Here is a 111,292-nt window from a genome sequence, read left to right on the forward strand (position 1 = left end):
CAGCGACCCGGCCGGCGGTGATTCGGCCTGGAGGGGGGCGACGCCGGCGATCTCGGCGTCATCGCCACGCCACTCGAGCCCGAACCGTTCGGCGAGCGCCGACAGGCGGAAGCGCGGGATCGTCGCTTCCATCCGCCGTCAGAACTGGCCGCCGAACGTGAACTGCAGGTTCTCCGTGCGGTCGCTGTCCTCGGAACGGAACGGCGATGCCCACGAGATCGAGATCGGACCCATCGGGGACTGCCACTGCAGCGCGACGCCGGCCGAGGCGCGGATGTCGCCCGAGCCGAATTCCCGCGTGTTGCGCCAGACGTTGCCGAAGTCCATGAAGGCCGAAAGGCGGACGCCGCGCGAATCGAACAGCGACGGGAAGTAGGTCTCGACCGAACCGATGGCCTTGAACGCGCCGCCGAGCGACTGGCGGAAGTCCGAAGCGTTGCCGAAGTCGAGCGACGATACCGGTCCCAGGGTGTTCTGCTCGAAACCGCGCAGTGAGCCCGGTCCGCCGGCGTAGAAGTTCTCGAAGAAGGGCAGGCCGAAGTCACCGGTCTTGCCGTAACTGTCGCCATAGCCGATCGATGCGCGCGTCTCGACCACCAGCGCGCGGTTGATCGGCCAGAACTTCGAGAAGTCGTAGGCGATCTTGTAGTACTCGAGGTCGGAGCCCGGCAGGGTCACTTCGGCGCCGATGCGGTTGTAGGTGCCCGCCGTCGGAGCGAAGAAGTCGTTACGGGAGTCGCGCGCCCAGCCGGCCTGCATGCGCCACGCGTTGACGGTCCAGAGCCGGCTGCCCGCGACCTGGCGGATCGTGCAGGTCGGCAGGGTATTCCCGCCCGCGTCGACGTCCGGCACGCAGGGGAAGGCGTTCGGCGTGTCGCCGGGGGCGAAGGCGAAGCGGGCGCGGTCGCCGAGGGTGGCCACGAGGTAATCGATCAGCTCCGGGGGCGTCGACCCGTCGATCGAGGTGAGGTCCACCTTGTCGATGCCGACGGACGCCGAGATGCTGTCCGTTTCCGACAGCGGCAGGCCGAACACCGCTTCGAAGGCGGCGTTGTCCGTCTGGTAGCTGGCGATGTTGAAATCGCTGAAGTCGTTCTCGCTGTACGAGAGGTTGTAGCCCAGCGAGATCCCGCTGTCGGTGAAGTAAGGGTCCATGAACGAGAAGCTCACGCCCTTGCTGTAGCTGTTGTTCTGCACCGACACCGACACCTTGTTGCCGGAGCCGAGGAAGTTGTTCTGCGACAGCGACAGCTGGATGCTCGCGCCGTAGAGCTGGCTGTAGCCGAGGCCGAACTGGAACTGGCCGAACTGGCGCTCCTTGACGCTCACCACCACGTCGACCTTGTCCGGCTCGCCGGTGACGGCCGGCGTCTCGATCTCGACGGTGTCGAAGTACCCGAGGCGCTGGAGGCGGATCTTCGAGCGGTCGATGGCGGCCTGGGAGTACCACGTGCCCTCGAACTGGCGGAGTTCCCGGCGCATCACCTCGTCGGCGGTGGTGTCGTTGCCCTTGAAGACGATGCGGCGGACCTGCACGCGTGGGCCCGGGTTCACGACGAAGTTGATCGCGACCTCGTTCTTCTCGCGGTCGATGGTCGGCACCGGGTTCACTTCGGCGAAGGCGTAGCCGATGTTGCCGAGCACGGCGGTGATGCTGTCGGAGGTGAGTTCCAGCAGCTGCCGGGAGAAGGTCTGGCCTTCGCGGACGAACAGCATCCCCTCCACTTCCTCGACCGGGAGGATCGTGTCGCCGCTCACCTGCACCGACGAGATCGAGAACACCTCGCCTTCCGTCACGCTGGCGCCGATCGTCATGTCGCGGCGGTCGGGGCTGATCGCGACCTGCGTGGATTCGACGTTGAAGTCGACGTAGCCGCGGTCGAGATAGTAGTTCGTGAGTTTCTCGAGGTCGCCGGAGAGCTTCTCCCGCGAGTACTGGTCGTCGCGCCGGTACCAGGAAAGCCAGTTGCTGGTGTTCGACTCCCAGTTGCGGCGGAGCTCGGCGTCCCCGTAGACGGTATTGCCGACGATGTTGATGTCGCGGATGCGCGCGGCCTTGCCCTCGTCGACGGTGATCGCCACGTCGACGCGGTTCATCGGCAGGTTGGTGACGGTCGGCGTGATCGTGACCGAGTACTTGCCGCGGTTGTTGTACTGGCGGATCAGCTCCTGCGTGACGCGGTCCACGTTCAGCGGGTTGTAGGTCTCGCCTTCGGCGAGGCCGATGCCGCGCAGGCCCTTCAGCAGCTCCTCGGACTTGATGTCCTTGTTGCCGGAGAGGGTGATCTTGTTGATGGCCGGACGCTCGACCACCTTGATGACGAGGATGTTGCCCTCGCGGGCCAACGACACGTCGCTGAAGAACCCGGTCCGGAAGAGGGCGCGGATCGCCTCGCCGGCGCGGGCCTGGTCCAGCGTTTCGCCGCGTTCGACCGGCAGGTAGGAGAAGACCGTGCCGTTCGAGATGCGCTGCAGGCCGTCGACGCGGATGTCCTGCACCTCGAAGACGCCGATGGACTGGGCCACGGCGGTGCCGGACAGGGCGGCGGCGAGGGCGAGGGCGAGCAGGCGGCGGGTGGGGCGATGCGTCATGGAAACGTCCAAAAGCGGCAGGCCCGGTGGGCCCGCGGGGTGACGGTCAGGGAACGAGCCTCAGCACGTCGTTGAAGAGAGCGAGGCCCATCAGCGATGCGAGCAGGACGAGGCCGAGGTACTGCCCGGCCACGAGCACGCGGTCGCCCAGCGGCCGCCCTTGAACCAGCTCGATAAGGTAAACCAGCAGGTGCCCCCCGTCCAAGACAGGGATCGGCAGCAGGTTCAGGATGGCGATGCTCACCGAGAGCATGGCGAGGAAGTAGAGGAACCAGGCCAGGCCGCGCGCCGCGGTGGTGTTGGCGACCTGGGCGATGGTGATCGGTCCCGACAGGTTCTGCAGGGACGCGGCGCCCGTGACCATCCGCCAGAGCATGCCGACGGTGTCGGTGGCCAGTTGGCCCGTGGCCTTCACGGCTTCCGGCAGTGCCTCCACGGGGCCGTGGCGGAGGAGGGCGTCGCGCGGGTCCGGCGCGGCCACGCCCAAGCGCCAGACCGATGGACCGGCCTCGGGCGTGACCCGCTGCGGCACCAGCGTGCGTTCGAAGGTCTCTCCATCACGCTGGATGCGAAGGCGAAGGGTCGGCGCCGGGCCGTCCACGGGATGGGCGGCCAAGGCCGCCTGGAGGCCATTGAAGTCGGCGATGGCCGCGCCGTCGATGGCGAGGATGCGGTCGCCCACCTCGAGCGCCTCGGCGGCCGGGCCATCGGGCGCGAGCGCGCCAACGACGGCCGGGGGCACCGGGCGTCGCGGCACCAGGCCCAGGGCGCGGAAGGCCTCCGCTTCGTCGAGCGCCCGGTCGAGCGTTGCCAGCCGCAGGTGCCGCTGGACGAGGTTGCCGTCGGCGTCGGACACCTCGACGGCAATGTCGCGGCGGTCGACGATCGGACCCAGCAAGGCATTCTGCGCCTCGGTCCAGGTCGGCGTCTCGCGGCCATCGACGAGCCGCAGGCGGTCTCCCGCCTGGAAGCCCGACGCCGCGGCCAGGGCCTGCGGTTCCGCCAGTACGGGCACGTAGTCGGGCTTGCCGACCACGAACATCGCGTAGAGCAGGCCGATGGCCAGGATGACGTTGGCCAAGGGGCCGGCGGCGACGATCGCGATGCGTTGGCCGACGGGCTTCGACGTGAAGGCTCGCGCGCGGTCCGCCTCGGCGACCTCGCCGTGGCGTTCGTCCAGCATGCTGACGTAGCCGCCCAGCGGGATCAGGCCGATCCGCCATTCGATGCCTTCGCGATCAACGCGGGACCACAGGGCGCGGCCGAAGCCGATCGAGAAGCGCAGCACCTTGACGCCGCAGCGCCGAGCCACCCAGTAATGGCCGAACTCGTGGAAGGTGATGAGCACGCCGAGCGCGACGGCCAGCCAGAAGGCCGAGGAGAGGACCTCGCTCACGCCAGCAGCCCGGTGGCGATGCGGCGCGCTTCCGCGTCCGCGGCAAGACGGTCGGCGAGGGTCGCACTGGGCAGGGCAGGCAGGCGGTGCATCGTGCGTTCGATCAGCGCAGGGATGCCAAGGAAAGCGAGGCGGCGCTGAAGAAAGGCTGAAACCGCCACCTCGTTCGCCGCGTTCAGGACCGCGGGGGCGCTTCCGCCGGCGCGCAAGGCCTCGAAGGCAAGGCCGAGGCAGGGGAAGGCGTGAGTGTCCGGGGCCTGGAAATCCAGACGGGAGAGGGCGACGAGGTCAAGCGGCGCCACGCCGGCGTCGATGCGCTCCGGCCAGGCGAGGCCGACGGCGAGGGTGGTGCGCATGTCCGGCTGGCCCAACTGTGCCAGCATCGAGCCGTCGACGTAATCGACCAGCGAGTGGATCGTCGATTGCGGGTGGACGACCACGTCGATGCGTTCCGCCGGCAGGTTGAACAGATGATGGGCCTCGATCACTTCGAGCCCCTTGTTCATCAGGGTGGCGGAGTCCACCGAGATCTTTCGGCCCATCGACCAATTCGGATGCGCGCACGCCTGTTCCGGGGTGATGTCGACGAGTTGCTCGCGCGACCGGCCACGGAAGGGGCCGCCCGAAGCCGTCAGCACGATGCGCCTCACCCCGCCGCGGCCGCCGTGTTGCGGAAGGCACTGGAAAATCGCGTTGTGCTCGCTGTCGATCGGGACGAGCGTGGCGCCACCGGTGGCGACCTCCGCCATCAACAGCTCGCCGGCCAGCACCACCGATTCCTTGTTGGCCAGCAGCAGGCGCTTGCCGGCGCTCGCGGCGGCCAGGGTCGACGACACCCCGGCGGCCCCCACGACGGCCGCGATCACGGTGTCGTTTCGCTCGTCGGCAGCGATCGCGTCCAGCGCCCCGGCGCCCGCCACGGGCCGGGTCTCGAGCCCGGCTGCCGCGAGTCCGTCGCGAAGGGCGGCATAGCGGGTTTCCTCGGTGATCGCCGCGATGCGCGGACGGAAGCGGACGCAAAGGGCGACGAGCGCGTCGACCTGCGAGTGCGCGCTCAGGGCGTCGACGGCGTAGCGGTCGGGGTGCCGGGCGATGACGTCGAGGGCGGAGGCGCCGATCGATCCGGTCGCCCCGAAAAGCGCGATGCGCTTCAGAGGCCCAGCCACAGCTTGCCCACCATGAACACCGGCAGTGCCGCGAGCAGGCTGTCGAGGCGGTCGAGCATCCCGCCGTGCCCGGGGATCAGGCGGCCGGAATCCTTGTGGCCGGAGTGGCGCTTGAGCAGGCTTTCGAAGAGGTCGCCGGCCACCGACATCATCGCGGCGACGATCGTCAGGAACACCAGTACCGGCAGGTCGTCCCAGCCGAGGCCCAAGGGCTTCACGGCGAGCACGGCGATCAGCGAAGCCCCGGCGAGGCCGCCCCAGAGGCCCTCCCAGCTCTTGTTCGGGCTGATGCGCGGGGCCATCTTGTGCTTGCCCATCCGCACGCCAACGAAGTAGGCGCCGGTGTCCGCCGCCCAGACCAGCATCACCGCGAACAGCGCCCAGCGCGGGCCATGCTCCGGCAGCTGGTGCAGCCAGACCAAGGCCGCCCATGCCGGCACGGCGGCGAGGCTGCCGGCCAACAGCTTCAGGATGCGGAATCGGCCGCGGTCGGCCTGCCCGAACTCGAAGCGCCAGAGCCAGGCCAGCGCCAACGCCCACCACACCACGCCGAGGAGCGCGGCCGCCTTGAGCGCGAAGAGGTTCGGTCCGGCGGCCCAAGCCAGGGCGGCGATCATGAGGGCGTTCGCGCTGACATAGCCGAGGCGAGGTAGCGGATCGGAGAGGCCGGTCAGGCGCGTCCACTCCCACAGTCCGGCCAACAGCAGTACGGCGGCGACGAGGGCCAGCCAAGGGGTCGGCAGCCACAGCACCCCGGCCACGGCGGTCGGTGCGAGCACGAGCCCGGTGAGGATGCGGGTGCGGCTCATCGGGCCTCCAGGGCCGGGGTGGGCAGTTGTTCGGAGATGAGGCCGAAGCGGCGCTCGCGCCCGGCGAAGTCGGCCATGGCTGCGTCGAGCAGGGCGTCGTCGAGGTCGGGCCAGAGCACGTCGGTGAACCAGAGCTCGGTATACGCCAGCTGCCAAAGCAGGAAGTTGCTGATGCGATGCTCGCCACCGGTGCGGATGAACAGGTCCGGGGCCGGCAGCCCGGCGAGGCTCATCGCCTCGCCGACGGTGGTTTCGTCGATCTGCTCGGGGCGCAACGTGCCGGCCTGCACGCGCTCGGCCAGGTGGCGGGCCGCCTGCACGACGTCGGCGCGGCCGCCGTAGCCGGCGGCCAGCGTGAGCGTGAGCGTCGGCGACGGCAGGCGGATGGCCTCGGCCGCCGCCATCCGCGTCCGGATCGCCTCCGGGAAGCGCGAGCGGTCGCCGATGAAGCGCAGGTGCACCTGCCGCCGCGTGAGCTCCTCGACTTCCGATTCCAGCACGCGGAGGAACAGGCGCATCAGCGCGCCCACCTCGTCCTCGGGGCGGTTCCAGTTCTCGCTGGAGAACGCGAACAGCGTGAGCGCGGGGATGCCCCGCTTCAGGCAGTACTCCACGATCGTCCGCACCGCGCGCGCGCCGGCGCGGTGGCCCAGCGTGCGCGGACGCTGGCGCTGCTTCGCCCAACGCCCGTTGCCGTCCATGATGACGGCGAGGTGGCGGGGCAGCGCGGCGGGAGGCGACATGCGGCCGGCGCTCAGAGGGCCAGCAGTTCCTGTTCCTTGGCCTTCACCACCTCGTCGACGCCCTTCACCCACGTGTCGGTGAGCTTCTGGATGTCTTCCTCCGCCTTGCGCTGCTCGTCCTCGGAGATCTTCTTCTCCTTGAGCAGCTCCTTGACGTGGGTGATGGCGTCGCGGCGGACGTTGCGGATCGCGACCTTGGTGTTCTCGCCTTCGCCGGCCACGTGCTTGGAGAGGTCGCGGCGACGCTCCTCGGTGAGCGGCGGCAGGTTGATGCGGATGACCGTGCCGGCGGTGTTCGGCGTCAGGCCGAGGTCGGAGGCGAGGATGGCCTTCTCGACGGCGCCGACCATCTGCTTCTCCCACGGCGTGATCGTCAGCGAGCGCGCGTCGGCGACGGCCACCGAGGCGACCTGCGACAGTGGCACGTTGGAGCCGTAGTAGTTGACCTGCAGGTGATCGACGATCGCCGTGGTGGCGCGGCCCGTGCGCAGCTTCGTGAGGTCGGTCTTCAGGACCTCCACGCACTTCTGCATGCGGGTCTGGGCGTCCTTCTTGATGTCGTTGATCATGGGGCGGATCTCTGGGGGTGGTGCGGCACGGTGGCCCGGCCGGGAAGTATAGATCGCCGCGCCGCCGGGGCTCCCGGGCGCGGTGGGGCCGGGCTCAGCCGGCGTGGACGAGGGTGCCGAGCGGCTCGCCGCGCAGGATCCGCATCAGCGCTCCGGGCTGCATCATGTCGTAGATGCGCAGCGGCAGGTTCTGGTCACGGCACAGGGCGAAGGCGGCGGTGTCCATCACCTGCAGGTTGCGGGCGATGACCTCGTCGTAGGTGAGGCTTTCGTAGCGCTTGGCTTCGGGCACCTTCTTCGGATCGGCCTCGTAGATGCCGTCGACCTTGGTGGCCTTGAGCAGCAGTTCGGCCCCCACCTCGATGGCGCGCAGGGCGGCGGCCGAATCGGTGGTGAAGAACGGGTTGCCGGTGCCGGCGGCGAAGATCGCGATGCGGCCCTTCTCGAGGTGGCGGATGGCGCGGCGGCGGATGTAGTCCTCGGCCACCTCGTTGATCTTCAGCGCGCTCATGGTTCGCGCGTAGGCGCCGAGGCGCTCGAGGGCATCCTGCATGGCCAGCGCGTTCATCACGGTGGCGAGCATGCCCATGTGGTCGCCGGTGACGCGGTCCATGCCCTTCGACTGCAGGCCGGCGCCGCGGAAGATGTTGCCGCCGCCGATCACGAGGCCGATCTGGGCGCCCGCCTTCTGCGCCTCGATGACCTCCTTGGCCAGCCAGGTCAGCACGTCCGGGTCGATGCCGTAATCGCCGCGGCCCATCAGGGCTTCGCCGGAGAGCTTCAGCAGGACGCGCTTGTACTTCAGTGCAGGCACGCTCATTCGTGATCTCCGTTGGGCAAACGGCGGAATTCTAGCGGCTGGCCCGGGTGCCGTCACGCGCGGATGACATTGGCGGGCCGGTGGCGCAGGCTTCGCCGCGTCGATCCGTCCACCACCGGGAGCCCCGCCATGCCGATCACCAACGTCGCCGATTTCCTCGCCGCCACCGCCGAGCGCGACCGCGTCCAAGGGGAGGTGTTCGAGCTGGAAAGCCCCTACATGCTGGAAGCCAAGGTGACCGGGCGGGTCTGGGCGAAGGCCGGCTCGATGGTCGCCTACCGGGGCGGCCTCAAGTTCAAGCGCCAGGGCCTGATGGAGCAGGGCATGGGGACGCTGTTGAAGAAGCTGATCAGCGGCGAGGGCGCGACGCTGATGGCCGTCGAAGGCAATGGTCGCGTCTACTTCGCCGATCGGGGCAAGAAGATCACCCTGCTGCGGCTGCACGGCGAATCCATTGTCGTCAACGGCAACGACGTGCTGGCCTTCGAGGACGGCATCCAGAGCGAGATCACGATGATGCGCCGCGTGGCCGGGATGCTGGCCGGCGGCCTGTTCAACATCCGCCTCTCCGGCGCGGGCGTGGTGGCCATCGCCAGCCACTACGACCCGATGACCCTGGCCGTGAAGCGTGGGCAGGCCCTGTACACCGATCCCAACGCGACGGTGGCCTGGTCCGGCAACCTCGAGCCGGAGTTCGCCACCGACATCCAGCTGGGGACGCTGCTCGGCCGGGGCTCCGGGGAGAGCGTGCAGATGAAGTTCCAGGGCGAGGGCTGGGTGGTGGTGCAGCCCTTCGAGGAGATCGCCTGGCAGCCGCAGGCGCGCTGACCCCGATGGGCGGCTCGACGGGCACCCCGCGCGGCGCATGGCGGACCCCGTAACGCAGAAGAGCCCGCTTTCGCGGGCTCTTCCTTGCATCGACGATGACGCGGTCGATCAGACCTGCATGGCCTTCGCTACTTCCGCGGCGTAGTCCTCGACGACCTTCTCGATGCCTTCGCCGACGGCGAGGCGGGTCATCGACACCATCTCGGCGCCGCCGGCCTTCAGGGCCTGCTCGACGGTGACGTTGGTGTCCATGACGTAGGCCTGGCCCGTCAGGGTGTTGTCGTTGACGATCTTCGCGATCTTGCCGCTGATGATCTTCTCGAGGATGTCGGCCGGCTTGTTCTTGTCCTTGTCGGACATCTTGGCCAGCTCGATTTCCTTTTCCTTGGCGAGGAACTCGGCCGGGACGTGCGCAGCGGTCATGTACGGCGGGTTCATCGCCGCGACGTGCATGGCGATGCCGCGGGCCAGCTCGTCGTTGCCGCCCTTGAGCTCGACCAGCACGCCGATCTTGCCGCCGTGGATGTAGGCGCCGACGGTGTTGCCGCCGTCCACGCGCACCATGCGGCGCACCTGGATGTTCTCGCCGATCTTGGCGATCAGCAGGGCGCGGGCTTCCTCGACGGTCACGTCGCCGAGCTTGACGCCCTTCAGGGCTTCCACGTCGGCCACGCCCGAATCCAGCGCGGCCTTGGCGACGCCGTCGGTGTAGGCGACGAAGTTGGCGTCCTTGGCGACGAAGTCGGTCTCGGAGTTGATCTCGACCAGCACGGCCTTGCTGCCGGCGGCGGCCATGGCGATGCGGCCTTCGGCGGCCACGCGGCCGGCCTTCTTGTCGGCCTTGGCGAGGCCCGACTTGCGCAGGGCTTCCATCGCGGCTTCGATGTCGCCGCCGTGCTCGGTGAGCGCCTTCTTGCACTCCATCATGCCGGCGCCGGAGCGCTCACGCAGGTCCTTGACGAGCGAAGCAGTGATTTCCATGGGGAACCTCTTGGTGTCTGGATGCGGTCGCGGCCGACCTGGGGTCGGCCGCGGGGAATTCGGGGCGGAGCCCGCGATCATGCGCGGGCCGCGTTGCGGCCAGGCGACGGCAGGGCGGAAGCCCGGTGCCGCCGCTGGCGCGTCAGGGCTTACTCGCCGTCGTTCTCGGCGGTGGCGCGGCCCGAGCCGTTGCCCCGGCGCGGGGCGCCCTTCTTGGCCGGCGGGCGCTTGTCGCCACGCGGCTTGTCGTTGCGCGGACGGCGTGCATCGGCTTCCTTGGCGACCGGGTTGCCGTCGGCGTCGAGCTCGACGAACTCGTCGTCACCGGCATTGGCCTGGATCGGCGCGGCGGCCTTGCCTTCCAGCACGGCGTCGGCCACGGCGCGGGTGTACAGCTGCACGGCGCGGATGGCGTCGTCGTTGCCCGGGATGGCGTAGTCGACGAGGTTCGGGTCGTAGTTCGAGTCGACCACGGCGACGACCGGGATGCCGAGCTTCTTGGCTTCCTGCACGGCGATCTCTTCGTGGCCGATGTCGATCACGAACAGGGCGTCCGGCAGGCGGTTCATGCCCTTGATGCCGCCCAGCGAGGCTTCCAGCTTGTCGCGCTCGCGGCGCAGCGAGAGCACTTCATGCTTGACCAGGCGCTCGAAGGTGCCGTCGGTCTCGGCCGCTTCCAGTTCCTTCAGGCGCGAGATCGAGCCCTTCAGGGTGCGGAAGTTGGTCAGGGTGCCGCCGAGCCAGCGCTGGCTCATGTACGGCATGCCGCAGCGGATGGCCTCTTCCTTCAGCGACTCGCGCGCCGAGCGCTTCGTGCCGACGAACAGGATGGTGCCGCGCTTCTGGGCGATGCCCGAGATGAAGTTCATCGCGTCGTTGAAGAGCGGGAGCGTCTTCTCGAGGTTGATGATGTGGATCTTGCCGCGGGCGCCGAAGATGTACGGGCCCATCTTGGGGTTCCAGTAGCGGGTCTGGTGGCCGAAATGGACGCCGGCTTCCAGCATCTGGCGCATGGTGACCTGGGGCATTGCTCTTTCCTTCTGAATGGAGCGCGGCCGGGCCCGTTCGCGGGCATCGCGGCTCGTGAGCTCCGGGGTTGGGCCTCCCCGCGCGTCCGTGGCCGAACCCCGGCGCCTTCGTGAAGGCTTGGGGGCACCCCGGCACGGGATGGTTCACGCGGGTGTGGATTCCTCTGTCGCGATGGCCTCGAGGCCACGGCCGCCGGAGGTCGGCGCCCGCCGGGCCGGGGTTCCGGCCTTGCGAAGCGCGGGATTCTAGCCCGCTGGCAGGGTTGTGGACAAGTCGGCACAATCCCGGGCATGAAAGTGACCTTCAAGACCCCCGAGCAGATCGAGAAGATGCGCGAGGCCGGCCGGCTGGCCGCCGAAGTGCTGCAGGTCGTCGCGCCGTACGTGAAGGCCGGCGTGACCACCGCCGAACTCGACCGCATCTGCAACGAACACATCGTCAACGTCCAGAAGGCCATCCCGGCCAACGTGGGCTACAAGGGCTTCCCGAAGACGGTCTGCACCTCGGTCAACAACGTCATCTGCCATGGCATCCCGTCGGAAGCCAAGGTGCTGAAGGACGGCGACATCCTGAACATCGATGTCACGGTCATCAAGGATGGCTGGCACGGTGACACCTCGCGGATGTACGTGGTGGGCAGCCCGTCGGTGCTGGCGAAGCGCCTGATCGACGTGACCCGCGAGGCGATGTTCCGCGGCATCCGCATGGTGCGGCCCGGCGCCACCCTCGGCGACATCGGCCACGCCATCCAGAGCTATGCCGAGAGCGAGCGCTTCTCGGTGGTGCGCGAGTACTGCGGCCACGGCATCGGCCAGATCTACCACGAGGACCCGCAGGTGCTGCACTACGGCCGTCCGGGCGAAGGCCTGCGCCTGCAGGAGGGCATGACCTTCACCATCGAGCCGATGATCAACGCCGGCGCCCGCCACACCAAGCTGCTGCCGGATGGCTGGACCGTCGTGACCAAGGACAAGTCGCTGTCGGCGCAGTGGGAGCACACCGTGGCGGTCACCCGCGACGGCGTGGAGATCCTCACGCGCCTGCCGGGCGACGACAACGACCTGTGAGCACGCCGGCCTCGCCCGCGCCGGAGGCGGCGTCGCACGCGACGCCCGGCGGTGCGCGAGGCTGGCAGGACGCGGCCAAGGCCGCCTTCCTCGAGGCGCGCGCGGCGATCGTCGCCCGCTTTGATGCCGGCGAAGGCATCGAGCGCCTGCTGGGCGCGCAGGCCGCCGCCGTCGATGCCGCGGTGCGCGCCGCGTGGGCTGCCTGCGTGCCGCACGGGGCCAAGCTCGACCTTCTGGCCACCGGCGGCTACGGTCGCGGCGAGCAATACCCCTTTTCCGACGTCGACCTGCTGGTGCTGGGCGACGTCGAATCGCAGCACGCGCATGAGGCAGCCCTGGGGGCTTTTTTCGCCGCGCTGTGGGACCTCGGCCTGAAGCCGGGGACAGCCGTGCGCTCGCTGGCCGACTGCGTGCAGGCTTGCCGGGAGGACGTGACCACGCTGACCGCGCTCACCGAAGCGCGCCTCCTGGCCGGCTCGCCGGCGGTGCTCGACACGCTCGAGGAGGCGCTGCGCAGCGAACGCCTCTGGCCGGCCGCGGACTACTTCGACGCCAAGCGTGCGGAATGGAACGGCCGGCATGCACGCTACAACGACACCGCCAACAACCTCGAACCCAACCTCAAGGAGGGGCCTGGGGGGCTGCGCGACCTGCATACGCTCACCTGGCTGGCGCGGCGCATCTACCGCGTGCCCGGCCTGGAGGCCCTGGTGCCTCTCGGCCTTCTGGGGTCCGACGAGGAGTCCACGCTGCGGCGTGACTGGGCGGTGATCGCCCGCCTGCGCTTCGGCCTGCACCTCGTGGCGAACCGACGCGAGGAGCGTCTGCGCTTCGACCACCAGAAGGTGCTGGCCGCTCGGCTCGGCTACACGGACGAAGCCAGCGACAACCTCGCCGTCGAGCAGATGATGCAGGCGATGTTCCGCGCGGCGAAGACCGTGCAGCGCATCAGCGAACGCCTGCTGCAGCGCTTCGAGGAGCAGCTCGCCGGCCGCGTCGAGCGCGTGCCGGTGGCGCCGGGTTTCGCGCTGGTCAACGGCTACCTGCAACGCGAGGCGCAGGGACCGGTGCGCTCGGCGATCGAAGCGTTCGCGGTGTTCGCGACCTGGGCCGGCTGCCCGGAGGCCAAGGGCCTGCATTCGGAGACGGCACGCGCCATGGCCGAGGCCCTGCCGCGCATCGCGCCGGGCGAGCAGCAGGATGCCGATACGCGGGCGATGTTCCTCTCGCTGCTGCAGGGGCCGCAGCCGGTCGAGACGCTGGCGCGGATGGCGCACCTTGGCGTGCTGGGGCGCTACCTGCCGGCCTTCGCCCGCGTGTCGGGGCGCATGCAATACGACCTGTTCCACGTCTACACGGTCGACCAGCACACGCTGGAAGTGCTGCGCATCATGGCGACCTTCATCGATGGCAGCGACGCCCGCTTCCCGAAGGCCAAGAGCGTGCACGACCGCCTGAAGGCGCCGTGGCTGCTGCTGGTGGCCGGGCTCTTCCACGACATCGCCAAGGGCCGCGGCGGCGACCATTCGGTGTTGGGCGCGGTCGACGCGCGCGAGTTCGGCGCCGCGCACCGGCTCAAGGAGCACGACATCGAGCTCCTGGCCTGGTTGGTCGAGCAGCACCTGCTGATGTCGACGACCGCGCAGCGCCAGGACATCAGCGACGCCGCTGTTGTCGAGCGTTTTGCCCGGGCGGTCGGCGACCGCACGCGCCTCGATTTCCTCTACCTGCTCACCTGTGCCGATATCGCCGGCACCAGCCCCAAGCTGTGGAACACGTGGAAGGAGCGCCTGCTGGGCGACCTCTACGACGCCACGCGCTTGGCCTTCCGCCGTGGCCTCGAGCATCGCGTGGACGCCGACGCGCGCGTGGCCGAGGCCCGGGCCGAAGTGCGCGCACTGCTGGCCGACATCGATGATGCCGCGCTGGCGCGGGTCTTCGCCGAATTCCCCGACGAGAGCTTCCTCCGGTACCACCCGGAGCAGCTCGCGACGCAGGCCCGCGCGATCCTTCGGCATGGCGAGCCCGGCAAGCCGCTGATCATCGTCCGGCCGCAGGGCGAAGCCTTCGAGGTGTTCGTGTACTCGCCCGATCGCGACGGCCTGTTCGCCACGCTGGCGGCGACGCTGGACCGCCTCGGCTTCTCGGTGGCGGTCGCCCGGATCGTCACCTCCACCTCGGGCATGAGCCTCGACACCTTCCAGCTGCTGCCGATCCATGACACCGGCGAGACCCCCGACGCACGCGCCGCGCATGCCAGCCGGGTGCTCACCGAGATGCTGTCGCGACCGGCGGCCGTGCTGCACCCGCCGCGTCGCGCCATGCCGGCCGCGCTCAAGCATTTCCGCGTGTCCCCGCGCGTCGAGGTGCGCGACATGGGTGACGGCGCGCGCACGCAGCTGGTGCTCATCGGCACGGACCGCCCCGGCCTGCTGGCCGACATCGCCCGCGTGCTGCGCGAGCAGCGCCTGCGCGTCCACGATGCCCGCATCGCGACCTTCGGCGAACGCGCCGAGGACCTGTTCCTGATTTCCGACGAGCGCGACCACGCGCTCGCCGACACCGCCCAGATCGAGCGCCTGACGTCGGCGCTCACCGCCTGCCTCGAAGGAGACCGACCCTATGCCCCGTCGCAAGACCCCCGTCCTCGCTGACCTCCAGCCGATCATCGAATCGGCCTTCGAACGCCGCGCCTCGCTGTCGGAGGCCGAGATCGAAGGTTCCTTGCGCGAGACGGTCGAGACCGTCGTCGCGGCCCTGGAGGCCGGCAAGGCGCGCGTGGCGGAGCCGAACAGCGACGGTACGTGGCGCGTCAACGAGTGGTTGAAGAAGGCGGTGCTGCTGTACTTCCGCTGCAACGACATGCGCCTCGTCGAGGCCGAGCCGGCGCCGTTCTGGGACAAGGTGCCGTTGCGTTTCGAGGGCTTCGATGCCGCCGATTTCCGCGAGGTCGGGGCGCGCGTGGTGCCCGGCGCGGTGGTGCGCCGTGGCGCCCATGTCGGCAAGGACGTCGTGTTGATGCCGAGCTTCGTGAACATCGGCGCGCACATCGGTCCGGGCACGATGGTCGACACGTGGGCCACCGTGGGCAGCTGCGCCCAGGTCGGCGCGCGCTGCCACCTTTCCGGCGGCGCCGGCATCGGCGGCGTGCTGGAGCCGCTGCAGGCCAGCCCGACGATCATCGAGGACGACTGCTTCATCGGCGCGCGTTCGGAAGTCGTCGAGGGCGTCGTCGTCGAGCGCGGCAGCGTGATCGGCATGGGCGTGTTCATCGGCCAGAGCACGCGCATCTACAACCGCATGACCGGCGAGATCAGCTATGGGCGCGTGCCGGCCGGCAGCGTCGTGGTCTCCGGCCAGCTGCCCTCGGCCGACGGCAAGTACTCGCTCTACGCGGCGGTGATCGTGAAGCAGGTCGACGCCAAGACGCGCAGCAAGACCTCGATCAACGAGCTCCTGCGCAGCGGGGACTGACCGATGGCGACGACGCTCTACGGCCTCGCGGCCTGCGACACCTGCAAGAAGGCGCGGAACTGGCTGGACCGTTTCGGCGTCGCGCACGCCTTCGTCGACTACCGCGCCGAGCGGCAGGCGCCCGAGACGCTGAAAGGCTGGGCGGAGCAGCTGGGGGGCTGGGAGAAGCTGCTCAACAAGGCCAGCACCACGTGGCGACAGCTGCCCGAGGCCCGCAAGAGCCCCGGCAGCGACCCGGAGTGGCTGCTGCTGCTGAAGGAGCATCCCGCCCTGATCAAGCGCCCGGTGCTGGTGACCGACGACGGCGTGGTGTCGGTGGGCTTCACCGACAACGCCTACAAGGCGCGCTTCGGGGTGAAGAGGTGAGCGCCGTCGACGCTCCCGTCGTCGCGCTCGCCAAGGACCTGATCGCGCGCCCGTCGGTGACGCCCGAGGACGCCGGCTGCCAGGCCCTCATCGCCGAGCGCCTCGCGGCGATTGGCTTCCGCTGCGAATCGCTCGACTTCGGCGACGTGAAGAACCTCTGGGCCACGCGCGGGCAGGGCAGCCCCGTGGTCGTGCTGCTCGGCCACACCGACGTGGTGCCGCCGGGCCCGCGCGAGGCCTGGGCCTCCGATCCCTTCGTGCCGACGGTGCGCGGGGGCGTGCTGCATGGCCGCGGCGCCGCCGACATGAAGGGCAGCGTCGCCGCCTTCGTCGTGGCGATGGAGCAACTCGTCGCCGCGAACCGGGACCACCCCGGCACCTTGGCCGTGCTTCTGACCTCCGACGAGGAAGGCCCGTCGATCGACGGCGTGCGCAAGGTGGCGGAACACTTCCGCGCCACCGGCCAGCGCATCGATTACTGCATCACCGGCGAGCCCTCGTCCAGCGAACGCCTCGGCGACGTGCTGCGCGTCGGCCGTCGCGGCTCGCTGTCCGTCGCGGTCGACGTGCGCGGCGTGCAGGGCCACGTGGCCTATCCCGAGAAGGCGCTGAACCCGATCCACGCGCTGGCGCCCGCGCTGGCCGAGCTCTGCGCGCGCCGCTGGGACGAGGGCTACGCGAGCTTCCCGCCGACCAGCTTCCAGGTGTCCAACCTCACGGCCGGCACCGGCGCCGACAACGTGATTCCCGGCGCGCTGCAGTTCGTGGCGAACTTCCGCTTCAACCCGAACTGGAGCAGCGATGCGCTGGTGGCCGAGTTCGAGGCGATCCTGGCCAAGCACGGCGTCGATGCGGCCTGCCGCTGGCGCTACTCCGGCGAACCCTTCCACTGCGACGAAGGCGTGCTGCGCCGCGCGGCGCGCGCGGCCATCCAGGCGCGCTGCGGGATCACCCCCGACGAGAACACCAAGGGCGGCACCTCCGATGCGCGCTTCATCGCGCCGCTGGGCGCGGAGTGCGTCGAGCTCGGGCCGGGCAACGCGAGCATCCACAAGATCGACGAGGGCGTGCGCCTCGACGAACTCGAGGCGCTCCCGACGCTGTTCGCCGAGGTGATCGAGCGCGTGTGGGCCGGGCACGCCGCGCGCGGCTGAGTCGGGGCGTTTGGTTGCGCGCGCAACCGTTCGCTTGCGTCCCGTGCATGCGGCGGGTTAGCGTCGGCCCATGCTGATGCACGCCCTCAACCGCAATAACGCCAATAACCGCAACGCCGAAAGGCGGCCGCGGCGTTAGGCGCGTTCAGTACATCGAACCTCGAACTCCGAAGGCCCGCCTGGCAACAGCGCGGGCCTTCTCCTTTTTGCGCTTTCGAAACCCCAAGGAGATTCCCATGTGCGGCATCGTCGCGATCTTCGGGCTTAAAGCCTCCACCGAACTCGAACCCTTGCGCCGGCAGGCCGTGCAGGCCGCGGCGCGCATCCGCCACCGTGGGCCGGATTGGAGCGGTGTGTACGCCGATGCCGGCGCCGTGCTGGCGCATGAGCGCCTCTCCATCGTCGACATCCACGGCGGCGCGCAGCCGTTGCGTTCGACCGACGGCGCGCTGGCGCTGGCGGTGAACGGCGAGATCTACAACCACCGCGAGCTCGAGGCCGCGCTTACCGTGCCCTATGCCTTCACCACGCAGAGCGACTGCGAGGTGATCAACGCCCTGTGGCGCGAGCAGGGTGCGGGCTTCGTCGATTCGCTCAACGGCATCTTCGCGTTCGCGCTGTGGGATTCGGCGCAGCAGCGTTATCTCGTCGCCCGCGACCCGATGGGCGTGATCCCGCTGTACTTCGGCCACGACCGCGAGGGCCGGCTGTGGGTGGCCTCGGAGATGAAGGCGCTGGTCGGCGTCTGCGACGACGTGGCGATCTTCCCGCCGGGCCACCTGCTGGATTCGGCGGACGGGCAGCTCCGCCCCTACCGCACCCGCGAGTGGCGCGACTTCGCCAAGGTCGACGGCCAGGCCATCGCGCCGGCCGCGTTGAAGGATGCGCTGATGCAGGCCGTGCGCCGCCAGCTGATGTGCGACGTGCCCTACGGCGTGCTGCTGTCGGGCGGCCTCGATTCCTCGGTCGTGGCCTGGTGCGCGGCGCAGTTCGCCAAGCAGCGCGTCGAGGATGACGGCAAGAGCGAGGCCTGGTGGCCGCGCCTGCACAGCTTCGCCGTGGGCCTCGAAGGCTCGCCCGACCTCGCGGCCGCGCGCGTCGCCGCCGAGGCGCTGGGCACCGCCCACCACGAGTTCCACTTCACCTTCGAGGAGGGGCTGGATGCGCTCTCCGAGGTCATCCGCCACATCGAGACCTACGACGTGACGACCATCAGGGCGTCAACCCCCATGTTCCTGCTGGCGCGGCGCATCCGCTCGATGGGCATCAAGATGGTGCTGTCGGGCGAGGGCAGCGACGAGGTGTTCGGCGGTTACCTGTACTTCCACAAGGCGCCGGATGCGCGCGAGTTCCACGCCGAGACGGTGCGCAAGCTCGACGCCCTGCACCAGTTCGATTGCCTGCGCGCCAACAAGAGCATGGCGGCCTTCGGCATCGAGGCCCGCGTGCCCTTCCTCGACCTCGCCTTCCTCGACACGGCGATGGCGATCGACCCCGAGCAGAAGCGCGTGCGTGCACGCGCGGTTGGCGGGCGCCCGGTGGAAAAGTGGCTGCTGCGCACGGCCTTCGAGGGCTGCCTGCCAGAGAGCATCCTGTGGCGGCAGAAGGAGCAGTTCAGCGACGGCGTCGGCTACGGCTGGATCGACGGCCTCAAGGCGCATGCCGAGGCGCAAGTGAGTGACGCCGAGTTCGCCGGGGCCGAGCGCCGCTTCCCGATCAACCCGCCGCAGACGAAGGAGGCGTACTTCTACCGCCGCATCTTCGAAACGCACTTCCCCGGCGGCGCGGCGGCGGCGACGGTGCCGGGCGGCAAGTCGATCGCCTGTTCCTCGCCGGCGGCGATCGCCTGGGACGCGGCCTTCGCCAAGGCGGCCGACCCGAGCGGCCGCGCCATCGCCGGCGTGCACGAACAGGCGGTGGCCGCGTCCGCCGGTTAAGGCGGAGGACTCAGTCGGTGCCTGGGCCCGGCGTGGCGACGATCACCGCGGTGTCGCCGGACATCAGCACGAGCGCCCCGGCTTCGTCGAAATCATGGCGACTCACTGTTGCGAGCGTCGCCAGGAAGGCCTGTTCCGTGGCCATGGCAGCTTCCGGGCACGCCATCAGGGTGCCTGCCGGCCGTTCGAACGCGAGGCGTTCGCCGGTGAGGACCGCGCCCGCCATCCAGCGATTGCAGCCAGCGAAGCCTGAAGCGCGCCCGTCGGCACTGAACCGCAGCGTCGGGGTTGGCGTCCCGACAGCGTTGCCGTCGAGAGTGGACACCGTCCATTCGCGGCCAAGGAGGAGATCGAGCGGATCACCGCCGCAACCGCGGTACGACGCGCCGTTGATGCGCACCGTGACGGTGTGCGGGTAAGGCATCCCGCTCATGCTGCTCCGGCAGATCGTGTCCGTCGAGGAAAGGGCGAGCGTCGCCCCGTCGCGTGCCGCGGAAATTTCGAAACCGCCCTCGCGTGTCGTGCGGCTCAGGTCGGTAAACACGTCGCTGGACGAATGGTCGACCGTGTTCCAGCGGACCTCCGTTGCATCGACCTGCGCCAGCCAGAACGGCTCATGGCCGCGTGCGGTGTAGGTACGGACCGCGTTCGACACGGGCGACTCCGTCTGCATTCCGGGGGGCGGCGTGGTGGTCGAGACGCCCGCCGCGGTGTCGACGGGCGTCTCGACGAGCACGCATTCCGGGTAGTCGCTGCCGGCCACGTTGAGCATCGCCGTGCCGCCTTTTTCCCAGAAATCGACGAGGACGCCGTCGGCGCGCCAGCCTTGGTAACGCGAACCCGACGCCACGGCCACCGGATCCAAGCGAATGGTCTCGCCATCGAGGCGCAGGGTCGCCGTGTGTTCGAAGTAGATCGCTTCGATCGCCGCGCCCGCGCAGTCGTAGTCCTTGGGGACGCCGATGGCTTTCGCCGCCGCCGGAGGCGATACCGTTGCGGTGGGGCCTGCGGACGGCGGAGGAGCGGCCGCGGTCTTGTCCGGTGCATCGGCTTGACCGCAGGCGGTCAGGCCGAAAAAAACGAAAAGCGCGACGCCACGACAGGCGTGGCGGTGGGTCAGGTACGGGTCCATCAGGCCACTCCGTCGAACTGGCGAAAATTGTGCCACGGGCTGAAAAGCCTCCGCATTGATGCCGCGGCGTGTGAAAATTCCCTTCACTCCCGCCCCTCAGAGACCGACCCATGGCCGGAAGCAGCCTGTTCGCCCTCATCGATGACATCGCCACCCTGTTGGACGACGTGTCGGTCATGACCAAGGTCGCCGCCAAGAAGACCGCCGGCGTGCTCGGCGACGACCTTGCCTTGAACGCCAACCAGGTCGCGGGGGTGAACGCCGATCGCGAGTTGCCGGTCGTTTGGGCGGTGGCGAAGGGCTCGAGCATCAACAAGCTCATCCTCGTGCCGACGGCGCTCGCCATCGCCGCGTTCGTGCCGTGGGCCATCCCGCCCCTGCTGATGGTTGGTGGGGCCTTCCTGTGCTTCGAAGGGGTCGAGAAGATCGCCCATCGCTGGCTCCATCCCGGCGAAGGCGAGGCGGCGACGGCCGCTTTGCGCGCCGCGCTGGCCGACGAGGGCGTCGACATGGTCGCCTTCGAACAGGAGAAGATCAAAGGCGCGGTGCGCACCGACTTCATCCTGTCGGCCGAGATCATTGTCATCGCGCTGGGCACGGTTGCCGCGCAGCCGCTGGTGACGCAGTTCGGCGTGCTCGCCGGTATCTCGGTACTGATGACGGTCGGCGTCTATGGCCTGGTGGCGGGCATCGTCAAGATCGATGACCTGGGTCTGTGGCTGCAACGGACCTCGAACACGGTGGGGCGCGCCTTCGGTCGCGCCCTGGTCGCCGGCGCGCCGCGTCTGATGCGATTCCTCTCCGTCGCGGGCACGGCCGCCATGTTCCTCGTGGGGGGCGGCATCCTCGTCCACAACATGCCCGCCGTCCACCACGCGGTGCAGGCGGTGGCTGCTGCGACAGGGCCCGCGTCGGACGTCGTTGCCGCCCTCCTTGCCGCGCTGGTCGGCGCCTGCGTGGGTGGGATCGTCGTGCTGGTCGTGGAAGGCGCCAAGCGCTTCCGTCGCTGAAGCGGCCGCGGGGCTCAGCGGACGGCATCCCGGGCATCGCCCCGGATGCGTCTTGCCTCGGCCTCGAGGTGCGCCATCGTGCCGTCGGCTTGCATGGACGCAACCTGTGCGTCGAACGCCCGGAGCAACGCGCCATCAGCGTCTTCTCGGGGCAGGGCGAGGTGGATGCCGATTTCGACGGCCGCTGCATCGCCGCGGATCAGCGCGGCGAATCGCGGGTCGTCCATCAGCCGCTCCGCGGCGAATCGATTGACCAAGGCGTAGTCGATCCGTCCGGACGCCAACTTGCTGAGGTTCTGGACGTCGCTGTCGACCTCCTCGACCTGCCAACGTGCCTCCCTGGCGCCCTCGTCCAAGTGCTCGCCGTACGACCAGCCGCGGATGACGCCCACCCGGCGCCCATGGAGGTCTTCCAGCCGGGTGAAGCGCGATGCGCCGTCGGCGCGGGAGTAGACCTCGATGCGTTCGACGGCGTAAGGGGCGCTGTAGGCCGCGAACGCCTCGCGCCGCGGCGTCCAGACCACGCCACCGGCCGCGGATCGGCCCGACTGGAGATCGCGGATCAGCCGCTTGAAGGGGACGGCGCGTACCTCCACGGGCCGCCCCAAGCGCCGGAAGACCTCGCGGACGATGGTCGGGTAGAGGCCCTCGGCGCGGCCATCGGGGCCCCGGTACATCGTCGGTGGGCTGTTGGCGTCGAACTGGACGACCACCGTGGACGCCGCCGCCGCCCCGCCGACCGCGACCAGCAGAAGGGCGCACGCAGCGGCGGAGCGCCATCCCGCCATCAGAACAACTCGATGTCGTCGCCCTTGCTGTTCATCTTGTCCATGAACTCCCTGATCGCCTGTTCGACGGTGAGGCCGCGCAACAGCACCGCTTCGAACATCTCCACTTCCTCCGGCATGGAGTAGCGCGCCCGGATCTTCCCCTGCAGCGCCGCCCATGCCGCTGCCGATGCCGCTTGGTCCTGGTCGCCGACCAGCTCGGCCAGCCAGGCAAGGCCGTTGTTGACGTGGGCAAGGCGTTGGGACAAGCGATCGTAGAACTGGAAGGCGACGATGGCCTGGTTGACCATGCCGGCGACGTTCATCGTCGCCATCATCAACTCCATCTTCACCGGCCCGGTCGCCTCGGTATCGGCGAGGCCGGAGATGCGCTCGTTGATCAGCTTGATGGTGTTGGCCATCGTCGTGAAGGTGCCGGTGAGCGCGTCCACGGAGGCATTGCTGTCGGTCATCGCGGCTTCGACCTGCGCCACCGCCAGCTCCATCATCAGCACTGTTTCGCGCAGATGGTTCCAGTCGGGCCCCGGGTTGTTGACCTGCGTGCCGCGAACCATGCCGTCATTGCCAGCCATGAGCTTCCCCTCGATGCCCCGATGCAACCCATAGTGGCGGAAACCGCCGCCGGCCCGCCAGCGCTTTCATGGCGGTTTGCCCAGTTTGAAGGTTGCAAGCCGTCATCACGGCGTGAGTTCGAGCCGTGCGTGCGCGGGTCCGGGCAGGAAGGGCGCCGTCCGCCCCGAGGCCCAATCGGCGTGACCGGCTCCCCAGAAGCGCGACAGGGGGTGTCCGACCTGGCCGCCCGGCAGTTGGAAGATCCCCTCCGTGCGATGCGCCGGCGAGACCACCAGGCGCTGGCTGGCTCCGAATGCAGGCGCCTGGATGCGCGGCATCTGCACGTCGCCCGGCAGGGGCTCCGACACCATGCACAGGGAGGGGCGCAGCCACTCCGGGACGCCGCTCGCCAGCGGGTGGCACACGCGGCTGAGATTGGCTTCGCCCCACGTCCGCGCCGTCAGCGGGCCGTCCCGACCGGCGCGGACGTCGGCGGCGGCGGCGGTGGCGGCATCGGCGAGCAAGGCCTCCCAGCTCTCGAATCGCGGTGGCAGGAGGTGCGCTGGCTGCCGCGTGACCAGGGGCCATAGGACGCCCTCGAGCTGCGGCAGATCGGGCATCACGAAGCGTTCCCCGAGCGCCGCCTTCGCCGGGCCCAGCAGGCCGTTGCGCACCCGGGCCAGCACTTCGAGCCGGAAGGCCCGGGTGAGGCGGTACCCGCTGGAATCGATCGAGGCGCGGCCGCTCCAATCGGCGGCGGCATCGGCGATCGATTCGCGCTCTGCGGGCGCCAGGGTCGCCGCGGTATCCCTCAGCAGTGCGTTCCAGCGTTCGAGGAACAGCGCGCGGTCGTCGAGTTGCAGCGCCAGAAGCGCCGGCTCGTCGGGCGTCGCTCCGGCCGCGAGGGCGTCTGCGATCTGCTTCTGCCGTGCGCCCAGCGCGTATCCCGCGTCGCCGATCAGGGCGAGCAGCTCGCCATCGGCGATCCGCGCATTCGCGGACCACAGCCGGCCCGAGGGGGGATCCACGAGTTCCGGTTGCAGCGGGGAATGGGCCGGATGCCAGCCCGCCCAGTCGCAGCCCTCCAGGGGCAGCAGCGGTGCCTTCGGATCGCAGCCGCCAACACGCACGGGGATGCGTCCGACGAGGCGCCAGGCGATGCGGCCTTCCGCGTCGCCGATCAGCATGTTCTGTGCTGGCACGCCGGCCTCGCGCGCCACGTGCAAGGCCTCGTCGAGGTCGTTGGCGCGCACGAGGTCGAGCAGGGCGAAGTTGAGGCTGCCGGGCAGCTGCGCCGTCCAGCGCAGGGCGAGCGCGCTGCCGTCAGGCCCCTCGTGGACGATCGGACCCCAACGGGTTTCGCGGACCTCAAGCGTTTCGGGCCGCGCACCCGCCACGTCGATGGTTTCGCGATGAACGACGATCTCGGCGTCGCCCTCCGGGGTGCGGTATCGCGTCTTCGCGGCATCGGCGAAATCCACGCGGAAGAAATCGAGCCAGTCGCCGTAGCTGTTGGTGAAGGTCCAGGCCACGCGGGGCGTGCTGCCGGCGATCACGCCCGGCACGCCGGGCAAGGTGACGCCGGTGACGTCCGCCCGCCCGTCGGGCGCCTGCGGGTCGGCGTAGCGGAGGCGGGCGCGATACCACAGGGACGGTGCCCGTAGGCCGAGGTGCATGTCGCCGGCCACGATGGCGCGGCCGTCCGCAGTGGCGACTCCGCCGACGGCGAAGTTGTTGCTGCCCGGTGCCGCGGGCTCGGCCGCCGCGAAAATCCGGTCCTCGGCAGGTTGCGGCAGTGTGCGTAAATCCAGCATGTCCGCTCCAGGCAGGATGGCATCGCCTCGTGCCTCGCCGAACAGCGGGGCGTCCCATGCCGTTCCGTCGCGCAGCAGCAGGTCGGCCAGTGGCGCCGGCAGGACGCCGCGGATGCGCCAGAGCGCGAGCTCGCGCGAATTCGCTTCGTCTTGCAAGTCGAAGAACATGGCGTAGCCGGTCAGCGCCGAGTCGACTTCGCTCCAGGGTTCCGGCGTTTGTCGCAGCAGGAGGTAAGGCCAGGGGCGGACTGCCAGCGAATCCAGCCCGGCGTTCACGCCCTCGGTGTAGGCCTTCAATGCCGCTGCGCGGGCTCCGGTGATTTCGGCCAAGGCCGCTTCACTGCGGGGACGCAGGCGGTGCAGGCGGTTGGTGCGATCCACCTCGAGCGCCCGGTTCCCGAACAGCGCGGCGAGCTCGCCGGCGGCGACGCGGCGGGTCAGGTCCATGTCGAAGAACCGCTCCTGGCCGTGCACGAAGCCGAGGGCACGAGCCATGTCCAACTCGTTCGCCGCTTCGATGTCGACCATGCCGTTCGCATCGCGCGTCACCGAGACGGGTGCCGAAAGGCCGGGCAGCGCGAGGCTGCCCTCGTAGGTCGGCACGCTGCCGCGGAGGAGCAGCCATGCGGCCAGAGCGACGAGGAGGGCGAGTGCCGCAAGCGCCCAGACAAGGCGGGTGATCCACGTCCGCATTTGGTCGACTCCCCTCGGATGAGCCGGCAGACTAGCTGAGCCCGATGGCCGGCGGGAGTGGCCCCGCCCTCGACCGAGAAGGAATGCTGCGATGCCGTGTTTCCACCGATTTCCGTCCGCGTCCCTGGCCTCCCGTCGTAGCGCCGGAATCGTCGTGATCGCGGCGGCCCTGCTGCTTGCCGGTTGCGCCACCTCGCCCACGGGGCGGAGCCAGTTCATCGCGGTCAGCGATGTGCAGATGGACCAGTTGGGCGCCACCTCCTTCGAGCGGATGAAGCAGAGCGACCGGCTCTCGCGTGACGCGCGAAAACTCGCCACGGCGCGTTGCGTGGTCGATGCCCTGATGCCGGCCCTGCCACCGGCCGGCCAGCGCGTGGCCTGGGAGGTCCAGGTCTTCGAGGACGCCAATCCGAATGCCTTCGCCCTGCCGGGCGGCAAGGTTGGCGTGAACACCGGGATGTGGACCGTCGCCAGGACACAGGACGAGCTGGCGGCCGTGATGGCGCACGAACTGGCGCACGTCGTGGCGCGGCACGCGGCGGAACGCGTCTCGCAGCAGATGGCGGCGGGCGTCGCGCTCGAAGCGGCGCAGTCCTACAGCGGATCGCGGACCTCGCCCGAGAACACGCGTCTGCTGATGGGCGCGCTCGGCCTCGGCGCCCAGCTCGGCGTGATGCTGCCCTTCTCGCGCGTGCACGAAACCGAGGCCGACGTGCTCGGCCAGCGGATCATGGCCGAAGCCGGCTTCGACCCGGCGGGTGCGGTCCGCCTGTGGCAGGGGATGATCGACGCAAGCCGTGGCGATCGCGTGCCGCAGATCCTCTCGACGCATCCCGACCCGCAGAACCGCATCGCCGCCCTGCAGGCGCGGGTGCCGGAACTGCAGCCGGTGGCGGCGCAGGCGCGCACGGACGGACGGCGCCCGGCCTGCCGGATGTGAGGCCGCGCGCCCCGGGCGCGCGACCGGTGCCTCAGGCGGCCTCGATCCGGTCCACTTTCTGGAACCCGCGCGGCAGCATCTGCCCGCGGCTCGCGCGTGCGCCCTCATAGGCTTGCAGGTCACGCCAGCCGAGCGTGAGCTTGCGCGCGCCGCAGAACAGCGTGGCCTCGCCGCCGTGGCGCACCACGGCGAGCGCGGTCACCACCTCCTCGCCGCTCTTCAGCTTCGCCGGCGGGATCTGGATCAGCTTGTTGCCCTTGCCCTTGTCGAGCTCCGGCAGTTCCTTCAGCGGGAAGGCGAGCAGATGGCCGGCGGTGGTGACCGCGACGACCCAGTCGGTGGCCGGGTCGTTCACCGGCACCGGCGGCAGCAGGCTGGCGCCGCTGTCCGGGTTGAACAGCGCCTTGCCCGACTTGTTGCGGCCGACGAGGTTCTCGAAGCGGGTGGTGAAGCCGTAGCCGAACGAGGACGCCAGCAGGAAGCGCTGGTCGTTCTCGGCGGCCAGCGTGGCCACCATCTGCGCGCCGGCCGGCAGGGTGAAGCGGCCCGTGATCGGCTCGCCGTTGCCGCGCGCCGAGGGCAGGGTATGGGCGCCCGTCGAGTACGCGCGGCCGGTGGAGTCGAGGAAGGCGGCCTGCAGGTTGCTGCGGCCGCGCGCGAAGCTCTGCAGCGCGTCGCCCTCGCGGTAGCTCAAGGACGCCGGGTCGACGTCGTGGCCCTTGGCGGCGCGGATCCAGCCCTTCTGCGACAGCACGATGGTGACCGGCTCGCTCGGCACCAGCTCGGTCTCGTCGATGGCCTGCGCGGCCTGGCGCGCCACCAGCGGGCTGCGGCGGGCGTCGCCGAACTTCTTCGCATCGGCCAGCAGCTCGTCCTTCAGCAGCTTCTTCAGCTTGGCGTTGCTCTCCAGCGTGGCGACGAGCTTCTCGCGCTCCTTGGCGAGCTCGTCCTGCTCGCCGCGGATCTTCATCTCCTCGAGGCGCGCCAGCTGCTTCAGCTTGGTCTCGAGGATGTACTCGGCCTGATCCTCGGACAGGCCGAAGCGCGCGATCAGCACCGCCTTCGGCTCGTCCTCGGTGCGGATGATGCGGATGACCTCGTCGAGGTTCAGGAAGGCGACGAGCAGGCCTTCGAGCAGGTGCAGGCGGCGCTCGACCTTGTCGAGGCGGTGCTTCAGTCGGCGCTTCAGCGTGTCGGTGCGGAACTGCAGCCATTCGCCGAGGATCGACTTGAGGCCGCGTACCTGCGGACGGCCGTCGAGGCCGATGATGTTGAGGTTGACGCGGAAGCTCTTCTCGAGGTCCGTCGTCGCCATCAGGTGGCCCATCAGCGCGTCGATGTCGACGCGGTTGCTGCGCGGGACCAGCACGAGGCGCACCGGGTTCTGGTGGTCCGACTCGTCGCGCAGGTCCTCCAGCCACGGCAGCTTCTTCGCGCGCAGCTGGGCGGCGATCTGCTCCATGATCTTCGACGGCGACACCTGGTAGGGCAGGGCCGTCACGACGATGTTCTGGCCTTCCTTGATGTACGTGGCGCGGGCGCGGACGCTGCCGTTCCCCGTCTCGTACATCGACAGCAGGTCGGCGGCCGGCGTGATGATCTCCGCGCCGGTCGGGTAGTCCGGGCCGCGGATGTGCTCGCACAGGTCGCGCGTGGTGGCGTCGGGGTCGTCGAGCAGGCGAACGCAGGCGCTCACGACTTCGTTCAAGTTGTGCGGCGGCACGTCGGTGGCCATGCCGACGGCGATGCCGGTCGTGCCATTGAGCAGCAGGTGCGGCAGGCGCGCCGGCAGCCACGTGGGCTCGTCGAGCGTGCCGTCGAAGTTCGGCGACCACTCCACGGTGCCCTGGCCGAGCTCGCCGAGCAGCACTTCGGCGATCGGCGTCAGCTTCGACTCGGTGTAGCGCATCGCCGCGAAGCTCTTCGGGTCGTCCGGCGAGCCGAAGTTGCCCTGGCCTTCGATCAGCGGGTAGCGGTACGAAAACGGCTGGGCCATCAGCACCAGCGCCTCGTAGCAGGCCGAATCGCCGTGCGGATGGAACTTGCCGATGACGTCGCCGACGGTGCGCGCCGACTTCTTCGGCTTGGCCCCGGCGTTGAGGCCCAGCTCGCTCATCGCATAGATGATGCGGCGCTGCACCGGCTTCAGCCCGTCGCCGAGGAAGGGCAAGGCGCGGTCGAGCACCACGTACATCGAATAGTCGAGGTAGGCGCGCTCGGCGTACTCGTGCAGCGGGATCTGCTCGAAACCGTGGAAGGCGGGGCGGGCGGGGTCGGTCATCGGAACGCGGGCAGCCGGTGGATCGGGGCCGCGAGTTTACCGGGTCGGCCGTCGCGGGCCCTGCGACAACGCCCGCCGGCCGGGGCTACTCGCCAGGCCCGCGCTCTGGCAGCGGTTTCTTGGCCAGTTTGCGCTGCAGGCTGCGGCGGTGCAGGCCGAGGGCGCGGGCGGCCGCCGAGACATTGCCGTCGTGTTCGGCCAGCACGCGCTGCAGGTGCTCCCATTCCAAGCGTTTCGGGTGCAGGGGGCCGTCGGACGGGCCGGGAAGGAGGTCCTCGTCCCCGTCGTCGATGTCGTCAGCGCCGAACAGGGCCCGAAGCACGTCGTCGGCGCTGACCGGTTTGGGCCGGTAGTCGGTGGCGCCGCGCTTGATGGCCTCGACGGCGGTCGCGATCGAGGCATAGCCGGTCAGCAGCAGGATCGGCGTGTCGGGTTGCCACACGCGCAAGGGCTCGATCAACGCGAGCCCGTTGTCAGCGCCGAGCTTCAGGTCGAGCACGATGCCGGAGAGGGGTTCATGGGCCAGCCGCAGCGCCTGCGCAGCCTCGGCGGCGTGACGGCAGGGCTGGCCGCGTCGTTCCAGCGCGCGCGCCAGCACGGCGGCGAAGGCCGCGTCGTCATCGATGAGCAGCACCGGGAGCGTCGTCATCGGGACACGCCCACCGAGGGTTCGAACGCCCGCCACGGCAGGTCGAGCCGGCTCAGGCTGCCCCCGCCCTTCGCGGGATGCACGTGCAGGGCACCCCCGAGATGCTCGATGGTCGCGTTGGCGATGGCGAGGCCGATCCCCAAGCCAGGCGAGTCCGGTTCGGCGGCGCGGCGGGCGGCGCGGCTGTCGAAGCCGGCGCCGCGGTCCTGCACGACGATCCGCAGGCCACCGTCGGGCCCCGGCTCCGCGCGGAGGGCAAGCCGGGCGTCCCCGGCGGCGATGCCGGCATCCGCGGCGTTCTCGAGCAGGTGGCCCAGGCTGCCCCACAGGGCGAGCGAGGGTTGCACGGTGCGCCCGGCGACCGCCGGGTCGACGTGCACCGTGAGGGTGGCCTGGGGGCGCAACAGCAGCAGGCGGTCCTTCAGGGTGTCGAGCATCGCCGCCAAGGGTTGTGGGGCGGGCGTCTCGCGCGTCGTCGCGGCGAGTCGGCGCACGGCATCGCGGGCGAAGGCGAGCTGCTGGGCCATCAGTGCGAGGTCCTCGCGCGAGGGGCCGTGGTCAGGATCGGCACGCCACTCGTCGACGAGCAGGGCGGCCGTGTTCAGCGGCGTGTTGATGTCGTGGGCCGCTGACGCGGATTGCAGTGCCAGGGCGTGCAGGCCCTCGTCACGCAGCCGCCGTTCGCGGGCGTCGCGCAGGGCGTCGTCCCGGGCCTTCAGTCGACGGGCCAGCGCCAGGCCGAAGACGCAGAACAACACCAGGCCGAGGATGAAGTTCGCCGCCATGCCGGTGAGGTGCAAATCGAACAGCACGGCGCCGTGCTGATGCGCCAGCGGCGGCGCGAACCGCGCGAGCAGGGCGTAGCCCATCGCGGCCGCGGCCCCGATGGCGAGCACCCGCGAGGGCGCCAGCGCCGTGGCGGTCAGCGCGACCGGCACCAGATACAGCTGGATGAAGGGGTTCATGACCCCGCCGGAGAAAAACAGCACCCACGTGAGGGCGACGAGGTCGATGCCGAGTCCGACCATCAGGCGCGCTTCGCTGGCCGGCTGGCGTTGGCGCCACAGGCCGATCAGGGCGTTCGACGCGCCGAGCGCGCACGCCCCGAGCAGCAGTGCGGGCCACGGCAGTTCGAGTCGCAGTGCCTCCTGGGCGACGGCGAACGCGATGAACTGGCCGGCCACGGCGCACCAGCGCAGGGCATACAGCGTGGCATCGAGGCTGTCGTGGCGGGCATCGGTGGACATGGGGCAAAGGGTAGCCCGCCGCGACCGGGCGCGGAGCGCAAGCGGGGTGCGACGTTGTGTCGCATCGCCGGCCTACGCTCGGCGGTTGCGACGTCGAGTGGCCGATCCGGGTCAGCGCCACCACCACCAGGCCAGCGCCGCCAAGGCGGCGCCTTTCAGCGTCACGGCCAGCAGGGCGATGGCCGTGGCGCGACGGTCGCGACGCCCGGGCGTTCGGGGGCTCGACATGGGATCTCAGGCGAGCCCGTAGCTGGTCGCCAGCCACTGCATGAAGGCGGGCAGCGGCAGAGCACCGCTGGTGCGGGCCACCTCGTGGCCGCCGTCGCGGCTGCCCTGCCAGGCGATCAGCGTGGGCAGGCTCTGGATACGGAACTGCGAAGCCAGCTGCGGCTCGGCCTCGGTGTCGAGCTTCAGGAAGCGGAACTGCGGTTCGAGCCGCTGGCAAGCGGCGGCGAAGACCGGCGCGAAGCTGCGGCAGGGGCCACACCACGCCGCCCACGCGTCGATGATCACCGGCTGTTCGGATTTGAGCAGCAGCGCTTCGGCGTTCTTTGCCGTCAGGGACAGGGGCATGCCGGTGAACAGGCCGTGGCCGCAGCGCCCGCACTTCGGGTCGTCGCCCAGGCGTGCGTCGGGCACGCGGTTGATCGACAGGCAGTGCGGGCAGGCGAGTTGCGTGGTGTCGGTGTCCATGGCGCGCAGGGTAGCGCCCGACGGGCGATGCGGCATGGTGCAGGGCCGCATCGACGCCGGCGTCACGACGACGTCATGGCGACGCGAGCGCCGGCGCGGCATGGCATCCTTCGCCGCCTTCCCACTCTTGGAATCCCGTCCGATGGAGCTCTACGCCGGCAACACCTACCTGTGGACGAAGCTGCTCCACACGCTCTTCGTGATCGCTTGGATGGCCACGGTGTTCTACCTGCCGCGTATCCTCGTGAACATCGCGGAAGCGGCCTCGGAGCCTGCGGTCGTCGCCCGCCTCGTGCTGATGGGCAAGCGCCTCTACCGCTTCGGCCACGTGATGCTGGGCTTCGTGTTCCTGTTCGGCTTCCTGCTGTGGTTCGGCCGCGTCATCGATGACTCGCTGTGGCCGCACATCACCGCCGGCCGCGGCTGGATGCATCTGAAGTTCCTGCTGGTGCTCGGCGTCCTCGCCCACTTCATCGTCGCCGGCCGGATGGTAAAGGCCATCGAAAAAGGCGCGGCGCCGAAGTCGGCGACGTGGCTGCGCTGGTTCAACGAGATCCCGGTGGTGTTGCTGCTCGTGATCCTGGTGCTGGTGTTCATCAAGCCGATCTGACGGGCCGGCCTTACGCGGGCGCTCCCGCGTTGGGCAGCGCCCGCTTCAGTACCCACCACGCGAACAGGCCGCCGGTCACGTACATCAGCAGCGAATAGAGCGCCGGCACCACCGCGGCGCCCGGCATCGACAGCACGTGCAGGGCGACGAAGATCGCCAGCGTGCCGTTGTGGATGCCGATCTCGAAGGCGATGGCGGTGGCCTGCGGCACGCCCAATCGCGCGGCGCGGCCGGCGGCGTAGCCGGACAGCAGGCTGGCGAGGTTGAACAGCAGGGCGGCAAGGCCGACGACCGCGGCGTAGGTCGACAGCGTCTCCCATTCGAAGACCACCGCGGCACCGATCAGCACGACGAGGATGAGCGTCGAGGCGAGGCGGATGGGTTTGTCGAGTTTTTCGGCGATCACCGGACGCCACGCGCGCAAGCCCATGCCGATCACCACGGGCAGGATCACCAGCACGCCGACCTCGATGATCTTCTGGGTCGGTGGCGGCACGGCCTGCTCGCTGGCCATCAACCAGGCGAGGCCGAGCGTGACCCAGAGGGGCAGGGTCACCAGGGCCAGAACGCTGTTGATCGCCGTGAGCGTGATGTTCAGCGCCACGTCCCCGCGGGCCAGATGCGAGAACAGGTTGGCCGTCACGCCGCCGGGCGAGGCGGCGAGCAGCACGAGGCCGAGGCCCAGCTCCGGCGGCAGCCCAAAGCCGATGGCCAACCCGAACGCCACCGGCGGCAGCAGCACCGTCTGCACCGCCAGTGCCACCACCACGGCTTTCGGCGCCGTCGCCACGCGCTTGAAGTCGGCGAGCGTGAGGTGCAGGCCGAGGCCGATCATCACGATGCCCAAGGCGATCGGCAGGAAGAGGCTGAAGATCGGGTTGTCGGCCATGGCGTCTCTGGTGCGGTGCGGCAGGGCGGCTCAGGGGGTGAGCACGAGTTTCCCGACACTCTGCCCGGACTCGATGCGCCGGTGTGCCTGCGCCGCGTCAACGAGCGGGAAGGCTTCCACCGGCGGCGGCAGAAGGCGGCCGTCGGCAAAGCGCTCGAGCAGCCACAGCATGCCCTCGCGCAGGCGCGGGGCCTCCGCCGACAGGAAGCTGAGGTTCGCGGCCATGACGCTGCGGTTGCTCGTGGTCATCGCCAACGGGTTGAAGCGCGGCGTCCGCCACCAGTCCCAGGCCAGTTTCAGCCAGTTCACCCGGCCGTCCTTGGGCAGCATCGAGGCGAAACCGTAGACCACCAGCTTTCCCATCGGGGCGAGGGCGTCGAAGCTGGCCTGCAGGGTCGACACCCCGTTGGCGTCGAACACCGCGTGGAAGCCCTCGGGAGCGATCGCCCTCGCCGCCGCGACCCAGTCGAATGTCGATTTGTCGATGACGTGGGTCGCGCCGAGCGCCTTCGCCGCGTCGACCTTGTGCGCGGCGCCGACGACGCCGGTGGCCTCGACGCCCGCCAGGCGAGCCAGCTGCAGCAGGGCGCCGCCCACGCCACCGGCGGCCGAGTGCACCAGCCACCGGTCACCCGCCCGCGGATGCACCTGCTGGTGCGCCATGAACCAGGCGGTCAGGAACACCGTGGGCAGGGCCGCGGCCTGCGCGCTGGACAGCGACGCCGGGGTCGCGAACACGCGGTCCTCGGGCAGGCAGATCGCGCTGGTGTAGCCACCGAACAGCGTCACGCCGATGGCGCGGTCGCCCATCCGCCAGCCCTCGACGCCGTCACCGACCGCATCGACCACGCCGGCCACCTCGAAGCCCGGCGTGATCGGGTAGCCGTGCAGGCGCTTGGCGCTCTCGTAGAGGCCCATGCGGATGATGCCGTCCGCGTAGTTGACGCCGCAGGCTTCGACGCGAAGACGCACTTCACCGCGCTTCGGCAGCGGGTCGGGCGATTCGACGAGGCGCAGCGCGTCGTAGCCGCCGGGCCGTTTGATGACGATGCGCCGCATGGGGTTCAAGCGATTGCCGGGCGGCGCCAGCGCGCCACGCCCATCGCGATGGGCAGCGGGATCGCCAGCGTCGCGATGGCCATCCACAGCGGGTGTGGCAACAGGCTGATGTTGATGGCGCACAGCACCACCATCAGCAGGCCGAGGGCGATGCCGAGGCCCTTCCATCGGGCCCGGGCGATGGCGGTCGCGACCAGCACCGACACCGCCGTGGCGATGGCATAGGCCAGCACCACCCACGCCTTCGCCGCGACGGGCATCGCTTCGACGATGGTCGCCATCTGCTCGTGGCTGTCCGGATCGATGCCTGGCGGCAGTGGCCACAGGTGGTGGCCGATCATCTGCACGCCGGCCACCGTCAGGCTCATCGCGACGGCGCCGGCGAGGAACGCGAAGATCGCTCGCAGCATGGTGGTTCTCCCTCCCCAAGGAGCGCCCAGACTGCGGCAGCCCGGGCCAAAAAGGAAACGGGCCCGAAGGCCCGTTCCTCGTTCAGCGATGGCGGGGCCGATCAGGCCGGGCGCGTGCCGTCGCGGCGCTGGCCGCCCTGGCGTTGGCCACCGCCACCACCGTCGCGGCGCGGGCCGCCGGCGTGGCCCTGCGGACGGCCGCCGTCACGGCGCGCGCCGTGGGCGTGGCCGTCGCGGCGCGGGGCGCCGGCGTTGCCACCGGCCGGACGTTCGCCATCGCGACGCGGCGGGCGCGGGCCCTGCGGGCGGCGCGCGCGCTGCTGGCCGGCCGTGCTGTCGTCGTTGATGTCGTTGCCGTCGCGGAAGCTCCAGTCCGGCGGGAAGCCGTCGAGGCCACGCACCTCCAGCGGGTCCTTGAGGATGCGCTGCACCTGGCGGAGCAGCTTGGCCTCGTCCTTCGACACCAGCGAGATCGCCTCGCCCGTGCAGCCGGCGCGGCCGGTGCGGCCGATGCGGTGCACGTAGTCTTCGGGGACCATCGGCAGTTCGAAGTTGATGACGCGCGGCAGGGCCGGGATGTCGAGGCCGCGGGCGGCGATGTCGGTCGCCACCAGCACGCGCACCGTGCCCTTCTTGAAATCGCCGAGCGCGCGCAGGCGGGCGTTCTGCGACTTGTTGCCGTGGATGGCCTCGGCCGGGATGCCGGCGGCGGTGATCTGCTTGGCGAGGCGGTCGGAGCCGTGCTTGGTCTTGGCGAAGACCAGCGTCTGGTCCTGGTAATGCGTCGAGAGCAGCTTCAGCAGCACTTCGCGCTTTTGCGTGTCGCGCACCGGGTGCACGCGGTGGGTGACCGTGGCGGCGACGACGTTCGGCGGCGTGACCTGGATCTCCTGCGGTTCGCGCAGCGCTTCCTTGGCGATCTCGCGGATGGCCTTGTCGAAGGTGGCCGAGAACAGCATCGTCTGGCGCTGCTTCGGCACCATCGCGATGATGCGGCGGATCGCCGGCAGGAAGCCGATGTCGAGCATGCGGTCGGCCTCGTCGAGGACGAGCACCTGGACCTCGCGCAGGTCGACGTTGCGCTGCTGCAGGTGGTCGATCAGGCGGCCCGGGCAGGCCACGATGATGTCGACGCCGCGGCGCAGGGTGTTGGCCTGGTTCACCAGCGAGACGCCGCCGTAGACGACGGCCATCTTCAGCGACAGGTGCTTGGCGTAGTCGCGCAGGTTGTCGTGCACCTGCTGGGCGAGTTCGCGGGTGGGGGCAAGGATCAGCGCGCGCGGGTTGCGGCTGCGCTCCCCCGTGCTGAGTTTCTGCAGCAGGGGCAGGCCGAAGGCGGCGGTCTTGCCGGTGCCGGTCTGCGCGCCGGCGAGCAGATCGCGGCCTTCGAGGGCCGCCGGAATGGCCTCGGCCTGGATCGGCGTGGGCGTGGTGAAGCCGAGGCCGTCGAGCGCACGGCAGAGCGCGGGCGTGAGCCCGAGGGATTCAAAAGTCACGATGGAACACTCCTAGCGAAAAACCCGGAGCGTTCCCTGGAACCGCGCTGCGAGAAGGTGCGGACGAACCGCTGACGGTGCCCTTGGGCGGGCGGAAGGGCCGGGGCGACGGCTTCAAGCCGAGGCGCGCGGCCGGCGTGGGGACCTTGGATCACCCGGCACCGGAAGCCGCGCACCCTACGGCAAGCGCGGCCGCCGCGCCAGCCCGGCGTTCCGACGGTTCAGCCGCGAGCCATCGCCTCAAGCCGGATCCGGCGCCAGCAGCACGTCGGCATCGAGCCTGGCCAGCAGGCGCTGGCCCACGCTGCCCAGCAGGCCGCCCAGCCACGGGCCGCGGCCGCGGGTGCCGATCACCACGAGGTCCGTGCTTCGCTCAGCGGCCTCCCGTTCGACCGTCTCCGCCGCGTCCCCGCGGCGGAAGTGCGCCACCCAGTCCGGGTAGCGCGCCGACAGCGCCTCGAAGCGGGCCAGCGCCGCTTTCTCCGCTTCGACGGTGAAGCGCTCGAGCGCGGCGGGATCGGGCTGGACGAGGGCCAGCGTGGCCTCGGGCAGCGACGGATGCACGTGCAGCAGGTGTTTCTCCGCGGCCGGGGCCAGCAGCGGCGCCCAAGGCAGGGCGCGTTCGGCGCCGTGGCTGAAATCGGACGCGCCGAGGACGCGTCGCCAAGGCGCGGTGGCGGGACGGCGACAGACGAGCAGGGGCAGCGGGCAGGCGTGCACGGCCGCTTGGGCCGTGGTGCCGAGCAGCCGCTGGCCAAGGCCGGTCGGCGCATGGGCGCCGAGCACCAGCAGGTCGCCGCCGAGCTCGGCGGCGAGGGCACCGAGGTCGCGTCGGGGCTGGCCCACGAGGCAGTGCACGGTGATGTCCGGATGCGTCAGCGTGGCCAGCCGGGTCCGCTGCTGGCGGAGCCGCGCGAGGCCGGCCTCCTGCAGGGCTTCCAGTCCGATCCACGCCACGCTGCCAGGGTCGCCCCAGGCCGAGACGACGGGCAGCGGTTCGACCACGTGCATCAGGCTGAGCCGGGCTCCAAGGGCGGCAGCAAGCGCATCGGCGCGCAGCAGGGCGTTGTCCGCGCACGGGCTGAAATCACTGGCCACCACCAGGTGGGAGGGGGTGGGGACGGACGCTGCGTGGGGCATGGGCGGAGCTCCCGGGGGCGGTTCTTGCACCTTGCGGGGTGGCGGGCGTCCGTCGCATGACCTCGGTCAAGTATCCTGCGCCGATGTGGAACGACCTGCGCCGTGGGCTCTGGATCGCCCTGGCCTATACGGCGCTGGGCTTGGGTGTCATCGGCGTCGTCCTGCCCGGCTTGCCCACCACCCCCTTCATCCTGGTCGCCGCATGGGCCGCGGCGAAAAGCTCGCGCCGCCTGCACCAGTGGTTGCTCGACCATCGCCTGTTCGGCCCGATGGTGCGCGATTGGCAGGCCCGCGGCGCGGTCAGCCGGAAGGCCAAGCGCATGGCGGTGCTGACGATGTCGCTGTGTGCCGTCCTGATGTTCGCGACGGCTCCGGCGTGGTGGATGGCCGCGACCGGCACGGCCTGCATGGCCGTGGTCGCGATCTGGCTCTGGCGTCGGCCGGAATAGCCCGGGGCCGGGTTCAGGGCGCCGCGTCGAGGATGCGCTTCGCGCCCTTGTAGCTGCGGGTCCAGTGCGGTGCGGAAAGCGCGTCGATGCGCACCCGGCCGCCCCGGCTGGGCGAGTGGATGAAGCGGCCCTCGCCGACGTAGATGCCGACATGGTCGATACGGCCGCGGCCCTGGCGGAAGAACACCAGGTCGCCGGCCGAGAGCGCGGACTTGTCGACCGGCGTGCCGGCCCCGACGAACTGGTCGTTGGCGGTGCGCGGCAGCTCCAGCCCCAGCGATTCGCGGAACACGTACGACGTGAAGCCCGAACAGTCGAAACCGCGCTGCGGCGTGGTACCGCCGTAGCGGTAGGGCGTGCCGATCAGGCCCATCGCCTGCATCAGCACGTCGTCCGCGCGGAGGTCGAGCGGTACCGCGCTGCTGGTTCGGGCGCTGCGCAGGGCGCTCGGTTCCGAAGCGCTCGCCCCAGCGATCGCCTTGCGGTCGCCGAGGCTGGTGCAGCCGGAGAGCAGTCCGAGCGCCAGCGCCAGCGCCACGGCGCTTGGCGTGGCGCCGCGGCGGGCGGGATAATGGGTGGGCGTGGCGTTGCGGCCGTTCATGGCCGCGGAGTCTGCCCCATCCCGCGCGCTGCCTTCCAGCGCCCCATCCCGAGTTTGGAATTCCCATGAAGATCGAGAAAGACCACGTCGTCCGCCTGCATTACACCGTGTCCGAGGCGGGTGGCGAGGCCATCGAGAGCTCGCGCGACCGCGAGCCGCTGGCCGTGCTGATCGGCCACAACGCCATCATCCCCGGTCTCGAGGCCGCACTGGTCGGCCGCGAGGCCGGCGAGACCTTCGACGTCACCGTGGCGCCGGACCAGGCCTACGGGGAGCGACGTCCGGGCCTCGTGCAGCGCATCCCGCGCAAGCACTTCAAGAACCAGAAGCTGGCCGTGGGCATGCAGATCGTCGTCCCGACGCAGATGGGCCCACGTCCGGTCACCGTCGAGAAGGTCGGCCTGTCCGTGGTCGACGTCGACCTCAACCACCCGATGGCCGGCAAGAGCCTGAGCTTCAACGTCGAAGTGGTCGACGTGCGCGATGCGACGGCCGAAGAGAAGGACCATGGCCACGTCCACGGCGAGGGCGGTGTCGAGCACTGACCCTTGCCGCTTCCGGTAGCCACGACGCCCCCGCAGCCCCTAGGCTTCGGGGGCGTTTCTCTTCCAGAGCCCCGATGACTCTTCCCGCCGCCGCGGCGCCGATCGCCGACCGCGATCGCCTTCCCGTCCTGGACATCCTGCGCGGCTTCGCGCTGTTCGGGATCTTCCTGATGAACATCGAGTTCTTCACACGGACGCTGCAGACCTACTCGGGCGGCGTGGCGCCCTCCGAAGGCTGGGACTACGCCTTCGGACTCGCCATCTACGTGGCCGTGCAGGGCAAGTTCTGGGTGCTGTTCGCGCTGCTGTTCGGCATGGGGTTCGCGCTGATGCGCGACCGCGCGTCGACCTCCGGTCGCCCGTTCTTCGGGCTCCATTTGCGGCGTACCTTGCTGCTGGCGCTGTTCGGCGCGCTGCACATCGCCTTCGTCTGGGTTGGCGACATCCTGCTGGCCTATGCGATGACCGCGCTGCTGCTGCTGGCCTTGGCATGGCTGCGCGGCACCGCGGCGTGGGTGGTCGGCGGCGGGTTGTACCTCGGCGTGGCGGTTCTCTGGCTGCTGTTCGGCATGGTCCTCATGGCCATGCCCGAGTCGACTTCGGCCATGGTCCGCGCGGAGATGCTCGGCCTCGTCGCCGAGGCCGACCGCGCCGCCACCGTCTATCGCGAGGGCGGTTTCCTCGAGATCACCCGCCAGCGCCTTTCCGATTACCAGGTGGTCGCCACCGGTGCGCTGCCCTTCCAGATCCCGATGATGCTTGGCGTGTTCCTGCTCGGCCGTTGGCTGGTGGGGACGGGGTACCTCGCCGACCCGTCGGCGAACCGGGGCTTCTTCCTGAAGTTGGCGCTGGGTGGCGTGCTCTTCGGCCTGATGGGCGTGGCGGGCAGCCTGTCGCTCGGGGCGCAGTTCGATCTCGTCGAGGACGTTGCCGCGTCGACGGTCGCCGCGGCCTTGATGTCCCTCGGGAACCTGCCCCTGGCCCTCGGCTACCTCGCGATCGTGGTGTTGCTGGCCAGCGGGCCGCTGCGCGCCCCGCTTGCCCTCCTCGCGCCGGCCGGCCGCATGGCGCTGACGAACTACCTGCTGCAGTCCATCGTCGGCACGTTCATCTTCTACGGTTATGGCTTGGGCCAATGGGGCGAGATCGGCCGCAGCGGCCAGGTCGCGATCGTGGTGGCGGTGTTCGGCCTGCAGGTCGTTTTCAGCCACTGGTGGTTGTCACGATTCCGTCTCGGCCCGATCGAATGGCTGTGGCGCGCGGGCACGTACCTGCAGGTGCCGCCGATGCGGAGGATCGCCCGTGCCTGACGTGCGCTACGACGTCCTCGTCGTGGGCGGCGGCGTGATCGGCCTCGCCTGCGCGCAGGCCCTTGCCTCCGCCGGGCGCGCCGTCGGCCTGCTGGAGCGCGACCGGATCGGGGCGGCCACCAGTCACGGGAACTGCGGCACGCTCACCCCCAGCCACGCCTTGCCGCTGGCGGCGCCGGGCATGGTGGCGAAGGCGTTGGGGTGGATGCTGAAACCCGACGCCCCGTTCCTCGTGCGTCCGCGGTTCGATCCCGCGTTGTGGGCGTGGCTGTTGCGCTTCGCAGCGCGCTGCGACGAGCGCACGTTCCGCGCCGCGATTGCACCGAAGGCCGCGCTCTTGAATGCGTCGAAGACCCTTCTCGACGAACTCGTGCGCTCGCGGGGCATCGATTGCGGCCACCGCAGCGATGGCCTGCTCTACGTCTGGCGCGATGCCGGCGGCTTCGAGGCCGGTTGCCGCAGCCACGCCCTGTTGCGCGACCACGGCATCGCGGTGGACGAATGGGACGGGGCACGTGCCGAACGCGAGGAGCCGGCGCTGCGCGAGGGCGTGGCCGGTGCGCTGTTCTTCCCCGATGACGGGCACCTGCGCCCGGAGCGCTACACGGCGGAACTCGCCCGGATCGCCGGGCGGGACGGTGCCGTCATCGAAGAGGGGGCCGACATCGTCGAACTCCTCCGTGACGGCGACGCTTGGAAGGCCACCGCTCGCGACGGCCGCCGCTGGCATGCTCGCGCGTTGCTGCTGGCCAGCGGCCCGTGGGCCGCACGCATGGCGCGGCCGCTCGGGTTGCGCCTGCCGATCGTCCCGGGCAAGGGCTATTCGATCACCTATGCGCGCCCCGCGCTGGCTCCCCGCCGGCCGCTGGTCCTGAAGGACCATTCCGTCTGCGTCACCGCGTGGGATGACGGCTACCGGCTGGGCAGCACCATGGAGTTCGCCGGCCATGACGAGCGCCTCACCCGTGCGCGCCTCGATGCCCTGGAGCGCGGCGCCGCCGCCGCCCTGCGCGAGCCGACCGGGCCGACGAAGCGCGAGGAGTGGTTCGGTTGGCGGCCGATGACGTGGGACGACCTGCCGGTCCTCGGCGCCGTCCCCGGCCAGTCCGGTCTGTGGCTGGCGGTGGGGCACGGGATGATGGGCATGGGCATGTCCGCGGTGACGGGGCGACTGGTCGCCGATCTCGTCACGGGGCGGCCCCCGGTGATCGATCCGACCCCTTACGCCATCACCCGTTTCGGCTGAGCAGCACCTCTCGCATGGATCTTTTCTCCCTCCGACGTGGCCATGCGCCGCTGCTGATCAGCGTGCCGCACGATGGCGCCCACATCCCAGCGGAGCTCGCTGCGAGGATGACGCCCGAAGCCCGTCGGGCGCCGGATACCGACTGGTGGATGTCGAAGCTCTATGCCCCGATCGCCGAAGCGCTGGGGGCGTCCCTGATCGTCCCGACGCACTCGCGCTACGTCGTTGACCTGAACCGCCCCCCGGACGACGTCCCTCTCTACCCCGGCCAGAACACCACGGGTCTGTGCCCCGCCGTGCGCTTCAGCGGCGCTCCGGTCTACCTCGACGGCCAAGGGCCGGAGCCCGATGAGATCGCCATGCGCGTCGAGACCTATTGGCGCCCCTACCACGAGGCCCTCGCTGCCGAGCTGGCCCGCTTGCGCGGACGGCATGGCCGCGTGCTGCTCTGGGAAGGCCACTCGATCGCTTCGATCGTGCCCTTCCTGTTCGAGGGCGAATTGGCCGAACTCAATCTCGGGACGGCCGACGGCGCGAGCTGCCGACCGGCCACGGAAGCGGCGCTGCAGGATGCCTTGGCGGAGCAGTCGCGCTTTTCGTGGGTGCTCAACGGGCGATTCAAGGGGGGCTACATCACCCGGCACTATGGCCGCCCGGAGGACGGCATCGAGGCCGTCCAGCTCGAAACCGCCCAGCGCGCCTACATGGTCGAACCTGGTGGCGGCTTCGAGCCCGGGGAGGCGGCCCCGCTCCAGCGGCAAATCCAACGCTTGATCGAGGCCGCCTTGGGTTGATCCGTGGTGGCCACCGGCCGGCCAGTAAATGCGCGCTAAATCGCGACGGAATCGTCAGCACACCGTCATCTTCGCCGTGTAAATCTATCGTTAATCCGGGGGGCATCGCCGCGCCCCCGGTGCACGGAGCCCGCCATGACCCCCGGAATGTCCCTCGCCCGCTTCCTCGTTGCTGGCTTCATCGCCGTGCTGATGCTGGCGATCGCCAAGGCCGAAGCCTCGGCCTGACCCGCCCGCGCCATACCGTGGCCCTGCCACCGGGCAGGGCGCTTGAGCGCGCGCCTCCCGGCGCGCGTCGTCGTTTCAGGGGGTTACACGTCGAGCGACGCAAGGTCGCCCTTGGTCTCCAGCCAGCTCTTGCGGTCGCCCGCGCGCTTCTTGCTGAGCAGCATGTCCATCAGCGCGCTGGTCGTGGCGCCATCCTCCACCGTGAGCTGCACCAGTCGGCGCGTGTCCGGGTGGATGGTGGATTCGCGCAGCTGCGACGGGTTCATTTCGCCCAGGCCCTTGAAGCGCGTCACCGTGACCTGGCCGCGGATCTTCTCGCGCTCGATCTTCTCCAGCAGCAGGCGCTTCTCCTCCTCGTCCAGCGCGTAGAACACCTGCTTGCCCACGTCGACGCGGAACAGCGGGGGCATCGCCACGAAGACGTGGCCGGCGCGCACGAGGGCGGGGAAGTGCTTGAGGAACAGCGCGGAGAGCAGGGTGGCGATGTGCAGGCCGTCCGAGTCGGCGTCGGCGAGGATCACGACCTTGCCGTAGCGCAGGCCCTCGAGGTTGTCGACGCCCGGATCGCAGCCGATGGCCACGGCGAGGTCGTGCACTTCCTGCGAGCCCAGCACCGAGCCGCTCTCGACCTCCCACGTGTTCAGGATCTTGCCGCGCAGCGGCAGGATGGCCTGGAAATCCTTGTCGCGCGCCTGCTTGGCGCTGCCGCCGGCCGAATCACCCTCCACGAGGAAGAGTTCCGTGCGGCCGAGGTCCTGCAGGATGCAGTCCGCCAGCTTGCCGGGCAGGGCGGGGCCCTGGGTGATCTTCTTGCGGACGACCTGCTTCTCGGTCTTGAGGCGGGCCTGGGCGCGGGCGATCGCCATCTGCGCGATGGCCTCGCCCTGCTCGACGTGCTGGTTCAACCACAGCGAGAACGCATCGTGCGCCGCGCCCTCGACGAAGGCGGCGGCCTGCCGCGAGCTCAGGCGCTCCTTGGTCTGGCCGCTGAACTGCGGGTCGCCCATCTTCAGGGACAGGATGAAGCTGGCGCGGTCCCAGACGTCCTCCGGCGCCAGCTTCACGCCGCGCGGCAGCAGGTTGCGGAAGTCGCAGAACTCGCGCAGCGCGTCGGTGATGCCGGAGCGCAGGCCGTTCACGTGCGTGCCGTGCTGCGCGGTGGGGATCAGGTTGACGTAGCTTTCCTGCGGGCACTCGCCTTCGGGCGTCCAGCACAGCGCCCACTCGGCGATCTCGCCGTCCTTGGCCAGCTTGCCGATGAAGAGGTCGGCCGGCAGCCAGTCCGCGTCGCCGCCGCGGGCGGCCAGCTCGCCCTTGAGGTAATCGCGCAGGCCGTCCTCGTAGTACCACTCGTTGCGCTCGGCGGTGGCCTCGTCGTACAGGGTCACCTTCAGGCCGGGGCAGAGCACGGCCTTGGCGCGCAGCAGGTGGCGCAGGTGGCGCAGGTTGTACTTCGGCGTGTCGAAGTACTTCGGGTCGGCCCAGAAGCGCACCCGCGTACCGGTGTTGCGCTTGGCCACGGTGCCGATGGTCTCCAGCGGCGAGAAGCGGTCGCCGTCGCGGAACTCCATCCGGTACTCGCTGCCTTCGCGGCGGATCTGCACGATGACCTTGGTGGACAGCGCGTTCACCACCGAGACGCCGACGCCATGCAGGCCGCCGGAGAAGGCGTAGTTCTTGCCGCTGAACTTGCCGCCGGCGTGCAGGCGCGTGAGGATCAGCTCGACGCCGGGGATCTTCTCCTCCGGGTGGATGTCCACCGGCATGCCGCGGCCGTCGTCGTTCACCTCGCAGCTGCCGTCTGCCCAGAGCGTCACTTCCACCGTCTTCGCGTGGCCGGCAAGGGCCTCGTCGACCGCGTTGTCGATGACCTCCTGCGCCAGGTGGTTCGGGCGCGAGGTGTCGGTGTACATGCCGGGGCGGCGCTTGACCGGGTCGAGGCCGGAGAGGACTTCGATGTCGGCGGCGTTGTAGCGGGTGCTCATTCGGTGCGGGGTTCCACGGAGTCTGCCAGGCCGCGGGCGGCGGCGAGGCGGGCCGCATAGCCTAGCGGAACCCCGGCTGAGCGGGCGGGTTCGCGCTCGGGGCGCCTAGCCGGTAAAATGCCGCTTTCACGCGGCTTACTCCCATGACTCCCCTGATCTTCGTGACCGGCGGCGTGGTGTCCTCGCTTGGCAAGGGCATCGCGGCGGCCTCGCTCGCGGCCATCCTCGAATCGCGCGGCCTGCGCGTGACGATGATGAAGCTGGACCCCTACATCAACGTCGACCCCGGCACCATGAGCCCGTTCCAGCACGGCGAGGTCTACGTCACCGACGACGGCGCCGAGACCGACCTCGACCTCGGCCACTACGAGCGCTTCATCCGCACCCACCTTTCGCGGAAGAACTCGATCACCACCGGCCGCATCTACGAGGAAGTCATCCGCAAGGAGCGCCGCGGCGACTACCTCGGTGCGACCGTGCAGGTCATCCCGCACATCACCGACGAGATCAAGCGCTGCATCGATGCCGCCACCGAGGGCTTCGACGTCGGCCTGGTGGAGATCGGCGGCACGGTCGGCGACATCGAGTCGCTGCCCTTCCTCGAAGCGATCCGCCAGATCCGCACCGAGCGCGGTCCGGACAAGGCGATCTTCATGCACCTCACCCTGGTGCCGTACATCGCGGCGGCCGGCGAGCTGAAGACCAAGCCCACCCAGCATTCGGTCAAGGAGCTGCGCTCGATCGGCATCCAGCCCGACGTGCTGCTGTGCCGCTCCGAGCAGGCGCTGCCGGACGGCGAGCGCCGCAAGATCGCGCTGTTCACCAACGTGCCGGAGAACGCCGTCATCTCGGCGGTCGATCTCGACAACATCTACAAGATCCCCGGCTGGCTGCACCAGCAGGGCCTCGACCAGATCGTCATCGACCGCCTGCGTCTCGACGCCAGGGCCAAGGCCGCCGATCTCACCGAGTGGAACGCCGTCGTCGACGCGATGGAGCACCCGGTCGACGCCGTCACCGTGGCGATCGTCGGCAAGTACGTCGACCACCAGGACGCCTACAAGTCGCTGGCCGAGGCGCTCAAGCACGGCGGCCTGCGCCAGCGCACCAAGGTGACGCTGAAGTGGCTCGAATCCGAGCAGGTCGAGGCCGAGGGCACCGGGGTGCTCGACGGCGTCGACGCCATCCTCGTGCCCGGCGGCTTCGGCGACCGGGGCTTCGAGGGCAAGGTGGCCACCGCCAAGCACGCCCGCGAGAACCGCATCCCGTACTTCGGCATCTGCTACGGCATGCAGGCGGCGGTCGTCGACGTCGCCCGCCACAAGGCCGGGCTCGCCGGCGCCAACACCACGGAGAACGACCGCAAGGCCGAGCATCCGGTGATCGGCCTCATCACCGAGTGGCGCACCGCCACCGGCGAGGTCGAGAAGCGCGACGAGAACTCCGACCTCGGCGGCACCATGCGCCTCGGCCTGCAGGAGCAGCGCCTGAAGCCCGGCACGCTCGCGCACCGCCTGTACGGCAAGGACGTGGTCGGCGAGCGCCATCGCCATCGCTACGAGTTCAACAACCGCTACCGCACCCAGCTCGAGGACGCCGGTCTCGTTATTGCCGCCAAGTCGATGGACGACCTGCTGGTCGAGATGGTCGAGCTGCCGCAGTCCGAGCATCCGTGGTTCCTGGCTTGCCAGGCCCACCCCGAGTTCACCTCCACGCCGCGCGACGGCCATCCGCTGTTCGTCGGCTTCATCCGCGCCGCCCGCGAGCACAAGGCCGGTGGCAAGCTGCTGAAGGAAGCCTCCTGATGGACCTCTGTGGATTCAAGGTCGGCCTCGACCAGCCCCTGTTCCTGATCGCCGGCCCCTGCGTCATCGAGTCGATGGAACTGCAGATCGAGGTCGCCGGCCGGCTGAAGGAGATCACCTCGGCGCTCGGCATGCCCTTCATCTTCAAGTCGAGCTTCGACAAGGCCAACCGCACCTCGTCGACCAGCTTCCGCGGTCCGGGCATGGACGAAGGCCTGAAGGTGCTCGCCGAGGTGAAGCGCCAGGTCGGCGTGCCGGTGCTCACCGACGTGCACGAGTACACACCGATGGACGAGGTCGCCAGCGTGGTCGACGTGCTCCAGACCCCGGCCTTCCTGTGCCGCCAGACCGACTTCATCCAGAAGGTCGCGCGCGCCGGCAAGCCGGTGAACATCAAGAAGGGCCAGTTCCTCTCGCCCTGGGAGATGAAGCACGTCACCGCCAAGGCGCTGGCCACCGGCAACACCCAGATCATGGCCTGCGAGCGCGGCGCCAGCTTCGGCTACAACAACCTTGTCTCCGACATGCGCAGCCTCGCGGTGATGCGCGACACCGGCTGCCCGGTGGTGTTCGACGCCACGCATTCGGTGCAGCAGCCGGGCGGCCTCGACGGCCGCTCCGGTGGCCAGCGCGAGTTCGTGCCGGTGCTGTCGCGTGCGGCCGTGGCCGTGGGCGTGGCGGGCCTGTTCGCCGAAACGCACCCGGACCCGGAAAAGGCCCTCTCGGATGGCCCGAACGCCTGGCCGCTGGGCAAGATGAAGGCCCTGCTGGAGACGCTGGTCGAGATCGACCAGGTCGCCAAGCGCGCGCTCGCCCGCGACGCCTCGCTGCTCTGATCCCCACGTTCCCTTTCCTCCCGACACACGCCACCCATGACGACCGCCATCACCCGCGTCCACGCCCGCGAGATCCTCGATTCCCGCGGCAATCCCACGCTCGAAGCCGACGTCACGCTGGCCAGCGGCCACACCGGCCGCGCGGCCGTGCCCTCGGGCGCCTCCACCGGCACCAAGGAGGCGGTGGAGCTGCGCGACGGCGACAAGAGCCGCTACCTCGGCAAGGGCGTGACCAAGGCCGTCGGCAACGTCAACACGACGATTGCGAATGCGCTGAAGGGTTTCGATGCCGCCGACCAGGCCGGCCTCGACGGCAAGCTCATCGCGCTGGACGGCAGCGAGAACAAGGGCACGCTGGGTGCCAACGCGCTGCTCGGCGTGTCGATGGCCGCGGCGCACGCGGTGGCGGCCTCGCGTGGCCTGCCGCTGTGGAAGCACCTGGCCGGCGACCGCACGCCGGTGCTGCCGGTGCCGATGATGAACATCATCAATGGCGGTGCGCATGCCGACAACAACGTCGACATGCAGGAGTTCATGGTGCTGCCGGTGGGCTTCGACCGCTTCGCCGAGGCGCTGCGCGCCGGCACCGAGATCTTCCACGCGCTGAAGTCGGTGCTGAAGGGCCGCGGCCTGTCCACGGCGGTCGGCGACGAGGGCGGCTTCGCGCCGGACCTCAAGTCGAACGAGGAAGCCATCGAAGTCATCCTCGAAGCCATCGGCAAGGCCGGCTACCGTGCCGGCGAAGACGTTCTGCTGGGCCTCGACGTGGCCAGCTCGGAGTTCTTCGAGAACGGCAAGTACAACCTCGTGGGCGAGGGCAAGCGCCTCTCGACCGAGCAGTTCGTCGAGTTCCTCGCCGGCTGGTCGCGCCAGTACCCGATCATCACGATCGAGGACGGCATGTCCGAGCACGATTGGGACGGTTGGGCGCAGCTCACCAAGGCCGTGGGCGGCAGCGTGCAGCTGGTCGGCGACGACCTGTTCGTCACCAACCCGAAGATCCTCAAGCAGGGCATCGACCAGGGCGTGGCCAACGCCATCCTGATCAAGGTGAACCAGATCGGCACCCTGACCGAGACCCTCGAGGCCATCGCGATGGCCGAGGCCGCGCACTACGCGCAGGTGATCTCGCACCGCTCGGGCGAGACGGAAGACACGACCATCGCCGACATCGCGGTGGCCACCACGGCGACCCAGATCAAGACCGGTTCGCTGTGCCGCTCCGACCGCGTGGCCAAGTACAACCAGTTGCTCCGCATCGAGGAGGCGCTGGGTTCGGCGGCGCGCTACGCCGGCCGCGCCGCGTTCACCCGCCTGAAGCGCTGACCGCCGCGTGATCCGACGCTGGCTGCCGCACGCGGTCCTCGCGCTCGTCGCCTTCGCGCTGCTCTGGCAGCTCGAGCGCGGCGACGGCGGACGCGGGCAGCTGGCGGAATTGCAGGCCCGGGTGGCCGCGCAGCAGGCGGAGAACGCCCGCCTCGAGCAGCGCAACCAGGCGCTCGCGGCCGACGTCGCCGAGCTGAAGTCCGGTGAGGCGGCGGTCGAGGACCGCGCCCGCGCGGAACTCGGCATGATCAAGCCCGGCGAGACTTTCTATCGCGTGGTCGAAACCGGGAAAGCGGTGCCGGCCACCGACGGGCAGGGCGAATGAGCTGGGTGGTGGTGCCCGCCGCCGGGCGGGGGGCGCGCTTCGGCGGCGAGATCCCCAAGCAGTACCTCGATCTGCTCGGTCGCCCGCTGATCGAACACACCTTGCGCGCGCTGCTGGCGCATCCGTCAATCAGCGGCGCCATGGTCGCGCTGTCGGCGAACGACCCGCATTGGCGCGGTTGGCGCGAGTTGGACGGCAAACCGGTGCTGACCTGCCTCGGCGGCGGCGAGCGCGCCGATTCCGTGCTGGCCGGGCTCCGCGCCCTGCCGGCCTCGGTGCCCGCCGACGACTGGGTGCTGGTGCACGATGCCGCCCGCCCTTGCGTGAAGGCCCTTGATCTCTCCCGTCTGTTCGCCGCCTTGAAGACCGACCCGGTCGGCGCGCTGCTCGCGGCGCCGGTGCGCGACACATTGAAGCGCGCCGGCGACGACGGCCGCGTCGAGGCCACGGTGCCGCGCGGTTCGATGTGGCGGGCGCTCACGCCGCAGGCTTTCCGTCGCGACAGCCTCGTGCGGGCGCTGGAATCCGCCGAGCGGGCGGGCGTCGTCGCCACGGACGAGGCCATGGCCATCGAGCGCCTTGGCCTGAAGCCGCTGCTGGTCGAAGGCAGCGAGGACAACCTGAAAATCACCACGCCCGCCGACCTGGCCGTGGCCGAATCCATCCTCCGTCGCATGGGCGACGGACGCGCCTGAGGCAACCCCACCATGGCCAACATCCGCATCGGGCAGGGCTACGACGTCCACGCCTTCGGCCCCGGCGACCACGTCGTGCTCGGCGGTATCCGCGTGCCGCACACGCAGGGCATCGTCGCCCACTCCGACGGTGACGTGCTGATCCACGCCCTCTGCGACGCCATCCTCGGCGCGCTGGCGCTCGGCGACATCGGCAAGCACTTCCCGCCGTCCGATCCGCAATGGAAGGGCGCGGATTCGCGACGCTTCCTCGTGCACTGCGTGGGCTTGGCTGTCGAACGCGGCTGGCGCATCGGCAACGTCGACGCCACCGTCGTCGGCGAGCGTCCGAGGGTGGGCCCGCATGCGCAGGCCATCCGCGAAACGCTGGCGACGGATCTGGGCGTGGGCCTCGACGCGGTGTCGGTGAAGGCCACGACCACCGAGAAACTCGGCTTCACCGGTCGCGAGGAAGGCCTTGCCGCTCTGGCCGTCGTGCTGCTGGAGCGCGCGTGAGCGCCTCGCCGTTCGGTGCGCCACTGTTCTCGGCACGGATCAAGGCGAGCCCCGAGGACTTCGTCGTCGAGGAGATCGCCACCGAGCCGGCGACCGGGCAGGGCGAGCACCTGCAGCTGTGGATCGAGAAGCGCGGACACGCGACCACCGACATCGTCCAGCGCCTGTGCCGCTGGGCGAACGTCGCGCCGGTGGCGATCGGCTTCGCCGGCCTGAAGGACAAGCAGGCGGTGACGCGCCAGCGCTTCACCGTGCACCTGCCGAAGCGGATGGCACCGCCGCTCGAGACGCTCGAGGGCGAGGGCCTGCGCGTGCTTGAGCACGCGTGGCATGCGCGCAAGCTGCCGCGCGGTGGGCTGGCGGGCAACGCCTTCACGATCACGCTGCGTGCGTTGCGCGGTCCGGGCGGTGACGTGCCCGACGATGCCTTGCGCGCCGCCATTGACGTGCGTCTTCAGTCGATCGCCGCGCGCGGCGTGCCGAACCGCTTCGGCGTGCAGCGCTTCGGTCGCTTCGGCGACAACGTCGGGCAGGCGCGGCGGATGTTCGCCGGCGCCAAGGTCGGTCGCGAAACCCGATCGATGCTGCTCTCGGCCGCGCGCTCCGAGCTGTTCAATCGCGTGCTCGACGCGCGCGTGGCCGACGGCAGCTGGGAACGCGCCATCGACGGCGAGGTGTTCATGCTCGATGGCCGCAAGAGCGTGTTCGGCCCCGAGCCGATCACGCCCGAACTCGAGGCCCGCGTGGCCACCTTCGACCTGCACCCCACCGGCCCGCTGTGGGGGCGTGGCGCGTTGCGCAGCACCGGTGCCGCGAACGCGCTGGAGTCCGCCATCGCCGCCGATGAGCCCGGCCTGTGCCAAGGGCTTGAGGAGGCCGGGCTCTCGCAGGAACGCCGTGCCCTGCGCGTGCGCGCCGAGGGCCTCGCCTGGGCGTGGACGGCCGATGACGCGCTGGAATTGCGCTTCCGCCTGCCGCCCGGCTGCTATGCCACCGCCGTGCTGGCAGGCCTCTGCGGCGAGAGCGGCGAAGGCGCGGGCGACGCCCTGCCGGACGGCGACTGAGCCTCAGGCGCCGCGCAGCAGCACCAGGGTGGCGCCCGTGCCGCCCTGCGCCGGCGGGGCGGAGGCGAAGGCAAGCACGTCGCCGCGATGGCGCAGCACCCGATCAACCAGCGCCTTCAACACCGGGCCGGCTTCCGAGCGCAGCCCTTTGCCGTGCACGAGCCGCACGCAGGGAAACTGCGCCCGCCGGGCTTCACCAAGGAACACCCGCAGCGCCGCCTCCGCCTCGTCGACGCGCAGGCGGTGCAGGTCGAGTTCGTCCTGCACCGCGAACTCGCCGCGCTTCAAACGCTTGAGTGTCGGCATCGGCACCTCGTCGCGGCGGAACTCGAGCACTTCGCCCATGGCGTAGGCCAGCGCGTCGAGCGGCTGGCGCATGGTCTCGCGCAGGGCCTCGGCCTCGTCCTCGTCGTGCCGACGGGTGTTGGGCCGGGGCTTGGGGGCCTCGACGGCCGGCGCCTCCGCGGCGATCACCCGCACCGGCCCGATCGCCTCGCGGAACAGGGCGGCGTCGTCCGGCTCCGGCTCGGGCGCCGCGACGGGGGCGGGCTTGCGGGTGACGGCCTTGCGGAGGGCGCGGGGAATCTTCATGCCCGCACAGGCTAGCCCAAGGCGTGCGAGCGCGGCATCGACGCCGTCGGCATTCGCTATCATGGCGACTCGCTCCAGTGGGGATTCCATGCGCGTTCTGGTCAGCAACGATGACGGGGTCGATGCCCCCGGCATCCAAGCCCTCGCCGAAGGGCTCAAGGCCGCCGGCCACGCGGTCACCGTCGTCGCCCCGGACCGTGACCGCAGCGGCGCCAGCAATTCGCTCACGCTCGACATGCCGATCCGCGCCAAGCGCGTGCGTGAGGGCGTCTACAGCGTCGCCGGCACGCCGACCGACTGCGTCCACCTCGCGCTGGCCGGCATGCTGGACGAACAGCCGGACATCGTCGTCTCCGGCATCAACAACGCCGCCAACCTCGGCGATGACGTCATCTACTCGGGCACCGTCGCCGCGGCGATGGAGGGGCGCTTCCTCGGCTTGCCCGCCATCGCGATGTCGCTGGTGACGCGCGACCACCAGGGCCTGCACTTCGACACCGCGGCGCGCGTCGCCGTCGAACTCGTGGCCCGCCTCGTGGCCGATCCCTTGCCCGCCGACACCATCCTCAACGTCAACGTGCCGGATCGCGCCTGGGCCGACGTCGCCGGCTTCGAAGTGACGCGCCTCGGTCACCGCCATCGCGCCGAGCCCTGCGTGGCGCAGACCGACCCGCGCGGCCGGCCGGTCTGGTGGATCGGTCCCGCGGGCCCAGAACAGGACGCCGGCCCGGGCACCGATTTCGACGCGCTGAAGCGCGGTTTCGTCTCGATCACGCCGATCCACGTCGACCTCACGCGCTACCAGGCGCTGGAAACGGTCGCCGGCTGGGTGGGGGGGCTGGCCAAGGGCCTGGCTCGCGCATGACCACGCCGCTGAAGCTCGCCCCGCGTGCCGTCCCCGGTGTCGGCATGACCGGCCAACGGGCCGTCGAACGCCTGCTGCAGCGCCTGCGCGAGCAGGGCATCACCGACGAGCGCGTGCTGCGCGCCATCGGCAGCGTGCCGCGCCACCAGTTCATCGACGAGGCGCTGGCCAGCCGTGCCTACGAGGACACGGCCTTGCCGATCGGCCGCGGCCAGACCATCTCCCAGCCTTGGGTGGTGGCGCGCATGACCGAGGCACTGATCGAACGCGGCCTGCCCAAGCGGGTGCTCGAGGTCGGCACCGGCAGCGGTTACCAGGCCGCGGTGTTGGCCACGCTCGGCATCGAGGTGTTCACCGTCGAGCGCATCGACGAACTGCTGCGCGACGCGCGCCGCCGCTTCCGCCAGCTCTCGCTCGACATCCGCTCGCGGCATGACGATGGCCGCCTCGGCTGGGCGGAGCACGGCCCCTTCGATGCCATCATCGTCACCGCGGGCGGCGCGGCGCTCGAAGCCTCGTTGCTCGAGCAACTGGCGCCCGGCGGCACGCTGGTGGCGCCGGTCGGCGGTGCCAGCGCCCAGCGACTGCTGCGGCTGTGTCGCGAGGGTGACGCCGTCGTACAGGACGATCTGGGGGGCGTGGTGTTCGTGCCTTTGCTGTCGGGAGTGCAGTGATGCGGAATCGGAATCCGGCCCGTGGTGTCGTGCGTGGCCTCGCGCTGGCCGCCGTGGCCGCGCTGCTGGCCGCTTGCGCCAGCACGACCGTCGTTCGCGAGGAGCCCGCGCCGCGGCCGCTTCACACCGCCCAACGGCCGGCGGCGTCGAACGACGTGTCGCGCGGCCCATCGTATGTCGTGAAAGCCGGCGACACGTTGTACGGCATCGCGTTCCGCAACAGCCTCGATTGGCGCGAAGTCGCTCGCTGGAACGGTATCGGCGAGCCCTATCTGATCCAGCCGGGCCAGGTGTTGCGGCTGAGTGCGCCGCGCAGCGCCAGTCCGTCGCGTCGCCCCGCTGCGACGGCAGCCCCGGTGCCGGCATCCCCGGTGGTTGCCTCGGGGCCGCCGCCGATCCCGCGCGGCCCGGCCGGCGCCTCGGTCCCGGCGCCCGTCGCCCCGGCCGCTGCCCCAGCCCCTGCGCCCTCTGCCGCGCCTCGGCCCGCGGCGCCGGTCGCCGCCGCGCCGTCGCCGCCGCCTGCGGTGCCTCCCGCCCCGCTTCCGGCGTCCACCCCGACGGGCCCTTCGGGCACCGGTGCCTTCCGCCCCGGGCAATGGCAGTGGCCCACGCAGGGCCAGGTGATCTCGCGCTACGCCGAGGGCGACAAGGCGCGGCAGGGCATCGCCATCGCCGGCACTGCCGGCCAGCCGGTGCGCGCGGCGGCCGCGGGCACCGTCGTCTACTCGGGTGCGGGGCTGGTGGGTTACGGCGAGCTGATCATCATCAAGCACAACGACGAGTGGCTTTCCGCCTACGGCCACAACCGCCGTCGCCTCGTCGCCGAAGGCGCGAACATCAGCGCCGGGCAGCAGATCGCCGAACTGGGCCGCACGGGCACCAGCCGCGACATGCTGCACTTCGAGATCCGTCGCAACGGCAAGCCGGTCGATCCGACCCCGCTGCTGCCGCGGCGCTGAGCGCCCGGCGGCGCCTCAGGCGCTGGCGTCGATGAGGAAGGCGGCGACGACCTTGCGGCCTTCGCCGGCCAGCACCGCGAACGTGCGGGCCGCGGCCGAGTTCACCATCGGCTCGAAGCCGATGCCGCGTGTCAGGGCGGCGGCCATGACGGCCGGGGCCGGGAAGGCGTGGCGCGTGCCGGTGCCGAGCAGGATGACGGTCGGCTGCAGCGCGAAAAGCGCGTCGAGGTCGGTGGGCTGGAGGTCGGCCACCGTGGTCGGGCGCCAGCCTTCGACGAGCTGGTCTCCCGACAGATAGAAGCTGGCCTCATGCCGGGTGTCGTTGATCGTCACCCGGCCCTGCGCGTCGACGCCGCGGGGCACGTAGCGGAAGTCGGGCTGTTCCTGGGCCAGGGGCATGGGACGCCTGCGGGCGATGCGCTCAGCGCGGCAAGGCGATCAGCGGCTTCTCGGCGCGCGGCTTGAACATCACGGCGATGTTGCCGATCCGCGCGATGAGGGCCGCGTCCGCCGCGTCCGCCAGGGTGGCGATGGCGAGGTCACGGGCCTCGCGGTCCTCGGCGGCGACCTTCACCTTGATCAACTCGTGGATCTGGAGGGCGCTGGCGGTTTCCGCCACGAGGCCGTCCGTCACGCCCTTGCCGCCGACCAGGATGACCGGCTTCAGGTCATGGGCGAGCCCGCGCAGGTAGCGCTTCTGGGCCGAGGAAAGGGCGATGGGCATGGCGGGGACCTTGGGCGGCAGCAGGACCTTCGGCCCGGGGCGGCCCGAAGGGCGCGCAGGGTATCATGGTGTGCCCATCCCACGGCGGCGCCATGGCCACCCGCAGCAAGTCCAGCCAACGCTGGCTCAAGGAGCACTTCAGCGATCCCTTCGTGAAGAAGGCGCAGGCCGAAGGTCTGCGCTCGCGCGCGGCGTACAAGCTCGAAGAGCTGCTCGAACGTGACCAGTTGCTGAAGCCCGGGATGACCATCGTCGACCTCGGCGCGGCGCCCGGCGGCTGGTCGCAGCTCGCCCGGAAGCAGCTCGGCGAGCGAGGACGAGTGGTGGCGCTGGACATCCTCGACATGCCGCCGATCGCTGGCGTCGATTTTCTTCACGGCGATTTCAGAGAGGCGGAAACACTGTCGCAACTGGAAGCCCTTTTGGCGGGCGCGCCGGTCGACCTTGTGCTTTCCGACATGGCCCCCAACATGAGTGGCGTGGCTGTCACCGATCAGGCGCGGGCGATGCATCTGTCCGAGCTCGCGCTGGATTTCTGCGATGGCCACCTGAAACGCGGCGGCGCCTTCCTCATCAAGCTGTTCATGGGGGTGGGTTTCGACGATTACGTGCGGCAGCTGCGCACTCGCTTCGAGCGCGTGGTGATCCGCAAGCCCGAGGCGTCGCGCAAGCGGTCGACCGAGGTGTATGCGCTGGCGACCGCCAAGCGCGAAGGACCGATGAAATGAACGATCTCGCCCGCAACCTCCTCCTCTGGCTCGTCGTCGCCATCGTCCTGGCGATGGTCTTCCAGAATTTCTCCGGCGGCCCGAGCGCGGGGCGCGATGTCGCGTACAGCGACTTCATCGAGGAAGTCCGCAGCGGCAACATCCAGAAGGTCGAGATCGAGGCCGACCGCGTGACCACTCGGGTCACCCGGAAGAACGGCGAGACCTTCGTCACCTTCAAGCCCGAGGACCGCGACCTGACGAACGAGCTGCTCAACAAGGGCATCACGTTCACGCAGGAGCCGCCGCCGAAGAACAGCTTCTTCCTGTCGCTGCTCGTCAGCCTGCTGCCGGTGCTGCTGCTCGTGGGCGTGTGGATCTACTTCATGCGGCAGATGCAGCAGGGGGGCGGCAAGGGCGCGATGAGCTTCGGCCGGTCGAAGGCCAAGCTGATGAGCGAGGACCAGATCAAGGTCACCTTCGCCGATGTCGCCGGTTGCGACGAGGCCAAGGAGGAGGTCGGCGAACTCGTCGAGTTCCTGCGCGACCCGGGAAAGTTCCAGAAGCTCGGCGGCAAGATCCCGCGCGGGGTGCTGATGGTGGGGCCGCCGGGCACGGGCAAGACGCTCCTGGCGCGCGCCATCGCCGGCGAGGCCAAGGTGCCGTTCTTCAGCATCTCCGGCTCGGATTTCGTCGAGATGTTCGTCGGCGTGGGCGCCAGCCGCGTGCGCGACATGTTCGAGACGGCCAAGAAGCACGCGCCCTGCATCATCTTCATCGACGAGATCGACGCCGTAGGCCGCCACCGCGGTGCCGGCCTCGGCGGCGGCCATGACGAACGCGAGCAGACCCTCAACCAGATGCTGGTCGAGATGGATGGCTTCGAAGGCGGCGAGGGCGTGATCGTCATCGCGGCGACCAACCGTCCGGACGTGCTGGATCCGGCCCTGCTGCGTCCGGGGCGCTTCGACCGCCAGGTCGTGGTGGGCCTGCCCGACGTCAAGGGCCGCGAGCAGATCCTGAAGGTGCATATGCGAAAGGTGCCGATGGCCGATGACGTCGTCGCCATGACCATCGCGCGCGGTACGCCGGGCTTCTCCGGCGCCGACCTCGCCAACCTCGTCAACGAGGCCGCGCTGTTCGCCGCCCGCGAGAACGCCAAGCTGGTGCGCATGGAGCACTTCGACAAGGCGCGCGACAAGATCATGATGGGCGCCGAGCGGCGCTCCATGGCGATGAGCGAGGACGAGAAGCGCCTGACGGCCTACCACGAGGCCGGGCATGCCATCGTCGGCCGTGTCGTCCCCGACCACGACCCGGTCTACAAGGTGACGATCATCCCGCGCGGCCGCGCGCTGGGCGTCACCATGTACCTGCCGGAGCAGGACCGCTACAGCTACAACAAGGTGCACATCGAGTCGATGCTCTGTTCGCTTTATGGTGGCCGCGTCGCCGAGGAGTTGATCTTCGGCGCCGACAAGGTCACCACCGGAGCGTCGAACGACATCGAGCGCGCCACCAAGATGGCCCGCAACATGGTCACCAAGTGGGGCCTGTCGGACGAGTTGGGTCCGATCGCCTATGCGGAAGACGAAGGCGAGGTGTTCCTCGGCCGCAGCGTGTCGCAGACCAAGAACGTCTCGGACGAGACGGCGCGACGCATCGACGAGGTCGTGCGGGGCATCCTCGACAAGGCCTACGGGCGGACGACGCAGATCCTCAAGGACAACATGGACAAGCTCCATGTGATGGCGGAGGCCCTGCTGACCTACGAGACCATCGACGCGCAGCAGATCGACGCCATCATGGAAGGGCGCCGCCCGGGCCCGCCGGCCGATTGGGGCAAGGCGGGCAACGCCCCGGCCAAGGACAATGACGGCCCGTCGGCGGGCGCCCCCCTGGGTCCCGCGGCGCCACAGGCTTGATCGCCTCCGAGCCCTCGTCGTCGCCGGTCGATGCGCGGGCGTTGTTGCGGGCGTCACGGCGCAACCGCCTGCGCGGCGCCGTGGGCGGGGGCCTGGTGGGCAGTGGATTCGCCGCCCTCGTCGTCTCGGGTCTGAACCTCTGGCTCGGCAAACCCGCGCCGCTGGTCTGGGCCGGTCTTTTGCTCGGTCTGCCCATGGCACTCGTCGGCGGCTGGTTGATCCTGAAGATCGGCGACTAGTCCCTGGGCTTGTGGAGGCCGGGCGCAACGGCGAGCATGGCGCGCCTTCCCCTCGGTCCCATCCATGCAGTTTCCCCTCCAGATCGCCTTCAAGCGCGTCGCGCTTTCGCCGCAGATCCGCGTCACGGACGCCCGCGGCACGCTCACCCACTACGTCAAGCAGAAGCTCTTCAAGCTCAAGGAGAGCGTCACCGTCTTCGCCGACGAGGCGCAGACGCGCCGACTGTTCGAGATCCGCGCCGATCGCATGCTGGATTTCAACGCGGCGTACCGCATCGCCGATGCCACGGGCAAGCCGATCGGCGTCGTCCGCCGCCATGGCATGCGCTCGCTGTGGCGTGCCCACTACGAGATCCAGGCCGCCGATGGCCTCCTGCTGACCGTCAGCGAGGAGAACCCGTGGGTGAAGGTGCTGGATGGCCTCGTGTCGGACCTGCCGATCATCGGCCTGTTCGCCGGCTACTGGTTCCACCCGGCCTACTTGATCAAGGCGCGCGACGGAACGCTGGTGATGCGGGTTCAGAAGGTGCCGGCGCTGATGGAAGGCCGCTACCGCATCGATGCGCATGCCGCGATCGATGGCGAGGCCCGCGATGCCGTGCTGCAGGGGATCTTCATGATGCTGCTGCTCGAGCGCACGCGTGGCTGAGCCGCATCCGGGGGACGTCATGCTGTTCGACCTCGACACCGTTCCCACTCTCGACTGCGCCGGGCGCGTGCTGCGGCTCGATCGCCCGCGTGTGATGGGCATCGTCAACGTCACCCCGGATTCGTTCTCCGATGGAGGCCATCACGCCTCCGTCGAGGCGGCCGTCGCGCACGGCTTGCGGCTGGTGGACGAGGGCGCCGATATCCTCGACATCGGCGGTGAATCCACGCGTCCCGGTGCGGAGCCCGTGGATGAGGCCACGGAGCTCGCGCGGGTCCTGCCGGTGGTCGAGGCGCTGGCCTCGAGGACGGCGGTGCCCATCTCCATCGACACCACCAAGCCCGCAGTGATGCGCGCGGCCCTGGCGGCGGGCGCGGGCATGGTGAACGACGTGATGGCGCTGCGCTCCGAAGGCGCGCTCGAGGCCTTGGCGGCGTCGAGGGCCGCCGTCGTGCTGATGCACATGGCCGGTGAACCGCGGACGATGCAGGAGGCGCCCGCTTACGACGACGTGGTCGGAGAGGTGCATCGCTTCCTCGCCGAGCGCGTGTTCGCCTGCGAGATGTCAGGCATCGACAAGCGGCGCATTGTCATCGATCCCGGCTTCGGCTTCGGCAAGGCGCTCGAGCACAACCTTGCGTTGCTGGTGCAGCTGAAACGCTTCACCGAGATCGGCGTGCCGGTGCTGGCGGGGCTGTCGCGGAAATCGAGCCTTGGCCAGATCACCGGTCGGGCGGTGGCGGATCGCTTGGCGGCATCGGTTGCCGCGCACCTCGTCGCCGTGCAGAACGGCGCGATGGTGGTCCGCGTCCATGATGTCGCCGCGACGGTCGATGCGCTGAAGGTGTGGGCGGCGGTGGCCGCCGTCCCGACGCCGCGCGGCAAGCCCACGGCGCCGGCGATCCGTTGGCCCGACGAGGAGTAGCCGACGACCGGCTCAGCCCCTGCGTCGCGCGAGGATGATGCGATAGACGACGTAGCCCAGAGCGATCAAAAGCAGGATCGGAAGCAGCTTCCCGAGCCCCAACCCCAGCTGGAAGGCGCCGGTGGATTCGACGTTGGGCTGGTGGATGGCGGGGATCTCGCCCTGGCCGACCGTCACGAGCAGGCCGGCCGGCTGGAGGCCTTCCGCGCGCTCGACGCCGACCAGCACGATCGGGTCGCCCTGCGACAGCGGCGGCAGGTGGCGGAGCGCCGTGCCGTCGAGAAGACGGCCGGTACCGGCATTCACTGCCACGTAGGCGTCGTACATGGCATCCCCCCACATGGCGCGCAGTTCGCGTTCGCTGCGCTTGCCGAAATCCTGCTCGAACTGCCGCTGGATCGTGCCGGCCGAGGTCGTGACGCGCAGATCCCGGGGTTCGAACAGCACCGTGCCCGCGACGGGCGAGGTCGGCTCGCGCTCGAACATGCCGGTGACCACGACCTTGCCTTGCGGGTCGTCCGTGGGGGAGATCGCGATCAGCGTGTATGACACCCAAGTGGGCTGCCCCGGGTCGAAGGTGTCGGGCAGGTGGAGCTGCGCGGAGCTTTCCATCCCCGGAGCAAGCGGCATCGGCAGCAGTTTGGTGGCGAGCGCGCCCGCCCAAGCTTGGGGAGCGAGCGCCAGCAGTGTGAAGAGCAGGGCGGTCGACGCCGAGGTGGGGGAAGGCATCCGGGGTCCTTGTCGAGGCGGGGCGGTTGTGTCGTGCGCCGCTCAGGCCGTCGCGACGCGCGCGCGGAAGGCCCGGACGCGTGGATGGATGATGCGGAACCACAGGGGCGGCACGAGGGCGAGGACGAACATCGATGCATAGCCGCCGGGCAGCTGCGGGCTGTCGGCATGGTGGCGAAGGATGGCGTAAGGCCGCTTGGGGAAGGCGTGGTGGTCGCTGTGGCGCTGAAGCTGGAAAAGCATCAGGTTCGAGAGGCGGTAGTCGCTGTTCCAGCTGTGCAGGTGCGTCGTCCGCTCATAGCGGCCATCCGGCAGTTTCCGGCGCTCGAGCCCGTAGTGTTCAATGTAGTTGATGATCTCCAGCGAGCCCGCGGCGAAAAGCCCCTGCAGCAGGAAGAACAGCAGACCGGCCGGTCCGAGCCAGGCCGTCATCCCGGCGGCCATCGCCAACCACGCGGCCGTCCAGCCGACGAGCTCGTTGCGCCAGTGCAACGCCGGCAGGCCGAGCCGGTGCAGGCGCTGCGCCTCCAGCACCCAGGCGTTGCGGGTGTTGTGGAACAGGGCGCGCGGCAGGAAGTGCCAGACGCTCTGGCCGTAGCGAGCACTCGAGGCGTCTTCGGGGGTCGATACGTGGACATGGTGGCCGCGGATGTGTTCGACCTTGAAGCCGTGGTAGCCGACCGAAGCCAGCAGCAGCCCGCCGACCGACTGCTCGAAGCGGCCATCCTTGTGGATGAGCTCGTGGGCGGTGTTGATCGCGAGCACGCCGCCCACCACGCCCTGCGAGAGCAGCCAGCCGGCCATGGCCACGGCGGAGAGGTCGGTGCCGGCGAACCACCATCCGCTCCACGCCAGCACGCCGAGGTGCACCGGCAAGGCGAGCACGGTGAGGCCCCGGAACCAGCGCGAACGGGCGAAGGCGCGCTCCTGCGCCACCGGCACGTCCACGCTGTCGTGGCCCAGCGCGTAATCGGCAAGCGGCAGCAGCACGAAAAGCGCCACCAGCGGGAACCACGCCGCGGCGCCCGGCGCCAGCCCTCGCGACGCCAGCCAGGCGGCGACGGGCAGGGTGGCCGGGATCAGGAAGACCAGCAAGAATCCGAAAGCCTTCAGTCGCGTCATGGCCGGCTCCGGCGGGCAAAGGTTGCAGGGGGCGCCGCCGAATCTACGCCCCGCCCCGAGCCCGCACAACGGCGTGCGACGAACCTTCGCGCCGTGCCGCTATGCTGCGCGCCGATGTCGCATCCCGTCACCGCCACCCCGACCTTCGCCACCGATCCCCGCATCGACCGCCGCCCGCGTGCCGTCGCGGTGATGGGGCCGACGGCGTCGGGCAAGACCGATTTCGCGGCGGATTGGGCGGAGCGGCTGGCCACCGAGGTCATCAGCGTCGACTCCGCCCTGGTCTACAGGCGACTGGACATCGGCAGCGCCAAGCCGGATGCCGCGATGCGCGCGCGCGCGCCGCACCGGCTCATCGACCTCCGCGATCCCCACGAGCGCTATTCCGCCGCGGATTTTGCCCGCGACGCCCGGGACGCAATGCACGATCTCGCTGGACAGGGGCGCGTGCCGCTGCTCGTTGGCGGCACCGGTCTTTACTTCAAGGCCCTGCTGCAAGGGCTGTCGGACCTGCCGGAATCCGACCCGATGGTGCGCGCGCAGCTCCAGCGGGAGCTGGGTGCCCGCGGGCTCCCGGCGCTGCACGCCGAGCTGCGCGCCGTCGATCCGGAAGCCGGTGCCCGCATCCAGCCGGGAGACACCCAGCGGACCCTGCGCGCCCTGGAGGTGTTCCGCCTCAGTGGCGTGCCGATCAGCGTTTGGCAGTCGCGGTGTCGCGGCACGCCTGCGCGGTTCCCGTTCCGCGTGCTGAAGCTGGTTCTGGCGCCGACCGACCGCGTCGTGTTGCACGAGCGCATCGCGCGCCGCTTCGAGGCCATGTTGGCCTCGGGATTCCTCGACGAAGTCCGGTCGCTCAAGGGCGATCCGCGGCTGCATCCGGACCTTCCGGCGATGCGCGCCGTCGGTTACCGGCAGGCGTGGCAGCACCTCGACGGCGCGACCGATGCCGCGACCTTCGTCGAGCAGGGCATCGCGGCCACGCGTCATCTCGCGAAGCGCCAGCTCACCTGGCTGCGCGGCGAACACGATGCATTGTGGTTCGACCCCGCCACCTCGCGCACGGCGCTGGATGGCGCCATGCGGCGCTTCCTCGCTCCCTATGCCTGAATCGCCGCGGCGCCACGTCCCGCGCTCACTCGCACGTGACCGTCCGGCGGGCTACGATGCCCACCCCGAGAAGAACAACCACGCCGGATCCCCATGTCGAAAGGCCAAAGCCTTCAAGACCCGTTTCTGAACGCGCTGCGACGCGAGCGGATCCCGGTCTCCATCTATCTCGTCAACGGCATCAAGCTGCAGGGCACCATCGAGAGCTTCGACCAGTTCGTCGTCCTGCTGCGCAATACGGTCAGCCAGATGGTTTACAAGCACGCCATTTCCACCGTCGTTCCTTCGCGCAACGTCCGCGTCGGCCCCGGTGGCGGCCAGGTCAACCCCGTGGGCGACGGCGGCGACGAGCTCGCCGACGACAGCCACGAGTGAGGACGGTGCGCGGCGTGGGTGCCGCCCCGTGATGCGATGAACCGCCCCCGCCCTGAACGCGCCCTGCTGGTCCAGCCGGCGGCACCCGGACAGCGCGACCCCGCCATCGCCGAGGAGTTCGCCGACTTGGCCCGCTCCGCCGGCGCCGAGGTCGTCGCGGTGGTCGACGCGCGCCTTGAACGCCCCAGCGCCAGCCATTACCTCGGCAGCGGCAAGGTCGAGGAACTGAAAGGCCTCTGCGAGGTCGCCGACGTCGACCTCGTCTTGGTCAACGCCACCTTGAGCCCCGTGCAGGAGCGCAACCTCGGCGACGACCTCGGGCGACGAGTGGTTGATCGCGTCGGTCTCATCCTCGACATCTTCGCCATGCGTGCGGCAAGCGCTGATGGCAAGCTCCAGGTCGAACTGGCCCAGTTGAAACATTCCGCAACGCGGCTGGTCGGCAAGGGGCAGGCCATGGACTCGCAGCGTGGCGGCTCGATCGGCCTGCGCGGCCCGGGTGAAACCGCCCTGGAGACCGACCGCCGCCTGATCCGCGCCCGCATCGACGCGCTGGAGAAACGCCTCTCTCGCATCGAGGTACAGCGCACGCAGATGCGACGCGCGCGGATGCGGAACGAGCTGCCGCGCGTCGCTCTGGTCGGTTACACCAACGCCGGCAAGTCAACCCTGTTCAATGCGCTCACGGGCAGCGGCGTTTACGCCGCCGACCAGCTGTTCGCCACGTTGGACCCGACCGTGCGACGCATCGACGGCCTGGCCTGTGGTGCGTTGCTGCTGTCCGACACCGTCGGTTTCGTCCGCGACCTGCCGCACGATCTCGTCGCCGCTTTCCGCTCAACGCTGGCCGAGGCCCGCGAGGCCGACCTGCTGCTGCACGTCGTCGACGCCGCGGATCCGGAAAGGGATGCGCGCATCGCCGCGGTGAACGACGTGCTGGTGGAGATCGGCGCCGGGGAGGTGCCGCAGTGGATGGTCTTCAACAAGATCGATCGCATCGAAGGGCTGTCGCCGCACGTCGATGCGCGCGATGGCGAAGCGGCCAGGGCTTGGGTGTCGGCCCGCCAGGGCGACGGACTCGAGGACTTGCTGGCGGCGCTGGGGAGCCGGTTCGCCCATGACCTGCTGGTGGGGGGGCTCCTGCTCGGGCCTGCCGACGGACGCCTGCGGGCCCAGCTTCATGCGCTGGGGGCCGTGCGGTCCGAGGTCGTCGACGAGTCCGGGTGGCGGCTCGAGGTCGGCCTGCCGCGCGCTGCGGCCGAACGGCTCGCGGCGACCCCGGGAGGCCATCCGCTTCACGGCCTCTTGCTTGTTGGCCTTGCCACCCCTACCTAGAATCGTGATTTGATCGGCGCCCGCGGCCTGCGAGCGCCCGTACGGAGCCCCCATGGCCTGGAACCAACCCGGAAACCGCAACAACGATCCCTGGCGCGGGAAAGACCCGAACCGCGAGGTCCAGGCCTTCGTCGAGAAGCTGCGCGGCATGTTTGGCGGTGGCGGCAGCGCTGGCGGCCGCGCCCGCGGTGGCGCCGATGGTTTCAATCCGCTGTACCTGGTCGGCGGCCTGCTCGTGGTGTGGCTGGTGTTCAACTCCTTCAAGCTGATCGACGAGCGCGACCGCGGCGTCGTGCTGCGCTTCGGCGAGTACAGCCGCATGATGGAGCCCGGCCCGAACTTCAAGCTGCCTTGGCCGATCGAAAGCGTCACGGTCGTGCCGGCGCAGGAGGTCGCGGCCGTCGAGGAGCAGATGCTGGCGCTGACGCGTGACGAGAACCTCGTCCAGATCGGCTACAACGTCCAGTTCCAGATCACCGATCCCGAAGCCTTCCTGTTCGGCACGCGCCTGCCGCGCGACCTCATCCAGCAGATCACCGAAAGCGCCGTCCGCGAGGCCATCGGCAACGCCGACCTCGAGACGGCGCTGAACAAGCGCGACACACTCACGCCGAACGTGCGCGAAGCCGTCCAGTCCGCCCTCGACACCTACCGTACCGGCCTGACGGTCACCCAGCTCGGCCTCCCGGTGGCTGCACCCCCGGCACCGGTCAAGTCGGCATTCGACGACGTCATCGCCGCCGAGCAGGACGCCCAGCGCTTCCAGAACGAGGCCAAGGCCTACGAGGGCCAGATCGTCCCGCGTGCTCGAGGCGAAGCCTCCCGCATCCTGGCCGCCGCGAACGGCTACCGCGAAGCCGTGGTCGCTCGCGCGCAGGGTGAGGCCCAGCGTTTCGACCTCCTGCTCGCCGAGTACCGCAAGGCGCCCGAAGTGACGCGCAAGCGCCTCTATCTCGAGACCGTCCAGCAAGTGTTGGCGGCCAACCCGCGTGTGTTCGCCGGTGCCGACGGCAACACGCTCCTGCTGCAACCCCAGGGCGCTGCCGAATCATCCGCCGTGCCCGCGCCGTCGGTCCTCGCGCGTCCGGATGTCCAAGCCGCCACCGTCGAAGCCAGCGAAACCGCACGCCAGGCCCGACCCACCGGGCGCGAAACCCGCGAAGGAAGCCGCTGACATGCGCCACCTCCCCAATCTGCTCATCGCCTCGGCCCTTCTTGTCCTCCTGCTCATGGGTTCGGTCTTCACCGTGCAGCAGACCGACACCGCCATCGTGCTGCGCCTCGGCGAGGTCGTCCGACAGGACGTCCAACCCGGCCTGCGCTTCAAGGTGCCGCTGATCGACACCGTGCGCCCCTTCGACCGGCGCCTGCTCACCATGACGGCGGAGAACAAGCGTTACCTCACCTCGGAGCAGCAGGACGTCCAGGTCGACTACTTCGTCGCCTGGCGTATCGAGGACGTCGCGCAGTACTACCGCGCCGCCGGCGGCGGCATGGAATCGCAGGCGATCAACCGCCTCACGCCGATCGTCGAGGATGCGCTGCGCAACCTGATCAACCGCAGCACCCTGCGCCAGCTCGCCGAAGCCGGCCGCCGCGATGTCACCACCGGTCTGCTCGACGAGATCAACCGCGGTTCGGCCACCTTGGGCATCCGCGTGGCCGACGTCCGCATCAAGCGCATCGACCTCCCCGACGACGGTGCCGCCGGCACCGAGTCGGTGCTGGACCGGGTGTTCAACCGCATGCGTACGGATCGCAACGAGGTGGCCACCCGCACCCGCGCCGAAGGCAACGAGCTCGCCGAGAAGATCCGTGCCGAGGCCGACCAGCAGGCCCAGGTGATCCTCGCCAACGCCGAGCGCGATGCCGCCAAGATCCGCGGCGAAGGCGATGCCCGCGCCGCCGAGATCTATGCCGCGGCCTATGGGAAGGACGCGGAGTTCTACGCGTTCCACCGCAGCCTCGAGGCGTACCGCGGCGCGCTGGCCGACGGCAGGACCACGCTCGTCCTGGATCCGGATTCGGAGTTCTTCGAGTACTTCGAGCAGGCCCGGCGCTGAGCCGTGGCCGCCCGCCGCCCCTCGGGGTGGCGGGGGGCGGAAAAAGGGCGGATAATTTCGCAAAGCCGGGGCGCCTCAAGCGCCACCGGCTTTTGTCTTGTCTGGGGCTAGGGAATGCCCGGCGCCCGTGGCGCCGCTCCCGCCCGGCCAAGGCCTGCCCGCAAGGGCCCGCATTCCATTGAAGAGAGGGCTTCGGCCATGGGTCAATCGGTTGTCGTGTTGGGCGCCCAGTGGGGCGACGAGGGCAAGGGCAAGATCGTCGATCTGCTCACCGAGGAGATCGGCGCGGTCGTGCGCTTCCAGGGCGGCCACAACGCCGGCCACACGCTGGTCATCAACGGCAAGAAGACGGTGCTGCACCTGATCCCGTCCGGCATCCTGCGCGAGGGCGCGCTGTGCCTGATCGGCAACGGCGTGGTGCTGTCGCCGGCGGCACTGCAGAAGGAGATCACCCAGCTCGAGGAGAGCGGCGTCGAGGTGCGTTCGCGCCTGAAGATCAGCCCGGCCACGCCGCTGATCATGCCGTACCACATCGCGCTCGATCAGGCCCGCGAGAAGGCGGCCGGCGGCAAGGCCATCGGCACGACCGGCCGCGGCATCGGCCCCGCGTACGAGGACAAGGTCGCGCGGCGCGGCATCCGCGTGGCCGACCTCGCCTATCCGAAGGAGCTGGCCGAGAAGCTCCGCACCACGATGGATTACCACAACTTCGTGCTGACGCAGTACCTCGGCGTCGAGGCGGTGGACTACCAGAAGACGCTCGACGAGGCGCTCGCTTTCGGTGCCTATGTCGATCCGATGAAGGCCGACGTGGCCGGCATCCTCCACGACCTGCGCAAGCAGGGGAAGCGCGTGATGTTCGAAGGCGCGCAGGGCTCGCTGCTCGACATCGACCACGGCACCTATCCGTACGTCACCTCGTCGAACACCACGGTGGGTGGCGCGATGGCGGGCACCGGCGTCGGCGCCGATGCGATCGACTACGTCCTCGGCATCGCCAAGGCCTATGCCACGCGCGTCGGTGGCGGCCCGTTCCCGACCGAGCTCAATGACGAGATCGGGCAGGGCATCCGCGACCGCGGCCAGGAGTATGGCGCGACCACCGGCCGTCCGCGCCGCTGTGGCTGGATGGACATCGTCGCACTGAAGCGCGCCGTGGCCATCAACGGCATCACCGGCCTGTGCATCACCAAGCTCGACATCCTCGACGGGATGGAGAAGCTGAAGATCTGCATCGCCTACGAGTACCGCGGCAAGCGCACCGAGTACGCACCGCTCGACGCGGCGGGCTGGGAGGAGTGCACGCCGGTCTACCTCGAGTTCCCGGGCTGGAGCGAAAGCACCGCCGGCGTCACCGAGTGGGAGAAGCTGCCTCCTGCGGCGCGCGCCTACCTGCGCGCGCTCGAGGAACTCGCCGGCTGCCCGCTGTCCATCGTGTCGACCGGTCCCGGTCGCGAATCGACCATCGTGTTGCAGGATCCCTTCGCCTGAGGGCCGAGTCCGGCGGAGACGAAAACGCCCCGCCTTGCGGGGCGTTTTTGTTCCGTCGCTTCGACGGGGTCAGGCGCGCTCGTCGAACAGGCTGCCGATGGCGTCTTCGCGGGCGCGGAAGGCCGCGGCGTTCGCTTCGAAATCGCGCTGCCCCACGCGGGCGTCGATCGCATCGCTGATCGCGGCCCGGTCGGTGTTGTTGGCCTCCGTGGTGCGCACCGTGCGCGCCTGCACGCCGCCGTTCGGGGCCTCGGACTGCTCGACGCGCAGGCGCTGGGCGCCCTCGGTCTGGCGGTTCGCGGTGTTGCTCGCGGCGGCGTCGACGCGTTGCAGCGCGACGGCCATGCCGGATTGCGAGGCGTTGGAGGAGATGCCGTTGATCATGGCGCGACCCTCGGGAAAGTGGCACCAGCGTACGCCTCCCGCGCCGGGAAACCGTGAAGGCGGGCGGGGATTTGGAAGCGCCTACGCCTACGCCTGTGCCTGCGGGCCGGGTGGCGCCTCAGGCGCGGGCGTCGAAGCGCTGGCCGAGACGGTCTTCACGCCCCTGCAGGCCGTCGGGCAAGGCCGCCATGCCGTTGGCGCCCCCGCCGTTCACGCGATTCGCCAGCGCATTCACGTCCATCGCGACGGACGCCATGGCCGGCATCACGCGGGGCGATTCCAGCCGGGGCGCGTTCGCCGTGGCCGCCTGCACGAGGGCGAGGGCGGCGTACGGCGTGGCGGAACTGATCCGGTCGAGCGGCATGGCCGCACCTCCTCATCGGGCCGGCCGGGAGGCCCCGGCCGGCGCTGCGGCGATCAGCCCGCCGCGGGCTCCTCGGCGTCCTTGAAGGCCTCGACCGGGATGCAGGCGCACATGATGTTGCGGTCGCCGTAGACGTTGTCGACGCGGGCCACCGGCGGCCAGTACTTCACCTGCTTCAGCGAGGGCAGCGGGAACGCGGCCAGCTCGCGCGGGTAGCCACGGGTCCACTCGCTGGCCGTGACGACCATGGCCGTGTGCGGTGCGTGCTTCAACGGGTTGTCCTCGCGGTCGAGGCGGCCGTCTTCGATCGCGCGGATCTCGTTGCGGATCTGGATCATCGCGTCGACGAAGCGGTCGAGCTCGTGCAGCGACTCGGATTCGGTCGGTTCGACCATCAGCGTGCCGGCCACCGGGAAGCTCAGCGTCGGAGCATGGAAGCCGAAGTCGATCAGGCGCTTGGCCACGTCCTCGGCGCTGACGCCGGTGGCGTCCTTGATCGGCCGCAGGTCGAGGATGCACTCGTGGGCGACGAGGCCGTTGCTGCCGGTGTACAGCGTCGGGAAGTGCGGCGCCAGGCGCTTGGCCACGTAGTTGGCATTGAGCAGCGCCACCTGGGTGGCACGGCGCAGGCCTTCCGCGCCCATCATCACGATGTACATCCAGCTGATCGGCAGGATGCTGGCCGAGCCGAAGCTGGCGGCCGAGACCATCGGGCCGTCGCCGACGCCGGCGGTGCGGAAGCCGTCCTTGGTCAGCGCGCCGGGCAGGAAGGGCGCGAGGTGCGACTTCACCGCGCAGGGGCCGACGCCCGGGCCGCCGCCGCCGTGCGGGATGCAGAAGGTCTTGTGCAGGTTGAGGTGGGAGACGTCCGAGCCCCACTTGCCGGGCTTGGCCACGCCGACGATGGCGTTCATGTTGGCGCCGTCGGTGTACACCTGCCCGCCGTGGGCGTGGATGATCTCGCAGATCTCGACGATGGCCTCCTCGAACACGCCGTGCGTGGACGGGTAGGTGACCATCAGCGCGGCGAGGTTCGCCGAGTGCTTCTCGGCCTTGGCACGCAGGTCGGCGACGTCGACGTTACCGTCCTTGTCGCAGGCCACGACGACGACGTCCATGCCGACCATCTGCGCCGAGGCGGGGTTGGTGCCGTGCGCCGACTCCGGGATCAGGCAGATGTTCCGATGGCCCTCGCCGCGGCTGCGGTGGTAGCCGCGGATGGCCAGCAGGCCGGCGTACTCGCCCTGCGCGCCGGAGTTCGGCTGCAGGCTGACGGCGTCGTAGCCGGTGCACTCCACGATCATCGCTTCGAGCGTGGTGATCAGCTCGCGGTAGCCCTCGGCCTGCTCGGCCGGCGCCAGCGGGTGGATGTTGGCGAACTCCGGCCAGGTGACCGGGATCATCTCGGCCGTGGCGTTGAGCTTCATGGTGCACGAGCCCAGCGGGATCATCGTGCGATCCATCGCGAGATCCTTGTCGGCCAGCGTGCGCAGGTAGCGCAGCAGTTCGTGCTCGCTGTGGTGCGTGTTGAACACCGGGTGCTGCATGAAGGCCGAGGTGCGGCGCAGGCCGGCGGGCAGGGCGTCCGGGGTGCTGGCGTCGGCGGCGTCGATGTCGGCGACCGTCGCGCCGAACAGCGCGGCCAGCGCGGCGATGTCCTCGCGGGTGGTGGTCTCGTCGAGGCTGATGCCGAGGCTCGTCGCGTCGATGGCACGCAGGTTGATGCGTGCGGCCTTGGCCTTCGCGTGCAAGCCGGCGGCATCGACGCCGACCACGTGCAGGGTGTCGAAGAAGTCGGTGCCGACGGTGACGCCCTTGGCACGCAGCGCACTGGCGAGGATCGCGGCGAAGCGGTGCACGCGGGTGGCGATGCGGGTGAGGCCTTCCGGGCCGTGGTAGACGGCGTACATCGAGGCCATCACCGCCAGCAGCACCTGCGCGGTGCAGATGTTCGAGGTGGCCTTCTCGCGGCGGATGTGCTGCTCGCGGGTCTGCAGGGTGAGGCGGTAGGCCGGGTTGCCCTGGGCATCGACCGAGACGCCGATCAGGCGGCCCGGCATCGAGCGCTTGAATCCGTCCTTGCAGGCGAGGAAGGCGGCGTGCGGGCCGCCGAAGCCGAAGGGCACGCCGAAGCGCTGGGTGTTGCCGACCACGATGTCGGCGCCCCATTCGCCCGGCGCCTTGATCAGCGTCAGCGCCAGCAGGTCGGTGGCGACGGCGACGAGGCCGCCCTTGGCGTGGATGGCGTCGGCCAGCGCGGCGTAGTCGTGGATCTGGCCGAAGGTGTTGGGGTACTGCAGCAGCACGCCGAAGACGTCGGCGCCGGCGGCGTCGGCGTCGTCACCGACCACCACCTCGATGCCGATGCCGTCGGCGCGGGTGTGCAGCAGGGCGAGCGTCTGCGGGTGCACGTGCTTGGAGACGAAGAAGCGGTTCGACTTCGACTTGGCCGAGCGCTTGGCCAGGGTCATCGCCTCGGCGGCGGCGGTGGCCTCGTCGAGCAGCGAGGCGTTGCTGATCTCCATCCCGGTGAGGTCGGTCACCATGGTCTGGAAGTTGATCAGCGCCTCCATGCGGCCTTGCGAGATCTCGGCCTGGTACGGCGTGTAGGCCGTGTACCACGCGGGGTTCTCGAGGATGTTGCGCAGGATGACGTTCGGCGTGTGGGTGCCGTAGTAGCCCTGGCCGATGAAGCTCTTGAACACCTGGTTCTTCGACGCGATCGCGCGGATCTTGGCGAGCGCTTCGACTTCCGAGACCGGCTCGGGCAGGGCGAGCGGCTGCGTCGAGCGGATCGAGGCCGGGACGATGGCGTCGGTCATGGCTTCGAGCGAGGGCTGGCCGATCACCTTCAGCATGTGGGCGATCTCGGCCGCGTTGGGGCCGATGTGGCGCTCGAGGAAGGCGTCGTGGTGCTCGAGGGCGCGAAGCGAAGGCGTGGTCATGAGGATTCCCGGCGATGGAGGAGGTTCGTCCGGCCACCGCGCCTGCATGCGCGGTGGCGCTCGAAGGGTTCGCTGCTTCCGCAGCGAAAAATCCCCTTCTCGCCCCTCTGTCCTTCTGCCTGAGAGTTTGCGAAGCCGGGATCGCGCTTCGCGTGCACCTTCGGCGCCGGATTCAACCGGTCTCTCCAGAGTTGCTCGCGCGCGACGGTACGGGGGCCTGAGCGATTACGGGCGTTGCGCCTTCGGCAGCGTCGGCGCCGGGGATCGAGGCCCGGTGCCACCGCTTCTCCCGCCGCGAGCAAGAGCCTGCGGAGTATAGCCGGCGGCCCCCGTGACGGGTCGGTCGCGAACCCTGAGACGCGCATCGATTCCCATGGCAGCACGCCGGCCTGCCGGCTTCACGAAAGCCACATATTTGTGTGGTACTTTTCTCCGCCGGATCGGTGACCTGCCATGCCTGCCGCCCTCGCTTCCCTTGATGCCCTGATCCACGAGCGCCGCCTGTGGCCGGCCGCGGGGCAGGCGGCCGGACGGCCGGGGGAGGCCACTGGCCACGCCGCGCTCGACGCCGCACTGCCGGGGGGCGGGTGGCCCGGCGCGTCTTTGCTGGAACTGCTGTTGCCAATGGATGGCGTGGGGGAGCTGCGCCTGCTGCTGCCCACCCTGGTGCGGCTGGTGCGGCAGGGCCGCAGCCTGCTGATGGTGGCGCCGCCCTACCTGCCGTATGCGCCGGCACTGGCCGCGGCCGGGCTCGATCTGGCGCGACTGCGTGTGGTGCGGGCCGAGGGCCGCGATGCGCTGTGGGCCGCCGAGCAGGGCCTGCGTTCCGGGGCCTGCGGCGCGGTGCTGTGCTGGCCACAGGGCGCAGATGATCGCGCGCTGCGCCGGCTCTCGGTGGCGGCCGAGCAGGGCGATGCTCTCGGTTTCGCCTTCCGGCCGCTGCGCGCCCTGCAGCAGCCTTCGCCGGCGGCCTTGCGGATGGAGGTGATGCCCGGCGATCGCGTGCGCCTGCACAAGTGCCGCGGCGGGGCCGTGCCGGCCGCAGCGGTGGCGTGGAGCGCCACGCCGGCCATGCCGACACGCGCCATGGTCGATGCGTCGAGCCCGTCGCCACGCGTCGCGCTGCGCGCCGTGCACTGAGGTTCCGGCGCCCCCATGCCCGCCAGCCCACCGTCCTTCCGTCCCGCGTCGCCGTGGTGGTGCGCCTTGCACCTGCCGCAGCTGGCGCTGGATGCCGAGGCACGCCATCGTCGTGCGCTGCAGGCCTTCGACGACGCCTTGCCTTGGGCGCTGACCGACGGCCCGCAGCAGCGCCGCGTCCATGCCGCGAATGCCACCGCCCGCGCGCAGGGCGTGCAGGCCGGGCAGGCCGTCGCCAGCGCGCAGCTGCTGTGCCCGGGGCTCGCCTTGGCCGCCCACCAGCCGGTGCGGGATGCCGCGTTGCGCGAGTGGCTGGCCGCTTACGCCTACGGCTTCTCGGCCGAAGTGAGCCTGCGCGAGCCCGACACCGTGCTGTTCGAAGCCGGGCGCTCGCTCGGCCTGTTCGGGCCGTGGCCGCGCTGGCAGCAGCGCCTGCGCGATGAACTCGCCGGCTGCGGCGTGCAGGTGCGCATCGCCTGCGCGCCCACGCCGCTGGCGGCGCGCGGGCTGGCGCGGGCGCACGATGGCCTCGCCGTGGCCGACGCCACCCAGCTCCAACGTCTGCTGGCGCGCCTGCCGCTCGGTTTGGCCGGCCTGCCCGATGACGCGCTGCGCCTGCTCGAACGCAGCGGCTTCAAGCGCCTCGGCGATGTGCTGGCCCTGCCGCGGGCCGCGCTGGCGAAGCGCATCGGCCCGGCGGTGCTCGACCGCCTCGATCGCCTCGTCGGCCGCGCGCCCGACCCGATGCCCCTGTACGAGCCCCCCACGCGCTATGCCGCGCGTCTCGATTTCGACCATCCGCTCGCCGATGCGACGGTGCTGGTGTTTCCGCTGCGTCGGCTGCTGCAGGAGTTCGCGCTGTTCCTCGTGCAGCGTGACGGCGGCGTGCCCGGCTTCCGGCTGGTGTTCGGCCACGAGGACGGCGTCGCCCCGACGCGCCTCGAGGTTCGTCTGGCCGCGCCGGAGCGCGACGCCGCGCGGCTGTTCGACCTTGCGCGCCTGAAGCTGGACAGCGCGCGTCTGCCGGCGCCGGCGGTGAGCCTTGGCCTTGAGGCGGACGACCTGCCCGGCTTCCATCCCGAGCATCGCGACCTGTTCGAGGCACGGACGCGCGGTGGCGACGCCGACCTGCTCGACAGCCGCCTGCGCGCGCGGCTCGGCGATGCGGCCGTGCAGGCCCTGGCCGTGGTCGACACGCATCGCCCGGAAGCCGCGTGGTGCTGGGTCGACACGCCGCGCACGCGCCTGCCGGCGCTGGCCGAGGGGCCGCGGCCGCTGTGGCTCATCGACCCCCCGATCGTCCTTCGCGAGGCGGTGGAGGCCGTGATCGCCGGCCCCGAGCGCATCGAGACCGCGTGGTGGGACGACGAACCCGTGCGCCGCGATTACTACCGCCTGCGCACCCGCAGCGGCCAGGACGCCTGGGCCTTCCGGCCGGTGGGCGGCGAGGGCGGGCCGTGGTGGCTGCATGGCTGGTTCGCCTGAAGCGCGCGCGACCAAGGCCGCGCTCCCGGACTACGCCGAGCTGCACTGCCTGTCGGCGTTCTCGTTCCAGCGCGGCGCGTCCACGGCGCTGGAGCTGTTCGAACGCGCGAAGGCGCTGGGCTACCGCGCGTTGGCGATCACCGACGAATGCAGCTTCGCCGGCCTCGTGCGCGGCCTGGAGGCCAGCGAGGCCACGGGCCTGCCGCTGGTCTGCGGCACGGAAGTCCAACTGGCCGATGGGCCGGCGCTGGTGCTGCTGGTCGAAACCACGCGCGGCTACGAGCGGCTTTCTTCGCTGATCACCACGGCTCGGCGACGCGCGGCGAAGGGCACCTACGCGCTGCATCGCGCCGATCTCGAGGCCGCGTTCGGCGAAGGCGGGGAGGGGGGCGACCACGGCGTGTTCGCGCTGTGGCGGCCGACGCCGGTCGATCTCGGGTTGGCACCGCCGTCGTCTCGCGACCATATCCCGGTGGGTATGCGCTCGGGTCCCGCGCTTCCGACGCTTCATTCGGCCTTGGAGACGGTCGCGTGGCTGCGCGGCCTGTTCCCCGATCGCCTCTGGCTGGCCGCGCAGCTGCATCGCGGCGCCGACGACGACGCCCGCCGCGCCGCCATCGCGGCGCTGGCCGCGCACAGTGGTCTGCCCGTCGTCGCCTGCGGCGACGTGCACATGCACCTGCGCCGCCGCCGCGGCCTGCAGGACGTGCTCTGCGCGCTGCGCCACCGCGCCACCTTGCGGGAGGCCGGCCGCCGGCTGTTCCCGAACGGCGAGCGGCACCTGCGCACGCGGCAGGCGCTGGCGGCGATCTTCCCGCGCGAATGGCTGGAGGAAAGCGTGGCCATCGCCGCACGCTGCCGGTTCCGCTTGCGCGACCTCCAGTACGACTACCCCTGCGAGCTGGTGCCCGACGGCGAGACGCCGTCGAGCTGGCTCGCCACGCTCACCTGGGACGGCGCCGCGCTGCGCTGGCCCGACGGCGTGCCGGCGACGGTGCGCGCCCAGATCGAGGCCGAGCTCGCGCTGATCGCCGAGCTGAAGTACGAAGCCTTCTTCCTCACCGTGCACGACCTCGTGGTGTTCGCGCGCTCGCGCGGCATCCTCTGCCAGGGGCGCGGCTCGGCGGCGAACTCGGCGGTCTGCTACGCGCTGGGCATCACCGCCGTCGACCCCGCGCGCGCCAACCTGCTGTTCGGCCGCTTCCTGTCGAAGGAGCGCGACGAGCCGCCCGACATCGACGTCGATTTCGAGCACGAGCGCCGCGAGGAGGTCATCCAGTACGTTTACGCGAAGTACGGCCGCGAGCGCGCCGCGCTGGCCGCGACGGTCATCACCTACGGGCCGAAGAGCGCGCTGCGCGACGTCGGCCGCGCGCTGGGCCTGCCCGAGGACCAGCTCGCCGAACTCTCCGCCGCGGTCGGGCATGCCGAGGACCTCGAGGTGTGGAAAGCCCGCTGCCGGGAACGCGGGCTCGACCCCGACGGCCCCCTGCTGGCCAAGGTGCTGCTGCTGGCCCACGAACTGCTCGGCCACCCGCGGCACCTGTCGCAGCACGTCGGCGGCTTCGTCATCAGCGACGCGCCGCTGTCGAAGCTGGTGCCGGTCGAGAACGCCGCGATGCCCGAGCGCACCATCATCCAGTGGGACAAGGACGACCTCGAAACGCTCGGGCTGCTGAAGGTCGACGTGCTGGCGCTCGGCATGCTGAGCGCGATCCGCCGCTGCCTCGACCTGCTGCGTGCGAACGGCCGGCGGCACCTCGAGCTGGCGACGATCCCGGCCGAAGACAAGAAGACCTACGACATGATCCAGCGCGCCGACACGCTGGGCGTGTTCCAGATCGAATCGCGCGCGCAGATGACCATGCTGCCGCGCCTGAAGCCGCGCACTTTCTACGACCTCGTCGTCGAAGTGGCCATCGTCCGGCCCGGCCCGATCCAGGGCGGCATGGTGCACCCCTACCTGCGGCGTCGGCAGGGCATCGACCCGGTGCGCTACCCCTCGAAGGCGCTGGAGACGGTGCTCGGCCGCACGCTCGGCGTGCCGCTGTTCCAGGAGCAGGTGATGGAGATCGCGATGGTGGCGGCGGGCTACACGGCCGGCGAGGCCGATGAACTGCGCCGCTCGATGGCAGCGTGGAAGCGCCGCGGCGGCCTCGATCACCATCGCCAACGCCTGCTCGCCGGCATGGCCGAGCGCGGCTACCCCCCGGATTTCGCCGAACAGATCTTCGAGCAGGTGAAGGGCTTCGGCAGCTACGGCTTCCCGGAATCGCACGCCGCCAGCTTCGCCCTGCTCACGTACGCGAGCTGCTGGCTCAAGTGCCACGAGCCTGCGGCCTTCGCCTGCGCGCTCTTGAACGCGCAGCCGCTGGGCTTCTACACGACGTCGCAGATCGTCCAGGATGCGCGGCGGCACGGCATCGCGGTGCATCCGGTGGACGTGCGCTACAGCACGGTCGAATCGAGCCTCGAGCCGGTCGATGCCCGGCGCGGGCCCGAGGCCCCGCAGCCGGCGATCCGCCTTGGCCTCCGCGAGGTCGGCTCGCTGCCGCGCGAGGCCGCGGAACGCGTGGTCGCGGCCCGCGCCTTGGCGCCGTTCCGCGACATCGAGGACCTGTGCCGGCGCGCCGATCTCGACGAACGCGCCCGCGCCGCGCTTGCCGAGGCCGATGCGCTGCGTGGCCTCACCGGCCACCGCCATCGCGCGCGCTGGGCCATGGCCGGGGTGGAGGAGGGCACGCTGCCGCTGTTCGCCGAATTGCCCGCCGTGGACGAGGGGCGGCTGGTGATCCGTCCGCCCACGGCCAGCGAGACCACGCTGGCCGATTACGCCAGCACCGGGCTCACGCTCAACGCGCATCCCATGGCGCTGTTGCGTCCGCGGCTGCGGGCGCGCGGCTATCTTGACCACCGCGCCCTGCGCCGGCTCGCCGCGCCGCGCCGCACCCGCACCGCCGGCCTCGTCACCCTGCGGCAGCGCCCGCAGACGGCGAACGGCACCTGGTTCCTCACGCTGGAAGACGAGCACGGGCTGACGAACCTGATCTGCTGGAAAGCCGTGGTCGAGCGCTACCGTCGCGCCATCGTCGAATCGCAGCTGCTCGGCGCGCGGGGGCGCTGGGAGGCACACGAGGGCGTCACGCATTTGATCGTCGAGCACGTCGAGCCTCTGGACGACCTGCTCGCCACGCTGGAGGGCAAGCCGCTGGTGGTCGAGCACCGCAGTTTCCGTTGATCCGGCCCGTCGCGTCCCGCTACCCATCCCCGTTCCCCGGGGGCTGCTAGAGTCGGCGGTCCGATGAAGACGACCGATCACCCGATGAGCGACACCTACGCCCCCCTGCCCACCGTCAACGCCCGCATCAGCCCGCGCGGCGGCCTCGACATCCTGTCGCGCGCCGAGATCGCGCGCCTTACCGATGCCACCCAGGCTGGCGGGTTGCGCGACACCCTCCGCCGCTGCGCGCTGGCGGTGCTGACCGTCGGCTCCGACTCCGACGACCCGCGTGCCGCCTCGGCGCGCTATCCGGATTTCGATATCGAGGTCCAGCAGATGGACCGCGGCATCCGCCTCGAGCTGAAGAACGCGCCGGCCATCGCCTTCGTCGACGGCGAGCTGATCCGCGGCGTCGCCGACCTGCTGTTCGCCGTCGTGCGTGACATCGCCTACACCGCCATCGAAGTGCAGAGCGGCCAGTTCGACCTCGAGACCTCGGAGGGGCTCACCAGCGCGGTGTTCGAGATCCTGCGCAATGCCCGGGCCATGCGCCCGCACCAGGACCCGAACCTCGTGGTCTGCTGGGGCGGCCATTCGATCGGTCGCGATGAATACCTCTACACCAAGAAGGTCGGCTACGAGCTCGGCCTGCGCGGCCTCGACATCTGCACGGGCTGCGGCCCGGGCGCGATGAAGGGGCCGATGAAGGGCGCCACGATCGCCCACGCCAAGCAGCGCCAGCGCAACCCGCGCTACATCGGCATGACCGAGCCGGGGATCATCGCGGCGGAATCGCCGAACCCGATCGTCAACCAGCTGGTGATCATGCCGGACATCGAGAAGCGCCTCGAAGGCTTCGTGCGCCTCGGCCACGGCATCATCGTGTTCCCGGGCGGCGTCGGCACCGCCGAGGAGATCCTCTACCTGCTCGGTATCCTGCTGCACCCGGACAACGCCGGCGTGCCGTTCCCGCTGGTGTTCACCGGTCCGAAGGCCTCGGCCGCCTACTTCGAGCAGATCGACCGCTTCATCCGCCTGACGCTCGGCGATGAGGCCGCGAAGCTCTACACGATCATCGTCGAGGATCCGGTGGCCGTGGCGAAGGCGATGCGGGACGGCATGAAGAAGGTGCGCGAGCACCGCATCGCCAACCGCGACGCCTTCTTCTTCAACTGGACGCTGAAGATCCCGTTCGCCTTCCAGCAGCCCTTCGAGCCGGATCATGCGGCGATGTCGGCCCTCGACCTCCACTTTGGGCGTCCGGTGCACGAACTTGCCGCCGACCTGCGCCGCGCCTTCTCCGGCATCGTTGCCGGCAATGTGAAGGAGCCGGGCATGCGCCGCATCGAGCAGCACGGTCCGTTCGAGATCCATGGCGACAAGGCCATCATGGCCAGCCTCGACGACCTGCTGCGGGCCTTCGTCGAGCAGCGCCGGATGAAGATGTCGGGCGAATACAAGCCCTGCTACCGCGTGGTGGCCTGAGTCGGAGAAGCTGGGCTGGCACCCTGGCGTGAAGGCGCTGGGGTGACGCCGGAGGCCGGCAAGGGAGGGGGCGGACCGTGCCCACCGTCCCGGTTTGCTGCGCTGCCGCGACGCTCGTCCCCCCCGGATCGCCGGTCGTCGGGCCGGCCGGGACAGTGCCCGGGGCGGTTGTTATGGTGCCTCCGTGAAAAACGAGAAGGCGTCCATGTCCCGCATCCCGTTCCAGGCCTCGCGCGGCGTCACCCTGCTGGAGTTGATGATCACGGTCGCGATCATCGCCATCCTCGGGTCGATCGCCCTGCCCAGTTTCAGCAGCGCCCTGCAGTCGAACCGCGTGGCGACGACCAGCAACGAGTTCATGGCCTCGGTGGCCTACGCGCGTTCGGAAGCGATGCGCAACAATCGCGGCGCCGTGATGTGCCCGAGCAGCAACGGGTCTTCCTGCGGTGGCACTTGGGCCGACGGCTGGATCGTCTGGGCCGACCAGAACGCCAACGGCACCCGCGAGGACCCTGCGGAGCCGGTGCTGCGCCGCCAGGACGCCCTGTACAGGCAGACGGCGCCGGGCACGACCCCCATCCGCTTCTCGCCCCGCGGCACGGTGGCTTCCGGCGCGGCCAGCGTGGTCGTCCAGCCCGTGGGCTGCACCACCGGCCAGCCCTTCCGCCGCACGCTGGAAGTCCTCGGTGGCGGCATGGTCCGCATCTCGAAGGGGAACTGCGCGTGATGACGCGATACTCCCATCCGTTCCGCGCAGCCCGCGGCCAGGCCGGCTTCACCTTGCTTGAGGTGATGATCGCCGTCGTGATCCTCAGCGTCGGCCTGCTCGGCATGGCCCTGCTTCAGTCGACCTCGCTGCGCGCGGCGCAGACCACCAACGAGCGCAGCCAGGCCACCATGCTCGTCTACGAGATGATGGACATGGTCCGCACCAACCGTCGGCAGGCTAGCCAGTACGGCCTGATCCGCGAGAACCAATTTTTCGGCAACGGCCGTGATGGTCTCTGTGCCGTGGGTGCCGCGGTTCCGGCGCAGCGCGTGGCCGCCGATCGGAACGATTGGGTCTGCGCCGTCCGCCGCGCCATCCCGGACGCGCGAGGCCGCGTGACGGTGACGGGTGCTGTCGTCCCCGCCGACGGAGGCGCCGCCACGCCGGCGACCATCGAAGTCCGCCTGGAGTGGTGCGATCCGCGCGGTGGCGCGATGAGCGGCACTCCGGAGTTTGCGCCCCTGTTCACACCGGCTTGCGCCGGCACCGTGAACGTCATTGTTGCCCGCAGCGGCCTGTGAGGACGAAGGAATGAATCTCCGCCACCCCCAGTCGGGCGTCACCCTCGTCGAGCTGATGATCGCCGTCGCGCTGTCGGCCTTCCTTCTGCTTGGCCTGATCCAGGTGTTCAGTGCTTCGCGCCTGGCCTACCAGACCACGACGGGCCTCGCCCGCGTGCAGGAAGGCAGCCGGTTCGCCGCCGACTTCCTGCAGCGCGACATCCGCATGGCCGGCCACATGGGCTGTTCGAACGATCGCGCCCGCAGTGAACGTGCTCCGAGAGGATTTCTCGACAGTTTCTTCCTGTCCAACGCCAATCGTGATGCCGGCAACTACGCGGCCGCGCCGTTTCCGCTCCAGTTCGATGTGCCGATCCAGGGCTACGAGGCGGCCGGCACCGGTCGCGGCGGCGCTGTGAACGTGTCGGCGCCTACCGGTGGCTGGACCCCGGCCCTCGACCCGGCCCTCACGGGCAGCGCGGGCCTGAATCCGGCCCCCCGTCCCGGTTCCGACGTCCTCGTGTTGCGCATTCTCACTGGCGACGCAGCGCCCTTGGCGCTCGACATCAAGGCAGTTCCGGATCCGGGCCGTCCGACGTCTGCGCCGGGCACCGTGACGATCGATGCGGCGAGCAACGCCTTCATCGAAAACGGTCGCTACTACGGCCTGGCGTCCTGCGAGAACGTCGCGGTATTCCAGGCGCGCTCAGCCGGAACGGCCGGAACCTTCTCAGTCAGTGCCGGTGGAAACAACCTCGCAACGGGCTTCTCTTTGGGGGCGGAAGCGGGAGGGTTGCAGGCCTCTAAGTTCACGGCCGGTACCACGCAACTTTTTCGTGCGGAGTCGTACGTCTACTACGTCGGCCTGCGCGGTGCGGATGGCATGCCCTCGCTCTACCGTGCCCGCTTCGCCAATGGCCTCTGGGGCGCAAGCGAAGAGCTGGTAGAGGGGGTGGACACGCTGCAGCTGATGTACGGCCGCGACACCGATGGCAACGGCTCTGTCGACGGTTACGTGCGTGCTGACGAGATCGTTGCCGGTGTCACTGCGTACCGAGACATCGCCGATCGCTGGCGCCAGGTCGCGAGCGTCGAACTCGGCCTCGTGCTGCGCAGCCCGGAGCGCGCCGGCACACCCGATCGGGATGTCGGAGACAACGGTGCGGTGCAGGTTGTCGGCGTCACGGTGAACAGCAACCCGAACGAAGCCATCCTCCGGCGTCCTTACGAAACCACGATTGCCTTGCGCAATCGCCTCTTCGGCAACTGAGCCATGACCCGACCAGCCTTCCCTTCATTCGCCAAGGCCAAGACCCAGCGCGGCGCCGCGCTGTACGTCGCCATGATCATGCTGTTGCTGCTCACGCTGATCGGCGTCGCGGCCATGCAGGTCGCCTCCCTGCAGCAGCGCATGGCCACCAACTTCAACGACTTCTCTCTGGCCTTCCAACGGGCCGAGGGCGCGCTTCGGCAGAGCGAGTTCGAACTGCAGCGCTCCTTCGATACCGAAGCCCTGCGCGCCGAGGTCTATTGTCTCGGCGATGCGACCAATTGGGCGAACACCATCGAGCCCGCCGACGTTCCGGCGCCTCAGGTTCGCAAGATCCAAGGCGGCGCTTGCACGGGCGACGGACCGCTCAGTCCTACTGAAGAGGGCGGCGTGCCCAAGCCTGGCGAAATGGACTATCAGCTGATCGCCGCGGCCGCCGATCGTGATCCGTCGGGCTCCCCCACCTCGGTCGTTGTGATCGAGACCGTCTATGTCGTGCCGCCTCGGGCGGCCCCGCCGGCACCGTGACTCGCGAGGACACCATGAGCACAAACCGCATCCCCCTGCTGATCGCCACGGCGCTGTTGACGCTGTCGGCCGGTTTCTCCACGCCTGTGAACGCCCAGGCGGCCGCCCTGCCGATCTCGCAGGAACCCCTGTACATCACAAACCGCATCAAGCCGGCCTTCATCATGGCCATCGATGACTCGGGCTCGATGCAGTGGGAGGCGTTGTTCCCGACGCAGGACGGCCGCGCGACTTGGAACGCCGTCCAGAATTCCTTCTACCACCCGACGGAATTGGCGCCGAACGGTCGGCCGCGGCCCTACCGCAACAACGAAACCGGCAACGGCAACGGGCAGAGCGACTTCCTTGAGCTGTTCCCGTTCACAGGCCGAGGGACGCCGCGCCAGACCTTCCCCCCGCTGCCGAACTTCGGCTTCGCCCGCTCCCACGAGTTCAATCCCGCGGCCTTCAACCCCTACAACATCTACGAGCCTTGGGCGCGGGCAGATCGGACGCTTTGGCCGAATGCCAACCGCGCGGCGGCTTTGGTCGATCCCCGGAATGCGGGTAGCGTCGCGTTCGACCTGACGGTCGATCGCCAACTCGACAACAACACCGAATGGTTGTTCGACTTCCGAGTTGGGATGCGTATCCCCGCAGGAACGGTCTACTCCCGCAATGCCGGCACCAACTGCAACTTCGGCGGCACCCAAATCGGTACGACCGGCTGGTGGACTGTCAACGCAGACACCGCGGTCGCGGCCAACTGCCGCTCCGGTGTGCGCTATTACCCGGCCACGTTCTACCTGACGTCGCCGACCTTTCCCGGGTATACGGCCACGCCTCTGGAGATCGTCAATCCGGCCGGCGGGCCGCCCAACACCACCCTGTACCGCTACGAGATCCGGCCCGGCAACATGACGGCGGACGCGTACGAGGCGGCGATCCAGAATTTCGCGAATTACTTCTCGTACTACCGCAACCGCAACCTCTCGATCATCGCGGCCATCACCAAGGCATTCGTCGATATCGACTTCATGCGCGTCGGCGCCTTCACGATCAACAACCGCAACAACGTGACCATGTACGACATGGGCGTGCAGGCGGATCGCAACGCGTTCTACACGCTGGTCACGGCGTTCAATGGCAACGGCGGCACGCCCAACCGGTTCGCCATCGACCACCTGGGCAACCAGTTCCGCCGCACGGGGACGGGTGCGCCGGTGCAGCTCGCCTGCCAGATGAATGCGGGCATGTTGTTCACCGACGGCTATTCGAACGGTGGCGAGGTCACGGTCGCCAACCTCGACGGCACCCTGGGTCCGCCGTTCGCCGACACGTTTGCGAACAAGAAGAGCGACATCGTCGCCCGGCATTACATGCAGAACATCCGGCCCGACCTGTCAGCCGGCTTGGTGCGCGTGCCGCCGGCGTGTGCCACCGCCAATCCGGATCCGCGCCTCGACTGCCGCACCGATCCGCACATGAACTTCTACGGCGTGACGCTGGGGGCGATCGGCACGGTGTACGGCGTCAACGCGGCCGCCACCGCCGATCCCTTTGCCAATCCGCCGGCCTGGCCCGACAACTGCGACGACTGCCTCCAGTCGGTCGATGAGCTCTGGCAGGCGACCCTGACGGGGCGCGGTCGTTACATCAACGCCTCGTCCCCGCAGGCCATTTCGGAGGCCATGAACGAGGTCGTGAACGCGGTTCTCGATTCGACCCAGCCGGTGGGCACTCCGCCCGTCGCTGGTGCCCGCATCGGCGCCGACTCCGCGACGTACCAGACTGGATTCCTGGTGCGCGACAACGCGCGCGATTGGGTCGGCAGCGTGGAGGCCTTCCGCATCAACGCCGACGGCTCGATCGGTGCCCAGTTGTGGAGTGCCGAATCGCAGCTCCCGGCCGCGAGCTCGCGCAACATCCTTGCCATGCGCACCCCCGGTCCGACCGCCACCCGGAACGTCGTGCCCTTCCTCGCAACGAACTTCGGCACCACGGAAGCCGATCGCGCGAGCGCGATCGGTGTGAGCCTGTCCTCGTTCGCTGCGAACTACACTGCCGGCTCGACGATGACCGACGCTTACAACTACCTGCGTGGCGACCAGTCCCGTGAGAAGTCAGCGACGGTGCCCTTGGGTTTCCGCGCGCGCTCAGGTCGTCTGGGGGACATCATCAACTCGGCCGCAGAGGTCGAGACGAGGCGCACCTTCTATTCCGCCTTCGACGCGCTGCCGGGTGCCGAGGGTGTCGCCTATCGGGCATACCGCGCGACGAAGCGCACATCGTTCACCAATTCGGTCTACGTCGGTGCCAATGCCGGCATGCTGCATGCCTTCAACGCCGACACCGGTGCCGAGCTCTTCTCGTACATCCCGAACGGGGCCATCGGCCAGATGGGCCTCCTGCTGGCCCGCAACTACCAGCACCGCTATTTCGTGGACGGGCAGATCAACGTCACCGATGCGGTGATCAATGGCAATTGGGGCACGGTGTTGCTCGGCAACATGGGGCGCGGTGGCCGCTCGGTCTTCGCGATCAACGTCACCGACCCCGCCTCCGTGGATGCCGGCAAGGTGATGTGGGAGCTCCCGACGAGTGACAATGACTTGGGGCTGGGCCTCGGTCGCGTCGAAGTGATGTATGGCGAGGACGGCGTCTGGTACGCGGTGTTCGCCAACGGGCTCAACAGCGCCAACGCCAACCCCGTGCTTTACCTCGTCAACCTCTCCACGGGCGTGGTCGCGCGCCGCATCACGGCCGAGGACGGTGGCAACCTCACCAACGGCCTGACCCGCATTGCCTTGGCCGACGTCAATAGCAACGGTCGCGTGGACGCCGTCTACGGCGGTGACTTCCAGGGCAACCTGTGGAAGTTCGACCTGTCGTCGACGTCGAACAGCAGTTGGGGCGTGGGCTTGGCGGGTAACCCTCTGGCTCGCGCGCGGGACATCAATGGTGACCCGCAGCCGATCACCGGCGGCATCACCGTGGCGCGGGGGCCCTCGGGTGGGGTCATGGTCAACTTCGGCACCGGCCGCTATCTCACCGATACCGACGCCGTGGCCGGCGGCACCCAGCAGCTGCAGTCCTTCTATGGCGTCTGGGACCGTGGCACGATCAGTGGCATTACCCGGGCGTCGCTGCGCCAGCAGCAGATCCTCACCCAGTTCGGCTCCGGTACTGATCTCGGCCGGACCCTGAGCAACAACCGGGTCGACTACACCACCCAGAACGGCTGGTACCTCGATCTCCGCGTGGGCAGCACGACGCCGAACGGCGAGCGCATGATCGGCGACCCGCGGGTCATCGGCCAGACCATCGTCTTCCCGACCTCCGAGCCCTCCGGCGACACGCAGTGTGCTCCCGGTCTCCGCAGCTGGGGCTACAAGCTGGACCTGTTCTCCGGGGGGCCCGTGCTCAACCTCATGGAGCGTCCGGGGGGCAGTCCGGTCTGTCCGACCACAGGTTGTGGTGGCCTGTTGGTGCAGGCCGGCGGTGCGCCGGTGACGGGAAGCTCCGTGGTGCAGCCGCAGCGACCCTGCCGTCGCGGCATCGACCCCGAATGCCCGCTGCTGAGCGAGCCGGATCCTGCGGCCTGTGGCAGCCCTAATCCGGACGATGCCACGTTCAATCCGGATTATGACAACTGCATGTGTGTACTGCGCGGCGATTGCGACCCCGCAGAGCTCCAGTGCTCGATCAGCAATCCCATAGGCATTAGGGATATGGGTGACTTGCCGCAGGTCTGCGGCCGCCAGTCGTGGCGACAGGTCCGCTGACGGCGCGCATCCACTACCATCGACGGGGGCGGCGCGGCCGCCCCCACAGAATCAACGAGGGCGTCATGAGCGTGCGCAAGGAAACCGGCTTCACCCTGATCGAACTGATGATCGTCGTGGCGGTCGTCGCCGTGCTCGCGGCCGTGGCCTATCCGTCCTACCAGACGCAGGTCCGCAAGGGGCGCATGGGTCAGGCGCAGGCCGACATGCTCGAACTCGCGCAGTTCATGGAGCGCTGCTTCGCCTCGAACAACACGTATGTCGGATGTGACCTGCCATTCACGACGTCGCCGAGGACGGGCACGGCCTACTACAACATCGCCCTGACGCATCCGGGCGCAACCCCGCGCACCAGCTTCCTGCTGACCGCCACACGCAATCCTGCCGGTGGCCAAGACCAACAGAGTTGCGGCACCCTCACGTTGAATCAAGCCGGCACCAAAACGTTCTCGGGCACGGGTGTGACTGCGGCACAGTGCTGGTGAGCGCCCGGTTCAACCACCCAGCAAAAAGCCCGCTTTCGCGGGCTTTTTGTTTGCTTCATTTGGCGCCCGAAGTTGGACTCGAACCAACGACCCCCTGATTAACAGTCAAGTGCTCTAACCGGCTGAGCTATTCGGGCAGGGCGCGTATTCTCGTTTCCCGGCGCGGGCGCGTCAAGCCCTGCCGACGCGTCAGCCCGAGCCGCAGGCTGGGGTGTCGCGCCTCGCGGCGGCGCTGCGCGTCCGGCCGCCGGTGTTGATCACCAGCAGGCGCAGGGCTTCCAGTGACTTGGCGCAGATGCGCAGGGTGGTGTTGCTGCCGGCAGAGCGCCCGTCCGGGCGGAAGCCGATGACCGGACGGTTCGCGCTGCCGACCATGTGCAGGCCGTGGAAGTCCTTTTCCTGCTGGACGCGGAGCACGGGCTCCCCGGGCGAGAGGTCGCGGTCGTAGTTGCGGTCCTCGAAGGTCATCGCGCCGGCGGACCAGGCGCCCCAGTCGAGGCAGCGGGCGAAATCCCGCGTGCGGCAGATGACGACCTGCCGGCGGCGAAACACGGCCTCGCTGCGGGCGAAGGCCAGCTCCGCTTGGAATCGGTCCGCGACCGTCCGGGCGGTGGTCCGTTCGATCACGCCCTGGAAGGCGGGTACCGCCAGCCCGGCGAGCACGCCGATCAAGGCGACGCCGATGAGCAGTTCGGGGAGGGTGAGGCCTTGCTGTGCGCGCATCGGGACGTCCTTGGGGGGCCGTTGGGGGGTGGGCCCCATGCTCAGACCGGGGCCGCCTCGCGGGCTGTCATCCGCGGACCCCGAGTGGCGTAGGAATTCCACGCGGCCTGCTCGCGCTCGGGACCTATACTGGCGTGTTGCCCCATTCGCCCCCACCGATGACCCAGCGCTTCAAGCTGCAGTCCGAGTACCGTCCCGCCGGCGACCAGCCGCAGGCCATCGAGCGCCTGACGGCGGGCTTCGAGGCGGGCGTCGCTGCGCAGACCCTCCTGGGTGTCACCGGGTCGGGCAAGACTTACACAATCGCGAACGTCGTCGAACGCATCCAGAAGCCCACCCTGGTGCTGGCGCCGAACAAGACGCTGGCGGCCCAGCTCTACGGCGAGTTCAAGTCGTTCTTCCCGGAGAACGCGGTCGAGTACTTCGTCAGCTACTACGACTACTACCAGCCGGAAGCCTACGTGCCGTCCACCGACACCTTCATCGAGAAGGACAGCGCGGTGAACGAGCACATCGAGCAGATGCGGCTGTCGGCGACGAAAGCCCTGCTCGAGCGTCGCGATGCGCTGATCGTCGCCTCGGTGTCGGCGATCTACGGCCTCGGCGACCCGAACGAGTACTTCCGGATGGTGCTGCACCTCGTGCGCGGCGACCGCATCGACCAGCGCGAGCTGATCCGCCGCCTCACCGAGATGCAGTACACGCGCAATGACATGGAGCTGCGGCGCGGCACTTACCGGGTGCGTGGCGAGACCATCGACGTGCATCCGGCCGAGGTCGAAGACGAGTGCCTGCGCATCGAGCTTTTCGATGGCGAGATCGAGCGCCTGTCGCTGTTCGATCCACTGACGGGTGCTGTGCAGCGCGACCTGCCGCGCTTCACGCTCTACCCGAAGTCGCATTACGTCACCACGCGGCGGACCATCCTCGACGCCATCGAGACCATCAAGCCCGAGCTGCAGGACCGGCTGCAGTGGTTCTATTCGCAGAACAAGCTCGTCGAAGCGCAGCGCCTGCAGCAGCGCACGCAGTTCGACCTCGAGATGCTCGCCGAGATCGGCTTCTGCAAGGGCATCGAGAACTACAGCCGGCACCTGACCGGCCACATGCCGGACGAGCCGCCGCCCTGCCTGTTCGACTACCTTCCGCCCGATGCGCTGCTCGTTGTCGACGAGTCGCACGTGACCATCCCGCAGATCGGCGGCATGTACAAGGGCGACCGGGCGCGCAAGGAAACGCTGGTGAACTTCGGCTTCCGCCTGCCGTCGGCGCTCGACAACCGCCCGCTGCGTTTCGAGGAGTGGGAGCGTCGCTCGCCGCGCTCGATCTACGTGTCGGCCACGCCCGGCAGCTACGAGTTGGAGAAGTCGGAAGGCGAGATCGTGGAACTGGTCGTCCGCCCCACGGGCCTGCTCGATCCCGAGGTCGAGGTGCGCCCGGTGGCCACGCAGGTCGACGACGTGCTGTCGGAGATCCGCGAGCGCGTGTCCTGGGGCGACCGCGTGCTGATCACCACGCTGACCAAGAAGATGGCCGAGAACCTCACCGACTACCTCGGCGAGCACGGCATCAAGGTGCGCTACCTGCACTCCGACGTGGAGACGGTCGAGCGCGTGGAGATCATCCGCGACCTGCGGCTGGGCACGTTCGACGTGCTGGTCGGCATCAACCTGCTGCGCGAGGGCCTCGACATGCCCGAGGTGTCGCTGGTGGCCATCCTCGACGCCGACAAGGAGGGCTTCCTCCGCGCGGAGCGCAGCCTCATCCAGACCATCGGACGCGCGGCGCGCAACCTTCGCGGCAAGGCGATCCTCTATGCCGACAAGATCACGCCGTCGATGCGCGCGGCCATGGACGAGACCGCACGTCGCCGCGAAAAGCAGGCCGAGTTCAACCGGGTCAACGGCATCGAGCCGAAATCGGTGCGCAAGGAGATCCGCGACATCATGGAAGGCGCGCGGGCCGAGGCCGATGCCCCCAAGGCGCGCGGGCGCGGCAAGGTCAGGGGTGCGGCGCCTGGGGCGATGGCGGTGGCCGAGGAGGCGGCGGGTTACCTCGATCCGGAGGTTGCCGCCAAGCGCATCGCGGAGCTCGAGTCGCGCATGTTCAAGCATGCGCAGGACCTCGAATTCGAACAGGCCGCCGAGGTGCGCGACCAGATCCACAAGCTGAAGGCGCGGATCATCGGCTCCTGAGCCCTCGCGCCGACCCGGCGTCCGCGGGCTTGCCCGGCCCCGCCGGTCCCGGTATAGTGCGCGACTCGGCGGAGCCCTCGGGTTCCTGCTCGGGCGGTTAGCTCAGCGGTAGAGCACTACCTTGACATGGTAGGGGTCACAGGTTCGAACCCTGTACCGCCCACCACAACATGTCGACCAGAGAGACGTAGTTCGAACGAACACGATCACCATGACGCGCAACGGAATCCATCGCTGAATCCCGCGCAGTCCCTCTGGATCCTTGAAAGGGCGCCTGTGCGCCCTTTTTTCTTTTCCGAATCCCCGAATTCCGAGCCCCACCGCCCATGATCGCCATCACGCTTCCCGACGGTTCGCAGCGCCAGTACGAGCCCGGCACCACGGTCGCCGACGTCGCCGCCAGCATCGGCGCGGGGCTTGCCAAGGCCACGCTGGCCGGAAAGGTCGACGGCCGGCTCGTCGATGCCAGCTTCCCGCTGCAGGCCGACGCCTCGCTGGAGATCGTCACCGAAAAGCATGCCGACGCCCTCGACGTGCTGCGCCACTCCACCGCCCACCTGCTGGCCCAGGCCGTGCAGCGCCTGTTCCCCGGTGCGCAGGTCACGATCGGCCCGGTCATCGACAACGGCTTCTACTACGACTTCGCGTACGAGCGGCCGTTCACCCCCGACGACCTGCCGAAGATCGAAGCCGAGATGGCGAAGATCGTTGCCGAGCAGTTGCCGGTGGCGCGCTCGGTGAAGTCGCGCGACGAGGCCGTGGCCTTCTTCAAGGGGATGGGCGAGCACTACAAGGCGGAGATCATCGAGTCGATCCCGGCCACCGAGGACCTGTCGCTGTACTCGCAGGGCGAGTTCACCGACCTCTGCCGCGGCCCGCACGTGCCGAACACCGGCAAGCTGCGCGCGTTCAAGCTGATGAAGGTCGCCGGCGCCTACTGGCGCGGTGATTCGAACAACCAGATGCTGAGCCGCATCTACGGCACGGCCTGGCTGAACGACAAGGACCTGAAGGCCTACCTGACCCAGCTCGAGGAAGCCGAGAAGCGCGACCACCGCAAGATCGGCAAGGCGCAGAGCCTGTTCCACGTGCAGGAGGAGGGCCCGGGCCTGGTCTTCTGGCACCCGAAGGGCTGGCGCCTGTGGCAGGTCGTCGAGCAGTACATGCGCCGCGTCTACCGCGATTCCGGTTACCAGGAAGTGCGCTGCCCGCAGGTGCTCGACGTGTCGCTGTGGAAGAAGTCCGGCCACTGGGACAACTACCAGAACAACATGTTCTTCACCGAGTCGGAGAAGCGCACCTACGCGCTGAAGCCGATGAACTGCCCGGGCCACGTCCAGGTCTTCAACCAGGGCCTGCACAGCTACCGCGACCTGCCGATCCGCTACGGCGAGTTCGGCGCCTGCCACCGCAACGAGCCCTCGGGCGCGCTGCACGGGATCATGCGCGTGCGCGGCTTCACGCAGGACGACGGGCACATCTTCTGCACCGAGGACCAGATCGAGGCCGAGGTGACCGCGTTCCACCAGCAGGCCATGAAGGTCTATTCGGACTTCGGCTTCAGCGAGATCGCCATGAAGATCGCGCTGCGCCCCGAATCCCGCCTCGGCGACGACGCGACCTGGGACAAGGCCGAGAACGCCCTCCGCGCCGCGCTGCGGGCCGCCGGGGTCGAGTGGGAGGAGCTGCCGGGCGAGGGCGCCTTCTACGGCCCGAAGATCGAGTACCACATGCGCGACTCGATCGGCCGCGGCTGGCAGGTCGGCACCATGCAGGTCGATTTCATGATGCCGCAGCGCCTCGGCGCCGAGTACGTGGACGAGCACAGCGCTCGCCGCCACCCGGTCATGCTGCACCGGGCCATCGTCGGCTCGATGGAACGCTTCATCGGCATCCTGATCGAGAACCATGCCGGCGCGTTCCCCGCCTGGCTGGCCCCGATCCAGGCCGTGGTGATGAATATCACCGATGCCCAGGCCGACTACGTGGCCGGCGTCAGGAAAACCCTTATGAATCAAGGCTTCCGGGTCGAATCCGATTTGCGGAACGAAAAGATCGGCTATAAGATCCGCGAGCACACGCTGCAGAAGGTCCCGTACTTGCTGGTCGTTGGCGACCGCGAGAAGGAAACCGGGACCGTCGCCGTGCGTACCCGCGAGGGCGTCGACCTCGGGTCGATGCCGGTCGAGGCGTTCGCGGCGAAGCTCGCAGCAGAGAACGGTCCCGTCGCCTGAGCGGCGGGTTGAAGCACCCCTGGAGACTGCCCCATCAGTACTGAAAAACCCAATCGCAAGAACCTCGAGATCCGCGTCCCGCGCGTGCGCGTGATCGGTGCGGACGGCGAGAACGTCGGTGTCCTGTCGCGCGATGAAGCGCTGCGCATGGCCGAAGACGCCGGCCTCGACCTCGTCGAGATCCAGCCGAACGTCGATCCGCCCGTGTGCCGGATCATGGATTTCGGCAAGTTCCGCTTCGAGATGCAGAAGAAGGCCTCGGCGGCCAAGAAGAAGCAGAAGCAGGTCGAGATCAAGGAACTCAAGTTCCGCCCGACCACCGACGTCGGCGACTACGACGTCAAGCTGCGCAACATCCGCCGCTTCCTCGAGGAAGGCGACAAGGTCAAGATCAACATCCGCTTCCGCGGTCGCGAGATGAGCCACCAGGAGCTCGGCATCGCGATGGCGGCCAAGATCGAGGCCGACCTGGCCGACGAGATCATCGTCGAGTCGCGCCCGCGCCTCGAGGGCCGCCAGATGGTGATGATGCTGGCGCCGAAGAAGAAGGCCTGAGGCCCGTCCTCCGGTCGAGGGGCGCCGGCCGGGCCGGATGCCCGGACGCAGGCTGAACCCCGGAACGCCCGCCTTGCCATGGCGGGCGTTTCTGTTTCATAATTCATGGTTCCCGCATTGCGGGAGAGGATCCCCGGAGCCCCGCGCTGAGCGAGGCCCGGTTACCGCCGGTTCGGGCAGGAAGGAAAGCACGGTTCACGCCGTCGCCCGGCCAGTAAAAGCACTCCGAAAGGACCCGTTATGCCCAAGATCAAGACCAACCGGGCTGCCGCCAAGCGTTTCCGCAAGACGGCCTCCGGCAAGTACAAGTGCGGCCACGCCAACCGTAGCCACATCCTCACCAAGAAGGCGACCAAGCGGAAGCGCAACCTGCGGCAGACGAACCATGTTCGTGCCGAGGACGCGGGCCGTCTGGACCGCATGCTGCCGTACCTCTGAGGAGACTGACCCATGGCACGAGTCAAGCGTGGTGTCACGGCGCGCCGCCGTCACAAGAAAGTCATTGCCGCTGCGAAGGGCTACTACAACGCCCGCCGCAAGGTCTTCCGCGTCGCCAAGCAGGCCGTCACCAAGGCCCAGCAGTACGCGTACATCGGCCGTAAGCGCAAGAAGCGCGATTTCCGTTCGCTGTGGATCGTCCGCATCAATGCGGCGGCCCGCCTGAACGGCTTGAGCTACTCCCGCCTGATGAACGGCCTCAAGAAGGCCAACGTCACGCTGGACCGCAAGGCCCTGGCCGACCTGGCCATCCACGACGCCGCCGCGTTTACCGCGGTTGCCGAGCAGGCCAAGCGCGCTCTCGCGGCGTAAAGCGGACACTGCATCGGCGGCGCTTCGGCGTGGCCTGATGCGGCAAGCGAACGCGAAAGGGAAGGGCGCAAGTCCTTCCCTTTTGTTTTTTCCGGGCCGGGATTCGTGATTCGGCCCTCGACATCCATCGACAGGTCCGCTTCGCATGAGCGACGTGCAAACCCTCACCACCACCGCGCTGGCCGACATCGCCGCCGCCACGACGCTGGAGGCGCTCGAAGCGCTTCGCGTCGCGCTGCTCGGCAAGTCGGGCAGCATCACCGCGCAGTTGAAGTCCCTGGGCACCCTGCCGCCGGACGAGCGCAAGGCCGTCGGTGAAGGCATCAACAAGGCGCGCGATGCCATTGGCGAGGCGCTTGCCGCCCGCAAGGCCGTGCTGGAGCAGGCGGCGCTCGACGCACGCCTTGCCTCCGAGCGCATCGACGTGACGCTGCCGGGCCGCGATGGGGAAATGGGCGTCGTGCATCCGGTGTCGCGCACCATCGAACGCCTCACCGGCATCCTGCGCGGCCTCGGCTACGACCTCGCCGACGGCCCCGAGATCGAGGACGACTGGCACAACTTCGAGGCGTTGAACTTCCCGCCGCACCACCCGGCGCGCGCCATGCACGACACCTTCTACTTCGGCGACGGCCGCCTGCTGCGCACGCACACCTCGCCGGTGCAGGTGCGCGCGATGAAGGGCCAGACGCCGCCGCTGCGCGTGATCGCCGCCGGCAAGGTCTACCGCAGCGACAGCGACCAGACGCATACCCCGATGTTCCACCAGATCGAGGGTTTCGTCGTCGGCGAGAACGTCAGCTTCGCCGAGCTGAAGGGCACGCTGAAGGCGCTGGTGCGCGCGTTCTTCGAGCGCGACTTCGAGATGCGCTTCCGGCCGAGCTACTTCCCGTTCACCGAGCCCTCGGCCGAGGTCGACATCGCCTGGCAGCAGCCGGACGGCAGCACGCGCTGGCTGGAGGTGCTGGGCTGCGGCATGGTGCATCCGAACGTGCTGCGCAGCTGCGGCATCGACCCCGAGAAATACACCGGCTTTGCGTTCGGCCTCGGCGTCGAGCGCTTTGCCATGCTGCGCTACGGCGTCAACGACCTGCGCAGCTTCTTCGACAACGACGTCCGCTTCCTGGGGCAGTTCGCATGAAGTTCAACGAAAGCTGGCTGCGCGAGCACGTGGCCGTCGAGGCCGACCGCGACGCGCTGTGCGCGGCCCTCACCGCCATCGGCCTGGAAGTGGAAGGCGTCGAGCCGATCGGCGGCGAGCTGCCGGGCGTCATCGTCGCGGAGATCGTCGAGGCCGTCCGCCATCCGGAAGCCGACCGCCTGCAGGTGTGCAAGGTCGCGATCGGTGGCGGCGAACACGTGCAGATCGTCTGCGGCGCGCCGAATGCGCGCGCGGGCCTGAAGGCGCCGCTCGCGACCGTCGGTGCGTCGCTGCCGGGTGGCCTGAGCATCAAGGCGGCGAAGCTCCGTGGCGTCGAGAGCTTCGGCATGCTGTGCTCGGCCAAGGAGCTGGGCATCGACCCGGACGCCTCGGGCCTGCTGGAACTGCCGGCCGATGCGCCGGTGGGCACGGCGCTGAGCGCCTACCTCGGCCTGCCGGACGCGCGCATCGAGCTGAAGCTCACGCCGAACCGCGCCGACTGCTTCTCGATCCGCGGCATCGCCTTCGACGTGGCCGCCGCGCTCGGCGCGCAGGTGCGTCCGTTCGACGCCGCGCCGGTCGCCGCGACCGTGACGGCCACGCTGCCGGTCGAACTCCATGCGGGCGCCGACGCGCCGCGCTACTGCGGTCGTGTGATCGAAGGCCTGAACCCGAACGCGACCTCGCCGTCGTGGCTCACCGAAAAGCTGAAGCGCTGCGGCCTTCGCCCGATCAGCCCGCTGGTCGACATCACCAACCTCGTGATGCTCGAACTCGGCCAGCCGATGCATGCCTTCGATGCCGACACGCTGAAGGGCCCGGTCGGCGTACGCCACGGCCGTGCCGGCGAGTCGCTGAAGCTGCTGGACGAGCGCGAAGCGGCGATCGACGCCGGCTTCCTCGTCATCACCGACGCCGACCGGCCGGTGGCGCTGGCGGGCGTGATGGGCGGTTTCGACACCCGCGTGACCGACGCGACGACGCGTGTCTTCCTCGAGTCCGCGCATTTTGCGCCCTCGGCGATCATCGGTCGGGCCCGCAAGCTCGGCTTGCACACCGATGCCTCGCACCGCTTCGAGCGCGGCGTCGATCCGGAACTGCCGCGCGTGGCGCTGGAGTACGCGACCAAGCTCGTGCTTGAGATCCTCGGCGGCGCGGCCGGCCCGGTGGTCGAGGCGGTCCGTGAGGCCGAGCTGCCGCAGCGCGCCCCGGTGACGCTGCGGCGTGAGCGCCTCGCCCGCGTGCTCGGTCAACGCATCGATGACGCCGAGGTGGCGCGCATCTTCGTGGCGCTGGGCATGGGCGTCGAGGCGACGGCCGACGGCTGGCGGATCACGCCGCCGGCGCGGCGCTTCGACATCGCCATCGAGGAGGACCTCGTCGAGGAAGTGGCGCGCATCCACGGCTACGACGCCGTGCCCGCCGCGCTGCCGGCCGGCGAGATCCCGCTGGCCGACCACACCGAGACGCGCGCGCCGGACGCCTTCCTACGCCGCCAGCTCGCCGCCCGGGGCTTCCACGAGGCGATCAACTTCGCCTTCGTCGACGCCGCGCTGCTGCAGCGCTGGGGTCTCGAGGCGGGCGCCGTCGCCCTGCTGAACCCGCTCGCCTCCGACCTCGGCACGATGCGTACCGGCCTGCTGCCGGGCCTCGTCGAGGCGATCCGCCGCAACCTCGCCCGCCAGCAGACGCGCGTGCGCCTGTGCGAGATCGGGCGCGTCTTCCACGCCCCGGCTTCGGCCGGCGCCGCGCCGGTCGAAACCCGCCGCATCGCTTTCGCCGCCACTGGCAGCGCCAAGGCCGAGCAGTGGGGCGTGGCCTCGCGCGGGGTCGACTTCTACGACCTCAAGGGCGACCTCGAAGCCCTCGCTGGTCCGGCTGCGGCCGCGCTGGCCTTCGCGCCGGCGGCGGGCGTGCCCTGGCTGCACCCGGGCCGCAGCGCCGCGGTGACGCTGGGCGGCGAGCCCCTCGGGTTCGTGGGCCACCTGCACCCGGCCCTGGCCAAGGCGCTGGACTTCGACGGCGAGGTGGTCGTGGCCGAGCTGGACCTCGCTCGCCTCGAGGCCCGGGCCGTGCCGAAGGCTGGCGAGCTGTCGCGATTCCCCTCGGTGCGGCGTGACCTGGCCGTGGTGGTGGCCGAGGATCGGCCTTGGGCCGACCTGGAGGCCAGCCTCCGCGGGGCCTTGGGCGGCCTGCTGCGGGAAGTGAAGGTGTTCGACCGCTATGCCGGCAAGGGCCTCGAAACGGGGGTCAAAAGCCTCGCTATGGGATTGATTCTGCAGGATGTTTCCCGCACTCTGACCGACTCGGACGTCGATCAGGCGGTCCAGGCCGCCTTGGCGGCCTTGGAGCGCGACTGCGGCGCCCGTCTGCGATGACCTGAGGGGGCGACGTGGCATTGACCAAGGCCGAAATGGCGGAGCGGCTGTTCGAGGACGTTGGCCTCAACAAGCGCGAGGCCAAGGAGTTCGTCGACGCGTTCTTCGACGTGCTCCGGCTGTCGCTCGAACAGGGCAAGCAGGTGAAGCTCTCCGGATTCGGCAATTTCGACTTGCGCCGCAAAAACGAGCGGCCGGGTCGCAACCCGAAGACCGGCGAGGAAATCCCGATCCTGGCGCGGACCGTCGTGACCTTCCGCCCGGGCCAGAAGCTGAAGGAGCGCGTGGACGCCTATGCTGGACCCGGGAAGTAACCGCGAGCTGCCGCCGATCCCGGCGAAGCGCTATTTCACCATCGGTGAAGTGGCGGAGCTGTGCGACGTCAAGCCGCACGTGCTGCGCTACTGGGAAACCGAATTCCCGACCCTGAAGCCGGTGAAGCGCCGCGGCAACCGCCGCTACTACCAGCGCGCCGACGTTCTGGTGATCCGCCAGATCCGTGGCCTGCTGTACGAAGAGGGCTACACCATCGGCGGTGCGCGCCTGCGCATCGACACCGAGAAGCAGGCGCCGGCCGGTGGCGCGAAGGCCAAGGCGGCCAGCGCAGTGTCCGTGTCGGCGTCAGCCGGGGTCGACGTGGCCGTCCTCCGCGAAGTGCGCGAAGAGCTGGAATCGGTGCTCGCGCTGCTGCGATCCTGAGCCTGTGTCCGAAGGTCATCGACCCCGGCGATGGCAGCCGCTATACTGCGCGGCCTCGCTGCTTGGCAGTGAATGATTTTCCGGTCGGGGCGTAGCGCAGCCTGGTAGCGCATTTGCCTGGGGGGCAAAGGGTCGTGGGTTCGAATCCCGCCGTCCCGACCAATTCGATGCAACGAAAAACCCGCCGAGAGGCGGGTTTTTTGCTGGCGCTGGAACCGGAGGGCCGAAGCCCCCCGGCCCGACGGATCAGCTGTCGAACAGCGCGGCGTCCAGTGCGAGCAGCGAGTCCGGGCCCGCTTCGATGCCGGCCTTGTGCAAGCGGGTGCGCGGCAGCAGGCGCTGGAAGTAGAAGCGGGCCGTCTCGCGCTTCGCCGTCTTGAAGTCCGCCGGGTAGTCGCCGGCTTCGGCGACGGCCACGCTCTTCGCCCACCAGTAGGCGAGGGCGACGTAGCCCGAGTAGAACAGGTAGTCGACCGAGGCCGCGCCGATCTCTTCCGGATTACCGGCGGCTTTGCGGCCCACCGCCATCGTCGTGTCGGCGTACTCCTTGGCGAGCGTGGCCAGCGGGCCGATGAACTCGGCGACCGCGGGGTTGCCAATGTTCTGTTCGCAGAACTGCTGGATCATGCCGAGGAACTGCTTCAGGCCCACGCCCTGCTGCTGCATCACCTTGCGGCCGAGCAGGTCGAGCGCCTGGATCTGCGTGGTGCCTTCGTAGATCGTCGTGATGCGTGCATCGCGGGCGAGTTGCTCCATGCCCCACTCGGCGACATAGCCGTGGCCGCCGAAGCACTGCAGGCTGTTGTAGGTGCACTCGACCGACCACTCGGTGAGGCAGGCCTTCACGATCGGCGTGAGGAAGCTCAGCAGGTCGTCGGCCTGCTTGCGTTCCGTTTCATCGCTGCTGCGCTCCATGATGTCGACCAGGGTCGCCGCGTGGTAGGACAGCAGGCGACCGCCCTCGGCCAGTGCCTTGCTGGTGAGCAGCATGCGGCGGATGTCGGCGTGGACGATGATCGGGTCGGCCGGCTTCGCGGGTTCTTTCGCGCCGGAGAGCGCGCGCATCTGCAGGCGGTCGCGGCTGTAGCGCAGGGCGTTCTGGAAAGCGCGATCAATCAGGCCCAAGCCCTGGATGCCGACGGCGAGGCGCGCGGTGTTCATCATGGTGAACATCGCCGAGAGGCCCTTGTTCGGCTGGCCGATGAGGTAGCCCTCGGCCCCGTCGAAGTTCATGACGCAGGTGACCGAGCCGTGGATGCCCATCTTGTGTTCGATGGAGCCGCAGCGCACGGCGTTGCGCTCGCCGACCGTGCCGTCGCGCGCGACCTTCATCTTCGGGACGATGAACAGCGAGATGCCCTTGGTGCCGGCCGGTGCGTCCGGCAGGCGCGCGAGCACGAGGTGCACGATGTTGTCGGTGAAATCGTGCTCGCCGCCGGTAATGAAGATCTTGGTGCCGGTGACGGCGTACTTGCCGTCGGCAATGGGCTCGGCGCGGGTCTTCAGCAGGCCCAGGTCGGAACCGCAGTGCGGCTCGGTGAGGCACATGGTGCCGGTCCAGCGGCCTTCGACGATCGCCTTCAGGAAGACCTCCTGCTGCCACGGCTCGCCGTGGTGCTTGAGGGCTTCGGTAGCGCCGTGCGAGAGCAGCGGGTAGTTGCCCCAGCTCAGGTTGGCGGCGTCGATCATCTCCTTCATCAGGACGCCGAAGCTCTCCGGCAGGTCCATGCCGCCGAGTTCGGCGCGCGCGGTGATGCCGGCCCAGCCGCCTTCGACGAACTGCGCATAGGCCTCCTTGAAGCCGCTCGGCGTCTTCACCGCGCCGGTGGCTTTGTCATGCGTGCAGCCTTCGCGGTCGCCGACGCTGTTGAGCGGCGCCAGCACGGTCTCGTTGAACTTCGCGGCTTCCTCGAGTGCGGCATCCATGACGTCGCGCTGGGCGGCCTCGATGCCGAGCTTCGCGTAGAGCGCTTCGGCCTGGATCACGTCGAACAGCGCGAAGCTCATGTCGCGCACGGGGGCTTTGTAAGTGTTCATGTGGAGAAAGTGGCTCGCGTAAATGGAATGGGAAGCGTCGGCGTCAACGCAGCACGCCGTCGAGGCCGGGGGCCCGGCTCAGCGCGCTGCTGTAATCGATGGGATAGGCACGTCCCGTGGGCTCCACGGTGATCGTGCCGCGGATGCGGTAGCGGAGCGCCGTGCCGTTGGCCAGTGCGGACCGAGCCCGCTGGCTTCCGGTCTCGTCGATCGTCGTTGCGATGGTGAGGACCTCGGCGGCCTGCGGCAGCACCGTCGTGGACGTCGTGCCTTCCAGCTTGGCGACGTCGTCGCCGGCGAACTCGAGCGTGAGCGAATAGGACTGCACTTCGCTGGGGACGGTGCTGAAGCTCTGGACGCGAAGCAGCACTTCGGTGCGACCGTCCACGAGGCGGATTTCCTGCACCCGTGCCTCCGGAGGGAATACGCGCTTCACCGGTCCGCTCACGCAGGCGGACAGCACGGAAGCGATTAGGGCCAGCAGGGCGACTCGAAACACGGACGACTCCGGACGAAGCGACTCACCCGGAGCATACCAGTGCGTATGGCTGGGGATGTCGGCCCGGCATCAACCCTTGCCGGCGCCGCGGCCACGCGTGAAGTTCACGTCGTTGAGCAGCGCATTGGTGCTCGCGAGCATCGGCAGGTAGTCGGCGCCGGTGCCGAAATTGCGGATGTTGGGGAAAATCTCGTTGACGTCGGACAGCGACAGGCCGAACCAGCGCGCCATGGTGCTGCCGACCTGTTCGACCGGCGTGGTCGGGATCATCCGCCCGCGCCCGACGTCCAGCGACGAGCCCAGCGCATAGTCGGGCATGGTGCCGTAGATGCGTCGACCGACGACGTCGCCGCCGAGAATCCAGCTGTGGCCGCCCCAGCCGTGGTCGGTGCCGTCGCCGTTGTTGTTCAGGGTGCGGCCGAAATCGCTCATGGTGAACGTGGTGACGTCCTTGGCGATGCCGAGTTCCACTGTGGCGTTGTAGAAGGCAGCGAGGCCCTGGCTGACCTGGGTGAGCAGGCCGGGGTGGGCCGTCGGTTGGCCGTCGTGCGTGTCCCAGCCACCGATCCCAACGAAGAAGATCTGCCGGCGCTGGCCCAGCGCGCCACGCGCGGCGATGGTTCGGGCCACGGTGCGCATCGTGTCGCCGAACCGGCCGGTCGGGAATGTCGTGGCCAGGGTCGGCCCGTTGTTGATCGCGTTGAACACCGACTCGCTGAAGTCGATGGCGCGGCGGTTCATCCGCCCGTGCTCGCGGACGAAGGCCGAACCGTCCCGCTGCGCCGCGTCCAGCAACTGGTTGAAGGCGGTGCGTCGGGCGACGTTGCGCGCGTCGGTGGCGGTGCGGAGGCTGCTGTCGATGCGCGCCGGACCGGAGCTGCCGAGCGTATACATGCCGGTTTCCGAGCCGGCCAGCCAGGCATTGGCCCCGGACATCGTCAGGCCGATGGGCAGTCCGATCGTCGAGCCGAAGCCCGCCGACTGCAGGCGGTCGGCCAGACGGCCACCCCAGCCTGCCTTCGCCGCGGTCTCGCTGCCCATCGACATCGAGTAGGCCTGCTGATCGACGTGCGAAAACAGCTCCGGAGGCAGCGGCACGCGACGGTTCTGGTAGTCCGCCTTCGTGGTCGGCGCCACCAGCGGTCCCATGTTGCCGATCAGGCCTGCACGCCCGCTTTCGAACAGGGCGCGGAGTTCGGCCATCGCCGGGTGGAGGCCCCAGTCCACGCCGCCGCCGCCCGCATTGGGCGTGATGGCGAGGAGGTTGGCCTGCGGGACCGCCAAGGCGGGCCGAGCAGCACTGTAGGTCGCGTACGCCGTGCTGCTGCGCGGCACCACCATGTTGAAGCTGTCGTTGCCGCCGAACAGGTAGACGCAGACCAGCGCCTTGTACTTGTCGGCCGTCCTCGTGGCAGCGTGCACCATCTGCAGCTGGCCCATGGTCGCCATGGCGGCGGCGCTGCCCAGGGCGATGCGGGTGGCGCCCGCCAGGAAACGGCGGCGGTCGTTCGCCTTGTCGATGCGGTCCATGGGTTACCTCTGGGCGGCGAACTGGGACGACGAAGCAATCAGGAAGATCAGGTCTTCCACGCGGTCACCGCCGCCGTCGTTCATCGGGGTGGCGTAAGTCGACGCGATGAGGATGCTGCGCATGTCGGCGGGCATGCGGCCCCCCATCAGCAGCAGGTTCATGCGGTCGACGAGCTTCTCGGGGGCTGCCGCCAACGTTTTCTCCGCCGCCAGGTTGAATCGGTAGCGCGTCCAGTAGAAGCGCGGATCGCTGGTGGTCGTCGGGATCGCCGCGTCGGCGCTGTCGGTCTGCCACAGGCGGCCGTGGAGGTGGTTCAGCGTGCTGACCGCCACCGCCTCGTTGAGGATCTGCAGCTCCGGGGCGACCAGGCGCCGCTGCCGGAGGTCGCCGGTGGGCATGTAGTTCGGTCGGTAGAAGTTGAACACCGACGGCGAGCCCATCACCGTCTGCGCCATGTCGACACCGATGCCGCGATTGCGGAGCAGCCCTCGCGTCGTCGCGCCGCCGGCGGTTGCCACGGCCTGGCCCTGGGCGCCGAACGCGCGCAGCACCGCGGAGAAGCGCAGCATCGGCTCCTTCACTTTGCCGTAGCCGTATTGCTGCGCCTGGGCGGCATCGCGGGCCTCCGGATCCATCAGCACCGCCCGAACCACGGCCCGCATGTCGCCGCGCACGCCGCTTCCATTGTTGTTGAAGCGCTCCGCCACGCGCCGGACGTAGGCAGGGGACGGGTTGCTGGTCACTAGCCGCTGGATCAGGTGGCGCGCAAGGAACGGCCCGACGTTGGGATGGTTCGCCAGATTGTCGAGCGCGGCCTTCAAGTCGGCGCGCGCACTGCCGCCGGCGGGCAGCACCACGCCGTTGAGGAGAGTCTTCGCCCCGGTGTCGTGATAGATCTCGCCCTGGGCGGTCGTCCACGGCGTCATGTTGCTGATCAGGCCCGGCAGCTTGACGTTGTCCTCCCAGTCCCACCAGCGCGCGGCATTGCTGAAGTTCCAGCCGGTCAGGGCGCGGGCAAGGTTCGTGATCCGCGCATTGTCGTAGGTCGGGATGGTCTGGCCGTTGGCGTCCAGCCGCGGCGTCCCGTCGATGTTCAGTTCGACGAGGCCGATGGAGAACAGCTGCATGACCTCGCGGGCGAAGTTCTCATCGGGCTCGGTGTTCGTGCGCGGATCGGCTTTTTCGTTCTGCAACATGCCGAGGTAGCGGCCCATCAGCGGATGGAGGGTGACCTCCTCGAGCAGGATGCGGTAGTTGCCGAGGCCATGGACCGCAAGCGTGTCGTAGTAGTCGCTGATCGCCTGCTGCGAGTAGCCGACGTTGTCGCTGACTTCGGAGATGACGAAGAACTGGCTGAGCGCGAAGGCGACGCGCTGGCGCAGCTGGTCCTGGCCGTTCACCCCGATCTGCCACCAGGTGTCGTGGCGGGTCAGCTGGCAGGCGTAGCTGAACTTGCAGGCGAGATCGTCGGCGTTGCCGCCGAGATGGGGGGCGAGCTCGTTATGGATCGCCTGGTGTAACTCGAGATGGCTGGACGCCGGACGGTTGAACTGGTCGGTGATCCACGCCTCCGCCCCCATCGAGACGACCCGGTTGATCTCATCCTCCGTCGGCCCGAACGTCGCTTGCATCAGCAGGCGCGCAGCATCGGACTGCGCCGTGGTCGGCGGGGCACCGGCGCCGAAGCCTGCCGCCGCGGCGCCCCCGAGCGTCCAGTTCTGGTTGCGACCTGACGCGAGGGCCTGGCAGGTCCAGGTGTGCACGGGCCGATTGGCCCGTGCATCCGAGTTCGCGACGTCCACGCAGCGGTTGGACCAGGCGTTGCGGACGCGGAAGCGCTGCCCGCTGGCGGCGAGTTTCTCGAGACGGAACTGCTGCTTGGTGTCTCCGCCGATGCAGGCGGTCTGCACGAGCGCCAGGCCGTCGGCCGCAGCCGTGCCGCTCGAGGCGAGGCAGAGGTTGCTGTGGCTCGCGCGGATGGTGAACACCTGCTGGGTGGCGTTCACGGCGTCGAACCGGAAGCTCTGCTCCCCCCGGCCGTTGCAGGCGTTCTGCACGAGTTGCACGTTGCCGCCGGTGGAAGCGCCCGGCACCTCGAGGCATAGGCCGCTGTGCTCGGCCACGGCCGTGCTGGTGAAGGTGCTCTGTGCTTGGGCGGGGGAAGCCGCCCAAACGGCGCCCGCGAGCGCCAGGCCAACGCGGATCAGGGGGAACGCCATCGGACAGCCTCGGGGCAGGGCGGAGGTATTGCGCCGCCGCAGGCTACGACCAAGCCAGTATGTGAAACAACGTCAAATCGGCCGCCGAAGGCCGATAGCATGACGAAGCTCACACAATCCCTTCGCCCCTGCGAAGCGACGCCGGCCTGGGGGCAGCTCGCGGACCTGGACGAAGAAACGCCCGGGCGTCGATCCGGTTGACGGGGGCGGCCCATCGGCGACCGGAAAAAAAGAACCCCGCCACGGGGGCGGGGTTCTGGAATGGTGGCCAGGGAGGGAATCGAACCCCCGACACGGGGATTTTCAATCCCCTGCTCTACCAACTGAGCTACCTAGCCGTTTCGCCGAAGCGAAGCCAAAACTTTAGCAGCCGGACCTCGTGCTGGCAAGGGTGAAGCATGGCGTGAACCGGGGCCAACCGACGCCCGGCACCTCGGGTGACCCCGCCAGCGCGGCGGGTGTAGCGTGATCAGGCCCTGCTCCGGGGCCTGCAAGCGAGGCGGAGTCCATGAACATGGGGATGCGCAAGGCGCTCGTCGCCACCGGCGCTCTGGCGATGGCCGGTTGTTCGAGTCTTGGATCGACGGACGCCCCCGACCGCGGTGCCGCGTCGCTGGCGCGCCACGAGTCGGCGGCGGGCGAGCCGGTCGCGAGCTTCGGTTTTTTCCGCATCGACGGCTTCACTTCGCTGGGTGACCACGCGGTGGCGGTATGGACCGGACCACGCCGGATCTACCTGCTCACGGTGGATGCCCCGTGCCCTGCTTTGCGTTGGTCTTCGTCCATCGGCATCACATCGAGCACCGGGCGGGTCTATGCCGGTTTCGATCGCATCCGGACGCCGGATGGCAACTGCCGCATCCGCTCGATCCGGCCCGTCGACGTTGCCGCGCTCCGCGAGAGCGAGAGGGCGGCGCGACAGGCGGCGGTCGACGTCGTGGACCGCGGAGGCTGATCGGCGCTGCGCTCAGGCGGCGGGTGGAACGAAGCCTGCCGGTTTTTCCGCGCCGCTCCCGAACAGGAATTTCTCCATCTCCGACTCGAGGAAGGCGCGGTGCTTCGGGTCCATCGGCGAGAGCCGGTTCTCGTTGATGAGCATCGTCTGGTGGGCCAGCCACTCTTGCCAGGCCGGCTGCCCGATGTTTTCGAAGATGCGTTTGCCCAGTGCGCCCGGCCAGGGGGCGAAGGCGAGGGCAGGGGCGTCGACCCCCTGTTTGGCGCAAAGGACGGTACGACTCATGGCAGGGACTCCAGAAGGGTTCGGATGGGACGCGGGAGCCCCACGGAATCGTAGTCCGCGGGCTCGATCCAGCGGTGCTGTTCCGGTGCGTCCCCGGCGCCCGTGCCGGGCGGCCAGGGGGGCGGCGCCCCGCGGACACGGTGCAGGGTGGGCGATGCCTGCAGTCGATAATGGCTGAAAGCATGCACGAAGGCCGGTAGCGCGACGCCGTCGTCGATCCCAAGGGTGGCGGCGAGTTCCCGCGCCGCGTCCTCATCGGAAGCCTCGGGGACGCTCCACAGGCCCTGCCATACGCCTCGACCCGTGCGACGGTGCAAGAGCACCCGCCCGGCTTCGTCGCGGATCACGAGGAGGCGGACCGCACGCGTCGGCGTCGCCTTGGCCGGCTTGCGCGCCGGCACGAGGTCGACCCGTTTCTCGGCGTAGGCCCGGCAATCGTCCTGCAGCGGACAGTCGCCGCAGCGCGGCTTGCGCGCGGTGCAATGCGTCGCCCCGAAATCCATCAGCGCCTGGGTGTAGTCGGGAAGCCGCGACGCCGGCAGCCGCGCCTCGGCCTCGCTCCAGAGCCGCCGCTCGACCGTCGATTTGCCCGGCCACTCCGCTTCACCGAGCAATCGAGCGAGGACGCGCTTCACGTTGCCGTCGAGGATGGCATGCCGCTGGCCATGGGCCTGCGCAAGGATGGCGGCGGCCGTACTTCGGCCGATGCCCGGCAGGGCGGACAGGGCATCGATACCCTCGGGGAGCTTGCCCTGGTGCCTGTCCATGCACGCCCTCGCGGCGCGGTGCAGGTTGCGCGCGCGGCTGTAGTAGCCCAGCCCCGACCACAGCGCGAGCACCTCGTCCTCGTCAGCCGCCGCCAACGACGCAAGGTCGGGGAATCGCGACAGGAAGCGCGAGAAATAGCCGATGACGGTCTGTACCTGCGTCTGCTGCAGCATGACTTCGCTGATCCAGACCCGGTAGGGCGTGCGCGGATGTTGCCATGGAAGGTCATGGCGGCCATGGCGGTCGTACCAGTCGAGGAGCCGTTCGGCGAAGTCCCGGCGGCTCATCGCGAACCCTGCTTCGCGCGGTCTTCGTCGTCCCCGCCGTCCAGCGCCACGGTGACCCCCTCGAGGCGGACGCCATCGAGGTCGAGCGACGGAATCTCGGCGCGGATCCGCAGCGGCGGTAGCGCGGCGGCGTCGCGGTCCGCGAGCCATGCCATCACGGAGTCCGGCGTGCCGTCCGTTTCGACGCGATGCGAATCGCGCGACAGCGCGAGCTGCGTTGCCGCGGTTGTCGGCGTGCCACCGTGCTGCGTGAGCGTGAACACGATGGGCGAACGGCTCGCGGAGAGCGGCGCGGGCAATGCCGGCCATGCCTCGGGCCATGAGGCCAGCTCCCCGTTCGCCTCGAGCACCCAGGGGGCGAGCTGCAATCGACCGCGTGCGACGGCTGGTGCGATCGGGCCGGTGCCATCGACCCACAATTCGAAACCCTCCAGCCGCAGCGGCGCTTCCCGCGGCGTCGCCAGCAGGCGGATCGACAGCGGGAAAGACGAGGCATCCCCGGCCGTCGTGCCGACCATCCGGCCGCCGAGCGAAAGCGCGATCGGCTCGTCGATGGCGAAGCGCGGCAGGCTCAGTTCGAGGTCCTGCAGGGCACCTCTGCTCCACATCACACGACCCCGGGTGATCCGTAGCCCGTCGATCCAGGGTAGGTGGGCGGCGTCGCCCGCAGGTCGAGCGTCCCACCAGTCGCTTGCCGCCTCCAAGTCGAGAGCCGGCGCGTCGAGGTGAAGGGCGTCCACCCGCAGCGATTCCCCGCGAAGGGTCGCCCAAGGCACCGCGATCTCGATGCGCGCAGCGGCGAGCACCGTGCGGCCGTTGGCGTCGCGACCTTCCAGTCGCGGCAGTGACAGCCAGGGCTGGGGGCGCCAGCGGATCGCGGGTTCATCGCCATAGGACCAATCCAGGCCCGTGGACGCCTCGAGCTGGACGAGGGCGAGATCGGCCGCCCGGCGGGCGTTGAGCCACCACGGCAACGACAGCACGGCCACCAGCGCGGCGGCGAGCAGTCCGACGGCGCCGAGCGCCGGCCTCCTCCAGCGACGCGGCGGACGTGGCGCGTCAGGCGTCGCGGCCGCGACTGGCCCCGGCTTCACGACGTGGCACGCTCCGCGCCGCCGAGCTCGGGAAGCAGCGCGTCGACGAAAGCGTCCGGGTCGAACACGCGCAGGTCCTCCATCGTCTCGCCGAGGCCGACGAAGCGGATGGGCAGGCCGAATTCGCGGGCAAGCGCGAACACGACGCCGCCCTTGGCGCTGCCATCGAGCTTGGTGACGACGAGGCCAGTGACGTTCGCCGCGGCGAGGAACTGCCTCACCTGGTTGACGGCATTCTGGCCGGTGGTGCCGTCGATCACCATCAGCACCTCGTGGGGCGCGCTGGCATCGAGCTTGCCGAGGACGCGCACGACCTTCGAGAGCTCTGACATGAGTCCCTGCTGGGTATGCAGGCGGCCTGCGGTGTCGGCGATCAGAAGGTCGATTCCACGCGACTTGGCCGCCTGCAGCGCATCAAAGATGACGGCCGCGGCGTCGGCGTTCTGGCCCTGCGCGACGACCATGACGCCGTTGCGTTCTCCCCAGACCTTGAGCTGCTCGACGGCCGCGGCGCGGAACGTATCGCCGGCGGCGAGCGCGAGCTTCAGGCCGTCCTTCCGGAAGCGGTGAGCGAGCTTGCCGATGGTGGTGGTCTTGCCGACGCCATTCACGCCGACCGTGAGGATGACGAAAGGGGCCTTCGCCGCATCGATGGAGAGCGGTTTCGCGACCGGGCGGATCAAGGCCAGCAATTGCGCGCGAAGGTGTCGCTGCAAGGCGTGGGCGTCCTCGAACTCGCGTGCGCGGACGCGGTGCCGCAGGTCTTCGACGAGCGCCTCCGTGGCGACGACGCCGACGTCGGCGCCGAGCAGCACCGTCTCGATCTCGTCGAGCAGGGCGTCGTCGAGTTTTGGATTGGAAGAGAACAGGCCGCGTAGGCCGGTGGCGAAACGGCTCTGGCGCAGCTTCCCCCACCAGCCTCCGGATGCCGGTGCGGACTCGTCGACGGCGGGGGGCGGCACGGTCGCACTCGCTGGCGCGGCGGCAGGTTCGACGACCGCGTCGGCGGCCGTGGGGCGCTCGGCTTGGCTCGCGGTCGCTGCGCCCGCGGGCTGCTTTTTCTTGAACCAGTCGAACATCGTCGCGGAGGAGGGCGGCATCGCGCAGAATGGCCGTGCAGTTTACCACCCGCACCCGGACCGCCTTGATGAAGTCCCGCCCTGCCGCTCCCGCCGTCGCCGGGCAAGTCCGCCTGATCGGCGGCGCCTGGCGGGGCTCCAAGCTACCGGTGCCCGACGTGGCGGGGCTTCGGCCGACCTCGGACCGCGTGCGCGAGACCCTGTTCAATTGGCTGCACGGCCGCGTGTCGGGCGCGAGGGTGCTCGACCTGTTCGCCGGGACGGGGGCACTGGGTTTCGAGGCGGCATCGCGCGGCGCGGATTCCGTGGATCTCGTCGAAAGCGCGCCACCGGCGGTGGATGCGCTGCGGCAGGCAGCGGCCCGGCTCGGCCGCGATGGCAGCGGCGGTCTCGTGCGCGTCCATGCGCAAACCGCCGGTGCCTTCCTTGCGGCCCAGCAGGGGCCCTGGGACCTCGCGTTCGTCGATCCTCCGTTCGCCGCTGGGCTTTGGGCCGCCACGCTGCCGGTGCTCGCGCCACGCCTCGCGCCCGGGGCGCTCGTCTACGTCGAGAGCCCAGCCCTCGCGGTGCCGGCGGTACCGGATGGCTGGATGCTGCAGCGCGAAACCCTCACCCGCGAGGTGCGGGGGGCGCTTTACCGGGTCCCGCAAGGCTGAGTTGCTACACTCGGGGCGTCCCGCAATCGTGGCCCGGCATGTCTTCCCGTCACCGCATCGCCCTGTATCCCGGCACCTTCGACCCCATCACGAATGGCCACGCCGACCTCGTCGCGCGCGCCTCGCCGATCTTCGAGCGAGTCATCGTCGGCGTCGCCGGGAGCACGGGCAAGAACCCGGTGATGCCCGTCGAGCAGCGCGAAGCGCTGGCCCGCGAGGCGCTGGCGCACCATCCGAACGTCGAAGTGCGCGCCTTCAACGGACTGCTGGCGAACTTCGTCCGCGAGTGTGGCGCCGGCGTGCTGCTGCGCGGCCTGCGCGCGGTCTCGGACTTCGAGTACGAGTTCCAGCTGGCGAGCATGAACCGGCACCTCATCCCGGAGGCCGAGACCTTGTTCCTGACACCGGCCGAGCAGCACAGCTTCATTTCCTCGACTCTCGTCCGTGAGGTCGCCCGCCTTGGCGGCGATGTCTCCGGTTTCGTGCCCCCGGTCGTGGCGCGCGCCCTGGAGGCGCGTTTCCGCAGCCCCTGATCCCGCTTTACCCAAGGAGACCACCATGAACCGTTTCGCCCTCCTGGCCGCATCGGCCGCCCTCGCCCTGACCCTCACTGCCTGCCAGGGCGAAGCGGACGACGAAGCGTCGGAAGCGCAACCCGAAGCCGAGGCGGTGGCCCTCGTCGCGCCAACCGGCCAGGACGATGCCGAGTGGAAGACCTACCTCGGGCAGGTCATCGGCAACAACACCGATGGCATCACCGAGCGCACCTTCAACTACTACCTGCCGGCCGAAACCGACCCGGCGGAGGCGGATGGCCCCTATTCGCGCATGATGAACGACGTCCGCAGCGCCCTGCAGCGCGGCGTGCTGCCGGGCAACATGCTGAGCTTCTCGTCCCCCAACAGCACGATGATGGCCGACCTCATCGTCGAGGCCTTCGAGGACGAATCGATCAAGGACACGGCGCTGAAGGGCTCCCGCGTGCTGTTCATCGGTGAATCGAAGGACGAGTCGCGCGTCCGCCAGGCGGCGCTCTCGGCCGGTGCCGAGTTCCGCTTCGTCGAAGCCAAGTAATCCGCGCCCAGCCGGCGGGTGCTCGTCGCCCGCCGGGTCCCGCCGATGGCCCTTCGAATCCTCGATACCTGCATCAACTGCGACGTCTGCGCCCCGGCGTGCCCGAACGGTGCGATCTCGCAGGGCGAGGTGATCTACGAGATCGCCCCGCCGAAGTGCACGGAATGCGTCGGGCACTTCGACGAACCACAGTGCATGGTGGTCTGCCCCGTCGAGTGCATCGAGCTCGACCCGTCGCACCCTGAATCCAAGACCGAGCTGCAGCAGAAGTTCGAAGCCCTGCAGCGGGAGATGGCCTGATGTCGTTCCGTCCGATGCTGATCGCCGCCGCGTTTTCCCTGGTGGCAGGGCTCTTCCCCCCGATCTCCGTGGCACGCGAGGTGCCGGCCGCCATCGGGCAGCGCCCGGACGGTGCGGCCATCGCCAGTGCCAACGCGCAGGCCACGGATGCCGGCATGGCGGTGCTCCGCAAGGGCGGCAACGCGTTCGATGCCGCGGTGGCGGTCAGCGCGGCGCTGGGCCTCGTCGAACCCGAGAGCTCCGGCATCGGCGGCGGCGGCTTCTTCCTGCTGCGTCGCGCCAGCGACGGCAAGGTCGTTTTCGTTGATGGGCGTGAGCGCGCGCCGCTCGCGGCAACGCGCGACATGTTCCTCGACCCGGCCACCCGCGAGCCGCGTCCGCGGCAGACCATCGACGGCCCGCTGGCCGCCGCGATCCCGGGCTTGCCCGCGGCGTTGGTGCACGTTTCGACGACCTACGGCCGCTTGCCGCTGGCCGATGCGCTCGCACCGGCCATCGCCTTGGCCGAGCAGGGCTGGGTGTTCGGCGACAAGAACCTCGCGATGATGGGCTGGCGCGAGGCGGCGCTTGCCGCCGATCCCGGTGCCGCGTCGCTGCTGCTGGTCGATGGGAAGATCCCGGCGATTGGCACGCGCATGCGCAATCCGGATTACGCGGAGGTGCTGAAACGCCTCGGGCGCGACGGTTTCGACGGTTTCTACCGCGGTGAGATCGCCCGCCGCCTCGTCGACGGCGTGCGCGCGGCCGGAGGCATCTGGACGCTGGACGACCTGGCGCAGTACCGCGTGGTGGAGCGCGAGCCGCTGGTGTTCCGGCATCGCGGCAAGACCGTCGTGACGGCCCCGCCACCGTCGTCGGGCGGCATCGCGCTGGCGCAGACGCTGCAGATCCTCGACGGCTACGACTGGGCGACGCGCGGCGAGCTCGACCGCCTGCACCTGCGCATCGAGGCGATGCGCCGCGCCTACCGCGATCGCGCGGTCTTCCTCGGCGACCCGGACTTCGTCGACGTGCCGGTCGAACTGCTGACGGACCCCGCCTACGCGGCGGGACTGCGTGCCGGCATCCACCCGGAGAAGGCGACGCCGAGCGCGATGCTGCCGGGTGTCACCGCGCTCGAGCGCCCGGACACCACGCATTTCTCCATTATCGATGCCGAGGGCAACATCGCGTCGGTGACGCAGACCGTGAACCTGCCCTACGGCAACGCCATGGTGATCCCGGGCACCGGCTTCCTGCTCAACAACGAGATGGACGACTTCTCGGTGAAGGCTGGCGTGCCGAATGCCTTCGGCCTGGTGGGCGACGACGCCAACGCCATCGCGCCGGGCAAGCGCCCGCTGTCGTCGATGACCCCGACGATTGTGCTCGGCGAGGAGCAGGTCGCCGTGCTCGGCACGCCGGGCGGCAGCCGCATCATCAGCATGGTGATCCAGGGCGTCCTCGCGCTCGACGCCGGCGCTTCGGCGCTCGAGGCCGTGGCCGAGCCGCGAATCCACCACCAGTACCTGCCCGACCAAGTGTCGATCGAGAAGGACGCGCTGTCGCCGGAACTTCGCGCCGGCCTCGAGGCCCGCGGGCACCTCGTCAAGGAGGAGCCCCGCTCGTGGGGCAACATGCAGATCGTGACCTGGGACCTCACGGACGGCGACGTCGAGGCCGGCGCCGACCCGCGCTGGAAGAGCGTCGGCAAGGGCAGCACGCAGGACGGAGGCATCTTCCGATGAGCACGGCGAGCGGCGTCCGGCTGTGGTCGATCCTCGGCAACTCGCAGCGCCTCGACGGCGGCGCGATGTTCGGCAACGTGCCGCGGGCGATGTGGTCGCAGTGGATCCTCCCGGATGAGCAGCATCGCATCCCGTTGGCTTGCCGTGCGCTCCTCGCCAAGGGGCTCGCCGGCAAAACCGTGCTGTTCGAGACGGGCATCGGCGCTTTCTTCGAGCCGAAGATGCGCGAACGCTTCGGCGTCGTCGAAGCGCGCCACGTCCTGCTCGATTCGCTCGCCGAGGCCGGCGTGTCGCACGGGGACGTCGATGTCGTCGTGCTCTCGCACCTGCATTTCGACCATGCCGGCGGCCTTCTGGCGCCATGGGAGGAGGGCCAGCCGCCTCGGCTGCTGTTCCCGAAAGCCACCTTCGTCGTCGGTGCGTCGCACTGGTCGCGAGCCATGGCCCCGCACCCCCGCGATCGCGCCAGTTTCATCCCCGAGCTCGCCGGGCTGCTCGAGGCCAGTGGCCGGCTGGAGGTGGTCGACGGCGCCCATAGCCGCGCGCTGGGTGACGCCGTGCGCTTCCACCACAGCGACGGGCACACCCCGGGCCTGATGCTGGCCGAGATCGTCGGCGAGGGCGGCCGAGGCGGCGTGGTGTTCTGTGCCGACCTGATCCCGGGTCGACCCTGGGTGCACCTGCCGGTGACGATGGGGTACGACCGTTCGCCGGAGGCCTTGGTCGACGAGAAGCGCACGTTCCTCGATGACATGCTGGCGCGCGATGTGCGGCTTTTCTTCACGCACGACCATGGCTGCGCGATGGCGCGCGTGGCGCGCGACGACCGGGGCCGCTTCGGCACCCGGGACGAACACGCTCAACTCACCGGTACGCCGTTGCCGGCGTGACGCTCCGCTGCTCCTTCCCCCCCCTCGAGGTCCTTGTCATGCCCAAACCCTTGATCCGGATTGCCTTCGCCCTGGTGTTCGCCCTGTCGGCTCCGAGCGGTTTCGCTGCCACCTACGGTGCGCCGATGCCCGCCGGGGATCCGACGCCCGTGGCGGCGCTCTTTCCCTCCTACGCGCCGTCCCACACCGGTCATTCGATGAAGTTCAGTGGTCGGATCACCCAGGTCTGCCAGGCCAAGGGTTGCTGGGTGATGCTTGATGCGGGAGGCACCGGCGTGCGTGTCAAGACCGGTCACGAG

General features: G+C 69.6%; 103 protein-coding genes, 4 tRNA genes, 2 pseudogenes and 1 riboswitch (2 of these 110 cut by a window edge). Of the genes and pseudogenes, 65 read left to right on the forward strand and 44 right to left on the reverse strand.

Annotation, left to right across the window (positions count from 1 at the left end):
• The 8 genes from lpxD to pyrH all read right to left on the reverse strand — a co-directional run.
• Positions 1–132 carry the 5' end (the start) of a UDP-3-O-(3-hydroxymyristoyl)glucosamine N-acyltransferase gene (gene lpxD / locus ACYVAK_RS06190; RefSeq protein ID WP_461059035.1) on the reverse strand. It extends 900 nt beyond the left edge of the window, so 132 of the gene's 1,032 nt are visible here — the first part of the coding sequence; its start codon is at positions 130–132; its stop codon lies beyond the left edge, outside the window.
• Between the two features lie 6 nt (positions 133–138).
• Positions 139–2,592 carry an outer membrane protein assembly factor BamA gene (gene bamA / locus ACYVAK_RS06195; RefSeq protein ID WP_461059037.1) on the reverse strand — a complete coding sequence of 818 codons (2,454 nt, stop codon included), beginning with the start codon at positions 2,590–2,592 and terminating at the stop codon, positions 139–141.
• 46 nt (positions 2,593–2,638) lie between these two features.
• A complete protein-coding gene (gene rseP / locus ACYVAK_RS06200) occupies positions 2,639–3,988 on the reverse strand; it encodes an RIP metalloprotease RseP (RefSeq protein WP_461059039.1) in 1,350 nt (449 codons plus the stop codon).
• Positions 3,985–5,154, reverse strand: coding sequence for a 1-deoxy-D-xylulose-5-phosphate reductoisomerase (locus tag ACYVAK_RS06205; RefSeq protein WP_461059041.1), 1,170 nt, complete (start codon positions 5,152–5,154; stop codon positions 3,985–3,987). The genes rseP and ACYVAK_RS06205 overlap by 4 nt, the downstream gene beginning before the upstream one ends.
• Positions 5,139–5,963: a phosphatidate cytidylyltransferase gene (locus ACYVAK_RS06210; protein ID WP_461059043.1), complete on the reverse strand. Its 825-nt coding sequence runs from the start codon at positions 5,961–5,963 to the stop codon at positions 5,139–5,141. Before ACYVAK_RS06210 ends, ACYVAK_RS06205 begins: the two co-directional genes overlap by 16 nt.
• Positions 5,960–6,706, reverse strand: coding sequence for a polyprenyl diphosphate synthase (uppS, locus tag ACYVAK_RS06215; RefSeq protein ID WP_461059045.1), 747 nt, complete (start codon positions 6,704–6,706; stop codon positions 5,960–5,962). The genes ACYVAK_RS06210 and uppS overlap by 4 nt, the downstream gene beginning before the upstream one ends.
• Positions 6,707–6,717: 11 nt before the next feature.
• A complete protein-coding gene (gene frr / locus ACYVAK_RS06220) occupies positions 6,718–7,275 on the reverse strand; it encodes a ribosome recycling factor (protein WP_461059047.1) in 558 nt (185 codons plus the stop codon).
• Between the two features lie 94 nt (positions 7,276–7,369).
• A complete protein-coding gene (gene pyrH / locus ACYVAK_RS06225; protein ID WP_461059049.1) occupies positions 7,370–8,095 on the reverse strand; it encodes a UMP kinase in 726 nt (241 codons plus the stop codon).
• 129 nt (positions 8,096–8,224) lie between these two features.
• On the opposite strand from pyrH, the gene ACYVAK_RS06230 reads away from it, so the two are divergent.
• Positions 8,225–8,923 carry an AIM24 family protein gene (locus tag ACYVAK_RS06230; RefSeq protein WP_461059051.1) on the forward strand — a complete coding sequence of 233 codons (699 nt, stop codon included), beginning with the start codon at positions 8,225–8,227 and terminating at the stop codon, positions 8,921–8,923.
• Between the two features lie 108 nt (positions 8,924–9,031).
• On the opposite strand, the gene tsf is transcribed toward ACYVAK_RS06230, so the two are convergent.
• Positions 9,032–9,904, reverse strand: a complete 873-nt coding sequence (gene tsf / locus ACYVAK_RS06235) for a translation elongation factor Ts (protein ID WP_461059053.1) — start codon at positions 9,902–9,904, stop codon at positions 9,032–9,034.
• Positions 9,905–10,053: 149 nt separating this feature from the next.
• Positions 10,054–10,932 (reverse strand): 30S ribosomal protein S2, encoded by an 879-nt coding sequence (gene rpsB, locus ACYVAK_RS06240; RefSeq protein ID WP_461059055.1) that lies wholly within the window; start codon positions 10,930–10,932, stop codon positions 10,054–10,056.
• Positions 10,933–11,223: 291 nt separating this feature from the next.
• On the opposite strand from rpsB, the gene map reads away from it, so the two are divergent.
• The 6 genes and pseudogenes from map to asnB all read left to right on the forward strand — a co-directional run bounded on the left by map (position 11,224) and on the right by asnB (position 18,931).
• Positions 11,224–12,000: a type I methionyl aminopeptidase gene (gene map / locus ACYVAK_RS06245; RefSeq protein ID WP_461059057.1), complete on the forward strand. Its 777-nt coding sequence runs from the start codon at positions 11,224–11,226 to the stop codon at positions 11,998–12,000.
• Positions 11,997–14,654, forward strand: coding sequence for a [protein-PII] uridylyltransferase (gene glnD / locus ACYVAK_RS06250; protein ID WP_461059059.1), 2,658 nt, complete (start codon positions 11,997–11,999; stop codon positions 14,652–14,654). Before map ends, glnD begins: the two co-directional genes overlap by 4 nt.
• Positions 14,655–14,664: 10 nt before the next feature.
• Positions 14,665–15,474: pseudogene (dapD, locus tag ACYVAK_RS06255) on the forward strand (2,3,4,5-tetrahydropyridine-2,6-dicarboxylate N-succinyltransferase); the annotation flags it as partial.
• A gap of 3 nt (positions 15,475–15,477) precedes the next feature.
• Positions 15,478–15,840, forward strand: a complete 363-nt coding sequence (locus ACYVAK_RS06260) for an arsenate reductase (protein WP_461059061.1) — start codon at positions 15,478–15,480, stop codon at positions 15,838–15,840.
• Positions 15,837–16,994: a succinyl-diaminopimelate desuccinylase gene (gene dapE / locus ACYVAK_RS06265; protein ID WP_461059063.1), complete on the forward strand. Its 1,158-nt coding sequence runs from the start codon at positions 15,837–15,839 to the stop codon at positions 16,992–16,994. Before ACYVAK_RS06260 ends, dapE begins: the two co-directional genes overlap by 4 nt.
• 236 nt (positions 16,995–17,230) lie before the next feature.
• Complete coding sequence (gene asnB / locus ACYVAK_RS06270) at positions 17,231–18,931, forward strand: asparagine synthase B (RefSeq protein WP_461059065.1); 1,701 nt, start codon at positions 17,231–17,233, stop codon at positions 18,929–18,931.
• Positions 18,932–18,941: 10 nt separating this feature from the next.
• On the opposite strand, the gene ACYVAK_RS06275 is transcribed toward asnB, so the two are convergent.
• Entirely contained in the window at positions 18,942–20,063 is a 1,122-nt protein-coding gene (locus ACYVAK_RS06275) for an META domain-containing protein (RefSeq protein WP_461059067.1), read from the reverse strand.
• 110 nt (positions 20,064–20,173) lie between these two features.
• Here ACYVAK_RS06275 and ACYVAK_RS06280 point away from each other — a divergent pair, with 110 nt between their 5' ends.
• Positions 20,174–21,073, forward strand: a complete 900-nt coding sequence (locus tag ACYVAK_RS06280) for a DUF808 domain-containing protein (RefSeq protein WP_461059069.1) — start codon at positions 20,174–20,176, stop codon at positions 21,071–21,073.
• Between the two features lie 14 nt (positions 21,074–21,087).
• On the opposite strand, the gene ACYVAK_RS06285 is transcribed toward ACYVAK_RS06280, so the two are convergent.
• The 3 genes from ACYVAK_RS06285 to ACYVAK_RS06295 all read right to left on the reverse strand — a co-directional run bounded on the left by ACYVAK_RS06285 (position 21,088) and on the right by ACYVAK_RS06295 (position 24,920).
• Entirely contained in the window at positions 21,088–21,861 is a 774-nt protein-coding gene (locus ACYVAK_RS06285; protein WP_461059071.1) for a substrate-binding periplasmic protein, read from the reverse strand.
• A complete protein-coding gene (locus ACYVAK_RS06290; RefSeq protein ID WP_461059073.1) occupies positions 21,861–22,433 on the reverse strand; it encodes a hypothetical protein in 573 nt (190 codons plus the stop codon). Before ACYVAK_RS06290 ends, ACYVAK_RS06285 begins: the two co-directional genes overlap by 1 nt.
• Positions 22,434–22,538: 105 nt before the next feature.
• The gene (locus ACYVAK_RS06295) at positions 22,539–24,920 is read right to left on the reverse strand and encodes a penicillin acylase family protein (protein ID WP_461059075.1); all 2,382 of its coding nucleotides are present in this window, start codon (positions 24,918–24,920) and stop codon (positions 22,539–22,541) included.
• A gap of 91 nt (positions 24,921–25,011) precedes the next feature.
• On the opposite strand from ACYVAK_RS06295, the gene ACYVAK_RS06300 reads away from it, so the two are divergent.
• The gene (locus ACYVAK_RS06300) at positions 25,012–25,860 is read left to right on the forward strand and encodes a M48 family metallopeptidase (protein ID WP_461059077.1); all 849 of its coding nucleotides are present in this window, start codon (positions 25,012–25,014) and stop codon (positions 25,858–25,860) included.
• Between the two features lie 31 nt (positions 25,861–25,891).
• Here the strand turns inward: ACYVAK_RS06300 and parC are convergent, their stop codons facing one another.
• The 4 genes from parC to trxC all read right to left on the reverse strand — a co-directional run bounded on the left by parC (position 25,892) and on the right by trxC (position 30,832).
• The gene (gene parC, locus ACYVAK_RS06305; RefSeq protein ID WP_461059079.1) at positions 25,892–28,141 is read right to left on the reverse strand and encodes a DNA topoisomerase IV subunit A; all 2,250 of its coding nucleotides are present in this window, start codon (positions 28,139–28,141) and stop codon (positions 25,892–25,894) included.
• A gap of 85 nt (positions 28,142–28,226) precedes the next feature.
• Positions 28,227–28,790: a response regulator transcription factor gene (locus ACYVAK_RS06310; protein WP_461059081.1), complete on the reverse strand. Its 564-nt coding sequence runs from the start codon at positions 28,788–28,790 to the stop codon at positions 28,227–28,229.
• Positions 28,787–30,037 carry an ATP-binding protein gene (locus ACYVAK_RS06315; RefSeq protein WP_461059083.1) on the reverse strand — a complete coding sequence of 417 codons (1,251 nt, stop codon included), beginning with the start codon at positions 30,035–30,037 and terminating at the stop codon, positions 28,787–28,789. The genes ACYVAK_RS06310 and ACYVAK_RS06315 overlap by 4 nt, the downstream gene beginning before the upstream one ends.
• Before the next feature lie 234 nt (positions 30,038–30,271).
• Positions 30,272–30,832 (reverse strand): thioredoxin TrxC, encoded by a 561-nt coding sequence (gene trxC, locus ACYVAK_RS06320; RefSeq protein ID WP_461059085.1) that lies wholly within the window; start codon positions 30,830–30,832, stop codon positions 30,272–30,274.
• 40 nt (positions 30,833–30,872) lie between these two features.
• Between trxC and ACYVAK_RS06325 the strand changes: the two genes are divergently transcribed.
• On the forward strand, positions 30,873–31,340 hold the full coding sequence (locus ACYVAK_RS06325) for a CopD family protein (RefSeq protein ID WP_461060496.1): 468 nt from the start codon (positions 30,873–30,875) through the stop codon (positions 31,338–31,340).
• 10 nt (positions 31,341–31,350) lie between these two features.
• Here ACYVAK_RS06325 and ACYVAK_RS06330 read toward each other — a convergent pair whose 3' ends face one another.
• From ACYVAK_RS06330 to ACYVAK_RS06350, 5 genes are all read right to left on the reverse strand, one after another.
• Positions 31,351–32,229 carry a bile acid:sodium symporter family protein gene (locus tag ACYVAK_RS06330; RefSeq protein ID WP_461059086.1) on the reverse strand — a complete coding sequence of 293 codons (879 nt, stop codon included), beginning with the start codon at positions 32,227–32,229 and terminating at the stop codon, positions 31,351–31,353.
• A gap of 30 nt (positions 32,230–32,259) precedes the next feature.
• Positions 32,260–33,288, reverse strand: coding sequence for a synaptic vesicle VAT-1 family membrane protein (locus ACYVAK_RS06335; RefSeq protein WP_461059088.1), 1,029 nt, complete (start codon positions 33,286–33,288; stop codon positions 32,260–32,262).
• A gap of 5 nt (positions 33,289–33,293) precedes the next feature.
• A complete protein-coding gene (locus ACYVAK_RS06340; protein WP_461059090.1) occupies positions 33,294–33,698 on the reverse strand; it encodes a hypothetical protein in 405 nt (134 codons plus the stop codon).
• A 101-nt stretch (positions 33,699–33,799) separates the two neighbouring features.
• The gene (locus tag ACYVAK_RS06345) at positions 33,800–35,194 is read right to left on the reverse strand and encodes a DEAD/DEAH box helicase (RefSeq protein WP_461059092.1); all 1,395 of its coding nucleotides are present in this window, start codon (positions 35,192–35,194) and stop codon (positions 33,800–33,802) included.
• A 240-nt stretch (positions 35,195–35,434) separates the two neighbouring features.
• Complete coding sequence (locus tag ACYVAK_RS06350) at positions 35,435–36,334, reverse strand: universal stress protein (RefSeq protein ID WP_461059094.1); 900 nt, start codon at positions 36,332–36,334, stop codon at positions 35,435–35,437.
• A gap of 56 nt (positions 36,335–36,390) precedes the next feature.
• Between ACYVAK_RS06350 and ACYVAK_RS06355 the strand changes: the two genes are divergently transcribed.
• Entirely contained in the window at positions 36,391–36,783 is a 393-nt protein-coding gene (locus tag ACYVAK_RS06355) for a YbaN family protein (RefSeq protein WP_461059096.1), read from the forward strand.
• 13 nt (positions 36,784–36,796) lie between these two features.
• Here ACYVAK_RS06355 and ACYVAK_RS06360 read toward each other — a convergent pair whose 3' ends face one another.
• A complete protein-coding gene (locus ACYVAK_RS06360) occupies positions 36,797–37,384 on the reverse strand; it encodes a C40 family peptidase (RefSeq protein ID WP_461059098.1) in 588 nt (195 codons plus the stop codon).
• A 65-nt stretch (positions 37,385–37,449) separates the two neighbouring features.
• Here ACYVAK_RS06360 and ACYVAK_RS06365 point away from each other — a divergent pair, with 65 nt between their 5' ends.
• The 4 genes from ACYVAK_RS06365 (at position 37,450) to hutG (ending at position 41,279) form a co-directional block, all read left to right on the forward strand.
• The gene (locus tag ACYVAK_RS06365) at positions 37,450–37,929 is read left to right on the forward strand and encodes an FKBP-type peptidyl-prolyl cis-trans isomerase (RefSeq protein ID WP_461059100.1); all 480 of its coding nucleotides are present in this window, start codon (positions 37,450–37,452) and stop codon (positions 37,927–37,929) included.
• A 74-nt stretch (positions 37,930–38,003) separates the two neighbouring features.
• A complete protein-coding gene (locus ACYVAK_RS06370; RefSeq protein ID WP_461059102.1) occupies positions 38,004–39,239 on the forward strand; it encodes a DUF418 domain-containing protein in 1,236 nt (411 codons plus the stop codon).
• Positions 39,232–40,485: an NAD(P)/FAD-dependent oxidoreductase gene (locus tag ACYVAK_RS06375; protein ID WP_461059104.1), complete on the forward strand. Its 1,254-nt coding sequence runs from the start codon at positions 39,232–39,234 to the stop codon at positions 40,483–40,485. Before ACYVAK_RS06370 ends, ACYVAK_RS06375 begins: the two co-directional genes overlap by 8 nt.
• 14 nt (positions 40,486–40,499) lie before the next feature.
• Positions 40,500–41,279 (forward strand): N-formylglutamate deformylase, encoded by a 780-nt coding sequence (hutG, locus tag ACYVAK_RS06380; protein ID WP_461059106.1) that lies wholly within the window; start codon positions 40,500–40,502, stop codon positions 41,277–41,279.
• 311 nt (positions 41,280–41,590) lie between these two features.
• On the opposite strand, the gene parE is transcribed toward hutG, so the two are convergent.
• On the reverse strand, positions 41,591–43,492 hold the full coding sequence (parE, locus tag ACYVAK_RS06385; RefSeq protein ID WP_461059108.1) for a DNA topoisomerase IV subunit B: 1,902 nt from the start codon (positions 43,490–43,492) through the stop codon (positions 41,591–41,593).
• A 143-nt stretch (positions 43,493–43,635) separates the two neighbouring features.
• On the opposite strand from parE, the gene ACYVAK_RS06390 reads away from it, so the two are divergent.
• The 7 genes from ACYVAK_RS06390 to truD are packed head-to-tail and all read left to right on the forward strand — an operon-like array spanning position 43,636 to position 50,038.
• Positions 43,636–45,297 (forward strand): CTP synthase, encoded by a 1,662-nt coding sequence (locus tag ACYVAK_RS06390; protein WP_461059110.1) that lies wholly within the window; start codon positions 43,636–43,638, stop codon positions 45,295–45,297.
• Positions 45,297–46,133 (forward strand): 3-deoxy-8-phosphooctulonate synthase, encoded by an 837-nt coding sequence (gene kdsA / locus ACYVAK_RS06395; protein WP_461059112.1) that lies wholly within the window; start codon positions 45,297–45,299, stop codon positions 46,131–46,133. Before ACYVAK_RS06390 ends, kdsA begins: the two co-directional genes overlap by 1 nt.
• A gap of 36 nt (positions 46,134–46,169) precedes the next feature.
• Positions 46,170–47,459 carry a phosphopyruvate hydratase gene (eno, locus tag ACYVAK_RS06400; RefSeq protein ID WP_461059114.1) on the forward strand — a complete coding sequence of 430 codons (1,290 nt, stop codon included), beginning with the start codon at positions 46,170–46,172 and terminating at the stop codon, positions 47,457–47,459.
• 7 nt (positions 47,460–47,466) lie between these two features.
• Positions 47,467–47,784 (forward strand): FtsB family cell division protein, encoded by a 318-nt coding sequence (locus tag ACYVAK_RS06405; RefSeq protein WP_461059116.1) that lies wholly within the window; start codon positions 47,467–47,469, stop codon positions 47,782–47,784.
• Positions 47,781–48,479, forward strand: coding sequence for a 2-C-methyl-D-erythritol 4-phosphate cytidylyltransferase (gene ispD, locus ACYVAK_RS06410; RefSeq protein WP_461059118.1), 699 nt, complete (start codon positions 47,781–47,783; stop codon positions 48,477–48,479). Before ACYVAK_RS06405 ends, ispD begins: the two co-directional genes overlap by 4 nt.
• Positions 48,480–48,491: 12 nt before the next feature.
• On the forward strand, positions 48,492–48,974 hold the full coding sequence (ispF, locus tag ACYVAK_RS06415; RefSeq protein ID WP_461059120.1) for a 2-C-methyl-D-erythritol 2,4-cyclodiphosphate synthase: 483 nt from the start codon (positions 48,492–48,494) through the stop codon (positions 48,972–48,974).
• On the forward strand, positions 48,971–50,038 hold the full coding sequence (gene truD, locus ACYVAK_RS06420) for a tRNA pseudouridine(13) synthase TruD (RefSeq protein ID WP_461059122.1): 1,068 nt from the start codon (positions 48,971–48,973) through the stop codon (positions 50,036–50,038). Before ispF ends, truD begins: the two co-directional genes overlap by 4 nt.
• Positions 50,039–50,041: 3 nt before the next feature.
• Here truD and ACYVAK_RS06425 read toward each other — a convergent pair whose 3' ends face one another.
• On the reverse strand, positions 50,042–50,629 hold the full coding sequence (locus tag ACYVAK_RS06425) for a Smr/MutS family protein (protein ID WP_461059124.1): 588 nt from the start codon (positions 50,627–50,629) through the stop codon (positions 50,042–50,044).
• A gap of 88 nt (positions 50,630–50,717) precedes the next feature.
• Between ACYVAK_RS06425 and surE the strand changes: the two genes are divergently transcribed.
• The 3 genes from surE to ACYVAK_RS06440 are packed head-to-tail and all read left to right on the forward strand — an operon-like array spanning position 50,718 to position 53,127.
• Positions 50,718–51,494 (forward strand): 5'/3'-nucleotidase SurE, encoded by a 777-nt coding sequence (surE, locus tag ACYVAK_RS06430; protein ID WP_461059126.1) that lies wholly within the window; start codon positions 50,718–50,720, stop codon positions 51,492–51,494.
• Entirely contained in the window at positions 51,491–52,168 is a 678-nt protein-coding gene (locus tag ACYVAK_RS06435; protein ID WP_461059128.1) for a protein-L-isoaspartate(D-aspartate) O-methyltransferase, read from the forward strand. Before surE ends, ACYVAK_RS06435 begins: the two co-directional genes overlap by 4 nt.
• Complete coding sequence (locus tag ACYVAK_RS06440; protein WP_461059130.1) at positions 52,168–53,127, forward strand: peptidoglycan DD-metalloendopeptidase family protein; 960 nt, start codon at positions 52,168–52,170, stop codon at positions 53,125–53,127. Before ACYVAK_RS06435 ends, ACYVAK_RS06440 begins: the two co-directional genes overlap by 1 nt.
• Before the next feature lie 15 nt (positions 53,128–53,142).
• Here the strand turns inward: ACYVAK_RS06440 and ACYVAK_RS06445 are convergent, their stop codons facing one another.
• Positions 53,143–53,526 (reverse strand): Mth938-like domain-containing protein, encoded by a 384-nt coding sequence (locus tag ACYVAK_RS06445; protein ID WP_461059132.1) that lies wholly within the window; start codon positions 53,524–53,526, stop codon positions 53,143–53,145.
• Positions 53,527–53,548: 22 nt separating this feature from the next.
• Positions 53,549–53,851, reverse strand: coding sequence for a ribosome assembly RNA-binding protein YhbY (gene yhbY, locus ACYVAK_RS06450; protein WP_461059134.1), 303 nt, complete (start codon positions 53,849–53,851; stop codon positions 53,549–53,551).
• Between the two features lie 92 nt (positions 53,852–53,943).
• Between yhbY and rlmE the strand changes: the two genes are divergently transcribed.
• From rlmE to folP, 5 genes are all read left to right on the forward strand, one after another.
• Complete coding sequence (gene rlmE, locus ACYVAK_RS06455) at positions 53,944–54,579, forward strand: 23S rRNA (uridine(2552)-2'-O)-methyltransferase RlmE (protein WP_461059136.1); 636 nt, start codon at positions 53,944–53,946, stop codon at positions 54,577–54,579.
• Positions 54,576–56,483 (forward strand): ATP-dependent zinc metalloprotease FtsH, encoded by a 1,908-nt coding sequence (gene ftsH, locus ACYVAK_RS06460; RefSeq protein ID WP_461059138.1) that lies wholly within the window; start codon positions 54,576–54,578, stop codon positions 56,481–56,483. The genes rlmE and ftsH overlap by 4 nt, the downstream gene beginning before the upstream one ends.
• A complete protein-coding gene (locus ACYVAK_RS06465; RefSeq protein WP_461059140.1) occupies positions 56,480–56,722 on the forward strand; it encodes a hypothetical protein in 243 nt (80 codons plus the stop codon). The genes ftsH and ACYVAK_RS06465 overlap by 4 nt, the downstream gene beginning before the upstream one ends.
• 64 nt (positions 56,723–56,786) lie before the next feature.
• Positions 56,787–57,371 (forward strand): LURP-one-related/scramblase family protein, encoded by a 585-nt coding sequence (locus ACYVAK_RS06470; RefSeq protein WP_461059142.1) that lies wholly within the window; start codon positions 56,787–56,789, stop codon positions 57,369–57,371.
• A 19-nt stretch (positions 57,372–57,390) separates the two neighbouring features.
• Positions 57,391–58,296 carry a dihydropteroate synthase gene (gene folP / locus ACYVAK_RS06475; RefSeq protein WP_461060498.1) on the forward strand — a complete coding sequence of 302 codons (906 nt, stop codon included), beginning with the start codon at positions 57,391–57,393 and terminating at the stop codon, positions 58,294–58,296.
• Between the two features lie 12 nt (positions 58,297–58,308).
• Here the strand turns inward: folP and ACYVAK_RS06480 are convergent, their stop codons facing one another.
• Together ACYVAK_RS06480 and ACYVAK_RS06485 are read right to left on the reverse strand one after the other, a co-directional pair.
• On the reverse strand, positions 58,309–59,025 hold the full coding sequence (locus ACYVAK_RS06480) for a hypothetical protein (protein ID WP_461059144.1): 717 nt from the start codon (positions 59,023–59,025) through the stop codon (positions 58,309–58,311).
• Positions 59,026–59,067: 42 nt separating this feature from the next.
• Entirely contained in the window at positions 59,068–60,147 is a 1,080-nt protein-coding gene (locus ACYVAK_RS06485; protein ID WP_461059146.1) for an alkane 1-monooxygenase, read from the reverse strand.
• A 114-nt stretch (positions 60,148–60,261) separates the two neighbouring features.
• Here ACYVAK_RS06485 and miaA point away from each other — a divergent pair, with 114 nt between their 5' ends.
• The 6 genes from miaA (at position 60,262) to ACYVAK_RS06515 (ending at position 66,518) form a co-directional block, all read left to right on the forward strand.
• On the forward strand, positions 60,262–61,254 hold the full coding sequence (gene miaA / locus ACYVAK_RS06490; protein WP_461059148.1) for a tRNA (adenosine(37)-N6)-dimethylallyltransferase MiaA: 993 nt from the start codon (positions 60,262–60,264) through the stop codon (positions 61,252–61,254).
• Positions 61,255–61,347: 93 nt separating this feature from the next.
• Positions 61,348–61,629, forward strand: coding sequence for an RNA chaperone Hfq (gene hfq, locus ACYVAK_RS06495; RefSeq protein ID WP_461059150.1), 282 nt, complete (start codon positions 61,348–61,350; stop codon positions 61,627–61,629).
• A gap of 36 nt (positions 61,630–61,665) precedes the next feature.
• Positions 61,666–62,964, forward strand: coding sequence for a GTPase HflX (gene hflX, locus ACYVAK_RS06500; protein ID WP_461059152.1), 1,299 nt, complete (start codon positions 61,666–61,668; stop codon positions 62,962–62,964).
• Between the two features lie 52 nt (positions 62,965–63,016).
• A complete protein-coding gene (hflK, locus tag ACYVAK_RS06505) occupies positions 63,017–64,138 on the forward strand; it encodes an FtsH protease activity modulator HflK (protein ID WP_461059154.1) in 1,122 nt (373 codons plus the stop codon).
• A gap of 1 nt (position 64,139) precedes the next feature.
• The gene (hflC, locus tag ACYVAK_RS06510; protein ID WP_461059156.1) at positions 64,140–65,027 is read left to right on the forward strand and encodes a protease modulator HflC; all 888 of its coding nucleotides are present in this window, start codon (positions 64,140–64,142) and stop codon (positions 65,025–65,027) included.
• Between the two features lie 198 nt (positions 65,028–65,225).
• Entirely contained in the window at positions 65,226–66,518 is a 1,293-nt protein-coding gene (locus ACYVAK_RS06515) for an adenylosuccinate synthase (RefSeq protein ID WP_461059158.1), read from the forward strand.
• A 69-nt stretch (positions 66,519–66,587) separates the two neighbouring features.
• On the opposite strand, the gene ACYVAK_RS06520 is transcribed toward ACYVAK_RS06515, so the two are convergent.
• From ACYVAK_RS06520 to gcvP, 3 genes are all read right to left on the reverse strand, one after another.
• Positions 66,588–66,902, reverse strand: a complete 315-nt coding sequence (locus ACYVAK_RS06520; protein WP_461059160.1) for a hypothetical protein — start codon at positions 66,900–66,902, stop codon at positions 66,588–66,590.
• Between the two features lie 118 nt (positions 66,903–67,020).
• The gene (locus ACYVAK_RS06525; protein WP_461059162.1) at positions 67,021–67,266 is read right to left on the reverse strand and encodes a hypothetical protein; all 246 of its coding nucleotides are present in this window, start codon (positions 67,264–67,266) and stop codon (positions 67,021–67,023) included.
• 53 nt (positions 67,267–67,319) lie between these two features.
• Complete coding sequence (gcvP, locus tag ACYVAK_RS06530) at positions 67,320–70,211, reverse strand: aminomethyl-transferring glycine dehydrogenase (protein ID WP_461059164.1); 2,892 nt, start codon at positions 70,209–70,211, stop codon at positions 67,320–67,322.
• A 97-nt stretch (positions 70,212–70,308) separates the two neighbouring features.
• Positions 70,309–70,410, reverse strand: a riboswitch (glycine riboswitch).
• A 254-nt stretch (positions 70,411–70,664) separates the two neighbouring features.
• Here gcvP and imuA point away from each other — a divergent pair.
• The 10 genes from imuA to ACYVAK_RS06580 all read left to right on the forward strand — a co-directional run bounded on the left by imuA (position 70,665) and on the right by ACYVAK_RS06580 (position 84,857).
• Positions 70,665–71,351 carry a translesion DNA synthesis-associated protein ImuA gene (gene imuA / locus ACYVAK_RS06535; RefSeq protein WP_461059165.1) on the forward strand — a complete coding sequence of 229 codons (687 nt, stop codon included), beginning with the start codon at positions 70,665–70,667 and terminating at the stop codon, positions 71,349–71,351.
• 15 nt (positions 71,352–71,366) lie between these two features.
• Positions 71,367–72,836, forward strand: a complete 1,470-nt coding sequence (locus ACYVAK_RS06540; RefSeq protein ID WP_461059167.1) for a Y-family DNA polymerase — start codon at positions 71,367–71,369, stop codon at positions 72,834–72,836.
• Positions 72,820–76,074 (forward strand): error-prone DNA polymerase, encoded by a 3,255-nt coding sequence (locus tag ACYVAK_RS06545; RefSeq protein WP_461059169.1) that lies wholly within the window; start codon positions 72,820–72,822, stop codon positions 76,072–76,074. The genes ACYVAK_RS06540 and ACYVAK_RS06545 overlap by 17 nt, the downstream gene beginning before the upstream one ends.
• An 84-nt stretch (positions 76,075–76,158) precedes the next feature.
• Positions 76,159–77,541, forward strand: coding sequence for a nucleotide 5'-monophosphate nucleosidase PpnN (gene ppnN / locus ACYVAK_RS06550; RefSeq protein ID WP_461060500.1), 1,383 nt, complete (start codon positions 76,159–76,161; stop codon positions 77,539–77,541).
• A gap of 205 nt (positions 77,542–77,746) precedes the next feature.
• Entirely contained in the window at positions 77,747–78,268 is a 522-nt protein-coding gene (locus ACYVAK_RS06555; RefSeq protein ID WP_461059171.1) for a GspH/FimT family pseudopilin, read from the forward strand.
• Positions 78,268–78,831: a type IV pilus modification protein PilV gene (pilV, locus tag ACYVAK_RS06560; RefSeq protein WP_461059173.1), complete on the forward strand. Its 564-nt coding sequence runs from the start codon at positions 78,268–78,270 to the stop codon at positions 78,829–78,831. The genes ACYVAK_RS06555 and pilV overlap by 1 nt, the downstream gene beginning before the upstream one ends.
• A 10-nt stretch (positions 78,832–78,841) precedes the next feature.
• Positions 78,842–80,080 carry a PilW family protein gene (locus ACYVAK_RS06565; RefSeq protein WP_461059175.1) on the forward strand — a complete coding sequence of 413 codons (1,239 nt, stop codon included), beginning with the start codon at positions 78,842–78,844 and terminating at the stop codon, positions 80,078–80,080.
• Positions 80,081–80,083: 3 nt separating this feature from the next.
• Positions 80,084–80,608 (forward strand): pilus assembly PilX family protein, encoded by a 525-nt coding sequence (locus tag ACYVAK_RS06570; RefSeq protein ID WP_461059177.1) that lies wholly within the window; start codon positions 80,084–80,086, stop codon positions 80,606–80,608.
• A 14-nt stretch (positions 80,609–80,622) separates the two neighbouring features.
• Positions 80,623–84,372, forward strand: coding sequence for a pilus assembly protein (locus ACYVAK_RS06575; protein ID WP_461059179.1), 3,750 nt, complete (start codon positions 80,623–80,625; stop codon positions 84,370–84,372).
• 65 nt (positions 84,373–84,437) lie between these two features.
• Positions 84,438–84,857 (forward strand): type IV pilin protein, encoded by a 420-nt coding sequence (locus ACYVAK_RS06580; RefSeq protein WP_461059182.1) that lies wholly within the window; start codon positions 84,438–84,440, stop codon positions 84,855–84,857.
• Positions 84,858–84,917: 60 nt separating this feature from the next.
• On the opposite strand, the gene ACYVAK_RS06585 is transcribed toward ACYVAK_RS06580, so the two are convergent.
• Both ACYVAK_RS06585 and ACYVAK_RS06590 read right to left on the reverse strand, forming a co-directional pair.
• A tRNA-Asn gene (locus ACYVAK_RS06585) sits at positions 84,918–84,994 on the reverse strand.
• Positions 84,995–85,046: 52 nt separating this feature from the next.
• Positions 85,047–85,580, reverse strand: coding sequence for a GspH/FimT family pseudopilin (locus ACYVAK_RS06590; RefSeq protein WP_461059184.1), 534 nt, complete (start codon positions 85,578–85,580; stop codon positions 85,047–85,049).
• Positions 85,581–85,738: 158 nt separating this feature from the next.
• Here ACYVAK_RS06590 and uvrB point away from each other — a divergent pair, with 158 nt between their 5' ends.
• The 11 genes from uvrB to ACYVAK_RS06645 all read left to right on the forward strand — a co-directional run bounded on the left by uvrB (position 85,739) and on the right by ACYVAK_RS06645 (position 95,754).
• Positions 85,739–87,775, forward strand: coding sequence for an excinuclease ABC subunit UvrB (gene uvrB / locus ACYVAK_RS06595; protein WP_461059186.1), 2,037 nt, complete (start codon positions 85,739–85,741; stop codon positions 87,773–87,775).
• Positions 87,776–87,866: 91 nt separating this feature from the next.
• Positions 87,867–87,941, forward strand: a tRNA-Val gene (locus ACYVAK_RS06600).
• Positions 87,942–88,101: 160 nt separating this feature from the next.
• The gene (gene thrS / locus ACYVAK_RS06605) at positions 88,102–90,009 is read left to right on the forward strand and encodes a threonine--tRNA ligase (RefSeq protein ID WP_461059188.1); all 1,908 of its coding nucleotides are present in this window, start codon (positions 88,102–88,104) and stop codon (positions 90,007–90,009) included.
• A gap of 33 nt (positions 90,010–90,042) precedes the next feature.
• Entirely contained in the window at positions 90,043–90,564 is a 522-nt protein-coding gene (infC, locus tag ACYVAK_RS06610; protein WP_461060502.1) for a translation initiation factor IF-3, read from the forward strand.
• 240 nt (positions 90,565–90,804) lie between these two features.
• Positions 90,805–91,002, forward strand: coding sequence for a 50S ribosomal protein L35 (rpmI, locus tag ACYVAK_RS06615; RefSeq protein WP_002811096.1), 198 nt, complete (start codon positions 90,805–90,807; stop codon positions 91,000–91,002).
• Positions 91,003–91,014: 12 nt separating this feature from the next.
• Positions 91,015–91,374, forward strand: a complete 360-nt coding sequence (rplT, locus tag ACYVAK_RS06620) for a 50S ribosomal protein L20 (RefSeq protein ID WP_297866958.1) — start codon at positions 91,015–91,017, stop codon at positions 91,372–91,374.
• A gap of 145 nt (positions 91,375–91,519) precedes the next feature.
• The gene (gene pheS / locus ACYVAK_RS06625; protein ID WP_461059191.1) at positions 91,520–92,515 is read left to right on the forward strand and encodes a phenylalanine--tRNA ligase subunit alpha; all 996 of its coding nucleotides are present in this window, start codon (positions 91,520–91,522) and stop codon (positions 92,513–92,515) included.
• Complete coding sequence (gene pheT, locus ACYVAK_RS06630; RefSeq protein ID WP_461059193.1) at positions 92,512–94,893, forward strand: phenylalanine--tRNA ligase subunit beta; 2,382 nt, start codon at positions 92,512–92,514, stop codon at positions 94,891–94,893. Before pheS ends, pheT begins: the two co-directional genes overlap by 4 nt.
• Before the next feature lie 14 nt (positions 94,894–94,907).
• Positions 94,908–95,207, forward strand: a complete 300-nt coding sequence (locus ACYVAK_RS06635; RefSeq protein WP_297866961.1) for an integration host factor subunit alpha — start codon at positions 94,908–94,910, stop codon at positions 95,205–95,207.
• Entirely contained in the window at positions 95,188–95,592 is a 405-nt protein-coding gene (locus ACYVAK_RS06640) for a MerR family transcriptional regulator (RefSeq protein ID WP_461059195.1), read from the forward strand. Before ACYVAK_RS06635 ends, ACYVAK_RS06640 begins: the two co-directional genes overlap by 20 nt.
• Positions 95,593–95,677: 85 nt before the next feature.
• Positions 95,678–95,754, forward strand: a tRNA-Pro gene (locus ACYVAK_RS06645).
• A gap of 84 nt (positions 95,755–95,838) precedes the next feature.
• On the opposite strand, the gene ACYVAK_RS06650 is transcribed toward ACYVAK_RS06645, so the two are convergent.
• The 5 genes from ACYVAK_RS06650 to ACYVAK_RS06670 all read right to left on the reverse strand — a co-directional run bounded on the left by ACYVAK_RS06650 (position 95,839) and on the right by ACYVAK_RS06670 (position 102,216).
• Entirely contained in the window at positions 95,839–97,629 is a 1,791-nt protein-coding gene (locus ACYVAK_RS06650; protein WP_461059197.1) for an acyl-CoA dehydrogenase C-terminal domain-containing protein, read from the reverse strand.
• 43 nt (positions 97,630–97,672) lie between these two features.
• Positions 97,673–98,092 (reverse strand): hypothetical protein, encoded by a 420-nt coding sequence (locus ACYVAK_RS06655; RefSeq protein WP_461059199.1) that lies wholly within the window; start codon positions 98,090–98,092, stop codon positions 97,673–97,675.
• Between the two features lie 105 nt (positions 98,093–98,197).
• A complete protein-coding gene (locus ACYVAK_RS06660) occupies positions 98,198–99,658 on the reverse strand; it encodes a DUF1501 domain-containing protein (RefSeq protein ID WP_461059201.1) in 1,461 nt (486 codons plus the stop codon).
• Positions 99,659–99,661: 3 nt separating this feature from the next.
• Positions 99,662–101,878: a DUF1800 family protein gene (locus tag ACYVAK_RS06665; protein ID WP_461059203.1), complete on the reverse strand. Its 2,217-nt coding sequence runs from the start codon at positions 101,876–101,878 to the stop codon at positions 99,662–99,664.
• Positions 101,879–102,140: 262 nt separating this feature from the next.
• Positions 102,141–102,216: transfer RNA gene (locus ACYVAK_RS06670), tRNA-Phe, on the reverse strand.
• A 182-nt stretch (positions 102,217–102,398) separates the two neighbouring features.
• On the opposite strand from ACYVAK_RS06670, the gene ACYVAK_RS06675 reads away from it, so the two are divergent.
• Complete coding sequence (locus ACYVAK_RS06675; protein WP_461059205.1) at positions 102,399–102,833, forward strand: DUF6491 family protein; 435 nt, start codon at positions 102,399–102,401, stop codon at positions 102,831–102,833.
• A gap of 12 nt (positions 102,834–102,845) precedes the next feature.
• Here ACYVAK_RS06675 and ACYVAK_RS06680 read toward each other — a convergent pair whose 3' ends face one another.
• The 4 genes and pseudogenes from ACYVAK_RS06680 to ftsY all read right to left on the reverse strand — a co-directional run.
• Positions 102,846–103,118 carry an oxidative damage protection protein gene (locus tag ACYVAK_RS06680; protein WP_461059207.1) on the reverse strand — a complete coding sequence of 91 codons (273 nt, stop codon included), beginning with the start codon at positions 103,116–103,118 and terminating at the stop codon, positions 102,846–102,848.
• Positions 103,115–104,173 (reverse strand): A/G-specific adenine glycosylase, encoded by a 1,059-nt coding sequence (mutY, locus tag ACYVAK_RS06685; RefSeq protein ID WP_461059209.1) that lies wholly within the window; start codon positions 104,171–104,173, stop codon positions 103,115–103,117. Before mutY ends, ACYVAK_RS06680 begins: the two co-directional genes overlap by 4 nt.
• Positions 104,170–105,267, reverse strand: coding sequence for an AsmA family protein (locus ACYVAK_RS06690; RefSeq protein WP_461059211.1), 1,098 nt, complete (start codon positions 105,265–105,267; stop codon positions 104,170–104,172). The genes mutY and ACYVAK_RS06690 overlap by 4 nt, the downstream gene beginning before the upstream one ends.
• A pseudogene (ftsY, locus tag ACYVAK_RS06695) lies at positions 105,264–106,319 on the reverse strand (signal recognition particle-docking protein FtsY); the annotation flags it as partial. The gene ACYVAK_RS06690 and the pseudogene ftsY, both read right to left, overlap by 4 nt.
• A gap of 95 nt (positions 106,320–106,414) precedes the next feature.
• Between ftsY and rsmD the strand changes: the two are divergent.
• The 7 genes in view from rsmD to ACYVAK_RS06730 are tightly spaced (at most 45 nt apart) and all read left to right on the forward strand, a layout consistent with a single transcriptional unit that may run on beyond the window.
• Positions 106,415–107,002: a 16S rRNA (guanine(966)-N(2))-methyltransferase RsmD gene (gene rsmD, locus ACYVAK_RS06700; RefSeq protein ID WP_461059213.1), complete on the forward strand. Its 588-nt coding sequence runs from the start codon at positions 106,415–106,417 to the stop codon at positions 107,000–107,002.
• 38 nt (positions 107,003–107,040) lie between these two features.
• A complete protein-coding gene (gene coaD / locus ACYVAK_RS06705; protein ID WP_461059215.1) occupies positions 107,041–107,535 on the forward strand; it encodes a pantetheine-phosphate adenylyltransferase in 495 nt (164 codons plus the stop codon).
• Between the two features lie 25 nt (positions 107,536–107,560).
• A complete protein-coding gene (locus ACYVAK_RS06710; RefSeq protein ID WP_461059217.1) occupies positions 107,561–108,076 on the forward strand; it encodes a hypothetical protein in 516 nt (171 codons plus the stop codon).
• A 45-nt stretch (positions 108,077–108,121) separates the two neighbouring features.
• The gene (locus ACYVAK_RS06715) at positions 108,122–108,376 is read left to right on the forward strand and encodes a YfhL family 4Fe-4S dicluster ferredoxin (RefSeq protein ID WP_461059219.1); all 255 of its coding nucleotides are present in this window, start codon (positions 108,122–108,124) and stop codon (positions 108,374–108,376) included.
• A 14-nt stretch (positions 108,377–108,390) separates the two neighbouring features.
• Positions 108,391–110,103 carry a gamma-glutamyltransferase gene (gene ggt, locus ACYVAK_RS06720; RefSeq protein ID WP_461060504.1) on the forward strand — a complete coding sequence of 571 codons (1,713 nt, stop codon included), beginning with the start codon at positions 108,391–108,393 and terminating at the stop codon, positions 110,101–110,103.
• Positions 110,100–110,993: an MBL fold metallo-hydrolase gene (locus ACYVAK_RS06725; RefSeq protein ID WP_461059221.1), complete on the forward strand. Its 894-nt coding sequence runs from the start codon at positions 110,100–110,102 to the stop codon at positions 110,991–110,993. The genes ggt and ACYVAK_RS06725 overlap by 4 nt, the downstream gene beginning before the upstream one ends.
• A 38-nt stretch (positions 110,994–111,031) precedes the next feature.
• Positions 111,032–111,292, forward strand: partial view of a DUF4920 domain-containing protein gene (locus ACYVAK_RS06730; protein WP_461059223.1) — the 5' portion only. The gene runs 168 nt beyond the window's last position; 261 of the gene's 429 nt are visible here — the first part of the coding sequence; it begins with the start codon at positions 111,032–111,034; the stop codon falls past the right edge of the window.

The organism is Silanimonas algicola (genome assembly GCF_054777375.1).

Excerpts from the sequence above, each read along its gene's own strand:
- bamA (WP_461059037.1), bottom strand. The coding sequence starts at position 2,592 with ATGACGCATCGCCCCACCCGCCGCCTGCTCGCCCTCGCCCTCGCCGCC.
- ACYVAK_RS06210 (WP_461059043.1), bottom strand. The coding sequence starts at position 5,963 with ATGAGCCGCACCCGCATCCTCACCGGGCTCGTGCTCGCACCGACCGCC.
- uppS (WP_461059045.1), bottom strand. The coding sequence starts at position 6,706 with ATGTCGCCTCCCGCCGCGCTGCCCCGCCACCTCGCCGTCATCATGGAC.
- frr (WP_461059047.1), bottom strand. The coding sequence starts at position 7,275 with ATGATCAACGACATCAAGAAGGACGCCCAGACCCGCATGCAGAAGTGC.
- pyrH (WP_461059049.1), bottom strand. The coding sequence starts at position 8,095 with ATGAGCGTGCCTGCACTGAAGTACAAGCGCGTCCTGCTGAAGCTCTCC.
- ACYVAK_RS06230 (WP_461059051.1), top strand. The coding sequence starts at position 8,225 with ATGCCGATCACCAACGTCGCCGATTTCCTCGCCGCCACCGCCGAGCGC.
- tsf (WP_461059053.1), bottom strand. The coding sequence starts at position 9,904 with ATGGAAATCACTGCTTCGCTCGTCAAGGACCTGCGTGAGCGCTCCGGC.
- rpsB (WP_461059055.1), bottom strand. The coding sequence starts at position 10,932 with ATGCCCCAGGTCACCATGCGCCAGATGCTGGAAGCCGGCGTCCATTTC.
- map (WP_461059057.1), top strand. The coding sequence starts at position 11,224 with ATGAAAGTGACCTTCAAGACCCCCGAGCAGATCGAGAAGATGCGCGAG.
- ACYVAK_RS06260 (WP_461059061.1), top strand. The coding sequence starts at position 15,478 with ATGGCGACGACGCTCTACGGCCTCGCGGCCTGCGACACCTGCAAGAAG.
- asnB (WP_461059065.1), top strand. The coding sequence starts at position 17,231 with ATGTGCGGCATCGTCGCGATCTTCGGGCTTAAAGCCTCCACCGAACTC.
- ACYVAK_RS06275 (WP_461059067.1), bottom strand. The coding sequence starts at position 20,063 with ATGGACCCGTACCTGACCCACCGCCACGCCTGTCGTGGCGTCGCGCTT.
- ACYVAK_RS06280 (WP_461059069.1), top strand. The coding sequence starts at position 20,174 with ATGGCCGGAAGCAGCCTGTTCGCCCTCATCGATGACATCGCCACCCTG.
- ACYVAK_RS06285 (WP_461059071.1), bottom strand. The coding sequence starts at position 21,861 with ATGGCGGGATGGCGCTCCGCCGCTGCGTGCGCCCTTCTGCTGGTCGCG.
- ACYVAK_RS06290 (WP_461059073.1), bottom strand. The coding sequence starts at position 22,433 with ATGGCTGGCAATGACGGCATGGTTCGCGGCACGCAGGTCAACAACCCG.
- ACYVAK_RS06295 (WP_461059075.1), bottom strand. The coding sequence starts at position 24,920 with ATGCGGACGTGGATCACCCGCCTTGTCTGGGCGCTTGCGGCACTCGCC.
- ACYVAK_RS06300 (WP_461059077.1), top strand. The coding sequence starts at position 25,012 with ATGCCGTGTTTCCACCGATTTCCGTCCGCGTCCCTGGCCTCCCGTCGT.
- parC (WP_461059079.1), bottom strand. The coding sequence starts at position 28,141 with ATGACCGACCCCGCCCGCCCCGCCTTCCACGGTTTCGAGCAGATCCCG.
- ACYVAK_RS06310 (WP_461059081.1), bottom strand. The coding sequence starts at position 28,790 with ATGACGACGCTCCCGGTGCTGCTCATCGATGACGACGCGGCCTTCGCC.
- ACYVAK_RS06315 (WP_461059083.1), bottom strand. The coding sequence starts at position 30,037 with ATGTCCACCGATGCCCGCCACGACAGCCTCGATGCCACGCTGTATGCC.
- trxC (WP_461059085.1), bottom strand. The coding sequence starts at position 30,832 with ATGCCGCGCCGGCGCTCGCGTCGCCATGACGTCGTCGTGACGCCGGCG.
- ACYVAK_RS06325 (WP_461060496.1), top strand. The coding sequence starts at position 30,873 with ATGGAGCTCTACGCCGGCAACACCTACCTGTGGACGAAGCTGCTCCAC.
- ACYVAK_RS06330 (WP_461059086.1), bottom strand. The coding sequence starts at position 32,229 with ATGGCCGACAACCCGATCTTCAGCCTCTTCCTGCCGATCGCCTTGGGC.
- ACYVAK_RS06335 (WP_461059088.1), bottom strand. The coding sequence starts at position 33,288 with ATGCGGCGCATCGTCATCAAACGGCCCGGCGGCTACGACGCGCTGCGC.
- ACYVAK_RS06340 (WP_461059090.1), bottom strand. The coding sequence starts at position 33,698 with ATGCTGCGAGCGATCTTCGCGTTCCTCGCCGGCGCCGTCGCGATGAGC.
- ACYVAK_RS06350 (WP_461059094.1), bottom strand. The coding sequence starts at position 36,334 with ATGCCCCACGCAGCGTCCGTCCCCACCCCCTCCCACCTGGTGGTGGCC.
- ACYVAK_RS06355 (WP_461059096.1), top strand. The coding sequence starts at position 36,391 with ATGACCTCGGTCAAGTATCCTGCGCCGATGTGGAACGACCTGCGCCGT.
- ACYVAK_RS06360 (WP_461059098.1), bottom strand. The coding sequence starts at position 37,384 with ATGAACGGCCGCAACGCCACGCCCACCCATTATCCCGCCCGCCGCGGC.
- ACYVAK_RS06365 (WP_461059100.1), top strand. The coding sequence starts at position 37,450 with ATGAAGATCGAGAAAGACCACGTCGTCCGCCTGCATTACACCGTGTCC.
- ACYVAK_RS06370 (WP_461059102.1), top strand. The coding sequence starts at position 38,004 with ATGACTCTTCCCGCCGCCGCGGCGCCGATCGCCGACCGCGATCGCCTT.
- hutG (WP_461059106.1), top strand. The coding sequence starts at position 40,500 with ATGGATCTTTTCTCCCTCCGACGTGGCCATGCGCCGCTGCTGATCAGC.
- parE (WP_461059108.1), bottom strand. The coding sequence starts at position 43,492 with ATGAGCACCCGCTACAACGCCGCCGACATCGAAGTCCTCTCCGGCCTC.
- ACYVAK_RS06390 (WP_461059110.1), top strand. The coding sequence starts at position 43,636 with ATGACTCCCCTGATCTTCGTGACCGGCGGCGTGGTGTCCTCGCTTGGC.
- kdsA (WP_461059112.1), top strand. The coding sequence starts at position 45,297 with ATGGACCTCTGTGGATTCAAGGTCGGCCTCGACCAGCCCCTGTTCCTG.
- eno (WP_461059114.1), top strand. The coding sequence starts at position 46,170 with ATGACGACCGCCATCACCCGCGTCCACGCCCGCGAGATCCTCGATTCC.
- ispD (WP_461059118.1), top strand. The coding sequence starts at position 47,781 with ATGAGCTGGGTGGTGGTGCCCGCCGCCGGGCGGGGGGCGCGCTTCGGC.
- ispF (WP_461059120.1), top strand. The coding sequence starts at position 48,492 with ATGGCCAACATCCGCATCGGGCAGGGCTACGACGTCCACGCCTTCGGC.
- ACYVAK_RS06425 (WP_461059124.1), bottom strand. The coding sequence starts at position 50,629 with ATGAAGATTCCCCGCGCCCTCCGCAAGGCCGTCACCCGCAAGCCCGCC.
- surE (WP_461059126.1), top strand. The coding sequence starts at position 50,718 with ATGCGCGTTCTGGTCAGCAACGATGACGGGGTCGATGCCCCCGGCATC.
- ACYVAK_RS06435 (WP_461059128.1), top strand. The coding sequence starts at position 51,491 with ATGACCACGCCGCTGAAGCTCGCCCCGCGTGCCGTCCCCGGTGTCGGC.
- ACYVAK_RS06440 (WP_461059130.1), top strand. The coding sequence starts at position 52,168 with ATGCGGAATCGGAATCCGGCCCGTGGTGTCGTGCGTGGCCTCGCGCTG.
- ACYVAK_RS06445 (WP_461059132.1), bottom strand. The coding sequence starts at position 53,526 with ATGCCCCTGGCCCAGGAACAGCCCGACTTCCGCTACGTGCCCCGCGGC.
- yhbY (WP_461059134.1), bottom strand. The coding sequence starts at position 53,851 with ATGCCCATCGCCCTTTCCTCGGCCCAGAAGCGCTACCTGCGCGGGCTC.
- rlmE (WP_461059136.1), top strand. The coding sequence starts at position 53,944 with ATGGCCACCCGCAGCAAGTCCAGCCAACGCTGGCTCAAGGAGCACTTC.
- ftsH (WP_461059138.1), top strand. The coding sequence starts at position 54,576 with ATGAACGATCTCGCCCGCAACCTCCTCCTCTGGCTCGTCGTCGCCATC.
- ACYVAK_RS06470 (WP_461059142.1), top strand. The coding sequence starts at position 56,787 with ATGCAGTTTCCCCTCCAGATCGCCTTCAAGCGCGTCGCGCTTTCGCCG.
- folP (WP_461060498.1), top strand. The coding sequence starts at position 57,391 with ATGCTGTTCGACCTCGACACCGTTCCCACTCTCGACTGCGCCGGGCGC.
- ACYVAK_RS06480 (WP_461059144.1), bottom strand. The coding sequence starts at position 59,025 with ATGCCTTCCCCCACCTCGGCGTCGACCGCCCTGCTCTTCACACTGCTG.
- ACYVAK_RS06485 (WP_461059146.1), bottom strand. The coding sequence starts at position 60,147 with ATGACGCGACTGAAGGCTTTCGGATTCTTGCTGGTCTTCCTGATCCCG.
- miaA (WP_461059148.1), top strand. The coding sequence starts at position 60,262 with ATGTCGCATCCCGTCACCGCCACCCCGACCTTCGCCACCGATCCCCGC.
- hfq (WP_461059150.1), top strand. The coding sequence starts at position 61,348 with ATGTCGAAAGGCCAAAGCCTTCAAGACCCGTTTCTGAACGCGCTGCGA.
- hflX (WP_461059152.1), top strand. The coding sequence starts at position 61,666 with ATGAACCGCCCCCGCCCTGAACGCGCCCTGCTGGTCCAGCCGGCGGCA.
- hflK (WP_461059154.1), top strand. The coding sequence starts at position 63,017 with ATGGCCTGGAACCAACCCGGAAACCGCAACAACGATCCCTGGCGCGGG.
- hflC (WP_461059156.1), top strand. The coding sequence starts at position 64,140 with ATGCGCCACCTCCCCAATCTGCTCATCGCCTCGGCCCTTCTTGTCCTC.
- ACYVAK_RS06515 (WP_461059158.1), top strand. The coding sequence starts at position 65,226 with ATGGGTCAATCGGTTGTCGTGTTGGGCGCCCAGTGGGGCGACGAGGGC.
- ACYVAK_RS06520 (WP_461059160.1), bottom strand. The coding sequence starts at position 66,902 with ATGATCAACGGCATCTCCTCCAACGCCTCGCAATCCGGCATGGCCGTC.
- ACYVAK_RS06525 (WP_461059162.1), bottom strand. The coding sequence starts at position 67,266 with ATGCCGCTCGACCGGATCAGTTCCGCCACGCCGTACGCCGCCCTCGCC.
- gcvP (WP_461059164.1), bottom strand. The coding sequence starts at position 70,211 with ATGACCACGCCTTCGCTTCGCGCCCTCGAGCACCACGACGCCTTCCTC.
- imuA (WP_461059165.1), top strand. The coding sequence starts at position 70,665 with ATGCCTGCCGCCCTCGCTTCCCTTGATGCCCTGATCCACGAGCGCCGC.
- ACYVAK_RS06540 (WP_461059167.1), top strand. The coding sequence starts at position 71,367 with ATGCCCGCCAGCCCACCGTCCTTCCGTCCCGCGTCGCCGTGGTGGTGC.
- ACYVAK_RS06545 (WP_461059169.1), top strand. The coding sequence starts at position 72,820 with ATGGCTGGTTCGCCTGAAGCGCGCGCGACCAAGGCCGCGCTCCCGGAC.
- ppnN (WP_461060500.1), top strand. The coding sequence starts at position 76,159 with ATGAGCGACACCTACGCCCCCCTGCCCACCGTCAACGCCCGCATCAGC.
- ACYVAK_RS06555 (WP_461059171.1), top strand. The coding sequence starts at position 77,747 with ATGTCCCGCATCCCGTTCCAGGCCTCGCGCGGCGTCACCCTGCTGGAG.
- pilV (WP_461059173.1), top strand. The coding sequence starts at position 78,268 with ATGACGCGATACTCCCATCCGTTCCGCGCAGCCCGCGGCCAGGCCGGC.
- ACYVAK_RS06565 (WP_461059175.1), top strand. The coding sequence starts at position 78,842 with ATGAATCTCCGCCACCCCCAGTCGGGCGTCACCCTCGTCGAGCTGATG.
- ACYVAK_RS06570 (WP_461059177.1), top strand. The coding sequence starts at position 80,084 with ATGACCCGACCAGCCTTCCCTTCATTCGCCAAGGCCAAGACCCAGCGC.
- ACYVAK_RS06575 (WP_461059179.1), top strand. The coding sequence starts at position 80,623 with ATGAGCACAAACCGCATCCCCCTGCTGATCGCCACGGCGCTGTTGACG.
- ACYVAK_RS06580 (WP_461059182.1), top strand. The coding sequence starts at position 84,438 with ATGAGCGTGCGCAAGGAAACCGGCTTCACCCTGATCGAACTGATGATC.
- ACYVAK_RS06590 (WP_461059184.1), bottom strand. The coding sequence starts at position 85,580 with ATGCGCGCACAGCAAGGCCTCACCCTCCCCGAACTGCTCATCGGCGTC.
- uvrB (WP_461059186.1), top strand. The coding sequence starts at position 85,739 with ATGACCCAGCGCTTCAAGCTGCAGTCCGAGTACCGTCCCGCCGGCGAC.
- thrS (WP_461059188.1), top strand. The coding sequence starts at position 88,102 with ATGATCGCCATCACGCTTCCCGACGGTTCGCAGCGCCAGTACGAGCCC.
- rpmI (WP_002811096.1), top strand. The coding sequence starts at position 90,805 with ATGCCCAAGATCAAGACCAACCGGGCTGCCGCCAAGCGTTTCCGCAAG.
- rplT (WP_297866958.1), top strand. The coding sequence starts at position 91,015 with ATGGCACGAGTCAAGCGTGGTGTCACGGCGCGCCGCCGTCACAAGAAA.
- pheS (WP_461059191.1), top strand. The coding sequence starts at position 91,520 with ATGAGCGACGTGCAAACCCTCACCACCACCGCGCTGGCCGACATCGCC.
- pheT (WP_461059193.1), top strand. The coding sequence starts at position 92,512 with ATGAAGTTCAACGAAAGCTGGCTGCGCGAGCACGTGGCCGTCGAGGCC.
- ACYVAK_RS06640 (WP_461059195.1), top strand. The coding sequence starts at position 95,188 with ATGCTGGACCCGGGAAGTAACCGCGAGCTGCCGCCGATCCCGGCGAAG.
- ACYVAK_RS06650 (WP_461059197.1), bottom strand. The coding sequence starts at position 97,629 with ATGAACACTTACAAAGCCCCCGTGCGCGACATGAGCTTCGCGCTGTTC.
- ACYVAK_RS06660 (WP_461059201.1), bottom strand. The coding sequence starts at position 99,658 with ATGGACCGCATCGACAAGGCGAACGACCGCCGCCGTTTCCTGGCGGGC.
- ACYVAK_RS06665 (WP_461059203.1), bottom strand. The coding sequence starts at position 101,878 with ATGGCGTTCCCCCTGATCCGCGTTGGCCTGGCGCTCGCGGGCGCCGTT.
- ACYVAK_RS06675 (WP_461059205.1), top strand. The coding sequence starts at position 102,399 with ATGCGCAAGGCGCTCGTCGCCACCGGCGCTCTGGCGATGGCCGGTTGT.
- ACYVAK_RS06680 (WP_461059207.1), bottom strand. The coding sequence starts at position 103,118 with ATGAGTCGTACCGTCCTTTGCGCCAAACAGGGGGTCGACGCCCCTGCC.
- mutY (WP_461059209.1), bottom strand. The coding sequence starts at position 104,173 with ATGAGCCGCCGGGACTTCGCCGAACGGCTCCTCGACTGGTACGACCGC.
- rsmD (WP_461059213.1), top strand. The coding sequence starts at position 106,415 with ATGAAGTCCCGCCCTGCCGCTCCCGCCGTCGCCGGGCAAGTCCGCCTG.
- coaD (WP_461059215.1), top strand. The coding sequence starts at position 107,041 with ATGTCTTCCCGTCACCGCATCGCCCTGTATCCCGGCACCTTCGACCCC.
- ACYVAK_RS06710 (WP_461059217.1), top strand. The coding sequence starts at position 107,561 with ATGAACCGTTTCGCCCTCCTGGCCGCATCGGCCGCCCTCGCCCTGACC.
- ACYVAK_RS06715 (WP_461059219.1), top strand. The coding sequence starts at position 108,122 with ATGGCCCTTCGAATCCTCGATACCTGCATCAACTGCGACGTCTGCGCC.
- ggt (WP_461060504.1), top strand. The coding sequence starts at position 108,391 with ATGCTGATCGCCGCCGCGTTTTCCCTGGTGGCAGGGCTCTTCCCCCCG.
- ACYVAK_RS06725 (WP_461059221.1), top strand. The coding sequence starts at position 110,100 with ATGAGCACGGCGAGCGGCGTCCGGCTGTGGTCGATCCTCGGCAACTCG.